Source organism: Streptomyces sp. NPDC021224 (assembly GCF_044332905.1).
GTDB lineage: Bacteria > Actinomycetota > Actinomycetes > Streptomycetales > Streptomycetaceae > Actinacidiphila.
Window position 1 is genome coordinate 249,454 of sequence record NZ_JBIRPW010000002.1, and the last position, 110,642, is coordinate 360,095.

General features: G+C 73.8%; 107 protein-coding genes and 1 pseudogene (1 of these 108 running past the window's edge). 64 read left to right on the forward strand and 44 right to left on the reverse strand.

Going from position 1 to position 110,642, the window contains the following annotated elements:
• Positions 1-174: 174 nt before the first annotated feature.
• From ACH4PY_RS06155 to ACH4PY_RS06165, 3 genes are read right to left on the reverse strand one after another with little or no spacing between them, the layout of a single operon-like run.
• On the reverse strand, positions 175-984 hold the full coding sequence (locus ACH4PY_RS06155) for an SAM-dependent methyltransferase (RefSeq protein ID WP_398176468.1): 810 nt from the start codon (positions 982-984) through the stop codon (positions 175-177).
• Between the two features lie 37 nt (positions 985-1,021).
• A complete protein-coding gene (locus ACH4PY_RS06160) occupies positions 1,022-1,474 on the reverse strand; it encodes a nuclear transport factor 2 family protein (RefSeq protein WP_398176470.1) in 453 nt (150 codons plus the stop codon).
• A gap of 39 nt (positions 1,475-1,513) precedes the next feature.
• Positions 1,514-2,434 carry a zinc-binding dehydrogenase gene (locus tag ACH4PY_RS06165; protein ID WP_398176472.1) on the reverse strand — a complete coding sequence of 307 codons (921 nt, stop codon included), beginning with the start codon at positions 2,432-2,434 and terminating at the stop codon, positions 1,514-1,516.
• 134 nt (positions 2,435-2,568) lie between these two features.
• Here ACH4PY_RS06165 and ACH4PY_RS06170 point away from each other — a divergent pair, with 134 nt between their 5' ends.
• From ACH4PY_RS06170 to ACH4PY_RS06190, 5 genes are all read left to right on the forward strand, one after another.
• Positions 2,569-3,672: a LysR family transcriptional regulator gene (locus tag ACH4PY_RS06170; protein ID WP_398176474.1), complete on the forward strand. Its 1,104-nt coding sequence runs from the start codon at positions 2,569-2,571 to the stop codon at positions 3,670-3,672.
• Positions 3,673-3,712: 40 nt separating this feature from the next.
• Positions 3,713-4,123 (forward strand): YciI family protein, encoded by a 411-nt coding sequence (locus ACH4PY_RS06175; protein ID WP_398176476.1) that lies wholly within the window; start codon positions 3,713-3,715, stop codon positions 4,121-4,123.
• A gap of 98 nt (positions 4,124-4,221) precedes the next feature.
• Positions 4,222-5,361, forward strand: coding sequence for an RNA polymerase sigma factor (locus ACH4PY_RS06180; RefSeq protein WP_398177589.1), 1,140 nt, complete (start codon positions 4,222-4,224; stop codon positions 5,359-5,361).
• Positions 5,362-5,380: 19 nt separating this feature from the next.
• Positions 5,381-6,022, forward strand: a complete 642-nt coding sequence (locus ACH4PY_RS06185; protein ID WP_398176478.1) for a TetR family transcriptional regulator — start codon at positions 5,381-5,383, stop codon at positions 6,020-6,022.
• 191 nt (positions 6,023-6,213) lie between these two features.
• Complete coding sequence (locus ACH4PY_RS06190) at positions 6,214-6,714, forward strand: SPW repeat protein (protein WP_398176480.1); 501 nt, start codon at positions 6,214-6,216, stop codon at positions 6,712-6,714.
• 100 nt (positions 6,715-6,814) lie between these two features.
• Here ACH4PY_RS06190 and ACH4PY_RS06195 read toward each other — a convergent pair whose 3' ends face one another.
• Positions 6,815-7,084, reverse strand: a complete 270-nt coding sequence (locus ACH4PY_RS06195; protein ID WP_398176482.1) for a DUF6295 family protein — start codon at positions 7,082-7,084, stop codon at positions 6,815-6,817.
• A 5-nt stretch (positions 7,085-7,089) separates the two neighbouring features.
• On the reverse strand, positions 7,090-7,905 hold the full coding sequence (locus ACH4PY_RS06200; RefSeq protein ID WP_398176484.1) for a dienelactone hydrolase family protein: 816 nt from the start codon (positions 7,903-7,905) through the stop codon (positions 7,090-7,092).
• A gap of 49 nt (positions 7,906-7,954) precedes the next feature.
• On the opposite strand from ACH4PY_RS06200, the gene ACH4PY_RS06205 reads away from it, so the two are divergent.
• The 6 genes from ACH4PY_RS06205 to ACH4PY_RS06230 all read left to right on the forward strand — a co-directional run bounded on the left by ACH4PY_RS06205 (position 7,955) and on the right by ACH4PY_RS06230 (position 13,333).
• Positions 7,955-8,440: a MarR family winged helix-turn-helix transcriptional regulator gene (locus tag ACH4PY_RS06205; RefSeq protein WP_398176486.1), complete on the forward strand. Its 486-nt coding sequence runs from the start codon at positions 7,955-7,957 to the stop codon at positions 8,438-8,440.
• 115 nt (positions 8,441-8,555) lie between these two features.
• Positions 8,556-10,160, forward strand: coding sequence for an MFS transporter (locus tag ACH4PY_RS06210; RefSeq protein ID WP_398177591.1), 1,605 nt, complete (start codon positions 8,556-8,558; stop codon positions 10,158-10,160).
• A 76-nt stretch (positions 10,161-10,236) separates the two neighbouring features.
• On the forward strand, positions 10,237-10,749 hold the full coding sequence (locus ACH4PY_RS06215) for a SigE family RNA polymerase sigma factor (protein ID WP_398176488.1): 513 nt from the start codon (positions 10,237-10,239) through the stop codon (positions 10,747-10,749).
• Between the two features lie 38 nt (positions 10,750-10,787).
• Positions 10,788-11,552, forward strand: coding sequence for a hypothetical protein (locus tag ACH4PY_RS06220; protein WP_398176490.1), 765 nt, complete (start codon positions 10,788-10,790; stop codon positions 11,550-11,552).
• 164 nt (positions 11,553-11,716) lie between these two features.
• On the forward strand, positions 11,717-12,007 hold the full coding sequence (gene tatA / locus ACH4PY_RS06225; RefSeq protein ID WP_398176492.1) for a Sec-independent protein translocase subunit TatA: 291 nt from the start codon (positions 11,717-11,719) through the stop codon (positions 12,005-12,007).
• A 183-nt stretch (positions 12,008-12,190) separates the two neighbouring features.
• A complete protein-coding gene (locus ACH4PY_RS06230) occupies positions 12,191-13,333 on the forward strand; it encodes a PucR family transcriptional regulator (protein ID WP_398176494.1) in 1,143 nt (380 codons plus the stop codon).
• A gap of 45 nt (positions 13,334-13,378) precedes the next feature.
• Here ACH4PY_RS06230 and ACH4PY_RS06235 read toward each other — a convergent pair whose 3' ends face one another.
• The gene (locus ACH4PY_RS06235) at positions 13,379-13,891 is read right to left on the reverse strand and encodes a MarR family winged helix-turn-helix transcriptional regulator (protein WP_398176496.1); all 513 of its coding nucleotides are present in this window, start codon (positions 13,889-13,891) and stop codon (positions 13,379-13,381) included.
• Between the two features lie 101 nt (positions 13,892-13,992).
• On the opposite strand from ACH4PY_RS06235, the gene ACH4PY_RS06240 reads away from it, so the two are divergent.
• From ACH4PY_RS06240 to ACH4PY_RS06260, 5 genes are all read left to right on the forward strand, one after another.
• Entirely contained in the window at positions 13,993-14,547 is a 555-nt protein-coding gene (locus ACH4PY_RS06240) for a YceI family protein (RefSeq protein WP_398176498.1), read from the forward strand.
• Between the two features lie 207 nt (positions 14,548-14,754).
• Positions 14,755-15,558: a hypothetical protein gene (locus ACH4PY_RS06245; protein ID WP_398176500.1), complete on the forward strand. Its 804-nt coding sequence runs from the start codon at positions 14,755-14,757 to the stop codon at positions 15,556-15,558.
• A gap of 19 nt (positions 15,559-15,577) precedes the next feature.
• On the forward strand, positions 15,578-17,623 hold the full coding sequence (locus ACH4PY_RS06250; RefSeq protein WP_398176502.1) for a flotillin family protein: 2,046 nt from the start codon (positions 15,578-15,580) through the stop codon (positions 17,621-17,623).
• A gap of 15 nt (positions 17,624-17,638) precedes the next feature.
• Positions 17,639-22,777, forward strand: a complete 5,139-nt coding sequence (locus ACH4PY_RS06255; protein WP_398176504.1) for a DNA repair ATPase — start codon at positions 17,639-17,641, stop codon at positions 22,775-22,777.
• A gap of 506 nt (positions 22,778-23,283) precedes the next feature.
• Complete coding sequence (locus ACH4PY_RS06260; RefSeq protein ID WP_398176506.1) at positions 23,284-24,147, forward strand: hypothetical protein; 864 nt, start codon at positions 23,284-23,286, stop codon at positions 24,145-24,147.
• 86 nt (positions 24,148-24,233) lie between these two features.
• Here ACH4PY_RS06260 and ACH4PY_RS06265 read toward each other — a convergent pair whose 3' ends face one another.
• Together ACH4PY_RS06265 and ACH4PY_RS06270 are read right to left on the reverse strand one after the other, a co-directional pair.
• Positions 24,234-24,827 (reverse strand): phosphatase PAP2 family protein, encoded by a 594-nt coding sequence (locus tag ACH4PY_RS06265; protein ID WP_398176508.1) that lies wholly within the window; start codon positions 24,825-24,827, stop codon positions 24,234-24,236.
• Positions 24,824-25,564, reverse strand: a complete 741-nt coding sequence (locus ACH4PY_RS06270) for a DedA family protein (RefSeq protein WP_398176510.1) — start codon at positions 25,562-25,564, stop codon at positions 24,824-24,826. Before ACH4PY_RS06270 ends, ACH4PY_RS06265 begins: the two co-directional genes overlap by 4 nt.
• A gap of 114 nt (positions 25,565-25,678) precedes the next feature.
• On the opposite strand from ACH4PY_RS06270, the gene ACH4PY_RS06275 reads away from it, so the two are divergent.
• The 3 genes from ACH4PY_RS06275 to ACH4PY_RS06285 all read left to right on the forward strand — a co-directional run bounded on the left by ACH4PY_RS06275 (position 25,679) and on the right by ACH4PY_RS06285 (position 28,264).
• Positions 25,679-26,128, forward strand: coding sequence for a BlaI/MecI/CopY family transcriptional regulator (locus tag ACH4PY_RS06275; protein WP_398176512.1), 450 nt, complete (start codon positions 25,679-25,681; stop codon positions 26,126-26,128).
• Between the two features lie 37 nt (positions 26,129-26,165).
• A complete protein-coding gene (locus ACH4PY_RS06280; protein ID WP_398176514.1) occupies positions 26,166-27,095 on the forward strand; it encodes a M56 family metallopeptidase in 930 nt (309 codons plus the stop codon).
• Positions 27,096-27,214: 119 nt separating this feature from the next.
• Positions 27,215-28,264: a DUF2786 domain-containing protein gene (locus tag ACH4PY_RS06285; RefSeq protein WP_398176516.1), complete on the forward strand. Its 1,050-nt coding sequence runs from the start codon at positions 27,215-27,217 to the stop codon at positions 28,262-28,264.
• 23 nt (positions 28,265-28,287) lie between these two features.
• Here the strand turns inward: ACH4PY_RS06285 and ACH4PY_RS06290 are convergent, their stop codons facing one another.
• Complete coding sequence (locus tag ACH4PY_RS06290; protein ID WP_398176518.1) at positions 28,288-28,725, reverse strand: YdeI/OmpD-associated family protein; 438 nt, start codon at positions 28,723-28,725, stop codon at positions 28,288-28,290.
• A gap of 126 nt (positions 28,726-28,851) precedes the next feature.
• Positions 28,852-29,244, reverse strand: coding sequence for a VOC family protein (locus tag ACH4PY_RS06295; protein ID WP_398176520.1), 393 nt, complete (start codon positions 29,242-29,244; stop codon positions 28,852-28,854).
• A gap of 116 nt (positions 29,245-29,360) precedes the next feature.
• On the opposite strand from ACH4PY_RS06295, the gene ACH4PY_RS06300 reads away from it, so the two are divergent.
• Positions 29,361-30,233 carry a sigma-70 family RNA polymerase sigma factor gene (locus tag ACH4PY_RS06300; protein WP_398176522.1) on the forward strand — a complete coding sequence of 291 codons (873 nt, stop codon included), beginning with the start codon at positions 29,361-29,363 and terminating at the stop codon, positions 30,231-30,233.
• Complete coding sequence (locus tag ACH4PY_RS06305; protein ID WP_398176524.1) at positions 30,230-30,646, forward strand: VOC family protein; 417 nt, start codon at positions 30,230-30,232, stop codon at positions 30,644-30,646. The genes ACH4PY_RS06300 and ACH4PY_RS06305 overlap by 4 nt, the downstream gene beginning before the upstream one ends.
• 111 nt (positions 30,647-30,757) lie before the next feature.
• Here ACH4PY_RS06305 and soxR read toward each other — a convergent pair whose 3' ends face one another.
• The 3 genes from soxR to ACH4PY_RS06320 form a co-directional block, all read right to left on the reverse strand.
• On the reverse strand, positions 30,758-31,225 hold the full coding sequence (gene soxR, locus ACH4PY_RS06310; RefSeq protein WP_398176526.1) for a redox-sensitive transcriptional activator SoxR: 468 nt from the start codon (positions 31,223-31,225) through the stop codon (positions 30,758-30,760).
• A gap of 31 nt (positions 31,226-31,256) precedes the next feature.
• Positions 31,257-32,738 carry an MFS transporter gene (locus tag ACH4PY_RS06315; protein WP_398176528.1) on the reverse strand — a complete coding sequence of 494 codons (1,482 nt, stop codon included), beginning with the start codon at positions 32,736-32,738 and terminating at the stop codon, positions 31,257-31,259.
• A gap of 154 nt (positions 32,739-32,892) precedes the next feature.
• Complete coding sequence (locus ACH4PY_RS06320) at positions 32,893-33,348, reverse strand: pyridoxamine 5'-phosphate oxidase family protein (RefSeq protein ID WP_398176530.1); 456 nt, start codon at positions 33,346-33,348, stop codon at positions 32,893-32,895.
• 319 nt (positions 33,349-33,667) lie between these two features.
• Here ACH4PY_RS06320 and ACH4PY_RS06325 point away from each other — a divergent pair, with 319 nt between their 5' ends.
• Both ACH4PY_RS06325 and ACH4PY_RS06330 read left to right on the forward strand, forming a co-directional pair.
• Positions 33,668-34,438: a GNAT family N-acetyltransferase gene (locus ACH4PY_RS06325; RefSeq protein ID WP_398176532.1), complete on the forward strand. Its 771-nt coding sequence runs from the start codon at positions 33,668-33,670 to the stop codon at positions 34,436-34,438.
• A 10-nt stretch (positions 34,439-34,448) separates the two neighbouring features.
• Positions 34,449-35,114 carry a DUF4253 domain-containing protein gene (locus tag ACH4PY_RS06330; RefSeq protein WP_398176534.1) on the forward strand — a complete coding sequence of 222 codons (666 nt, stop codon included), beginning with the start codon at positions 34,449-34,451 and terminating at the stop codon, positions 35,112-35,114.
• A gap of 7 nt (positions 35,115-35,121) precedes the next feature.
• Here the strand turns inward: ACH4PY_RS06330 and ACH4PY_RS06335 are convergent, their stop codons facing one another.
• The 4 genes from ACH4PY_RS06335 to ACH4PY_RS06350 all read right to left on the reverse strand — a co-directional run bounded on the left by ACH4PY_RS06335 (position 35,122) and on the right by ACH4PY_RS06350 (position 37,849).
• On the reverse strand, positions 35,122-35,574 hold the full coding sequence (locus ACH4PY_RS06335; RefSeq protein WP_398176536.1) for a GNAT family N-acetyltransferase: 453 nt from the start codon (positions 35,572-35,574) through the stop codon (positions 35,122-35,124).
• A gap of 9 nt (positions 35,575-35,583) precedes the next feature.
• The gene (locus ACH4PY_RS06340; RefSeq protein ID WP_398176538.1) at positions 35,584-36,495 is read right to left on the reverse strand and encodes a class I SAM-dependent DNA methyltransferase; all 912 of its coding nucleotides are present in this window, start codon (positions 36,493-36,495) and stop codon (positions 35,584-35,586) included.
• Between the two features lie 73 nt (positions 36,496-36,568).
• Positions 36,569-37,048 (reverse strand): DinB family protein, encoded by a 480-nt coding sequence (locus ACH4PY_RS06345; protein ID WP_398176540.1) that lies wholly within the window; start codon positions 37,046-37,048, stop codon positions 36,569-36,571.
• Positions 37,049-37,135: 87 nt separating this feature from the next.
• Positions 37,136-37,849 carry an N-acyl homoserine lactonase family protein gene (locus ACH4PY_RS06350; protein ID WP_398176542.1) on the reverse strand — a complete coding sequence of 238 codons (714 nt, stop codon included), beginning with the start codon at positions 37,847-37,849 and terminating at the stop codon, positions 37,136-37,138.
• Positions 37,850-38,066: 217 nt separating this feature from the next.
• On the opposite strand from ACH4PY_RS06350, the gene ACH4PY_RS06355 reads away from it, so the two are divergent.
• On the forward strand, positions 38,067-38,849 hold the full coding sequence (locus tag ACH4PY_RS06355; protein WP_398176544.1) for a hypothetical protein: 783 nt from the start codon (positions 38,067-38,069) through the stop codon (positions 38,847-38,849).
• 46 nt (positions 38,850-38,895) lie between these two features.
• On the opposite strand, the gene ACH4PY_RS06360 is transcribed toward ACH4PY_RS06355, so the two are convergent.
• The gene (locus ACH4PY_RS06360) at positions 38,896-39,318 is read right to left on the reverse strand and encodes an ATP-binding protein (protein WP_398176546.1); all 423 of its coding nucleotides are present in this window, start codon (positions 39,316-39,318) and stop codon (positions 38,896-38,898) included.
• Positions 39,319-39,545: 227 nt separating this feature from the next.
• On the opposite strand from ACH4PY_RS06360, the gene ACH4PY_RS06365 reads away from it, so the two are divergent.
• The 4 genes from ACH4PY_RS06365 (at position 39,546) to ACH4PY_RS06380 (ending at position 41,149) form a co-directional block, all read left to right on the forward strand.
• Positions 39,546-40,382 (forward strand): helix-turn-helix domain-containing protein, encoded by an 837-nt coding sequence (locus tag ACH4PY_RS06365; RefSeq protein ID WP_398176548.1) that lies wholly within the window; start codon positions 39,546-39,548, stop codon positions 40,380-40,382.
• Positions 40,358-40,576 carry a DUF397 domain-containing protein gene (locus tag ACH4PY_RS06370; RefSeq protein WP_398176550.1) on the forward strand — a complete coding sequence of 73 codons (219 nt, stop codon included), beginning with the start codon at positions 40,358-40,360 and terminating at the stop codon, positions 40,574-40,576. Before ACH4PY_RS06365 ends, ACH4PY_RS06370 begins: the two co-directional genes overlap by 25 nt.
• A gap of 65 nt (positions 40,577-40,641) precedes the next feature.
• Complete coding sequence (locus ACH4PY_RS06375; RefSeq protein WP_398176552.1) at positions 40,642-40,860, forward strand: DUF397 domain-containing protein; 219 nt, start codon at positions 40,642-40,644, stop codon at positions 40,858-40,860.
• Positions 40,861-40,930: 70 nt separating this feature from the next.
• A complete protein-coding gene (locus ACH4PY_RS06380; RefSeq protein WP_398176554.1) occupies positions 40,931-41,149 on the forward strand; it encodes a DUF397 domain-containing protein in 219 nt (72 codons plus the stop codon).
• Between the two features lie 18 nt (positions 41,150-41,167).
• On the opposite strand, the gene ACH4PY_RS06385 is transcribed toward ACH4PY_RS06380, so the two are convergent.
• Entirely contained in the window at positions 41,168-41,755 is a 588-nt protein-coding gene (locus tag ACH4PY_RS06385; RefSeq protein ID WP_398176556.1) for a hypothetical protein, read from the reverse strand.
• 215 nt (positions 41,756-41,970) lie between these two features.
• Here ACH4PY_RS06385 and ACH4PY_RS06390 point away from each other — a divergent pair, with 215 nt between their 5' ends.
• Entirely contained in the window at positions 41,971-43,173 is a 1,203-nt protein-coding gene (locus tag ACH4PY_RS06390) for an enoyl-[acyl-carrier-protein] reductase FabV (RefSeq protein WP_398176558.1), read from the forward strand.
• Between the two features lie 5 nt (positions 43,174-43,178).
• Here the strand turns inward: ACH4PY_RS06390 and ACH4PY_RS06395 are convergent, their stop codons facing one another.
• Positions 43,179-43,796: a TOPRIM nucleotidyl transferase/hydrolase domain-containing protein gene (locus ACH4PY_RS06395; RefSeq protein ID WP_398176560.1), complete on the reverse strand. Its 618-nt coding sequence runs from the start codon at positions 43,794-43,796 to the stop codon at positions 43,179-43,181.
• A 153-nt stretch (positions 43,797-43,949) separates the two neighbouring features.
• Positions 43,950-44,339: a winged helix-turn-helix transcriptional regulator gene (locus tag ACH4PY_RS06400; RefSeq protein WP_398176562.1), complete on the reverse strand. Its 390-nt coding sequence runs from the start codon at positions 44,337-44,339 to the stop codon at positions 43,950-43,952.
• Between the two features lie 102 nt (positions 44,340-44,441).
• On the opposite strand from ACH4PY_RS06400, the gene ACH4PY_RS06405 reads away from it, so the two are divergent.
• Positions 44,442-45,284, forward strand: coding sequence for an alpha/beta fold hydrolase (locus ACH4PY_RS06405; RefSeq protein ID WP_398176564.1), 843 nt, complete (start codon positions 44,442-44,444; stop codon positions 45,282-45,284).
• Positions 45,285-45,312: 28 nt separating this feature from the next.
• Here ACH4PY_RS06405 and ACH4PY_RS06410 read toward each other — a convergent pair whose 3' ends face one another.
• A complete protein-coding gene (locus ACH4PY_RS06410) occupies positions 45,313-46,611 on the reverse strand; it encodes an APC family permease (RefSeq protein ID WP_398176566.1) in 1,299 nt (432 codons plus the stop codon).
• A 700-nt stretch (positions 46,612-47,311) separates the two neighbouring features.
• Here ACH4PY_RS06410 and ACH4PY_RS06415 point away from each other — a divergent pair.
• From ACH4PY_RS06415 to ACH4PY_RS06440, 6 genes are all read left to right on the forward strand, one after another.
• On the forward strand, positions 47,312-48,991 hold the full coding sequence (locus tag ACH4PY_RS06415; protein ID WP_398176568.1) for an acyltransferase domain-containing protein: 1,680 nt from the start codon (positions 47,312-47,314) through the stop codon (positions 48,989-48,991).
• Between the two features lie 14 nt (positions 48,992-49,005).
• On the forward strand, positions 49,006-56,997 hold the full coding sequence (locus ACH4PY_RS06420) for a cytochrome P450 (protein WP_398176570.1): 7,992 nt from the start codon (positions 49,006-49,008) through the stop codon (positions 56,995-56,997).
• Positions 56,994-59,444 carry a KR domain-containing protein gene (locus tag ACH4PY_RS06425; protein ID WP_398176572.1) on the forward strand — a complete coding sequence of 817 codons (2,451 nt, stop codon included), beginning with the start codon at positions 56,994-56,996 and terminating at the stop codon, positions 59,442-59,444. Before ACH4PY_RS06420 ends, ACH4PY_RS06425 begins: the two co-directional genes overlap by 4 nt.
• Before the next feature lie 32 nt (positions 59,445-59,476).
• On the forward strand, positions 59,477-60,907 hold the full coding sequence (locus tag ACH4PY_RS06430) for a flavin-containing monooxygenase (protein WP_398176574.1): 1,431 nt from the start codon (positions 59,477-59,479) through the stop codon (positions 60,905-60,907).
• Positions 60,907-63,078 carry an MMPL family transporter gene (locus tag ACH4PY_RS06435; protein WP_398176576.1) on the forward strand — a complete coding sequence of 724 codons (2,172 nt, stop codon included), beginning with the start codon at positions 60,907-60,909 and terminating at the stop codon, positions 63,076-63,078. The genes ACH4PY_RS06430 and ACH4PY_RS06435 overlap by 1 nt, the downstream gene beginning before the upstream one ends.
• A 114-nt stretch (positions 63,079-63,192) precedes the next feature.
• A complete protein-coding gene (locus tag ACH4PY_RS06440; RefSeq protein ID WP_398176578.1) occupies positions 63,193-63,699 on the forward strand; it encodes a nuclear transport factor 2 family protein in 507 nt (168 codons plus the stop codon).
• 70 nt (positions 63,700-63,769) lie between these two features.
• Here ACH4PY_RS06440 and ACH4PY_RS06445 read toward each other — a convergent pair whose 3' ends face one another.
• Positions 63,770-64,927 carry a DUF3103 family protein gene (locus ACH4PY_RS06445; protein ID WP_398176580.1) on the reverse strand — a complete coding sequence of 386 codons (1,158 nt, stop codon included), beginning with the start codon at positions 64,925-64,927 and terminating at the stop codon, positions 63,770-63,772.
• Positions 64,928-65,192: 265 nt separating this feature from the next.
• On the opposite strand from ACH4PY_RS06445, the gene ACH4PY_RS06450 reads away from it, so the two are divergent.
• Both ACH4PY_RS06450 and ACH4PY_RS06455 read left to right on the forward strand, forming a co-directional pair.
• Positions 65,193-65,450, forward strand: coding sequence for a type II toxin-antitoxin system Phd/YefM family antitoxin (locus ACH4PY_RS06450; RefSeq protein WP_031525166.1), 258 nt, complete (start codon positions 65,193-65,195; stop codon positions 65,448-65,450).
• Positions 65,447-65,707, forward strand: coding sequence for a Txe/YoeB family addiction module toxin (locus ACH4PY_RS06455; RefSeq protein ID WP_398176583.1), 261 nt, complete (start codon positions 65,447-65,449; stop codon positions 65,705-65,707). The genes ACH4PY_RS06450 and ACH4PY_RS06455 overlap by 4 nt, the downstream gene beginning before the upstream one ends.
• 8 nt (positions 65,708-65,715) lie before the next feature.
• Here the strand turns inward: ACH4PY_RS06455 and ACH4PY_RS06460 are convergent.
• The 6 genes and pseudogenes from ACH4PY_RS06460 to ACH4PY_RS06485 form a co-directional block, all read right to left on the reverse strand.
• A pseudogene (locus ACH4PY_RS06460) lies at positions 65,716-66,033 on the reverse strand (IS110 family transposase); the annotation flags it as partial.
• Between the two features lie 90 nt (positions 66,034-66,123).
• The gene (locus tag ACH4PY_RS06465) at positions 66,124-66,447 is read right to left on the reverse strand and encodes a multiprotein-bridging factor 1 family protein (protein WP_398176585.1); all 324 of its coding nucleotides are present in this window, start codon (positions 66,445-66,447) and stop codon (positions 66,124-66,126) included.
• Positions 66,444-66,779 (reverse strand): type II toxin-antitoxin system RelE/ParE family toxin, encoded by a 336-nt coding sequence (locus ACH4PY_RS06470; RefSeq protein ID WP_398176587.1) that lies wholly within the window; start codon positions 66,777-66,779, stop codon positions 66,444-66,446. Before ACH4PY_RS06470 ends, ACH4PY_RS06465 begins: the two co-directional genes overlap by 4 nt.
• Positions 66,780-66,949: 170 nt before the next feature.
• Positions 66,950-68,026 carry a rod shape-determining protein gene (locus ACH4PY_RS06475; protein ID WP_398176589.1) on the reverse strand — a complete coding sequence of 359 codons (1,077 nt, stop codon included), beginning with the start codon at positions 68,024-68,026 and terminating at the stop codon, positions 66,950-66,952.
• The gene (locus ACH4PY_RS06480; RefSeq protein WP_398176591.1) at positions 68,023-68,490 is read right to left on the reverse strand and encodes a hypothetical protein; all 468 of its coding nucleotides are present in this window, start codon (positions 68,488-68,490) and stop codon (positions 68,023-68,025) included. The genes ACH4PY_RS06475 and ACH4PY_RS06480 overlap by 4 nt, the downstream gene beginning before the upstream one ends.
• A 211-nt stretch (positions 68,491-68,701) precedes the next feature.
• Complete coding sequence (locus ACH4PY_RS06485; RefSeq protein WP_031525150.1) at positions 68,702-68,917, reverse strand: dodecin; 216 nt, start codon at positions 68,915-68,917, stop codon at positions 68,702-68,704.
• A 109-nt stretch (positions 68,918-69,026) separates the two neighbouring features.
• Here ACH4PY_RS06485 and ACH4PY_RS06490 point away from each other — a divergent pair, with 109 nt between their 5' ends.
• Complete coding sequence (locus tag ACH4PY_RS06490) at positions 69,027-70,118, forward strand: PP2C family protein-serine/threonine phosphatase (RefSeq protein ID WP_398176594.1); 1,092 nt, start codon at positions 69,027-69,029, stop codon at positions 70,116-70,118.
• On the opposite strand, the gene ACH4PY_RS06495 is transcribed toward ACH4PY_RS06490, so the two are convergent.
• The 7 genes from ACH4PY_RS06495 to ACH4PY_RS06525 all read right to left on the reverse strand — a co-directional run bounded on the left by ACH4PY_RS06495 (position 70,115) and on the right by ACH4PY_RS06525 (position 78,043).
• Positions 70,115-70,831: a hypothetical protein gene (locus tag ACH4PY_RS06495; RefSeq protein WP_398176596.1), complete on the reverse strand. Its 717-nt coding sequence runs from the start codon at positions 70,829-70,831 to the stop codon at positions 70,115-70,117. The two genes, ACH4PY_RS06490 and ACH4PY_RS06495, sit on opposite strands and share 4 nt — an antisense overlap.
• A gap of 81 nt (positions 70,832-70,912) precedes the next feature.
• Positions 70,913-72,316: a glutamate decarboxylase gene (locus ACH4PY_RS06500; protein ID WP_398176598.1), complete on the reverse strand. Its 1,404-nt coding sequence runs from the start codon at positions 72,314-72,316 to the stop codon at positions 70,913-70,915.
• 119 nt (positions 72,317-72,435) lie between these two features.
• A complete protein-coding gene (locus tag ACH4PY_RS06505; RefSeq protein WP_398176600.1) occupies positions 72,436-74,574 on the reverse strand; it encodes a polysaccharide pyruvyl transferase family protein in 2,139 nt (712 codons plus the stop codon).
• On the reverse strand, positions 74,571-75,851 hold the full coding sequence (locus ACH4PY_RS06510; RefSeq protein ID WP_398176602.1) for a hypothetical protein: 1,281 nt from the start codon (positions 75,849-75,851) through the stop codon (positions 74,571-74,573). Before ACH4PY_RS06510 ends, ACH4PY_RS06505 begins: the two co-directional genes overlap by 4 nt.
• Positions 75,852-76,211: 360 nt before the next feature.
• Positions 76,212-76,832: an NAD(P)H:quinone oxidoreductase gene (wrbA, locus tag ACH4PY_RS06515; RefSeq protein ID WP_398176604.1), complete on the reverse strand. Its 621-nt coding sequence runs from the start codon at positions 76,830-76,832 to the stop codon at positions 76,212-76,214.
• A 114-nt stretch (positions 76,833-76,946) separates the two neighbouring features.
• Entirely contained in the window at positions 76,947-77,204 is a 258-nt protein-coding gene (locus tag ACH4PY_RS06520) for a DUF397 domain-containing protein (RefSeq protein ID WP_398176606.1), read from the reverse strand.
• A complete protein-coding gene (locus ACH4PY_RS06525; RefSeq protein WP_398176608.1) occupies positions 77,201-78,043 on the reverse strand; it encodes a Scr1 family TA system antitoxin-like transcriptional regulator in 843 nt (280 codons plus the stop codon). Before ACH4PY_RS06525 ends, ACH4PY_RS06520 begins: the two co-directional genes overlap by 4 nt.
• Before the next feature lie 113 nt (positions 78,044-78,156).
• On the opposite strand from ACH4PY_RS06525, the gene ACH4PY_RS06530 reads away from it, so the two are divergent.
• Both ACH4PY_RS06530 and ACH4PY_RS06535 read left to right on the forward strand, forming a co-directional pair.
• The gene (locus ACH4PY_RS06530; protein WP_398176610.1) at positions 78,157-78,594 is read left to right on the forward strand and encodes an ATP-binding protein; all 438 of its coding nucleotides are present in this window, start codon (positions 78,157-78,159) and stop codon (positions 78,592-78,594) included.
• Between the two features lie 28 nt (positions 78,595-78,622).
• The gene (locus ACH4PY_RS06535) at positions 78,623-79,144 is read left to right on the forward strand and encodes a DinB family protein (RefSeq protein ID WP_398176612.1); all 522 of its coding nucleotides are present in this window, start codon (positions 78,623-78,625) and stop codon (positions 79,142-79,144) included.
• Between the two features lie 58 nt (positions 79,145-79,202).
• Here the strand turns inward: ACH4PY_RS06535 and ACH4PY_RS06540 are convergent, their stop codons facing one another.
• Positions 79,203-80,573 (reverse strand): ABC transporter ATP-binding protein, encoded by a 1,371-nt coding sequence (locus ACH4PY_RS06540; RefSeq protein WP_398176614.1) that lies wholly within the window; start codon positions 80,571-80,573, stop codon positions 79,203-79,205.
• Positions 80,574-80,900: 327 nt separating this feature from the next.
• Here ACH4PY_RS06540 and ACH4PY_RS06545 point away from each other — a divergent pair, with 327 nt between their 5' ends.
• A complete protein-coding gene (locus ACH4PY_RS06545; protein ID WP_398176616.1) occupies positions 80,901-81,617 on the forward strand; it encodes a DedA family protein in 717 nt (238 codons plus the stop codon).
• A 7-nt stretch (positions 81,618-81,624) separates the two neighbouring features.
• Positions 81,625-83,136 (forward strand): threonine/serine exporter ThrE family protein, encoded by a 1,512-nt coding sequence (locus tag ACH4PY_RS06550; RefSeq protein WP_398176618.1) that lies wholly within the window; start codon positions 81,625-81,627, stop codon positions 83,134-83,136.
• A gap of 311 nt (positions 83,137-83,447) precedes the next feature.
• On the opposite strand, the gene dacB is transcribed toward ACH4PY_RS06550, so the two are convergent.
• The gene (dacB, locus tag ACH4PY_RS06555; RefSeq protein ID WP_398176620.1) at positions 83,448-84,863 is read right to left on the reverse strand and encodes a D-alanyl-D-alanine carboxypeptidase/D-alanyl-D-alanine-endopeptidase; all 1,416 of its coding nucleotides are present in this window, start codon (positions 84,861-84,863) and stop codon (positions 83,448-83,450) included.
• Between the two features lie 87 nt (positions 84,864-84,950).
• On the opposite strand from dacB, the gene ACH4PY_RS06560 reads away from it, so the two are divergent.
• From ACH4PY_RS06560 to folE, 6 genes are all read left to right on the forward strand, one after another.
• The gene (locus tag ACH4PY_RS06560) at positions 84,951-85,445 is read left to right on the forward strand and encodes an inorganic diphosphatase (protein ID WP_398176622.1); all 495 of its coding nucleotides are present in this window, start codon (positions 84,951-84,953) and stop codon (positions 85,443-85,445) included.
• A 178-nt stretch (positions 85,446-85,623) separates the two neighbouring features.
• Positions 85,624-86,808, forward strand: a complete 1,185-nt coding sequence (locus ACH4PY_RS06565; protein WP_398176624.1) for a zinc-dependent metalloprotease — start codon at positions 85,624-85,626, stop codon at positions 86,806-86,808.
• 237 nt (positions 86,809-87,045) lie between these two features.
• Positions 87,046-88,041, forward strand: coding sequence for a tRNA lysidine(34) synthetase TilS (gene tilS, locus ACH4PY_RS06570; protein ID WP_398176626.1), 996 nt, complete (start codon positions 87,046-87,048; stop codon positions 88,039-88,041).
• Positions 88,042-88,100: 59 nt separating this feature from the next.
• Positions 88,101-88,655, forward strand: a complete 555-nt coding sequence (gene hpt / locus ACH4PY_RS06575; RefSeq protein WP_398176628.1) for a hypoxanthine phosphoribosyltransferase — start codon at positions 88,101-88,103, stop codon at positions 88,653-88,655.
• Between the two features lie 247 nt (positions 88,656-88,902).
• Positions 88,903-90,969 (forward strand): ATP-dependent zinc metalloprotease FtsH, encoded by a 2,067-nt coding sequence (ftsH, locus tag ACH4PY_RS06580; protein ID WP_398176630.1) that lies wholly within the window; start codon positions 88,903-88,905, stop codon positions 90,967-90,969.
• 174 nt (positions 90,970-91,143) lie between these two features.
• Entirely contained in the window at positions 91,144-91,752 is a 609-nt protein-coding gene (gene folE, locus ACH4PY_RS06585) for a GTP cyclohydrolase I FolE (RefSeq protein WP_398176632.1), read from the forward strand.
• Positions 91,753-91,772: 20 nt separating this feature from the next.
• On the opposite strand, the gene ACH4PY_RS06590 is transcribed toward folE, so the two are convergent.
• Positions 91,773-92,894, reverse strand: coding sequence for an alpha/beta hydrolase (locus ACH4PY_RS06590; protein ID WP_398176634.1), 1,122 nt, complete (start codon positions 92,892-92,894; stop codon positions 91,773-91,775).
• Positions 92,895-93,104: 210 nt separating this feature from the next.
• Between ACH4PY_RS06590 and ACH4PY_RS06595 the strand changes: the two genes are divergently transcribed.
• The 9 genes from ACH4PY_RS06595 to ACH4PY_RS06635 all read left to right on the forward strand — a co-directional run bounded on the left by ACH4PY_RS06595 (position 93,105) and on the right by ACH4PY_RS06635 (position 99,388).
• The gene (locus tag ACH4PY_RS06595) at positions 93,105-95,021 is read left to right on the forward strand and encodes a phosphatidylglycerol lysyltransferase domain-containing protein (RefSeq protein ID WP_398176636.1); all 1,917 of its coding nucleotides are present in this window, start codon (positions 93,105-93,107) and stop codon (positions 95,019-95,021) included.
• Between the two features lie 24 nt (positions 95,022-95,045).
• Positions 95,046-95,990 carry a dihydropteroate synthase gene (gene folP, locus ACH4PY_RS06600; protein ID WP_398176638.1) on the forward strand — a complete coding sequence of 315 codons (945 nt, stop codon included), beginning with the start codon at positions 95,046-95,048 and terminating at the stop codon, positions 95,988-95,990.
• Positions 95,987-96,457 (forward strand): nuclear transport factor 2 family protein, encoded by a 471-nt coding sequence (locus tag ACH4PY_RS06605; RefSeq protein WP_398176640.1) that lies wholly within the window; start codon positions 95,987-95,989, stop codon positions 96,455-96,457. Before folP ends, ACH4PY_RS06605 begins: the two co-directional genes overlap by 4 nt.
• Before the next feature lie 84 nt (positions 96,458-96,541).
• The gene (gene folB / locus ACH4PY_RS06610; RefSeq protein WP_398177594.1) at positions 96,542-96,901 is read left to right on the forward strand and encodes a dihydroneopterin aldolase; all 360 of its coding nucleotides are present in this window, start codon (positions 96,542-96,544) and stop codon (positions 96,899-96,901) included.
• Positions 96,898-97,509 (forward strand): 2-amino-4-hydroxy-6-hydroxymethyldihydropteridine diphosphokinase, encoded by a 612-nt coding sequence (gene folK, locus ACH4PY_RS06615; RefSeq protein WP_398176642.1) that lies wholly within the window; start codon positions 96,898-96,900, stop codon positions 97,507-97,509. Before folB ends, folK begins: the two co-directional genes overlap by 4 nt.
• A gap of 69 nt (positions 97,510-97,578) precedes the next feature.
• Positions 97,579-98,070, forward strand: a complete 492-nt coding sequence (locus tag ACH4PY_RS06620; protein WP_398176644.1) for a DUF3180 domain-containing protein — start codon at positions 97,579-97,581, stop codon at positions 98,068-98,070.
• Between the two features lie 218 nt (positions 98,071-98,288).
• Positions 98,289-98,375 (forward strand): putative leader peptide, encoded by an 87-nt coding sequence (locus ACH4PY_RS06625; RefSeq protein ID WP_398177597.1) that lies wholly within the window; start codon positions 98,289-98,291, stop codon positions 98,373-98,375.
• 66 nt (positions 98,376-98,441) lie between these two features.
• Positions 98,442-98,957, forward strand: a complete 516-nt coding sequence (locus ACH4PY_RS06630) for a cysteine dioxygenase (RefSeq protein ID WP_398176646.1) — start codon at positions 98,442-98,444, stop codon at positions 98,955-98,957.
• On the forward strand, positions 98,957-99,388 hold the full coding sequence (locus ACH4PY_RS06635; protein ID WP_398176648.1) for a rhodanese-like domain-containing protein: 432 nt from the start codon (positions 98,957-98,959) through the stop codon (positions 99,386-99,388). Before ACH4PY_RS06630 ends, ACH4PY_RS06635 begins: the two co-directional genes overlap by 1 nt.
• 217 nt (positions 99,389-99,605) lie before the next feature.
• Here the strand turns inward: ACH4PY_RS06635 and ACH4PY_RS06640 are convergent, their stop codons facing one another.
• Entirely contained in the window at positions 99,606-100,730 is a 1,125-nt protein-coding gene (locus tag ACH4PY_RS06640; RefSeq protein WP_398176650.1) for an ABC transporter ATP-binding protein, read from the reverse strand.
• A 106-nt stretch (positions 100,731-100,836) separates the two neighbouring features.
• On the opposite strand from ACH4PY_RS06640, the gene ACH4PY_RS06645 reads away from it, so the two are divergent.
• The 4 genes from ACH4PY_RS06645 (at position 100,837) to ACH4PY_RS06660 (ending at position 104,389) form a co-directional block, all read left to right on the forward strand.
• Positions 100,837-101,592: an ABC transporter permease gene (locus ACH4PY_RS06645; RefSeq protein WP_398177600.1), complete on the forward strand. Its 756-nt coding sequence runs from the start codon at positions 100,837-100,839 to the stop codon at positions 101,590-101,592.
• Positions 101,589-102,311: an ABC transporter permease gene (locus tag ACH4PY_RS06650; RefSeq protein WP_398176652.1), complete on the forward strand. Its 723-nt coding sequence runs from the start codon at positions 101,589-101,591 to the stop codon at positions 102,309-102,311. The genes ACH4PY_RS06645 and ACH4PY_RS06650 overlap by 4 nt, the downstream gene beginning before the upstream one ends.
• Positions 102,308-103,270, forward strand: coding sequence for an ABC transporter substrate-binding protein (locus ACH4PY_RS06655; RefSeq protein WP_398176654.1), 963 nt, complete (start codon positions 102,308-102,310; stop codon positions 103,268-103,270). Before ACH4PY_RS06650 ends, ACH4PY_RS06655 begins: the two co-directional genes overlap by 4 nt.
• A gap of 174 nt (positions 103,271-103,444) precedes the next feature.
• Entirely contained in the window at positions 103,445-104,389 is a 945-nt protein-coding gene (locus tag ACH4PY_RS06660; RefSeq protein ID WP_398176656.1) for a hypothetical protein, read from the forward strand.
• Positions 104,390-104,407: 18 nt separating this feature from the next.
• On the opposite strand, the gene ACH4PY_RS06665 is transcribed toward ACH4PY_RS06660, so the two are convergent.
• Both ACH4PY_RS06665 and ACH4PY_RS06670 read right to left on the reverse strand, forming a co-directional pair.
• Complete coding sequence (locus tag ACH4PY_RS06665) at positions 104,408-105,247, reverse strand: sigma-70 family RNA polymerase sigma factor (protein ID WP_398176658.1); 840 nt, start codon at positions 105,245-105,247, stop codon at positions 104,408-104,410.
• Between the two features lie 69 nt (positions 105,248-105,316).
• Complete coding sequence (locus ACH4PY_RS06670; RefSeq protein ID WP_398176660.1) at positions 105,317-106,459, reverse strand: NADH-quinone oxidoreductase subunit D; 1,143 nt, start codon at positions 106,457-106,459, stop codon at positions 105,317-105,319.
• Positions 106,460-106,923: 464 nt separating this feature from the next.
• On the opposite strand from ACH4PY_RS06670, the gene ACH4PY_RS06675 reads away from it, so the two are divergent.
• Positions 106,924-107,901, forward strand: a complete 978-nt coding sequence (locus ACH4PY_RS06675; protein ID WP_398176662.1) for an NAD-dependent epimerase/dehydratase family protein — start codon at positions 106,924-106,926, stop codon at positions 107,899-107,901.
• A gap of 349 nt (positions 107,902-108,250) precedes the next feature.
• Here the strand turns inward: ACH4PY_RS06675 and ACH4PY_RS06680 are convergent, their stop codons facing one another.
• Positions 108,251-109,222, reverse strand: a complete 972-nt coding sequence (locus tag ACH4PY_RS06680) for an SAM-dependent methyltransferase (protein WP_398177602.1) — start codon at positions 109,220-109,222, stop codon at positions 108,251-108,253.
• A gap of 193 nt (positions 109,223-109,415) precedes the next feature.
• On the opposite strand from ACH4PY_RS06680, the gene ACH4PY_RS06685 reads away from it, so the two are divergent.
• Positions 109,416-110,435: a carbohydrate-binding protein gene (locus ACH4PY_RS06685; protein WP_398176664.1), complete on the forward strand. Its 1,020-nt coding sequence runs from the start codon at positions 109,416-109,418 to the stop codon at positions 110,433-110,435.
• Here the strand turns inward: ACH4PY_RS06685 and ACH4PY_RS06690 are convergent.
• A protein-coding gene (locus tag ACH4PY_RS06690; protein WP_398176666.1) for a 1-phosphofructokinase crosses the window boundary here: on the reverse strand, positions 110,425-110,642 show its final stretch. It continues 547 nt past the right edge of the window; 218 of the gene's 765 nt are visible here — the last part of the coding sequence; the start codon falls outside the window, past its right edge — the gene reads right to left on this strand; its stop codon occupies positions 110,425-110,427. The genes ACH4PY_RS06685 and ACH4PY_RS06690 overlap by 11 nt on opposite strands.

Sequence of the window (110,642 nt, forward strand, 5' to 3'; positions counted from 1 at the left end):
CGCCCCTCCGGGTCGGCTACCCCCCACGGCCCGGCGGCGGCCCCGCAGGGGCGCGGGGAACTGCGCGCCCAGCCCCCACCGGCCGGTGGTCCGGCGCGAACCGGATCGCCCCTCCGGGTCGGCAACCCCCCACCGGCCGGTGACGCCCCCCCGGAGCCCGCGGCAGCGGGGAGGTCAGGGCGTCGGGACGAGCGTGAGGTACGCGATGCCCAGAGTCGCCCGGTACCCGCGGAGCCACGCGCAGCGGTGTGCGTCGAGGCGTTCGCGGGTCGCTCGGGCCGCGGGGTGGGCGGGGTGGGCGGCGAGCCACAGTTCGGCGTCGGCGAGGTAGCCGGATTCGAAGTCGTCCCATTCCGCGCGGTCCGCGGATTCGATCCACACGGGGCGCAGTCCCGCGGCCGCCGCGGTGTCGACGAGCGTCGCGAGGTCGGTGTGGTCGGTGGCGGCGGCGTCCGGCCAGGACGCCGCCAGCTCCGCGGGGGTGGGCTCGCGTTCCCAGTAGCCCTCGCCGAGGAGCACGCGGCCGCCGGGCCGGACGCGGGCGCGCAGGGCGGCGAGCGCGTCGGGGAGGTTGTCCGCGAGGGCCTGGCTCGCGCCGAGGCAGAGGACGACGTCGGCGGGCTCGGTGTCGGCGGTGGCCGCGTCCGTCTCGACGAAGTCGGTCCGCGGGGTGAGTCCGCGGGCCGCCGCGTGGGCGCGGCCGCGCGCGAGGTCGTCGGGGGCGAGGTCGAGGCCGGTGCCGTGCGCCGCGGGGGCCGCGGTGAGGAGGCGCAGCATGAGTTCGCCCCAGCCGCATCCGATGTCGAGGACGCGTCCGCCGTCGGGTGCGGCGGCCAGTACCGGGGCGAGGCGCTGCACCCAGCGTGCGGCGCGTGCCTCGCCGACGGGTCCGTGGAAGACCAGGGAGGTGAGCCGCGGCGGCTCGTCGTCTGCGGGTTCAGGCGTGGGGGCCGGGCCCGGCGGGAGGTGTGCGGATCGCGTCATCCGGCGAACCTACGCACCGCCCGCCGCGGCGGGCACCTCAATTACCGGCGGCGGTCTCGGCCGGGAAGAGCGTCGCGGCGACGTGGTGCGTGTCGGCGTACTCGATCACCGAGGTGATGCGCCCCTCCCGTACCGTGAAGATCCCGATGCACCGGTTGTCGTACGCGGCCCCGTGCACCGTCTGCGCCTTCGACGTCCATTCGGCGACGACGCGTTCGCCTTCCGCGACGGTGCTCACCAGCTCGATGCGCATGGTGCCGGGCACGAACACCGTGCCCATGGCGCCGAGGAAGTCGTTGACGATCGCGTCCCGGCCCTGCCAGATCTTCGAGGTGGGGAGCGAGCCGGGGTAGTGCCAGGTGACGTCGGGCGCGAAGCTTTCGCGGATGAGGTCGATGTCGCCGTCGCGGACGGCCTCCACGTAGCGGACGACGACGGCGCGCGGGTCGGTGAGGCGGGTCTGCGGGGCGGTCTGCGGGGTCTCGTTCATGGCGGGGAGCCTTTCTGTGGGAAGAGGGAGAGGGGATGGTCAGGCGAGGGTCAGCACGGCCTTGCCGCGGATGCGGCGTTCTCGCAGGTCGGTGAGGGTCGCGGCGGTGTCCGCCCAGTCGGCGACCCGGCCGATCTCCGGGTGGAGGCGGCCGCCCGCGGTGAGGCGGACGAGCGCGGCGAGGTCCGTGTCGAGCGGGGTGTCCGCGTCGAGGTAGTGGAAGTGGCGGATGACCGCCGATTCGGGGCCTGCGAAGAAGTCGAAGAAGTCGAGGGTGACGGGGGTGCGGCTGGCCTGGCCGAACCAGATGAGGGTGCCGCGGCGGGCGAGCCGGGCGAGGGCGGCGGGGAGTGCGGCGCCGCCGGTGGATTCGAGGACGACGTCGTACGGGCCGTGGGCGGCGGTGACGTCGTGGACGACCTCGGCGGCGCCCAGTTCGCGCAGCCGTGCGCCGCGTTCGGCGTCCCGGGTGACGGCGGTGACCTCGGCCCCGGCGGCGGCCGCCAGCTCGGTGACGTAGTGGCCGACGCCTCCGGAGGCGCCGGTGAGCAGGATGCGGCGGCCGGGGACGGGGCCCGCGGCGCGCAGCAGGCGCAGTGCGGTGAGGCCCGCGAGGGGGAGGGCGGCGGCCTGGAGGGTGGTGACGGTGTCGGGGAGGACGGCGAGCGCGGTGGTGGGGACGGCGGCGAACTCCGCCCATCCGCCGCTCATCGGGTGGCCGACGACCCGGGCGAAGCCCGCGGGGCCGGTGCCGTCGGCGGCGGGCTGGACGACGAGTCCGGCGATGTCCTTGCCGGGGCGGTCGCCGGGCGCGGGCGCCTCCAGCTTGAAGGTCTCACCGCGGTTGACGGAGAAGGCCTCGACCTTCACGAGCGCCTCCCCGGGCCCCGGTACGGGCTCGGGCACCTCGGCCAGTGCGACGGGTTCGGTGGCGTCCCCGGTGGGTATGTAGGCCTTCATCTCTTCCTGCCCCCTTCTGGTGTGTTCTGCGGCGCCCTCGGCGTCTGACGCCATCCCACCGCGACCACCCCCGCCCCGGCCAACAACCATGCGGCCCCTTCGACAACCGGACGTTGTCGGCTATGGTCAGGCCCATGGACGAGGCCCTGGATTCCGGTTCCACCCCAGTCGCTCCCGGTCCCGGTCCTGATCTCGATCTCGACCTCGGCCATGTCCGGGCCTTCGCCGTCACCGCCGAGACGCTGCACTTCGGGCAGGCCGCCGCCCGGCTCGGGATCTCCCAGCAGGCGCTGTCCAAGCGGGTCGCCCGGCTGGAGGCGCTGCTCGGCGCCCGCCTCCTCGATCGTGACAACGGCGCGCGGGGCACCCGGCTGACCGACGCCGGGGAGCGGTTCGTGCCCGCGGCGCGGGAGGCGCTGGCGGCGGGGGAGCGGGCGGTGGCCGCGGTGCGCGGCGGGCGGCAGGCGCTGCGGCTGGACGTCTGGGGGCATCTGTACGCCCCGATGCGCACCGTCGCGCACGCCGCCGACGCGGCCGCGGCGGCCGACCCGGCGCTGCGGCTGGAGCCGGGTCCGGGGCGGGACTGGCCGTCGGTCGCGGAGGCGCTGCTGAGCGGGGCGGCGGACGCGGGGTTCGGGCGGGTGCACCCGCTGCCGGACGGGCGGGACCGGGGGCTGGCCCACCGCCTGGTGCGGCTGGAGCCGGTGGACGCGCTGGTCAGCGCCGCGCACCCGCTCGCCGGGGCGGCCGAGCTGCGCCCGTCCGACCTGCGCGACAGCGTGCTGTGGGCCCCGGCGGAGCTGCCGCGGCTGGACTTCCTGCGCCGCTTCGCCGACGACTTCGGCATCGCCGGGCGCCAGAGCGGCCCGAACCTCGGCCCCGACCACCTCGTCCAGCACATCCGCGACGACCCGCGGTTCTTCACGCTGGTGCCCGCGGACGCGCCGCTGCCGTCGTCCGCGGGCCTGCGGTCGATCCCGCTGACCGGCCCGATACCGCTCTACGCCTGGTCCCTGGCCTGGCGCGACACCCCGCGGCACCCGCTGCTGGACGCCCTGCTGGGCGCGTTCACCGCGGCGGCCCGGGCCCGCCGCTGGCTCGACTACGTGCCCGGACGCGACTGGCTCCCGGACGCCGACCACGCGCAGCTCGCGCCGTCCGCGGGCGGCGGAAAAGAAAATCCGGGAAATCTCACGGGGGATGTCGAGAACCGCGGTGCGGCTCCGTCCTCGGAGTGAAGGCGGCCAGAATGGGCCGCACCGCACGGAGGAGACCACCATGGCCAAGTACCTGCTGCTCAAGCACTACCGGGGTGCTCCGGCGCCGGTCAACGACATCCGCATGGACCGGTGGACGCCCGAGGAGGTCACCGCGCACATCCAGTTCATGCGGGACTTCGCGGCGAAGCTGGAGGAGACGGGCGAGTTCGTGGACGCGCAGGCGCTCGCGCCCGAGGGCACCTGGGTGCAGTACGGCGGCGAGGGCCGCCCGCCGGTCACCGACGGGCCGTTCGCCGAGACGAAGGACCTGATCGCGGGCTGGATGGTGATCGACGTCGACAGCTACGAGCGCGCCGTCGAGCTGGCGGGCGAGCTGTCCGCGGCGCCGGGCGCGGGCGGCCGGCCCATCCACGAGTGGCTGGAGCTGCGCCCGTTCATGACCGAAGAGCCCCCGACGATCACGGAGTGACGGTGCGCGACAGGCGTACGCCGCCGGATCCCGCGGGCCCCACCCGGCCCGCGGGCCCGGCGTCCTGCGACGAGGCGCCCGCGCCCCTCGACGAGGCCCTGCTGCGCAGCCTCACCCCGTACGTCCTGACCGTCCTCGTCCGCCGCGGGGCGGACTTCGCGACGGCCGAGGACGCGGTGCAGGACGCGCTCGTGGAGGCCGTGCGCGTCTGGCCCGGCGAGCCGCCGCGCGATCCGCGCGGCTGGCTGGTGACCGTCGCGTGGCGGCGCTTCCTGGACGTGGCCCGCGCGGAGAGCGCGCGCCGCCGCCGGGAGGACCGGGTCGACCGGGAGCCGCCGCCGGGGCCCGCGCCCGGCGCGGACGACACGCTGCGGCTCTACTTCCTGTGCGCCCACCCCGCGCTGAGCCCCTCGTCGGCGGTGGCGCTGACGCTGCGCGCGGTCGGCGGGCTCACGACCCGGCAGATCGCGGGCGCCTACCTCGTGCCCGAGGCGACGATGGCGCAGCGCATCAGCCGCGCCAAGCGCACCGTCTCGGGCGAGCGGCTGGACCGGCCCGGTGACGTCGGCACCGTGCTGCGCACGCTCTACCTGGTCTTCAACGAGGGCTACTCCGGTGACGTCGACCTCGCCGCCGAGGCGATCCGGCTCACCCGGCAGCTGGCCGCCGCGTTCGACCACCCCGAGGTCGCGGGCCTGCTCGCGCTGATGCTGCTGCATCACGCCCGGCGCGCGTCCCGTACCGGGCCGGACGGCGCACTCGTGCCGCTCGCCGAGCAGGACCGCGGCCGCTGGGACACCGCCGCGATCGCCGAGGGTGTGGCGATCCTGCAGGGGGCGCTGTCGCGCGACCGGCTCGGCGAGTTCCAGGCGCAGGCGGCGATCGCGGCCCTGCACGCGGACGCGCCGACCGCCCGGGAGACGGACTGGGTGCAGATCGTCGAGTGGTACGACGAGCTGGAGCGGCTGACCGGCAGCCCGGTCGTCCGCCTCAACCGCGCGGTCGCGGTCGGCGAGGCGGACGGCCCGCGCGCGGGGCTGGCCGCGCTCGCCGCCCTCGACCCCGCCCTGCCCCGCTACACCGCCGCGTCCGCGTACCTCCACGAGCGGGCCGGTGACCTGCGCGCCGCGGCCCGGCTCTACGCCGAGGCCGCCGGGCAGGCCGCCGCCGTCCCGGAGCGCACGCACCTGACGCGGCAGGCCGCCCGTCTCAACACGGAGCTGAACACGGCCCGTTGAGGTGGCATCCTCGGGTGGCGTGGAGAACGTACGGGTGCGGCGGACGCGCAAGCTGCTGCGGGACGCGCTCATCGAGCTGATCGAGGAGCGCGGCTTCGACCGCGTCACGGTCGGCGAGATCTGCGCGCGGGCGATGGTCAGCCGGGCCGCCTTCTACCGCAGCCACCGGGACAAGTACCAGCTCGTCGAGACGATCTTCGACGAGGCCGTCGAGGAGATGCTCGGCGCGATGGCGGGTGAGGACGGGAAGGACGGCGAGGACGGGGAGCGCGGGAAGGACGGGAAGGACGGCACGGACGGGGCCGAACGCTCGCCGCTGGAGCGCTGGATCGGCTTCTACCAGCACATCGACACCTACCACCGCTTCTACGGCGCCCTGCTCGGCCGCGGCGGCAGCCCGTGGTTCGCCGACCGCATGCGCGCGACGCTCGCCGGGATGGTCGCCGAGCACCTGCCCGCCCCGGCGGGCCGGGCCCCCGACGCGGGCGGCGGCCTCGTGCCGACGGTGCTCGCCGCGTTGTCCGTGCAGTCCATCACGTGGTGGCTGGAGCAGGGGCGGCCGTACCCGCCGCGGGGGATCGCGGTGCGGTCGGCGCGGCTGGCCTCGGCGGTCATCGCGGAGGCGCAGTCGTGGGAGGGCGCGGGGGGACGAAACGGGTAGCCGCGCGTCGCCTGGGACACACCGTGCGTGACCAGGGCAAAACATTCTGAATGTATGCGCCGTATAAGTGGCCACCCCGCTCTCCCCAGACCTACGCTGAGTTATGGATGCGGCACTTCGGGGCGGAGACCCGGAGACATCCGTCGGCAGAAACGAACTGCACTCCGCACACTGCGAAGGAGGTGGCTGGAATGGCCACCGATTCGACTCACTCGACATCGCAGATCGACACCCATCCCGACCTGATGGCCCTGCGCGGCCGTTACGCCGAGGCGTCTGCGAAGCCGATCTCGGGGCTGATCGAGGGCCTGTGCCTGTTGACCGGTCTCTACCTCGCGATCTCGCCGTGGGTGGTGAACTTCACCGGGTTCACCGGCCTGCGCGTGAGCAACCTGATCACCGGCATCGCGCTCGCCGTCCTGGCCATGGGCTTCGGCTCCGTGCTGGAGCGGACCGTGGGTCTTGGCTGGTGCGCCATCGCGATCGGCGTGTGGACGATCGTCGCGCCCTGGGCGATCGCCGGACCCAACGCGGCCACCACCCACACGATCGTCAACAACGCGATCGTCGGCGGTGTCGCCTGTGCGCTCGGGCTGGCCACGATGGGGCTCGGCATGATGGGCGGCAGCAGGCGCGGATCCCGCGCGGCGGCACGCGGCACGACCGCCGCCGAGCACAGCGCCCGCCGCTGAGGCGGCAGCGCAAGCGCCCCCGGGGGCGCGGGGAGGTCTCCCCGCGCCCCTTCGTGCTGCCCGGGGCCGCGCGGGCCGGACCCCGCAGCCCGCGGCCGGGCTAGACCCGCATCTCCGCCGGGACGGCCGCCAGCGCGGCCTGGATCGCCTCGACCAGGCGCACCGCGGACTCCGCGGTGAGTTCGAGCGCGACGCGCGCGGCCGGGCCGCGCGAGGGGTCGGTGAAGTCGATGTTGAGCGTGTGCTCGGCCATCGCGTGCACGGGGTGGTCGAAGTAGACCGTCACGTCCGAGACGTGGAACCACCCGCCGTCGGGACCGGGCTTGGCGCTCCCGTCGACGACGTCCTTGATCGTGGTGTACGTGCACATGCCGCTCAGCCCTCCGCCGACGCGAGGTGCTTGCCGTAGAAGGCCTCGATGCGCTCCCAGCCGTCGTTCGCGGCGGCCACGTCGTAGCTCGGGCGGTGGGTCGCGAAGAACGCGTGGCCCGCGCCCTCGTAGGAGTGGAACTCGAAGTCCTTGCCGTGCTCGGTGAGGATCCGGCCGAGTTCGGCGACCTGTTCCGGGCTCGGGTACTTGTCCTCGCCGCCGAACAGGCCGAGCAGCGGGGCGCCGAGCCGTGGCAGGTCCGCGACGAGCGGGGTGACCTTCATGTTCATGCCCTCGGGCACCTCGCCGACGACGAAGGCGCCGTAGCAGTCCACGGCCGCGTCGATGTCGTCCAGCCGGCAGGCGGCGAGCACCGCCTGGCGGCCGCCGGAGCAGTGGCCGATGACACCGATCCGGCCGTTGGCGTACGGCAGCGCGCGCAGGTACGCGGCCGCGCCGGCCACGTCGCCGACCAGCCGCTCGTCCGGCACCCCGCCCGCCGCGCGGCCCACCGCGGCCGCGTCGTCGGGGGCGGCGCCGGGGGCCTCGCGGTGGAAGAGGTTGGGGCAGATCGCGTCGTAGCCCATCTCGGCGAGGCGGCGCACGAACTCCTTGGTGCCGCGGTCGTAGCCGGGAAGGTGGTGGATGACGACGACGCCGCCGCGGCTGCGGGTGCCGGCGGGGCGCGCGAGGTACGCCTCGATCGCGTCGCCGCCGTGGCCGGTGACCGTGATCGTGGTGGCGAAGAGGGACCCGGCGGAGGTGTCCGGGAAGTCGGCTGGGTAGGCCGGACGAGCGGAGGAAGCAGAGGCTTCAGTCATGCGGCCATCTTTACCATAAGGCCGGACTGAACAGTTTATACTGAGAACCATGGAGCCCAGCGGCAGCTCGAACACGCACCCGGCCGAACCGGACGTCCCCGGCGAGCCCGGCAGCCCCGCCCGGCTCGCCGCCGACCTGCGGGCCGCGCTCGGCCCCCTGGTCCGGCGGCTGCGGCAGTTCAAGCCCGGCGACGAACTGACCCTCTCGCAGACCTCCGCCCTCGTCCGGCTGGACCGCGAGGGCGCCGCGACCGCCTCGGAACTGGCCACCGCCGAAGGCATCCGCCCGCAGTCGATGGCCACGATCGTCGCCCGGCTGCACGAGCGCGGCCTCGTCACCCGCGAGCCCGACCCCCGCGACGGCCGGCGCATCGTCGTCACCGTCTCCGAGGCCGGACGCGCGGGCCTGCGCGGCTCCCGGCAGGAGAAGGCGCGCCGCCTCACCCAGGCCATCACCGACGAACTCACCCCCGAGGAGCAGGCCACCCTCGCGGCGGCCCTCCCTCTGCTGGAGAGGATCACCCGGCGTGTCTGAGCCCGCGCACATACACCTGGCCGAGGGTGGCGAGGGCGGCAGCGGCGGCGCCACGGACGGCGGGCAGCGGCCCGACCGCTACAAGTGGATCGCGCTGTCCAACACCAGCCTCGGGATGTTCATGGCCACGGTGGACTCCTCCATCGTCATCATCTCCATGCCGGCGATCTTCCGCGGCATCCACCTCGACCCCTTCGCGGCCGGCAACATCAGCTACCTGCTGTGGATGATCATGGGCTACCTGCTGGTCACCGCGGTGCTGGTGGTCACCCTCGGGCGGCTCGGCGACATCGTCGGCCGGGTACGGATGTACAACCTCGGCTTCGTCGTCTTCACCCTCGCCTCCGTCGCGCTGTCCTTCGACCCCTTCCTCGGGCCGTCCGGCGCCCTGTGGCTCATCGGCTGGCGCGTGGTGCAGGCCCTCGGCGGCTCCATGCTCATGGCCAACTCCGCCGCGATCATCACCGACGCCTTCCCCTCCCGCCAGCGCGGCATGGCCCTCGGCATCAACCAGATCTCCGCGCTGTCCGGCCAGTTCATCGGACTCGTCCTCGGCGGCCTGCTGTCCGCGTGGGACTGGCGCGCGGTCTTCTGGGTCAACGTCCCCGTCGGCATCGTCGGCACCATCTGGGCGTACCGCTCGCTGCGTGAGACCTCCGCCCGGACCAGGTCCCGTATCGACTGGTGGGGCAACCTCACCTTCGCCGCCGGACTCGGCGCGATCCTCGTCTCCATCACCTACGGCATCCAGCCCTACGCCGGCCACACCATGGGCTGGACCAGCCCCAAGGTCCTCGCCGGGCTCATCGGCGGCAGCGTGCTGCTGCTCGCCTTCTGCGTCATCGAGTCCCGCGTCACGGACCCGATGTTCAACCTCGGCCTCTTCCGCAACCGCGCCTTCACCGCGGGCAACGCCGCCTCGCTGCTGGCCTCCGTCGCCCGCGGCGGCCTGCAGTTCATGCTCATCATCTGGCTCCAGGGCATCTGGCTGCCGCTGCACGGCTACGACTACGCCGACGCCCCGCTGTGGGCGGGCATCTTCCTGCTCCCCCTCACCGCCGGGTTCCTCATCGCCGGGCCCCTGTGCGGCTGGCTGTCCGACCGCTACGGCGTACGCCTGTTCACCACCGGCGGCCTCGTCCTGTTCAGCAGCAGCTTCGTGGGCCTGCTGCTGCTCCCGATCACCTTCCCGTACTGGGCGTTCGCGCTGCTCATCATGTGCAACGGGATGGGCTCGGGGATGTTCTCCGCGCCGAACACCTCGGCGATCATGAGCAGCGTCCCCAACACGCACCGCGGGGCCGCGTCCGGGATGCGGTCCACCTTCCAGAACAGCGGCATGTCGCTGTCCATCGGGATCTTCTTCTCCCTGCTCATCGTCGGCCTCGCCGACCGCCTCCCCGCCGCCCTCTCCTCCGGCCTCCAGGCCCAGGGCGTCCCCGCCGCCACCGCCGCCCAGGCCGCGGCCCTCCCGCCCGTCTCGACGGTCTTCTCCGCCTTCCTCGGCATCAACCCCGTCCAGACCCTCCTCGGACCCAGCGGCGTCCTCCCCACCCTCCCGGCCCACAACCGCGCCGTCCTCACCGGCAAGGAGTTCTTCCCGAACCTCATCTCCGCCCCCTTCCACCACGGCCTGGTCATCGTCTTCACCGCCGCCGCGGCGATGGGCCTGCTGGCGGCGACGGCGAGTCTGCTGCGGGGCAGCGGCAAGCGGGCCTGACAGGCTCCTGTAACGCCGCCCGCGGGCCACGGCGTCAAACGGATGTGAACGCTTCGTCCGAAGGGGGCCGTCCGCGGTGCGCAGAGCACAGACCGAGGAGTACCTCGAATTCGCCAGAACCCGAACGGGTCCCCTCTACCGCTCGGCATGCCTGCTGACCAGCGGTGACACCCATCTCGCCGAGGATCTGGTGCAGGAGACGCTGGGCCGGATGTACGTCGTCTGGGGCCGCCGGGCCACTGTCGGCAACCCCGCCGCCTACGCCCGGACCGTGCTCGTCCGTACCTTCCTCACCCACCACCGCCGGCGCAGCAGCAGCGAGCGCCCGACCGCCGAACCGCCCGAACCGCTGCCCTCGCCCGCGCCCGGCGACGCCTCGCTGCGCGTGACCCTCCTCGAGGCCCTCGGGCAGCTCAGCCCCAAGGACCGGGCCGTCCTGGTGCTGCGGTACTGGGAGGACCGCAGCACCGAGGAGACCGCCACCGCGCTCGGCGTGAGCAGCGGAGCCGTCCGCACCCGGTCCACCCGGGCCCTGGAGCGGCTGCGTACGGCGCTGGGCGACCAGCTGCCCGGCCTGATCGAGCACTGAGCGTCCCCGACCCTTCCCCGCACCCTGTGAGGGCACCCATGCACACCGATTTCGAAGAACGCCTCAGTGCGACGCTGGGCACCACCGCCGACACCTTCACCCCCGGCGACCCGTCGGCGCTCGTGGCGGCGGGCCACGCCCGGGGCCGGGCGATGCGCCGCCGCCGGACCGCCGCGGCCACGGCCGGGGTCGCCGCCGCGGCCGCGCTCGCGGTCTGCGGCGCGACGCTCGGCCCCGCGGTACTCGACCGCGGCGGCAGCGGCACCACCGCCGCGCATCGCACCGGCTCCACGTCCTACCCGTCCCAGCGGATGGACTCGATACTGAAAGATCTGCTGCCGAAGCGTTATCTCGTCGGCATCCCCCGCGAACCCTGGGCCCCGGACTTCACCGGCAGCCTGCAGCTGATCGAGCAGACCGACGCGGGCGCGGCCCGCTCCGAGCTGAAGGTCGTGGTGCGGCACTCCTTCGTCGGCATGGCGTCGCTCGTGGGCTGCACGGGCCACGACGAGGGGCCCCGCCTTGGCTACTGCCGGCGCACCGACGTACGCGGCGGCATGCTGACGATCAACTGGAAGCCCGGAACGGCCGGGGCCACGCGGCAGACCCTCTCCGTGACCTTCGACCTCGGGCAGTGGCAGGTCGCGCTGTCCGAGACCCCGCTGACCGACTCCTTCATCACCCCGAGCCCGAACGCCCGCGACAGCCTGACGGACGTCGAACTGACGGCGATCGCCACCAGTCCGGTCTGGGACGAGGTGGGGTCCGCGCTGCCCCGGCCCACCGCGACATGGCGGGTCTGACACATCCCCGCGGCACACGCCAGACCTGGAGGGTCTTCCCGTTCACGCGCTTTTTGCGCATGCTTTGAGTACCCGGGTGCCGTTCAGCGCGGCTTCCGGGTGACAATGCGAAGTCGAGGCGCCGACGTCAGAGGTAGTCGGACCCTGAGCGAAACGAGGATCCCATGTTGCGAAACGGGTTGGAGCCGTGGCACCTGATCGTGGTGGCGATCGTCGTCATCGTGCTGTTCGGGTCCAAGAAGCTTCCCGAGGCCGCGCGCGGTCTCGGCAAGTCGATGCGCATCCTGAAGTCCGAGGCCAAGGCCATGAAGACGGATGACGGCGGCGCCGCCGCGAGCGCCGCGCCGACGTCCACCGCGACGCCTGCGCCCGAGGCCATCACCCCGAGCGACGTCGTGACGGCGCAGGAGGCCGCCCCGGCGTCCTCCCCGCAGGCCTCGACGACGGCGAAGTAACGCCCCGCGTCACCCCGAGCAGCACCCCGGAACCCCGGACGGCCGCGGCCGTCCGGGGTTCCGTGCTGTCGGTGCGCCGAACCGGCGAACGCCCCGGCGTTTCCGGGATCCGGCAGCGTTGGTAGGTTCTCCGTGTCCGGCTTACGGCAACCGGCGGTCATGGGACGGGCAGGGGTGGGGGACGTGGGGACGGGCACGGGCACGGGCACGACGACGGGTGCCGGCGCGCCCACGCACGGGCACGGGCACGGCGTCCCCGCGGAATTCCTCGCGGGCTTCCCCGAGGCCCTCGCCGACGTCTCCCTCAGCTGCCGCACCCTGACCCGGGCCGAGCGCGAGAGCCGCCGGGTGCTCGGGGAGCAGGCCGCCGACGCCGGGATAGGGCTGCGCGAGCTGACCGCCGGGCACCTGGCCGCCGCCCGCCGGGCCTGGTCCACGCTGCCGGGCGTCACCGGCGCCCGCGACCCCGGTGACCTGCGCCGTACCGGCGCCGCCGTGCTGGCCGCGCTGGAGGCGGGGGTGAATGCCCTCGCCGAGGGCCACGCGCGGGCCCAGCGGCACGCGGTGCGCCGCGCCGAGGCCGAACGGCGGGCCTTCGTCGACGACCTGCTGTACGGCCGCAGCGACCCGGGCCGGATCGCCGAGCAGGCCGAACGCTTCGGGCTGCGGCTCGCCGAACGCCACGTCGTGATCGTGGCCGCACCCCTGTCCGGCGAGGCGTACGACGAGCGGCACACGCTGCTGCGGCGGATCGAACGCGAGCTGGCGGGCCGCTTCGGGGACCACGACGCGCTCGTCGCCCCCAAGGACGGGCGGCTCGTGTGCGTCGCCCCCACCGGGCAGCAGCCGGTGCTGGACGCCTTCGTGAAACTCGCCGCGGCGGAGGAGGACGGCGGCCGGGTCGCGGTGAGCCGCCCGCACAGCGGGGCCGCGGGCGTCGTGCGCTCCTACGAGGAGGCGCTCAGCGCGCTGGACCTCGCGGAGCGGCTGGCGCTCGACCTGCGCGTGCTCATGGCCGCGGATCTGCTGGTCTTCCCGGTCCTCATGCGGGACCGGGCCGCGATGTCCGACCTCGTGCACTCGGTGCTCGGGCCGCTGCGGGACGCGCGCGGCGGGGCCGTGCCGCTGCTGGAGACCATTTCCGCGTATGCCGCCTCCGGCTACGTGAACGCGGAGGCCGCGCGCCGCCTCGACCTCAGCGTGCGCGCGCTCGCGTACCGGCTGGAGCGCATCGCCGCGCTCACCGGCTTCGACCCGGACGACCCGCTCCAGCGCTACACCCTCGAAACCGCGGCCCTCGGCGCCCGCCTCCTCGGCTGGCCCTGACGCCCCGCCCCGCGCTTCGCGTGGAACAGGTGAAGGGGCGGGGCCTTACGCGTCGCAAGGCCCCGACGCGTCGTCGGAGTCGTCCGCGCGAGCCGCTTCGCAGGCGGGTTGCAGGCCCGCCGTGATGGCCTGCCCGATCTCGCGGAGGGCGGCGAGCTGCTCCGGCGTCAGGACGTCGAAAAGGTGCTCGCGCACGGTCGTGACATGCCCCGGCGCCGCAGCGGCGAGCGCCTCGTACCCGGCGGACGTGAGCGCGCAGACCCATCCGCGGCGGTCGCCGTCCGCGGGGCGCCGTTCGACCCATCCGTTGCGTTCGAGCGCGGCCACCGCGTGGGAGAGGCGGCTGCGGGAAGAGAGGGACGCGTCGGCGAGTTCACTCATGCGGAGGCGGCGGTGGGGCGCCTCCGAGAGGCGTACCAGGATCTCGTAGTACGCCATGGGCATACCCGCCTCCTGCCGCATCTGCCGGTCCAGGTGCGCGGCGAAGGTGACGCTGGCGGACAGGTAGGCCCGCCAGATGTCCTGCTCGTCCGCGCTCAGCCATCGCACATCGTCCATAGCTCCACTATAAAGGTGGTTGAACTCTCAACACCACCGAGTTATGGTTACTGAGTCTTCAATCACCACCCGCTCCGATGATCCGCCCGAGGAGTTCCGCCATGAGCACGCAGACCGAAGTGATCGACGGCTATGTCGCCGGGACGTGGACGATCGACACCGTGCACTCCGACGTGTCCTTCTACGTCCGGCACCTCGGTGTCTCCAAGGTCCGCGGCCACTTCGCGGCCTTCGAGGGCACCATCGTCACCGCCGAGGACCCGCTGGAGTCCACCGTCAACGCGGTGATCAAGACCAACTCGGTCTCGACCAACAACGAGACCCGCGACACCCACGTGCGCAGCGCGGACTTCCTCGACGTCGAGACCTACCCGGAGCTGACCTTCACCTCCACCGGCATCCGCCCGCAGACCTCCGAGCTGTTCGAGGTGGACGGCGAGCTGACGCTGCACGGCGTGACCAAGGCCGTGACCCTCACCCTGGAGCTCAACGGCTTCGGCAAGGGCTTCGACGGCAACCCGGTGGCCGGTTTCTCCGCGGCGACCGAGATCAGCCGCGGTGAGTTCGGTGTGACGGGCGGGGCCGCGGGGGCCGCCGTCAGCGACAAGATCAAGATCGCGCTGGAGATCGAGGCGGGTCTCGCCACCCAGGGCTGAGCCGCACCGGGCCCCAGGGCCTTCCGGCACACCAGGCCGCCGTCCGCGTCGTCACGCGGACGGCGGCCTTTTGCGTTCGGTTCCCGCACGTTCCGGACGTGATCGCCCGGTGAAGTCTGCCGGGAAGCGGAAATGCCCGCGCCGTCCCCGTCCTGCCACGATCTCCGCGGGGATCGGAAGCACCGCACGGGGGAGGCGGAGGGGGACATGGGAGAGTTCACCGACGTCGTCCTGGGGTTTCCGACCGTGGTGTTCACGGGCGCTCTGGTGGCCGTGGTGGCGTTCTGGGGGCTGGTCGTGGTCGGCGGTGCCGACGCGCACGGGCCCTGGCACCACCACGGCACGGCCGGTGGACACGGGGGAACCGGGGGGTACGGGGAGCACGGGGCCTTGGGGGAGGCCCATGGGGGTATCGGGGGGCACGGAGGTCATGGCGTCGGGGGGCGCCATGACCTCACCGACCACGCATCCGGCCACGGGTCCGAGCACACATCCGGCCACGGCAGCGGCGGCGCCGGGATGCTGGCCGCCGCCGGGCTGGGCGGAGTGCCCGTCACCGTCGTGCTGTCGCTGCTCGTCGCCGTCGCGTGGTTCCTGAGCCTGGCCGGGTCCGCGGCCGTACGCTCCGCCGACGTCCCGACCGCGCCCGTCCGCGCGCTGCTGTACGCAGCCGTGGTCGGCGCCGCGCTGGTCGGCTCGTGGTGTGCGACCTGGCTGCTGGTACGGCCGCTGCGCCGCCTCTTCCCCGACGTACGGCCGCCGTCCCGCGCCGACTTCACCGGCCGGGTGTGCGTCATCCGCACCGGCCGCGTCACCGCGCGCTTCGGGCAGGCCGAGGTCGCCGCGCCCGACGGCTCGACCGCCGTCGTCCAGGTGCGCCAGCACGGCGACGACACCTTCACCGCCGGCAGCACCGCGCTGCTCTACGACTACGACCCCGAGGGCGAGTTCTTCTGGGTCGCACCTTTCGACGTGCCGGGTGGCGCGTCATCCGACCCGTTGACCGTCTGAGGGAACCGAAGGATCCACTATGGATGCCACTGCCATCGGGATCGGCGTGCTCGTCGCCGTTCTCGCGCTCATCGCCGTCGGCGTGCTCTTCACCATCAGCAAGCTCTTCCGCAAGGTCGAGCAGGGGCGCGCGCTGATCATCTCCCGGACCCGGCAGGTGGACGTCACCTTCACCGGCGCCGTGGTCCTCCCGGTGCTGCACAACGCCGAGTTGATGGACATCTCCGTCAAGACCATCGAGATCCAGCGCACCGGCCGCGAGGGGCTGATCTGCCAGGACAACATCCGCGCGGACATCCACCTCACCTTCTTCGTCCGGGTCAACAAGACGAAGGAGGACGTCATCAAGGTCGCCCAGGCGATCGGCACCGAACGCGCCAGCCACCAGCAGACGTTGCAGGCGCTCTTCAGCGCGAAGTTCTCCGAGGCGCTCAAGACCGTCGGCAAGCAGCTGGACTTCGTCGACCTCTACACCCACCGCGAGCACTTCCGCGACCAGATCATCCAGGTCATCGGTACCGACCTCAACGGCTACCACCTGGAGGACTGCGCGATCGACTACCTGGAGCAGACGCCCGTCACCCAGCTCGACCCCGCCAACATCCTGGACGCGCAGGGCATCCGCAAGATCACCGAGCTGACCGCGATCGAGCACGTCCGCACCAACGAGTACGAGCGCACCGAGCAGAAGGAGATCACCCGCCAGAACGTCGACGCCCGGGAGACCATCCTGGAGCTGGAGCGGCGGCAGGCCGAGGCGGAGATCCGGCAGCGCCGCGAGGTCGAGACGCTGCGCGCGAAGGAGGAGGCCGCCACCGCGAAGGTCGCGGAGGAGGAACGGCTGGGCGCCCAGGGCGCGTTCCTGCGCACCGAGGAGCAGCTCGGGGTGCAGCGGGAGAACCAGGCGCGGGAGATCGCGGTCGCGCAGAAGAACCGCGAGCGGGTCATCGCCGTCGAGAACGAGCGCATCGAGAAGGACCGGGTCCTGGAGGTCATCGCACGCGAGCGGGAGACCGAACTCGCCCGTATCTCCAAGGAGAAGGAGGTCGAGGGCGAGCGCCGGGAGGTCGCCGACGTGGTGCGCGAGCGGATCGCCGTCGAACGGACCGTCGCCGAGCAGGAGGAGTCCATCAAGGGGCTGCGGCTCGTCCAGGAGGCAGAGCGGGAGCGGCAGGCGCTCGTCATCACCGCGGAGGCGCAGGCGCAGGAGCAGCTCGTCAAGGACATCAAGGCGGCCGAGGCCGCCGAGCAGGCCGCCCAGCACAAGGCCCGCGAGGCGCTCACCATGGCCGAGGCGCGCAAGGCCGCGTCCGAGCTGGACGCCTCCGCGAAGATCCGGCTCGCCGAGGGCGTGCGCGCCGAGGCGGCCGCGGCCGGGCTCGCCGAGGTCGAGGTGCAGGAGCGCAGCGCGGCCGCGATCAGCAAGGTCGGCGCCGCGGAGGCGCAGGGTGTCGCCGCCCGACTCAAGGCCGAGGCGGAGGGCGCCCGCGCGAAGGCCCTCGCGGAGGCCGAGGGCGTCACCGCGCAGGCCGCCGCCGAGGCCGCGCTCATCGGCGGCCGCCTCAAGGCGGAGGCCGCGGGCCTGACCGAGAAGGCCGCGGCGATGGCCGCGCTGGACGACGCCTCGCGCGGCCACGAGGAGTACCGGCTGCGGCTGGCCGCCGAGAAGGACGTCCGCCTCGCGGGCCTGGAGACGCAGCGGCAGATCGCCGAGGCGCAGGCCACCGTGCTGGCGACCGGCCTGGAGAAGGCCGACATCCAGATCGTCGGCGGCGACAGCGTCTTCTTCGACCGCCTGCTGGGCGCGGTCTCCGCGGGACGCAGCGTGGACAGCTTCGTCGCCAACTCCGAGACGGTACGCACCCTGGGCGCGGGCTGGCTCGACGAGTCCGGCAGCTTCACCGACGACGCGACGAAGGTCCTGACCGCCCTGGCGGCGGGCAACGGCACGAACGCGGGCAACGGCAACGCGGCCACCGTGCTGGCCCACCTCCTCGCCCAACTCCAGGAGCCCAAGCTCCCGCTGACCAAGGGCGCGGCCAACGGGACCGCGGCGACGAAGTAAGGCGGACGGCGGACGATGAGCGGGCAGGAGCGGGGTGCCCTGGCGGGCGGCGGTACGGGTGCCCTGGCGGGCGGCGGTGCGGGTGCGGGTGCGGCCGGGGGCGGTACGGGTGCGGGTGCCGGGGTGTCCGGTGGCGCCGCGTCCCACCGTACGGGCGCCGCGCAGGCGCCCGGCTCCGGCAGTGCGCGTACGGCGGGGGCGTCCGCCTCCGCCGGGGTCGCCCGGGTCGGCGGGGCCGGTGGGGACGGGCTGGACGCGGACGCGTACGAGGTGCTGCGCGAGCGGCTGGGCGGCGCCGCGCGGGAACTGGCCGCGCGGGCCGGGGCGCTGAACGGCGCGCGGCAGGCGGTGTTCGGCGGCGGCGAGGTGCGGCTCGCGGGCAGCGAGCGGGTCGCGACCGCGCAGCCCGCGCTCCCCGCGGACATCGCCCCCGTCGCCGGGCGGCTGCTCTTCGCGGCGAACCCCGCGCAGGTCACCGACGTCGGTGACGTCCTGCGGCTGCGCGACGGCGACGCGCCCGTCCCCGGCCTGCTCGACGACCCGCAGTTCGTCCGGGACTTCCGCGAGCTGTACCGCTACTACCGGCAGACCCGGCTGCTGCGGCTGCGCGCCGCCGAGGGACGGCTGCTCGCCGTCTTCCGCACGGGCCCCTCCGCGACCGACGTCAAGGCGCTCGCCTGGCGCACCGACGAGCGCGCGGGCACCTGCGCGTACGAGGGCACCACGCGCGACACGCCCACCGACGACGGCGGCCACACCGTCGTGTGGACGCCCGCCGGGCGCGAGACGCACGTGCCCGGCCGGCACCCGCACCTCGCGATCGGCGGGGTCACCGTCGACCCCACCGGCGGCACCCTCACGATCGGCGTCGGCGACACGGCCTACGAGGAGCCCGTCGAGGACGCCCTCCAGTCGCTCGCCGACGCCGAGATCCACTACGCCGCCGCCGAACCGCTGTTGCTGCTGCGCGTGCGCCCCTACCACGAGGACACCGCGCGGCACTTCGCCGTCAACACCCGCACCGAGCAGGTCGATCGCATCGACGCGCTCGGCCAGGCGTGCCTGCGGCTGCCCGAGGAGCAGGGCGTCGTCTTCCCCGGCGGCTACGCCCTCGCGACCGGCGGCACCCGCACGTTCGACCTCGAAACGGGGGGCGAGCAAATGGAGTTCGAGCGGCTCGTGCGCGCCGCGAACGGCGAGGACGTGCTCTACGTCTTCCACGCCGAGGGCCGCCGGCTGCTGCTCCCGTACAACCTCATCCGCAAGGAGGTCGCCGCCCCGCTCACCGCGCGCGGCTGGGCCCTCCACGACGACGGCACCCTCCTGACGCTGCGCCCCGCCGACGGCGACGAGCCCGCGCGCGTCCACACCCTCCAGCGCTGGACCACGCCCTTCGTCAGCGACATGTACGCGGCGTCCCGCCCCGCCGCCGACGGCCCGCTGGCCCGCATCGGCAACCCCGACCTCGTCCGCGCGGTCTCCGACGCCCTGTCGGTGGCCCGCGCGGCCCTGGAGACCGCCCCGGGCGCGGCCGTCTACGAGGCGCTGGCCGCCTCCTGCGACCGCGTCCTCGACCGCCACCACTGGCTCGCGGCGATCGACGTGGACACGGGCCTGGAGCAGGTGCCCACGGGCGGGGTCTCCGCCCCCGCGCCGGGCGGCGGGACGGGCGCGGGACCCTCCGCGGGCTCCGGCACCGCCCGCACCGCCGTCCGCGACCTCGCCGGGCCGCTGCTCGCCGTACGGGACACCGCGCGGGCCGTGCTCGCCGAGTACGCGCGGGTGCGGGAGGCCACCGCGCGGGCCGCGGCGGCGGTCGAGGAGGCCGCCGCGCACGTCGCCGGACTCGTCCGCCGCGTGCGGGGCGAGACCGCGGACGCGACCGCCGCCGACTGGGTCGACCGGCTCGGTGAACTGCGCGCCGCGCAGGGCCGGTTGGTGACCCTGCGCGAGACGCGGTACGCCGACCTCGGCCGCCTCGACGAGCTGGCCGCGTCCCTGACCGCCCAACTCGCGGAAGCCGCGTCCCGCGCCGCCGACCGTTTCGCCGACGAGCACGCCTTCGACTCCTTCCGCGACCGGGCCGCCGATCTCGCCCTCCGCGCCGCCGAGTTGGAAACGGCCGCGGGCGGCGACGCGCTCGCCGCCGAACTCGACGCGCTCGCCGCCGGGTTGGCGACCGTCACGCAGACCGCGGGCGGTCTGGAGATCTCCGACGCGACCGTCCGCACCCGCATCCTCGCCTCCGCCGCGGACGTCCTGGGCGCGGTCAACCGCGCCCGCGCCGTCCTCGACACCCGCCGCCGCGACCTGCTCGGCGCGGAGAGCGCCGCGGAATTCGCCGCGGAGAACGCGCTGCTGGCCCAGAGCGTGAGCGGCGCGCTCGCCGCCGCCGACACCCCCGAGGCGTGCGACCTGCACCTGGGGCGGCTGCTCGTCCAGGTCGAGAGCCTCACGACCCGGTTCGCCGCCGAGCCCGACCGCATCGCCGCGCTCGCCGAACGCCGGGACGAGATCCAGCAGACCCTCACCTCCCGCCGGCAGGCCCTCGCCGACGAACGGGCCCAGCGCGTGGCCCGGCTCGGCGCCTCCGCGGACCGCATCCTCGACACGATCCGCCGCCGCGCGGCCACCCTGGACTCGGCCGACGCGGTCAACACACTCTTCGCGGCCGACCCGCTGGCCGCCGAACACCGCCGCATCGGCGAGGAGCTGCGGTCGCTGGGCGACCCGGCGAAGGCGGCGGAGCTGGCCGAGTCGTTCGCCGCCGCCCGCCAGGACACCGCCCGCACCCTGCGCGACCGCGCCGACCTCTACGAGGACGGCGGCGCCACCATCCGGCTCGGCCGCCACCGCTTCGCCGTCAACACCCAGCCCCTCGACCTCGCCCTCGTCCCGCACGCCGACGCCCTCGCCTTCACGGTCACCGGCACCGACTACCTCGCCCCGGTCGCCGACCCCGCCTTCGCCGAGACCCGCCGCTTCTGGACCCGCCCCCTCGTCTCCGAGACCCCCGCCCTCTACCGCGCGGAATACCTGGCGGCGAGCCTCCTGCTGCGCGCCCTGCCGAACGCCTCCGGCGCGGTAGCAGCGGACACACCCTCGCCCACCGCCCCCACTGCCCCGGACGGCGGCGCTTTCGGCGGGGCGGCCGCCGGACCGCGAGGCGCGGGTGCGGCGACCGGGACGACGTCCGGGGCCGTGCGGGCGGTCGGGGGTGGCCTCGGGGTCGGCGCGCCTGCGCCGGGAGCCGGGGCGGCGGCCGGTACGGACGGCTCGCGCGGAGGGGACGCGCTCGCCGAGGCCGAGTCCGCCGTGCGGGACGCCGTTGCCGCGCGGGTGGACGAGGGGTATCAGCGCGGGGTGCACGATCACGACGCGGCGCTGCTGCTCGCGGCGCTCGGCGCGCTCGCGCGCGGGGCCGGGCTGCTGCGGTATCCGCCGGGGGTGCGGGCGGCCGCGCGGCTCTACTGGGGGTACGGGACCACCCCGGTGTCACGGGCCGCGTGGACGACGCGGGCGCGTTCGCTCACCCGGGCGGCGGCCTTCGGGGCGGGCGTGCCCGGCGCGGACGGGGCGGCCGCGCTGTCCGCCCTCGGCGCCGAAGTCGCCTCCGCCGCCGGGGAGTTCCTCGGCGCCACCGGACTGGCGCTCCCCGACGCCGACCTCCTCGGCGAATACCTGGTCGCCGAACTCGCCGCCGAGCAGCCCGGCTTCGTCGCCGGGCCCGGCGCGGACGAGGTCGCCCGGCGGTTCTCGGACGCGCTCGGCGGCACCGACGCCGTCCCGTACAAGGACGTCCTCGGCGACCTCGACGCGCTCGGCGGCGACCTCGCCGCCCGCTGGCAGCTCGCCCTCGGCTGGCTCGCCCCCTTCGCCGGGCCCTACGGCGACCACCTCGAAGCCGCGGCAGCGCTCCTGTGCCCCGGCGACAGCTACCCGGCGGGCGGCCCCGTCGAGACCACCGTCGAGGGCCTGCTCGGCTCCCACCCCCGCGTCCGGCAGGGCGCGTTGACCCTGCGCCTGGACGAACTTCTCACCCGCGTACGCCGCTTCGAGGCCGACGACGTCCCGGCGTACCGCACGTACCAGCGGCACCGGACCGCCGTCGTCGCCGCCGAACGCGAGCGGCTCGGACTCGCCGCGTACCGGCCGCGCCCGCTCACCGGATTCGTCCGCAACCGGCTCATCGACGAGGTCTACCTCCCCCTCGTCGGGGACAGCCTCGCCAAGCAGTTCGGCTCCGCGGGCGGCCTGCTCATGCTGCTGTCGCCGCCCGGCTACGGGAAGACCACCCTCGTCGAATACGTCGCCTCCCGTCTCGGGCTCGCGCTCGTCACCGTCTCCGGCCCCGCCCTCGGCACCGGCGTGACCTCCCTCGACCCCGAGCGCGCCCCCGACGCGACCGCCCGCCGCGAGGTCGACAAGCTCGTCCTCGCGCTCTCCCTCGGCACGAACGTGCTGCTGCACCTCGACGACATCCAGCACACCTCGCCCGAACTCCTCCAGAAGTTCATCCCGCTGTGCGACGCGACCCGGCGCATCGAAGGCCCCGGCGGCACGTACGAGCTGCGCGGCAAGCGCTTCGCCGTCTGCATGTCCGGCAACCCCTACACCGAGTCCGGCACGCTCTTCCGGGTGCCCGACATGCTCGCGAACCGGGCGGACGTCTGGAACCTCGGGGACGTCCTCAGCGGGCGCGAGGAGGTCTTCGCACTGAGCTACGTCGAGAACGCGCTCACCGCCAACCCCGTCCTCGCGCCCCTCGCCGGGCGCGACCGCGGCGACCTCGCGGTGCTGCTGCGGCTCGCCGCGAACGACCCGCTGGCGCGGGCCGACACGCTCGCGTACCCGTACCAGCCGGACGAACTCGCCGCCGTCACCGCGGTGCTGCGGCAGGCGCTGCGCGTACGGGACGTGCTGCTCGCGGTCAACGCGGAGTACATCGGGGCGGTGGCCCGCGGGGCGGGCGGTGAGCCCTTCCAACTCCAGGGCTCCTACCGGGACATGAACCGGCTCACGGCCCGGCTGCATCCGTCCCTCACGGACGCGGACGTCGACGCGCTCGTCACCGACCACTACCGGGCCGAGGCCCACGCGCTCGCCTCCGGCGCGGGCCCCGCACTCCGCCGCCTTGCCGCTCTCCGCGGCTGACCCCCCCCGCCGGTCGCCCGTGCGGTGGAGCTTGCGGCTTCCCCGCCGCGGGGGGTTCGCACCGGGGGTGCTTGTTGCGGTTCGCCGCGCGACCTTGCGGTGGGTGGGGGGTTGCTCACGCAGTTCCCCGCGCCCCTGACGCGGCGCCGCCGCCGCTGGGTCGGGGGCCGCCACGGGGCACCTCCTCGGAATGCGCGTTCGGCCTCTTACCTGGTTGGTGAGCCACCGACAGCGCATTCCTGCGGGGGCACCCCGCACCGTCCCCCTCCAGGCCGGACCAGCGGCTGCCTGCCGGTGGGGGTGAGCGTTTTCAGGGGCGCGTGGGGGCACCTCCCAGGCGAAGCTCTGGGGGAGAACGGAGCGACAAGCCACGACGGCGGGACGATCGCGGACGCCACCGCAAGAGGCAACCCGAGGCGCGAAGCCCACCGTCGTGACGGGAAGCGTTCATACGGGGGGTGCCCGGCGTGAACCCCCTGCTCGCCGCCAGGCGACACCGTGCGGGCATGGCCACTTCCTCCCACGCCCGCCGCAGGCGCCTGCTCGTGACGTTGCTCGCCCTCAGCGGCGCAGCCGCCATCGTTCCCGCCGCCCCGGCAACCGCCGCGTCGAACGCGAAGCCGACCTACGAGGTCAAGATCGACCTCACCGCGTCCGCCCTGGACTCCTCCCACGCCCCGACGTCCGCGGTGAAGTCCGCGTTCGGGGTCTCGGGTTCGTCCAAGGCCCGTTCCTACGAGTACTTCGACACGTCGGGGCTGGCCCTGAACGCCGAGGGCTGGGACGTACGGCTGCGCCACAAGTCCGGCAAGGACTTCGAGGAGTCGTACAAGAAGCGCTTCCCGGTGACGGGCGGCGACATCGACGCGGCGCTCGACACGGCGAACGCCGCCGGGTTCGACAGCAGCGACGACAACTACGACGCCGAGGTCGACTGGGGCTACTCCAAGCAGACGCTGAGCTTCAGCGACGAGAAGAGCCACAGCGGCAGCGGTTACTCGGGTACGTCGGTGCCCGACGCGGGCACGGGTCTGTCGTGGCTGGTGAACGAGGTCCCGGGCAAGCTGGAGGACTGGAAGTCGTCGAACTGGGGCAAGAACACGCTCCAGTCGTCGGTGGTGCACGGCCCGGTCACCTCGCAGGTGTGGGAGGGGGCCTGGGAGTCCTCGGACGACGCGAGCATCGAGGTGCTGCCGGTGCGGAACGCGGCGGGTACGGGCACGGAGTACGTCGTCGAGGTGTCCTTCAAGGTGGACGACTACGCGGACGCCGCCCAACTGCACGCCGACGCCGTCTCCGTGGCGGACGCGCACGGCTGGCTCTACCACGGCGACATCCTCAAGACGCAGACGATCCTGGACCGTTACTGAGAAGTGAGGCGGTCCCGTCCCAGGCCCCGCCGACACGGGTCCGGGACGGGACCGCCGTCCATGAGCCCCCTGCGCGGGGGCGGCCGCTACGCGGGGGCGCCCACGAGGGCGCGCCACCGGGTCGATCGCAGCCGGGCGACGAGCGGGGCGGCGCGGCGTGAGGCGAGGGCGAGCGGCCAGGCGACGAGTGCGCCGAGGACGAGTGCGGCGAGCACGTCGTGCGGGTAGTGGACGCCGATCCACACCCGGGAGGCGGCCATGAGCAGCGCGACGGGCACGGCCACGATCCCGGCCCGCCGCCAGGCGAGCAGCAGGGCGACGGCGCAGGCCGCGGCGATGGCGGAGTGGTTGCTGGGGAAGGCGTAGTCGCCGATCCCGGGGCAGGTCTCGACGGTCGAGGTGACGTGCAGCGTCTGGCAGGGCCGCTGCTCGGCGACGAGCGACTTGACGCCGTCGTTGACGAGGAAGACGGCGACGACGACGAGCGGTACGCACAGGGCCGCGGCCATGCGCCGGTCGTCGGCGGCCCGTGCCCGCCACCACACGGTGAGCATGAGCGCGGCGAAGATGCCGAGCCCGTAGTCGCTGAAGAGGCGGACGAGGTCGTCGAGCGGGGCGGGGGTGCGGTGGGCGAGGCCGACGACCCAGCGGTAGAGCCCTGCGTCGAAGGTGGCGGTCATGCGTCCTCCCTGGACGGCGGGGCGGCGGGGGTATCGGCGCGGGTGCCCGCGGCGGAGGTGGATGCGGCGCGGCGCCCGCGCAGCACCTCGCGGGCGAGCGGTGCGAGCGAGACGACGACGATCAGGGCGACGATCGGCAGCAGGTACGTGTCGACGTGCGGTACGGACGAGCCGAGCGCGTAGCCGCCGAGGACGAGTCCGGCGCTCCACACCGCGCCGCCGACGACCTGCCACAGCGCGAACGTGCGGGCGGGCACCCCGAGCGCGCCCGCGAGCGGGTTGAGCACGGTGCGGACGACGGGGACGAAGCGGGCCAGGACGACGGCCTTGGCGTGGCCGTAGCGGTCGAGCAGCTCGGCGGCGCGGGCCGCGCCCTCGTGCAGCCGGGCGTTCTTCGTTCTCGCGAGCAGCGCGGGGCCGCCGCGGCGGCCGAGGACGTATCCGGTCTGGGCGCCGAGCAGCGCGCCCGCGACGGACGCGAGGAGCACCTGCCACAGGGTGAGGTGCACGCTGCCGGAGGTGCTGGAGGCGCACAGCAGGCCCGCGGTGAAGAGCAGCGAGTCGCCGGGCAGGAAGAAGCCGACGAGCAGGCCGGTCTCGGCGAAGAGGACGACGGCGATGCCGAGGGCGCCGAACGAGGACAGCAGGGAGGTCGCGTCGAGGACGTTGACGGCGAGTGCGGCGCCGGCCTCGTGCGGCACCGGCAGGGGGCCTGACGCGGTGATCGGCAGGAGCATGACGGGGGAGCCCTCCCATAATGGGTTCCGGGGCGCGGTGCCGCACCCCAACCGTCTACAGTCGTGTAGTCGGTCTACAGAACTGTAGACGACCGAGCGGGAAGGAGCGATTCCATGCCGGAGGCGTATGGGGTCCGCGGGTCGCGGGACGACTCCCCCGACTCCCGGGCGGCCGCGGCCCGCCGCCCGTCGGGCGAACTGGAGGCGAGCGTGCTCGCCGCGCTGTGGGCGGCCGACGGCCGCCCGCTGACCCCCGCCGACGTACAGCGCGACCTCGGCGCCGACCTCGCCCGGACGACCGTCACGACGATCCTCGCCCGCCTCCACGAGAAGGGCGCCGTCAGCCGCACCCGCGCGGGCCGCGGCTACGCCTACCTGCCCGCCCAGGACCCGCCGGGCCTGGCCGCCCGGCGGATGCGCTCCGAGCTGGACAAGTCCGCGGAGGGCCAGCGCGGTACCGTCCTGGCCCGCTTCGTCTCCGAACTCGACCCGGCCGACGAACGCCTGCTGCGCGAGCTGCTGGCGCAGGCCACCCCGCCCGACACGCCGGACGGCACCGCGTGACCCCGGGGCACACCGGCGCAGCCGGAGGTGGGGTCCGGTGAACTACGCCGTCTGGCTGCCGCTCGTCCTGCCGCTGCTCGCCGCGCCCGCCGCCCGGCGGCTCGCCGAGGCGATGGCGCCGCGCGCCGCCGCCTGGCTGCTCGCCGGGTCGGCCGTCGCGCTCGCCGCGTGCAGCACCGCCGCCCTCGCGCTGCTTGCCGGGGCGGGGGCGCTGCGGCTGCCGCCGGTCGCGGCGCTCGGCCACCTCGTGCTGCCCGTCGTCGGGGGCGAGGTGGCGGTGCCCGCCGCGTGCGTGGCCGCCGGGCTGCTCGGCGCGGTCGGGGCCGGGGTGACCCGCACCTACCGGCAGCGCGTACGGACCACCCTGCGCGCCCGGCGCGCCGCCGACGCCGCCGGGCCCGCGGGCGGCGACCTCACCGTCCTCGACGACGACGGGCCCGACGCGTACGCGCTGCCCGGCCGCCCCGGGCGGATCGTCGTCACGACCGGCATGCTGCGCGCGCTCGACCCCGCCGAACGCGAGGTGCTGCTCGCCCACGAGCGGGCCCACCTCACCGGGCGCCACCACCACTTCCTGACCGCCCTCGCGTTCGCCGCCGCCTGCCACCCGGCGCTGCGGACGCTGCGCGCGCCGCTGTCGTACGCCCTCGAACGCTGGGCCGACGAGTCCGCGGCCGCCGCCGTGGGCGACCGCCGGGTCGCCGCCCGCGCCATCGGCCGCGCCGCCCTCGCCGCCCGCCCCACCGCGGCCCGCCCCCGTACCGCCCTCCCGGTGGCCGCGGGCCCCGTCCCCCGCCGCGTCGCCGCCCTCCTGTCCCACCCCCGCGCCCCCCGCGCCCCCCGCGCCCCCAGGACCGCGGCCACCGCCCTCGCCGCCTGCCTCGCCCTGTCCGCGGCCTGCGCACTGGAGGCCGCCCACGACCTCCACGGCACGATCGAGGTCGCCCAGGGGGAGCACGCGGGCTGAGCCTTGGCCGGGGCGGGGTGGTTGCGAAAGGGTGAGCACTCCGTTGTCACATATGCGCGGAACGTGACGATCCGGTGGGGTGTGCGCGGCGGCGACCGGCAGCCGGGGACAATGGCCAGGTGGAGGACGTATTCGCGGCGGCGTACGCGCGGGCGCTCGGAGGCGGCGAGGACGAGGTGGACGCGGCCGCGTCCGTGCTGGCGGCCGAGGGCGACTGGGACGCCGCCGCCGGGCGCCGCGCCGCCGACGTCGTGGGCGGCTGCGCCCGGCGCGGGTGGGAGCCGCAGGACCTGCTGCGGATGGTCGCGCGCGAGCTGGGCGCCCGGCACGAACGGCTGGCGGCGGCGCTGAACGCCGGATCGGACGCCGCCCCCGGCGTCATGACCGGCTTCGCCCGCGACGAGAGGCTCGACCGGTTCTCCGCCGCCACCGTGTGCGTCGAGGTCCTCCGGCTGTACGGGCGGCTGCCGCGGCTGCCCGCGCTGCGGCCGCCGGGCGCGGAGGCGCCCCCGGGGACGGGGAAGATGCTCGCCCGCATCCGGGCGCTGCTCGCGAAGGCGGAGTCGACCGGCTTCCCGGAGGAGGCCGAGGCGCTGTCGGCGAAGGCGCAGCACCTCATGGCCCGGCACAGCATCGACGCGGCGCTGCTCGGCGCGGCGGCCGGGGAGGGCCCGGGGGCGCGCCGGATCGGGGTGGACCGGCCGTACGAGGGGGCGAAGGCGCTGCTGCTGGACGCCGTCGCGGAGGCGAACCGCTGCCAGTCGGTGTGGTCGTCGGACTACGGCTTCGCGACGGTCGTCGGCCACAGCGCCGACCTCGACGCCGCCGAGATCCTCTACACCTCGCTGCTCGTCCAGGCCGACCGCGCCCTGCACGCGGGCCGGGTGTCCCGCTCCCGCGACTTCCGCGAGTCCTTCCTCATCGCGTACGCCTCCCGCGTCCGCGCCCGTCTGACGGAGGCGACCGCCGCGGAGGAGTCCGCCTCCGCGGCGTCCGCCCCCGGTCTGCTCCCGGCGCTGGCGTCCCGCGCCCTCGCGGTGGAGGACACCACCCGCCGCCTCTTCCCGTCCACCACCACCTCCCGGCTGCGCGCCCGCGACGCGGCGGGCTGGTCGGAGGGCGAGTCGGCGGCGGACCGCGCGAACCTCCGCGCAGGCGGCGGACGCTGACCCGTCCCCGGAGGGGCCCGGCGTCAGCCGTCCCGCAGCGCGGCCAGCACCTGGGCGACGCGCCGCTCCCGCGTCTCCGGCTTCTTCGCGCCCTCCACCGCCAGCACGTGGCGTCGGCGGGCGCTGGGGGAGAGGCGGTCGTACGCGGCGCGTGCCGCGGGGTCCGCGTCCAGGGCGCGGGCGAGGTCGGGGGGCTCGGTCACCGGCGGCGGGTCGGCGGCCAGGGCCACGGACACCTCGACCTCGTCGCCGGTGGCCGCGCCCGCGGCCTCGCGGTTGGCCCGGCTGAAGCCGAGCAGGTTGCGGCCGCGCATGACCGCGACCCGGGTCGTCCAGGTGTGGCCGCCCACGGTGACGGCGACCCGCGGCCGTCTGCCCGCGCCGAGCGCGGTCACGACGTCCTCGGGAACCTCCAGCCCCCGCATGGGCTCCGGTGGTTCCACGAGCGCCCGGAAACGCATGGCCTCTCCCTTCCCTTCCCCCGCCGAACACGCTGAGCCGCCCCCTCGCGGCCCAGCGTGCCGCCCGCGCCCGGGGGGCGGCCGCGCGTCGGCGGGCGGGTCCGCGCCCCGGCGGCGGAAATACGCTCAGGAGGCGTACGTCGTGACCTTCCACAGGTAGCCGTCCGGGTCGCTGAAGTACCCGAAGTAGCCGCCCCACTGCGCCTCCGCGGGCTCCCGCACCACCGCGCCGCCCGCGTCGGCCGCGGCCCGGACCAGGTCGTCCACCGCCGCCCTGGTGTCGGGGTTGACGTGGAAGGACGCGCCGCGGAAGCCGGACCCCTCGGCGGGCACCCCCGCGTCCGCCGCCGCGGCCTCCCACGCGTAGAGGGCCAGTTGCGGGCCGCCCTCGCCGAGGTGGAGGGAGACGAAGTGGCGGGTGTCCTTGTCGACGGAGCAGCCGAGGCCCTCGGCGTAGAACTTCTTCGCACGGTCCAGATCCTGGACGCCCAGCATGATGGCGTTCACCTGCAATGACACGGTTCTCTCCTGGTGATGGTCGCGGTGGTGGGCGCGGGCTCGGACCCGCCCCGTCACGTCGGCGCCGCCGCGCCGGTCAAACGGATATGACAGGCGCGGTCGGAAGGATGTGACGGATGGCGGAGCAGAGCTGGCTCGACGAGCGGTTCGCCGAGCACCAGGCGCGGTTGCGGGCGATGGCCTACCGGATGCTCGGCTCGGCGGGCGAGGCCGAGGACGCGGTGCAGGAGGCGTGGCTGCGGGTGAGCCGGGCCGACACCGACGCGGTGGAGAACCCGGGCGGCTGGCTGACCACGATCGTCGCCCGGGTGTGCCTGAACATGCTCGAAGCCCGCCGCGCCCGGCCCGAGGACGCGGTGGGGGCGCTGCCGCCCGAGCCCGCGCAGCCGCCGCCGGGGAGGGCCGGCGGCGCGGGGCCGGAGGACGAGGCGCTGCTCGCCGACTCCGTCGGTGCCGCGCTGATGGTGGTGCTGGACACGCTGAGCCCGGTCGAACGGCTGGCGTTCGTCCTGCACGACGTCTTCGCCGTGCCCTTCGACGAGATCGGCGCCGTCATCGACCGCTCCCCGGCGGCGGCCCGCCAGCTCGCCAGCCGGGCGCGGCGCCGGGTGCGCGGCGCGGCTGCGGACGGCCCCGCGCGGCCCGCCCGCCAGGAGGTCGTCGCGGCTTTCCTGGCCGCCGCCCGCGGAGGGGACTTCGACGCGCTGCTCGACGTCCTCGACCCGGACGTGGTGGTGGGCGAACTGCGCGGCGCGGGCGCGGTCGCGGCCTTCTTCACCGGCCGCGCGGAGGCCGCCCGCCCGGCCCTGGTCGACGGTGTCGCGGCCGCCGTCTGGTCCCACCGCGGCCGCCCGCGGGCCGTCTTCGACTTCACCATCGACGACAGCGGCGCCATCACCCGCATCGCCATCGACACCGACGAGCACCGCCTCGCCACGGCGGAGGTCGTCTTCACCCCGGCCCCCCGCCCGGGAGGCGGGGGCGCGTGAACCTCCGGGTCGCGGGGACCGACCTCGCCGTGCGCGACGTGCGCGAGGCGCTGGCGTTCTACCACGGGGTGCTCGGCTTCGACGTGCGCGCGAACGCCGGGCCCGGCGGGGCGGTGAGCGTCGCGCCGCCGTCCCAGCCGGACGTGCGGATACGGCTCGTCCCGCCCGCCGCGGAGCCCGGGACCGCCGGACCGGACCGGCGGGCGCTGGACGAGCTGACGGCGAAGGGCCTGCTGGCCCGGATCGCCTTCCGGACCGGCGACTGCGACGCCGTCTTCGAGCACCTGGCCGCCGCGGGCGCCGACGTGATGCGCGAGCCCGCCGACCGGTCCGCGGGCCTGCGCGACTGCGCCTTCCTCGACCCGTCGGGCAACATGCTCCGCTTCGTCCAGGCCACCCGGGACAGGCCCTAGACCTCGTGGACCGCCACACCCCCGCCCGCCTCCCGCTTCATGTCCACGGAGCCCCGGCGACGCCACGCAATCCCCCGGCCCGTCCTCCTGACTCCCGCGCCGAGGGCGGTGTCAGGACCGACTCCGCGGAGTGGCGTTCTGCAGGCGGACGGGGCCGGGGCCCTGTTCGCCGAGCGAGTCGTCGGGGTTGAGGAGCAGGCATGCCTTCATCGACAGGCAGCCGCATCCGATGCAGCCGGTGAGGTCGTGTTCCAGGGCTTCGATCGCACGGCGTCGGTCCTCCAACTGCGCCTTCCACGCGCGGGACAGGCGCTGCCAGTCCTCGTGGGTGGGGGCGCAGTCGGAGGGGAGGGTGGTGAAGACGGCGGCGACGTCGCCGAGCGGGATACCGAGGCGTTTGGCCACGATGATCAAGGAGATGCGGCGGAGCATGTGGCGCGGGTAGCGGCGCTGGTTGGTGCTGCTGCGTTCGGAGAAGATCAGCCGCTTGCGTTCGTAGAAGTGCAGGGAGGAGGCGGAGACGCCGGTGCGGCGCACCACGTCGCCGATCGTGAGGAGATCGTCGGGGTTCACCTGCACGCCGGCCTCCGGAAGTTCCTGGTACCGCGCTTCAGAACGTCTTGCGACGTGGACCATGGTGACGGATGAGCACCACGGCCGTGATCGACAGGAGCAGGCACAGCAGACAGACGCCCACCTGCGTCGTGCGCCAGGCCCAGGTCAGGGCGCTGAGTTCGGCGTGCCGGCGGGACTCGGACAGTTGCCCGGCGCTGACGGACGCCGCCTGCGCGGTGTCGCCCAGGCGGCTGCCGAGCAGACCGAGCAGCGAGGCTCCGAACGCGGCGATCACCATGGCTTCGGCTGATCCGCGCAATGTGTTGAGGAAGCCCGCGGCCATGCCGACGGAATCGGCCGGTACCAGTGCCATGGCCTGCCCGTCGGTGATGCCGAAGGACGCGCCCATGCCGACGCCGATCGCGAGGAGCGGACCCGCCACCGTCACCACCGTGTGCCGGGGACCGAGTGTGGCCAGCCAGAGGTTGCCGACGGTGACCAGTGCGAGGGCGAACACGATCAGCCTCTGCGCGGGAAGACCCCTGTCGACGAGGTGCGCCGCGGCCAGCGGGGTGACCAGGACGGGCGCGGTCAGCAGGAGCATCGCCGCGCCCGCCGCCGCCGGGGTGAGGCCGGCGGCGGCCTGAAGGTAGGTGGGGAGGAAGACCAGGACGCCCAGGAAGCCGACCGAGGTCGTCAGCGTGGCAAGACTCCAGCCCAGGAAGCCGCGGTTGGCGATCAGCGCCGGGTCCAGGACCGGTGCGGCGCTGCGCCGCTGGAGGACGGCGAAGACGACGAGCGCGACCAGGCCGCCGGCACCCGTGGCCGCCACCACAGCGTGGGTCCAGCCCAGGGAGGGCGCCTCCAGCAGGGCGAACATGAGGAGGGTGAGCGCGGCCACGAACAGGACGCTGCCGGGCCAGTCGGCCCGTCCGCTCTCCGCGCGGGACTCCGGGATCCGGGCCGCGCCCGAGGCGATCAGCAGGCCGACGACCGTGAACACCGCGAAGCTGCTCCGCCAGCCCGTCGCGGAGATGAGCAGGCCGGACAGTGTGGGCCCGGCGGCGATGCCGACGCCCGCCATGGTGCCCATGAGCGCGAACGCCCGGTTGCGGGCCGCTCCTTGGTAGGAGGAGGCGAGGAGGGCGCCGCCCGCGGCCATGACGCCGGCGCCTCCCGCGCCGGAAACGATGCGCGACACATCGGTGATGACGATCGAGGGACTCACCGCGGTGACGAGGAACCCGCAGGCGAAGACCAGTGCGGAGACGAGGAACGTCCTGCGCCGGCCCATCCGGTCCGCGGCCGAGCCCGCGACCAGGGTCATCGCCGCGAAGGCCAGGTTGTATCCCGCGACCACCCAGTTCAGGGCCGGGCCGGAGGTCCCCAGGTCCCGGCCGACGTCCGGCAGGGCCACCGCCGTCCCGGAGATGGACATGGCCACCAGGACGACACCGGCCAGCACCACCGGGAGGGTCAGGGCCGAGGGACGTGCTGGGGAACGGGACAGGGCCGTTTCATCTGTGGTGGCACCCACGTCGACTGCTCGCTTTCCTCGGGAAACGGGATCGCGAGCACCTCACTACCTCAACCGCGGTTGAGGGCAAGCCGAACAACCCGTCGGCGAACAGGACACCGGCGATCCGGGCCCAGGGCCTGTCCGCGAAGTCCCGCCCGCGCGCGGGAAAGGGCTACGCCCGGCGGTGCGTCGCGACCCCGCGGCCCGGCCGCCACACGCTGATGACCAGTTCCTCGCCCACCACCCGGGTGAGGACGGCCTCGTGAAGGTCGAGCCGGAAGGCGTGGAAGCCGCCGGGGGGTTCGGAGCCGGTCGTGTACGCGGCCCGGTCCGCGCCGGAGACCTCCACCGCGACACCGGCGACCTTCGCGTCCCCGTCCCCGTCCCCGTACGGGTGGGCGTGTATCGCGCACCTCCCGTCGCGCAGCAGATCGCGCGCCTTGACCGCGCCCAGCATCGAGCCGAACGACAGGTCGGGCCCGCGGAAGTCGATCTCCGTGCCGCTCACCCGCGGTGACCCGTCCCGCCGCAGGGTGGCCAGGACGTGGGTCTGCCCCGCACCGAACCGGGCGCGGACGGCCGCCGCCAGCTCGCCCGCCTCCTCCTCGAACCGCTCCCAGGTCGTCATGCCCGCAGTCTGGCAGGGGCCACTGACATCGCCGCTTTTCCGTTGACGGCCGCGGGCCCCCGTGCGAGGGTGAGCGGCGCACGTCCCCCGACCTCACTCACGGCAAGGACCGAACGCCAATGATTCCGGCGAGCCGCACCGGCCGCCGCGCGCGCTGAGCAGTTCCGGCGCAGCACCCCGCGACGGCGGCAGCACACCCCCACGCGTCCCGCGTACCCCCGGACCACCGTGTCCGGGCGGCGTACGCCGACGCGTCCTTGCCCTGCCTTCCCGTGCGCGCGCACGTCCGCGCGCAGAATCCGTGAGGTCACCCGTCACCATGGACGACACCCTTGTCCAGCAGTTCGCCGTCACCCACCTGCGCCGCAGGCCCGCCGCCACCGAAGTCGGCGGTTTCGTCGCGGGGTTCGACCCGGGCACCGACAGCCCCCACATCAACTACGCCACCCCGCTGCCCGGCGCGGAGCCGTCCGCGCACGACGTCGCCGCGCTGGTCGCCGCCTTCCGGGAGCGCGGGCTGCTGCCCCGGCTGGAGTTCGCGCCGGAGGCGGCGCCCGCGGTGGCGCCCGCCCTGCGCGCGGCGGGCTTCCGCACGGAGGCGGTGCACGACTACCTCGTGTGCACGCCGGCCACGCTGACGGCGCCGGCCGCATCCGTACGCGTCGAAACCCCCTGCACCGAGGCGGACTTCGCCGCGCTCGACGCGGCCCTCGGGGAGGCGTTCGGCGGCCCAGCCGTGTCCTCCGCCGAAGGGGTGGAGCGGCTGCGCCGCATCCAGGAGTCGGGCGGCGCCGTGCGCTTCGTGCGGCTCCCCGACGGTACGGGCTGCGCGGGCGGCGGCTCCTGCTCGGCGCCCGCCGTGGGCACCGCCGAACTCGCGGGCCTGGGCACCCGCCCCGCCCACCGGGGCCGCGGCATCGCCGCCGCGGTGACCGCCGACCTGACCTCGGCCCTGTTCGCGTCCGGCGCGTCCTCGGTGTGGCTGGAGTCCTCCGGCCCGGACGCCGCACGCGTCTACGCCCGTATCGGTTTCCGCCGCACGGGCACCCGCCTGTACCTGTCCCTGCCGGATGTCAGTGGGGTCGGATAGCTTCCCGCGGGTGAGCGAGACGACGGCGGAGCAGGTGCTGGCCCGGCAGTGGGCGGCCTACGCGGCGCAGTCCGCCGCGTCGGCGGAGGGGGACGGGACGGATCCGGAGGTACGGGCCCGGCTCGTCGCGCTGTACGGCGAACCGGACTCCTACGAGGAGATCGTGGCCCCCTTCGCCGACGGCTGGCCGGGCCTGGCACCGGCCCGCGCGCTGCCCTGGGACGCCGATCCGGACGTGCTGGCGGCGCACGTCCTCGCCGACGTGCGGGAGGCGCAGAAGCGCCGTACGAAGGAGTACGAGCGCGACCTGAAGCACGGGGTCGTCGGGGCGCGTCCGGCCTTCGCGCTGGAGCGCCCCCACCGTGCGGCCGAGGCCGCCGTGCTGCTGGACCGCCCCGACGTGGCCGGTCTCTTCCCGTACGACGGGGCGGAGTTGACCGCCGTCCTGGCCTCCTGGGAGGAGCGCTTCGGCACCCGCCTGGTGGGCCTGGACCACGAGACGGTGATCCTCTCCGTCGCCGCCCCGCCCTGCACCACTCAGGAGGCGGAGCGCGTCGCGGCCGAGCACTTCGCCTTCTCCTCCGACACGATCGTCCAGGAGGAGGACGAGATCCTCAGCGCGTACGCGGCCAACCAGCTGGTCGCCGACCCGGTGTGGCGCTTCTGGTGGGACTGAGCGGCCGCTACGGGTGTGCGGGGAAGGGGAGTTCGCGCCGGAAGACGACGCGGTCCACGCCCGGCCCGTCGTAGTCGGCGACGGTCTCCGCGGTGAAGCCGAGGCCGCGGTGGAAGGCGATCGAGCCGGTGTTGCCCGGCGAGGTGATCGCCTTCAGCCGCACCGCGCCGCGGGCCTGCGCGGCGCGCGCGAAGGCGGTCCACAGGGTGCGGCCGAGGCCCGTGCCGCGGGTGTCGTCGCGGGTGGCGATGAGGTGGACGTAGCCGGTGGCGTCCGGGGTGACGAAGCCGACGAGGTAGCCGCGGATGCCGTCCGCTGCGCGGGCGGTGAGGCAGGTGTCGCCGAACTCCTGCACCAGGGCGGTGAGATGGAGGGCGCGCAGGTCGCGTTCGCCCCAGTAGCGGTGGTGGTCGGCGAGCACCTGCCGCAGGTCCGCGACCGTCGCGGGAACGATGTCCATGCGCTTCCCCTATCCGTCCGTGCCGCTGGGGCTGTTCGGGCCGTCGAGCCGGAAGTGCCACACCACCGCGACCGGCGAGCCGTCCAGCGCCGCGGCCGCCGCCTCCGGGCAGCGGTGCAGCAGGCCCCACGAGACGTGGCCGGGAAGCTCCTGCGGGGCCGGGCCGAGGGATGGCCGCGGCCGCCGCGGCTCCTCGCAGCCCAGCACGCGGAAGCCGAGCGGGAGCGCGGCCGCGAGGTAGGCGCTGAGCGGCCGGTGGTGCTCGGTGAGCAGGGACGCGCTGCCGTCCGGCCCGGGACGGCGGAGCGGTGTCGGCCGCAGGTAGGCCGACAGCTGGTGGGCGTCGGAGATCACCAGATGCCCGCCGGGCCGCAGCACTCGCGCGAACTCGGCGAAGACCGGGGCGAGTTCGGCCACGTGCGTGAGCGCGAGCGCGCACACCACCGTGTCGGCGCAGGCGTCCGGCACGGGCAGCGCGCGCAGCTCGCCCTCCCGGAAGTCCCCCTCGGGCACCCGCGTCCGGGCGTGCGCGAGCATCTCCGGCGAGGCGTCCACGCCGATCACGTCGTGCCCCAGCTCCCGCAGGTACGCGGTGTGCCGCCCGGTGCCGCAGGCCGCGTCGAGCGCGGTGCCGACCGGCAGCCCGTCCAGGATCCGCCGGACGACGGGCTGTTCGACGTCGATCATCTGGTTGCCGGGGCAGTCGTAGTGCGCGGCCCACTCCCGGTAGACCTCGCCCACCCCGATCCCGCCCTCGGCCGCCTCGACGCCCCCGCCCAGCGCCGGGTCGTCCAGCAGCGCCCGCACCTCCGCGACGCGCGCCTCGACGAACGCCCGGTCGGCGCTCCCCTCCCGCAGGCCGCGCAGCAGCGCGGCGCCCTCGACGCCCAGCAGATACCCCAGGGGGCTCACATAGGTCATCCCGGTGACGGTACGGACCCGTGCCGGTGACCTCCACCGGTTTGCCACCCGGCCCGCCCGCCCCGCCCGGGCCTCAGCCCGCGAGCACCTGCTCGCGCAGGATGTCGGCGTGCCCGCAGTGCTGCGCCAGCTCCCGCAGCACCTGCAGGTACACCCAGCGCAGCGTGCGCGGCCCGATCCGGTGCCCGGTCACGACGGTGTCCAGCGGCATGCCCGCGACCAGCGCGCGGGCCGTCGCGCAGGCCTCGCGGTGGGCGGCCGTGACGGACGCCACGGTGTCGCCGTCGCCGAGCCGGAAGGACTCGTCAGGCCCCAGCACCAGCCCGATCTCCCGGCGCGGCCGCCCGCCCACGCACTCCTCGAACCACACCCGCTGCATCCACGTCACGTGCTTGACCAGCCCGAGCAGCGTCGTCGCCGACGGCACGAGGCGGCGCCGCGCCTGCTCCTCCGTCAGCCCGTCGAGAGCCGCCTCGACGGCGCTGCGGTAGTCCTCGACGAAGGCGTCGAGCTGCGTCCGCTCGTCCTCCAGCGGCACGTCGAACGCGCCCATGACCCTGTCTCCTCCCCGGCCGCGACCCCGCGGCGCCGCCGCCGATCCTAGGACGCGGAGCCGTCCGCCCGCCGGACGCGGGCCCGTTCAGCGCACCGCCACGTGCGACGGCTCCCACACCGAGCAGTCGTGCGCGAAGAGCACCCGGCGCGGGTCGAAGTCCGCGAGGCGGTCCAGCCAGGGGGCGTAGCCGGGCAGCGGTGGCGGCACACCGTCGCGGGCGGCCTCGCGGGCCAGCTGGTCGGACGCGAAGTCCGAGGCGAAGTCGTGGGCCTGGCCCGCGAGGACGACCGTGCCGTCGTCCCGCCGGAGGGCCAGCGACTGGTGGCCCGCGGTGTGCCCGGGTGTCGGGACGACCCACACCCCGGGGCGGATCTCCGCCTCGCCCTCCAGTTCCTCGTACGTCACGCCGGGGAAGTCCACCAGCGCGTCCACGGTGTGACCGCCGCGCCGGGCGGTCGCCAGCTCGACGTCCTGCACCAGGATCGGCCGCCCGGCCAGCAGCGGGTTGCCGCCGCAGTGGTCGAAGTGCAGATGGCAGTTGACGACCAGCGAGATGTCGCCGAGGCCGACCCCGGCCGCCGCGAGCGCCTCCGGCAGCGCCCGCCGCCGAGGCCGGTAGTGCGCCTCGGTCTCCGGGCCCGCGTCCCCGATGCCGGTGTCGAAGAGGATGAGCCCCTCCTCGTGCCGCACGAGGTACCCGAGCACGGGCTCGACGCGCGGTTGCGTCCCGCCCACCTCCTCGGCGGGCCGCACGAAGTACCCCAGGTCCAGCCGCCGCACCGCCATGTGCTTCCCCATCCGGCCATCCTGGCACGGCCCCCGCCGCCCGGACGGGCGTCCTGCTGCCACGCTGCTCGCGCAGGGACCGAGCGCCGGATCCGCTCGCGCGGGCGGCGCGGCGTCTGCCAGGGTGGCCCGCATGGCGGACGGAGCAGGCGGAGCAGGCGGATCAGGCGGAGCAGGCCGGTCGGAGAGCCCCCGGCCGGACCGTGGGCGGCGCGGGCGCAGGCGGGACGTGGTCGCCGCCGTCGTCACCTGCGCGGCCGTAGCCGCCGCGCTCGTGCACATGGTCAGGCCCGGCATCAGCATCGACGGCATCACCGTCGTGCTCCTCGCCGTGGCCGTCGTCCCGTGGCTGGGCGACCTGTTCGACAGCATCGAGCTGCCCGGCGGCACCAAGCTCCAGTACCGGCAGCTCGCCGAACGCGTGGAGGCCGCCGAGGAGCGCTCCGCCCAGGCGGGCCGCACGGCGGACGACGCGTCACGCACCGCGCGCATCGCCTTCGTCACGAGGTCCGGCGAGGACACCGGCACGCCGGGCGCCTACACGGACACCTCCGCCGGGCCCGCCGCCGGGAGCGTCGAGCGCCTGGCGGACGCGTACACGCGCGAGCGCGCCACCCCGCGCGGCCCCGACCGCACCGACCGCATGGAGCAGATCTTCGCCGACCTCGTCACCGCGACCCGGCAGCGCGACGACTTCGACGTCCGCGCCGCCCTCGCGTCCCCCGACCCCGGCACCCGGCTGGCCGGTTACGCCCGCCTCTACGCCCGCCCCGACGGCACCTACCTGGACGACCTGGTCCCGGCGGTGCTCGGCGACGAGGAGATCGCCTTCAGCATGTACTGGGGCCTCCACGCGATCATCGCCGTCGTCGACACGGTGGGGGTCGGCAGGCTGCGGGTGGAGCACGTCACCGGCCTGGAGGCCCGCGTCGGCCGGCTCCCCGCCGACAGCGACCGCAACGACGTCCTGTGGCGGCTGCTCGCCAAGATCCGGGCGCAGCCGCCGCGCTGACGCCCACGCGCGGGTGTGCGCACTGCGCACGCCTGGGCGTACGCCGTCACGTGCCGGGACGCACGCACTCCGCCCACACGACCTTACCGGGACCGACACGGTCCGTGACCCCCCACCGGTGCCCGGTGACCCGGTCCACGACCGTCATCCCCCGCCCGTTCTCCGCCTCCGGCGCCGCCTCCCGCACCACCGGCGCACCCTCGTCCCGCCCCCGCGCGTCATGCACCTCGATCCGCACCCCACCCGGTACGCGCAGCACGCTGACCCCCGTTTTCCGCCCGGCCACCGCCGCGTGCCGCAGCACGTTCGTCATCAACTCGGTGAGGACGAGCCCGGCCTCCGGGACCAGATCCTCCATGTCCCACCGGGTGAGCTGCCGGTCGAGCGAGTGCCGCGCCTGATGCACGCCCCGGGGTGTGGCAGGCCACAGGATCTGCGCGGGGGTGAAGGGGTTCGATGCCGTAGCCATCGGTGGGGGCCGCCTCTGCGTGATGGGAATCTGACGATCTGTAGGCAGAGTGGCGTGAAGTGACCTAGTGTCGGAAGCGTTTCGGCATTGCCGGTGGAAGGGGCAATGATCCCGTCGATCGTCTGTGCTGGGTGACGCTGTGTGTGCAGGTCACGACCCTGTCCCTGTGGCTCGCGCACGGTTGTTGCCTGGCGGTGAGGCAACAGAAAGTTGGTGCGTACGTTCGCATGAAAGCCGATGACACAGACGGGCTGTCAGCCCGGGAGGTGTATCGAGCCGAGCTGCTTCGGCTCAGGGAGAGCAACGGCTGGACGCTCGCGGAGTTGTCCGACAGGACCCAGTACGACACGTCGTACCTGCAGCGGCTGGAAAAGGGAGCCCGGCTCGGGACCTGGGAGGCCGCACACGTGCTGGACACGGCCTACGGCACTGGAGAGCTGCTGAGAGGCCTTTGGCGGTTGGCCAAACGGGAGGCCGAGAAGGACCCGTACAAGGGGTTCTCCGACCTGGAGGCAGACGCCACCAGCATCCAGGAGTTCAGCATCAGCACCGTACCCGGACTCTTGCAGTCTCCCGGGTACGCTGAGGAGATCCTGCGCATCGGCCCCGTTACCGCCGAGGCACTACCCGGGGAGGTCCAGGCGCGGATAGCGCGGCAAGACCTGCTCGTGGGCCCGAAAGCGTTGAACTACCGGGGACTCTTGGACGAGTCGGTGATCCGCCGTCCCAGTGCCGACCCAAAGGTGTGGACGGAGCAGCTTGAGCACCTGATCGAGGTGGCTCGGTGGCCGAACGTCTCGCTCCACGTCGTGCCGTTCAGTGCCGGTCTCCACACTCTCCTGGGAAGCTCGCTTCAGCTGCTCTGGCTGGCGAACGGGCAGAACGTCGCGTACATCGAGAGCAGCCGGTCCGGCCAACTGGTCGACGAGATTGAGGAGGTGGAGCGGCTTCGGCTGTCCTACGATCGGTTGCGGGACTCCGCGCTCTCCACGGCCGAGACCCTACGATTGTTGCGAGACGTACTGGAGGACCACACGTCATGCTCCACTCCGAAGTTGACCTGAGTGCTGCCACCTGGCGTAAGTCGTCGCACAGCGGCGGTTCCGACCCGCAGAGCTGCATCGAGGTCGCGGACGACTTCACCGGCGTCGTCCCCGTGCGGGACTCCAAGGATCCCCAGGGTCCCGCCCTGGTCTTCCCTGCGGGAGCCTGGACCGCGTTCGTCGCGGACGTGAAGGCGGGTCGTTTTCCGGTCTGACCGGCGGGCATAACTGGGCTGATCGGGCCGCCGGTTGAGGCGGCCCGGCAGAGGAGGAGTCCGCCATGCCCTACCCCACAACGGACTTGAGCCGTGCCGCCTGGCGGAAGTCGTCGCACAGCAACGGCACCAACCCCGACAGTTGCGTCGAGGTCGCGGACGGCTTCACCGGCGTGGTTCCGGTGCGGGACTCCAAGGATCCCCAGGGTCCTGCCCTGGTTTTCCCGGTGGGAGCCTGGGCCGCGTTCGTCGCGGATGTGAAGGCGGGGCGGTTTCCGGTCTGACCGGCGGCCACGGCGGGGCCGACCGGGCGGCCCGTGGCGTACTTCGAGAGCATCTGGAGGACCGCACGTCATGTCTGACTTCACACCAGATCTGACCGCCGCCACATGGCGGAAGTCGTCGTTCAGCGGAAACTCGAACCCCGACAGCTGCGTCGAGGTCGCGGACGGCTTCCCCGGCGTCGTCCCCGTGCGGGACTCCAAGGATCCCCAGGGTCCCGCCCTGGTCTTCCCTGCGGGAGCCTGGACCGCGTTCGTCGCGGATGTGAAGGCGGGGCGTTTTCCGGTCTGACCGGCGGGGCCGACCGGCTCAGTCGCGGGGTGTCCAGACGGGCGCGTCCGCGTCGTAGAAGAGGGCCCGCAGGAAGTCGTCGGCGCCGGACGCGGTGAGGCGCATCAGCGTGACCATGCCCGGCGGGTACTCACGCCACTGCGCCTTGTCCCACACCACCACCGGCCACTCCTCCGGGGCGGTGCCGGGGCGGCGCAGCCAGAAGAGCTGCTCGCCGCCGATGCCGCCGCCCCAGGGCAGCAGGCCGCCCGGCTCGGGGTGGAAGGGGTAGGGGAAGGCGTCGGGGTATTCGAGCCGCAGGCCGCGCAGCGCGTCGCACAGCGTCGTCGCGTCCGCGAGGTAGGCGCGCAGGGCGGCGGTGCCGTCCGAGCCGTCCCGCAGCGGGCCCGGTGTGCCCACCGCGAGCCGCCCGTACAGCTCGCCGGGGCCGAAGGCGTCGACGAAGGCCCGGTAGTCCGCGGGCAGCGCGACGTCCACCGCCGCCGAGGCCGGGCCCCAGGGCAGCGCCTCGCCGGCCAGCGGCCGTACCCCGGCCACCCGCGCGAAGTCCTCGATGTCGTCCCGCATCGCCCGCACCACCCTCCGGTGCCCGCCCCGCGCGGACACGATCGGCCATCGTAGCGACGCCGCATGTGCGGGTACCGCGCCCGACACGGTCGCGGCAAGGACGGGCGCCGACAAGGACACCACCCCGCTTCCGTGCCGCGGGCGCACCGGCCGGGCGAACGGACCCGGATACGATCTCGGAAAACGGACAAACGGACACACGGACACCGGGGGCACCGGCCCCCACCCGCCCGCGATCTCCGGAGGACACCGCCATGGGCCCGCAGCAGATCACGCCGAAGCAGCGCGGTTATCTGATCGTCAACTCGCATCCCGCCGGGTGCGCCGCGAGCGTGCGGCAGGTGTGGGAGTCGATCCCGCCCGCACCGCACGAGGGGCGGGCGCCCGTCGTGCTGGTGCTCGGGTCGAGCGCCGGGTACGGGATGGCCGTGCTGCTCGCGGGCCTGCGGCGGCACGGGGTGCGCGGCATCGGCGTCGCGTTCGAGAACGGCGGCACCGAGCGGCGTACCGCGACCGCCGGGTGGTACCGCACCGCCGAGATGGCGGAGCTGGCCAGCGCGTCCGGCGGCGACCTGACGTTCCTCAACGCCGACGCGTACGCCGACGGCACCCGCGCGGAGGTCCTCAAGCTGCTCACCGAGCGGTACGGGCCCGTCGACCACCTGGTCTACTCGCTCGCCTCACCGCGCCGCACCGACCCGGCGACCGGCGAGGTCCACCACTCGGTCATCAAGCCGATCGGCGCCGACTACACCTCGCCCTCGCTGCTCTTCGAGGACGGCGTCCCGCAGGTCGGCAGCGTCCACCTGACGGCGGCGACGGACGCCGAACGGGCCGCGACCGTCAAGGTGATGGGCGGCGAGGACTGGGAACTGTGGGTGCGGGCGCTCGCCGACGAGAACCTGCTCGGCGAGGGCTTCACCACCGTCGCCCTGTCCTACGTCGGCTCCGAGATCACCGCGCCCGTCTACCGGCAGGGCACGATCGGCGCCGCGAAGGAGGATCTGGAGCGGACCGCGCGGCGGCTCCAGGCGGAGGTCCTCGCCGGGCGCGGGCGGGCCTTCACCGTAGTCGCGGGCGCCGCCGTCACCCAGGCCTCGACCGCGATCCCCTCGATCGCCCTCTACACCTCGCTGCTGCGCGACACCCTCGGCGCCGACGGCTGGCGCACCACCGCCGACCAGGCCGTCGACCTGTGGGCCCAGCTCACGGACGAGGCCGCGCTCACCCTCGACGACCAGGACCGCATCCGCCTCGACGGCTGGGAGCTGGACCCCGCGGTGCAGGCTCGCGTCCGCGAGCTGTGGTCCGACCCGGGGGCCGCGCTCGCCGCGGAGCCGGCGGGGCCGGAGTGGTTCTACGCCCAGTTCCGCGCCCTGTACGGCTGGGACGTCCCCGGCATCGACTACGCCGCCCCCGTGGAGACCTCCGTGCCCTGGCCGCCGCGCCAGCCGTAGCGCTTCTACAACGCCGTGAACAGGGCCTCCAGCGGGGCCGGGACACCGTCCTCGGGCAGCGCCTCGACGAGCGCGCGGCCGTAACGGATCTTGCGGCCCTTCTTCGTGCCGAGGAAACGGCGCAACTGCGCCTCGGGCGGACGGGCGCGCTGCGCGGGCTGGCCGCGGAAGGTCTGAAGGGCGCGGAAGTCGCCTTCGGCGCGGACGACTTCCGCGACCCGGTCCGGGCCGAGCGCGCGGATCAGCTCGTCCTCCAGATCGGCGGTGCACACGAAGAAGCCCGGTGCGGGGATGCCCGCGCGCTGCCAGCCACGGGCGTAGTAGCCGGACTCGCGCGCGTCGCACAGCCCCGCCAGGCGCAGGCCCAGACCGGGCGGGCCGAGCCGCAGGGTGAAGCGGGCGATGCTCATGGCGCCGCCGATCGGCAGCACGCACACTCCCTCGGCGGCCAGGTCCCGCCCGCGGCGCTCCGCGAGGGCGTCGACGGCCGCCACGTCGCTGGGTCCTTCGAGCAGGACCGCCGCGCGCACGGGCAGCTCCGCCGCCAACTCCTCCGCGGGGGTGCTGGGGCCGCCCGCGGCCCACGCGGTGGCGGCCGCGCGGAAGCCGTTCATGTCCGCCATGCGATGATTCTGCGCTGCGCCGGCCCTTGACGGTACGGGTATTTCGTTGGTGAGCCACCGACAGCGCATTCCTGCGGGGGCACCCCGCACCGTCCCCCTCCCCGGTCTCGTCGGCGGCTGCCTGCCGGGGGGTTCAGGGGTGCTAGCGGCAGCTCAGGGCGAGGGGGTGTCGGCGGTGTGGTTGTTGTGGGCGATCTGCGGCATGTGGGTTTCGGCCCAGACGCGCAGTGCGGAGAGGGGGACTTCGAGGGAGAGACCGAGGTCGGTGAGGCGGTAGTGGACAGCCGGGGGGACGGTGGGTTCGACTCGGCGGGCGACCAGGCCGTCGCGGACGAGGCTCTGGAGGGTGACGGACAGCATCTTCTGGGAGATGCCGGGGATGCGGCGGCGCAGTTCGGCGAAGCGCAGCTCGTCCGGGGTCTGCTCGGCCAGCACTTTGACGGTCATCGAGGTCCACTTGGTGCCGATGCGGTCGAGCAACTGGCGGGTGGGACAGGCCGGGTTGAGCAGGTCGCCCCGTTCGCCGGGGGTGGGTGTGGTCACTCGGGGCTCACCACCTGAGGGGAAAGTGCCGTCTTGGAGGAAGGGGGGGCGGTTCCTTAGCGTGACGTGGTCACCATTCCTCACCATAGCTGGAGCCTCCTCATGCCCGAGTTGCGGCGCGTGCGCGTCAACGGTGTCGAACTGAACGTCGCCCTGGCCGGGGCGGGCCCGGCCGTCCTGCTGCTGCACGGGTTCCCGCACACGTGGGAGGTGTGGACGGACGTCATGGCGGACCTGTCCGGCCACTGCCACGTCATCGCGCCGGACCTGCGCGGGTTCGGCGCGAGCGGCGCGGCCGCCGCCGGGTACGACGCGGGGACGCTGGCCGAGGACGCCGCGGGGCTTCTCACCGCGCTCGGTGTGTCCTCGGCCGCGGTGGTGGGCATCGACGCGGGTGTCGGGCCGGCGTTCCTCCTGGCGCTGCGCAGGCCCGGGCGGGTGCGGCGGCTGGTCGTCATGGAGTCCGTGCTGGGTGGGCTGCCCGGCGCGGAGGAGTTCCTCGCGGGCGGGCCGCCGTGGTGGTTCGGCTTCCACGCCGCCGAGCCCGGCCTCGCCGAGACCGTGCTGGAGGGCCACGAGGCGGACTACGTCGACTGGTTCCTGACCGCGGGCACGCTCGGCGACGGGGTGCGACCCGCGCTCCGGGACGCCTTCGTCCGCGCGTACACCGGCCGCGAGGCGCTGCGCCGCGCGTTCTCGTACTACCGGGCGCTGCCCGAGAGCGCGGAACAGATCGCGCGGGCGGTCGCCGCCGCCCGCCTGACCGTGCCGACGATGGCGGTGGGCGCCCGGCCCGTCGGGGCGGTGCTGGAACGCCAACTCCGCCCGATCGCCGACGAGCTGACCGGCCACGTCATCGAGGACTGCGGCCACATCGTCCCGCTGCACCGGCCGGACGCCCTGCTCGCGCTGCTGCGTCCGTTCCTTGTCGGTGGGCGGGTGTAACGGAACAGGGGGGCCGGCGCGTCGCGGGTCACGCCCGGCGCGCGCGTACGCCGTAGAGGGCCGCGCCCACCGCCGTGACGACGAGACCCGCGACGACGGACGGCACCGGCATGCTGAACGCGAGGGCGGCGCAGCCCGCGAGCCCCACGACGGGCACGGCGAGCGGCGGCCGGCGCTCGTCCGGGGACAGCCGCAGCGCGCTCGCGTTGGCCACGGCGTAGTACAGCAGCACACCGAAGGACGAGAAGCCGATGACGCCCCGCAGGTCCGTCGTCGCGGCGAGGAGCGTGGCGAGGGCGCCCACGGCGATCTCCGCGCGCAGCGGCGCGCTCGTACGGCTCAAGCGCGCGAGCGCGGGCGGGAGATGGCGGTCGCGGGCCATGGCCAGCGTCGTCCGGGACACCCCCAGCAGCAGTGCGAGCAGCGAGCCGAGCGCGGCGACGGCCGCACCCGCGCGGACGACCGGTACGAGGCCGGGCGCGCCCGCCGCCCGTACCGCGTCGGCGAGCGGCGCCGCGGACCGCCCGAGCGCCTGCGGCCCCAGAACGGCGAGCAGCGTCACCGCGACAGCCGCGTACACGACGAGCGTGACCCCCAGCGCGAGCGGGATCGCCCGCGGGATCGTACGCGCCGGGTCGCGGACCTCCTCGCCGAGCGTCGCGATGCGGGCGTAGCCCGCGAAGGCGAAGAACAGCAGCCCCGCCGCCTGGAGCAGCCCGTGCGGTGTGGCCGTGGCGCCCCCCGCGTCCCAGGCGAGCCGCCCCGCGTCGGTGTGCCCGCCGCTCAGCCCCGCGACGACACACGCGGCGAGCACGCCGAGCGTGACCGCCACGATCAGCCGGGTCAGCCAGGCCGCCTTGCGGACGCCCAGGCAGTTGACGGCCGTGAGCGCCACGACCGCCCCCACGGCGGTGGCCCGCGCCTGCCCCGGCCACACGTAATGCCCGAACGTCAGCGCCATCGCCGCGCACGAGGCCGTCTTCCCGGCCACGAAGCTCCACCCCGCGAGGTAGCCCCAGAACGGGCCCAGCCGCTCCCGCCCGTACACGTACGTCCCACCCGACTCCGGATGCCGCGCCGCGAGCCGCGCGGACGAGGTGGCGTTGCAGTACGCCACGACCGCGGCGACCGCGAGCGCCCCCGACAGTCCGCTCCCCGCCGCGGCGGCAGCGGGCCCGAACGCGCTGAAGACACCGGCGCCGAGCATGGCCCCGAGCCCCACCACGACCGCGTCCCCCACCCCCAGCCGCCGCCCCAGCCCCCCTTCCCCGCCGTTTCCGCTGCTCCCGGCGTTCCCGCCGGTACGACCTGCTCTTTCGCGTCTCACCCGCGGATGTTCCCACCCGGGGGTGAACGCGAGATGGCGCCTTGCGGCGCGGTGGGGTTCGCCCCGGGGGGCGTGCTGCGGTGGACCCGCGACCCCCCACCGAGGGAAGGTCGTGCGGCGAACCGCAACCACCCACCCCGGAGCGGAGAACCGCAGAGCCCACCGTGGGAGACGGTAAATCGGAAAAGCAGAAAAGCGGCGCGCCGGTAAAACGGAGGAATTTCGGGACCGCCTTGACTTTTTCCGATACGCCTTCCTAGGCTGAAGGCGTATGAGCCGTTGTGCCGACCCGGCACACAGCGATACGGGGGAAAGAACGTGAGTGCGGCACCGTATGCCGATTTCAGCACCCGCCCGATGCCTCGTCGTGCCCTCGTGCTGAGCAGAAGAATCCGCAGCGCCCTGCGCCGCCCGCCAAGGGCAACCGCAGGCGCGGGGGTCACCGGCCCACACCCACCGCGCACGCCGGGCGCGTAACCCGGCCCCTCGCGGCGCGCCCAAGCGCAAGGCGCCAAGCGCAAGGCGCAAGGCGCAAGGCGCAAGGCGCAAGGCCCATTTAACGGGCCCGCAACAATATCCCACCCGCGCGTTTCCGCGCAAAAACTCTTCCATTGGCCACGCATTTCCCTGCGTGCGCGCCCGCGCGCAAAAGCGCAACCGCTCCACCACGAATGCACCGAGTACGGGGGACGTCAGAACCATGCCGAAAACATCCATCGCCGCCCTCTTCCCGGGCCAGGGCGCACTGTACGGGCGCGCTCTCGCCGATCTCCGGGAGGCGTTCCCGGCGGTCGTGAATCCGGTCCTCACCGACATCGGGGACGCCGCCCGCCCCCTGCTCGGCGGCTCCGCCGCGGACGCGTTGTTCGCGCCGCGTACGCCCGAGCCCGCGCAGTGGCTGGCGGAGGCGCCGGACACGTTGCAGCTCGCGATCTACTCGGCGTCCGTCGCGACGTACGCCGTCCTGCACGCGCGCGGTCTGCGGCCGGACGTGCTCGTGGGGCACAGCCTCGGGGAGATCGCCGCGCTGGTGGCGGCGGGGGCGTTCAGCGTGGCGGAGGGGGCGCAGATCGTCTGTCACCGGGGGCTCGCGCTGCGCGAGGAGGGGCCGGGGGAGGCGGCGTACATGGCGGCGCTGAGCACCGGGCCGGAGCGGGCGCAGCAGCTCGTGGACGTGGTGGGCGACCCGCTGACGGGGGTGGCCGTCGAGAACCACGCGGCGCAGACCGTGCTGTCGGGGCGGGCGGCGACGCTCGACACGGTGGCGCGGCTCGCGGCGGTGCTGCGGATCGACTTCGCGCGGCTGAAGTCGCCGTACGCCTTCCACAGCCCGCTGCTGGGGGCGGCGGCGGAGGCGTTCGCGGCGCGTATCCGGGGCGTGGGGCAGCGACCGCTTCAGATCGCGGTCCACTCGCCGATCCTCGGGCGGGCGTACGAGGACTCCGACGACCTGACGGAGGTGCTCGCGGGGCACTTCACCCGGCGGGTGCGGTTCGCGGACGCGGTGCGGGAGGTGAGCGGCGGCGGGGTGGGCGTCTTCGTGGAGAGCGGGGCGCTGGACGCGCTGTCGAAGATCGTCGGGCGGGTCGCCGGGCCGCCCGCGGCGACGGTGCCGATGCTGCTGCCGGAGGCGGGCGGCGGGGCGACGCTGCACAGCGCCCTCGACCGCCTCGCGGACCTGGGCGCGCTGCCGCCCACGCGTGGGGCGGGGTCCGCGGATCCGCTGCACGCCGCGCTGCTCGCGGACGTCCCGGCGGCGGATTTCGCCGCGTTCTGGCACGGCCGCGCGGGCGAGGTCCGCGACTTCGTCCGCCGCACGTACGACGACCACACCGCGACTGCCGCGCCCGCGCAGGCCCCCGACCGGGGCGAGCTGGTGCGGGAGTTGGCGGGGGTGTACGCGGCGGCGCTGGAGTATCCGGCGGAGGTGTTCGAGGAGGGGACGGATCTGGAGGCGGAGTTGGGGGTGGATTCGGTGAAGCAGACGGAGCTGCTGGTGCGCGTGGGAGAGCGGTACGGGCTGCCGCCGCGCCCGTCGGATGTGCGTCCGGCCGCGTTCAACACGCTCGGGAAGATCGCCGATCTGATCCTCGCCTCGGGCGGTACGCCGGCCCCGGCGCCTGCCGAGGCCCCCGACCGTGGGGAGCTGGTGCGGGAGTTGGCGGGGGTGTACGCGGCGGCGCTGGAGTATCCGGCGGAGGTGTTCGAGGAGGGGACGGATCTGGAGGCGGAGCTGGGGGTGGATTCGGTGAAGCAGACGGAGTTGCTGGTGCGGGTCGGCGACCGGTACGGGCTGCCGCCCCGGCCGTCCGATGTGCGTCCGGCCGCGTACAACACGCTCGGCAAGATCGCCGACCTGATCCTCGCCTCGGCGGCGTGAACGGAGCGCTGGACGTGTCCACCGGATCCCCCGAGCTGCACGGCAAGGTCGCCCTCGTCACGGGCGGCGCCCGCAACGTCGGCAAGGTCATCGCCAAACGCCTTGCCGCGGGCGGCGCGACGGTCGTCGTCAACCACTTCCACTCGCCCGGCCCCGCGCGCGACACGCTCGCGGAGATCGAGGCGGCGGGCGGGCGCGCGCATGTGATCCGCGCGTCCGTCGCCGTACCCGGGCAGGTCGACCACATGTTCACGGAGATCGAGGAGCGTTTCGGCGGCCTCGACATCCTGGTCAACAACGCGGCCAACGGGGCGCTCGTGCCCAGCGCGGAGGTCACCGACCGGCTGCTGGACCGCGCCCTGGACACCAACCTCAAGGGCGGTCTGGCGTGCGCCCGGCGCGCCGCCCCGCTCATGGCGCGGCGCGGCGGCGGCAGCATCGTCAACATCTCCACGCTCGGCGGCGGCCAGTTCGTCATGGCCAACTACCTGGCGTGCGGCCCCGCGAAGGCGGCGGTCGAGGCCATGACCCGCTATCTGGCGGTGGATTACGCGCGGGACGGCATCCGCGTCAACACGGCGGCGGCCGGCATGCTCTACTCCGAGGTCGCCGACCTCTTCCCGGACGCCGCCGCCATGCAGGCCGCGACGATCGCCGCGACCCCGCTCGGCCGCCTCGGCCACCCGGAGGAGCTGGCCGAGGTCGTCGCCTTCCTGGCGTCCCCCCGCTCCAGCTGGATCACCGGCCAACTCCTGCTCGCGGACGGGGGCCTGTCCACCGGCCAGGCCCTGCTGTCCCCACCCGCGGCCGTGCGGCCCGAACCGCTGCCGGAGGCGGTCCCGACCGCGCCCGCCGTCCCCCCGGCGCCGCGCACCCCGGCCGCGGCGACGGCCATACCAGCCGTGACCACCCCGCCCCCGGCGCCCGCACCCCTGCCCGCGGCCGCCGCGCCCGCCCCCGCGAGGCGACCCGCGCCCGCCCCCGCGAGGCGACCCGCGCCCGCCGCCGTCTCCCCGCGCCCCGCCGACGGCCAGCTCGGTGACGAGATCGCCGTCGTCGGCATGGGCATCGTCGTACCCGGGGCCAACGACCCCGACGAGTACTGGCGCGAACTCATGGACGGCGCCGACCGGTTCGTCGAGATCCCCGCCGACCGGTGGGACAACGACAGGTTCTACTCCGCCGACAAGCGGGCCGAGGACAAGACCTACTCCAAGCACTCCGCCTTCATCACCGACTTCGTCCCGCACCCGCGGCTCGCCGCCGAACTGGCCGAAGGGGCGGGGCCGGACGGCGGTGACGTCGAGTCGACGACCCTGTGGCTGCGGCACTCCCTCCTCCAGGCGATGGAGGGCGTCGCGCACGGGCCCGGCGACCGCTGCTCCTTCCTCGTCGGCTACACCGCGGACGGCTCGCAGCATCTGGAGGAGGCGACCGTACGGGCCGGGGTACTGGCCCGGATGGGGCCGATCCTCGCCGAGTTGGGGCTCGGCGGCACGGAGAAGACCGCCGCGCTCGACGGGATCGGGCGGCGGCTCGCGGCCCACTACGGGCGCAGCGGCCCCGATCCGCTGCGCTTCTTCCCGCATCAGGTGGGGCTGGGCGCGATGCGCGGGGTGCTCCCGGAGAGCGCCGAGCTGCTGCTCGTGGACACCGCGTGCTCCTCCTCCCTCTACGCCGTGGACCTCGGCCTCAAGGGGCTGCTGGAGGGGCGGCACGACATCGCCGTGTGCAGCGGCTCGTTCGCGGTCGGGCCGCGCGGCTCGATCCTCTTCGCCAAGCTCAACGGGCTGTCGGTGGGCGGTGAGGTGCGCTCGCTGGACAAGGCGAGCGACGGTGTCCTGTTCTCGGACGGGGCCGCCACCGTCGTGCTGAAGCGGCTGAGCCGGGCCCGCCGGGACGGCGACCGCGTGCTCGCCACGATCCGCGGCTTCGGCTCGTCCTCGGACGGCAAGGGCAAGGCGATCTACGCGCCGAGCGCCGCGGGGCAGAAGCTCGCGATCCGGCGGGCGCTCGCGGCGCCCGGGATGGACAGTGTCCGCCCGGAGTGGGTCGTGGCGCACGCGACCGGCACCCCGGCGGGCGATCTCGCCGAGTTCACCACCCTGCGCGAGACGGTGAGCGAGGTGCTGGCAGGGGACGCGGACGCGGCGTGCGACCGCGGGCCCGTCGTCGTCACGTCCAACAAGTCCGTGATCGGGCACACGGGTTGGGCCGCGGGCGTGGCCTCGCTCATCGAGGTCGTGCTCGGCTTCACGCACGACGTGATCCCGCCGCAGCACCGCTTCACCGAGACGCCCAAGGACTTCGCGATCGACGGCTCCCATCTGACGGTGCCGACCGAGGCCGTGCCGTGGCCGCGCGGTGAGCGCCGCCGTACGGCCGCGGTGTCCGGCTTCGGCTTCGGCGGGACGAACGCGCATCTCGTCGTCCAGGAGCCGCCGTCCGCGGACTCGGACGCCCCTTCCCCGGTGGAGGAACCCCTGTCCGGCGGGGAGGCCGCCCCGCAGCGGCAGCGCATCGCGATCGTCGCCCGTACGGCCCACGTCCCGCCGACGGAGGAGGCCGAGGGCGCCGAAGCCCCCGACGCTCCCGGCGGCGACCTCCCCGGCTGGCTGACCGGCGGCGGCGCCACCGGCCCCGGCGGGCTGTCGTTCGGGGACAGCTACCCGCTGCCGTCCTTCCAGCAGGTCCGCATGCCCCCGGGCATGATGCGCGGGATCGACCGCTGCCAGCTGATGATCCTCAGCTGCGCCCACCGCCTCCGCGACACCCTCGGCGGCTTCTGGGAGGACCACCGCGAGACGACCGGTGTCGTCCTCGGCCACCTCGGTGCGACGCGCAACGCCACGCTCTACGCGACGCGTTGCTACCTCGACGACCTCACGCTCGCGCTGCGCACCGACCCCGCGCTCGCCGCCGCGCCCTGGCTGCCGGACGCGCTGGACCGGCTCAAGGCGGAGGTGCGGCGGCTCGTGCCGCCGTCCAGCGAGGACTCCTTCCCCGGCATGATGCCGAACGTCATCCCGGCCCGGGTCGCGAACTACTTCGACCTCAAGGGCCTCAACATGACCGTCGACACGGGCTTCACGTCGACACTGAGCGCGATCGACGTCGCGATCCGCTACCTGCGGCAGGGCGAGCTGACGATGGCGCTCGTCGGCGGCATCAACGGCAACAGCACCGCCGAGGTGCGGCAGTTGCTCGACGACGCCCTCGACGCCGACACCGTGCTGGCCGAGGGCGCCTTCCTGCTCGCCCTCGTGACGGAGGAGACCGCGGCCGCGCACGGCCTGGAGGTGCTGGGCTACCTCGACACCCCCGACGTCCCGGACGCCCCGGAGGGTGCCGCCCCCGACGCCGTCGCGTGCGGGGCCCGCCGCACGGACCGGCCCGCGTGCTTCCTGGGCGCGGAGGGTGCCATCGGCGTCCTCCAGGTCCTGGCGCGCGAGCCCGCGGCGCGCAACGCCCTGGTCGTTTGCCACGGCGAGCAGGGCGCCCCCGACCTGGCCGTACGGATCAGCGCCCCGACGCCGCCGCCCGCCGCGCAGGCCCCCGCCGTACCCCCGCGCTTCCTCGACCCGCAGCGGTACGAAGGCCCGGACGGCGCGGCGCACCCGGCGGCGGTGGCCCGCCACGTACCGGCGCTGACGGAGTCGCCCGGCCGGGCGGTGCGCGACGAGGTGCCGTTCTGGCCCGCCGAGCCCACCGTCGTCCTGACCGACCGGCCCGGCACGGCAGCCGCGGCGGGCGCCCCGCCCGGCACGCTCGTGCTGTGCACCGCTCCGGCGGACGGCACACCCGGCGTCCACCACGTCGGCGGCGCCGAAGCGGTCGGCCCGCTGCTGGAGGCGGCCGACCCCGACCGCCGCATCCGCCACATCCGCCTGCTCACCGACCTCTCCGCCACCGACCCCGCCGACCCCGCCGACCCGGCCGATCCGGCCGGGGAGAGCCCGGACACCCTGCACGAGGTGCTCTTCCAGGTCGTGCAGCTGCGCCACGACGCCCTCGCGGCACCGGCCGACTCCGGCGCGGGGCAAGCGAGTTGTGTCGGGCTGCTGCTCGGCGCGCTCACCGGCCGCACCCCGCACCCGTACACCGGGCTCTTCACCGGCCTGTTCAAGGTCGTCCACCTCGAATACCCGGACACCGTCACCTTCGCCCTCGTCACCGGCACCCGCGACCCGGCGGCCGCAGCCGCCCGCGCACAGCGGGAGTCGGCGTACGGGCGCGGGCTGCCCGTCGCGTACGACGACGGCGGCGTGCGGCTGGCCGTCACGCTCACGGAGGAGCCGGGGGAGCCGGGGGAGCGGGCCGCGCTCGGGCCCGGCAGCGTCGTCGTCGCCGTCGGCGGCGGGCGCGGCATCACCGCCGAGCTGCTGACCGAGCTGGCCCGGCACTTCCGGCCGACCCTCTACGTCCTCGGCTCCAACCCGGTCGATGCGCACCCGGCGGAGTATCTGGCCCTGGGCGACGCCGAGTTCGCCCGCGGCCGGGCCGACTACATCCGGCGCGGCCTCGGTTCCGGCCGCACCCCGGCGCAGCTCAACCGGGCCTACGAGCGCATCGGCCAGGCCCGCGTCATCCGCGGCAACCTCGCGCGGATGGCCGAGCACAGCGGCGCCGCCCACGTCCGCTACCTCACGTGCGACGTGACCGACCCGGCGCAGGTGACCGCGGCCCTGGACCGCGTCGCGGCCGAGACCGGCGGCGCCCGCATCGACCTGCTCGTCAACGCCGCGGGCCTCAACCGCTCGGCCCCGATCGCGACCAAGAGCCTCACCGAATTCCGCCAGGTCCGCGACCTCAAGCTGCGCGGCTACCGCAACCTCAAGGCCGCGCTGCGCGACCGGCCCCCGGCCGCGTGGTGCAACTTCGGCTCCCTGCTCGGCATGACGGGTCAGATCGGCGAGGCCGACTACGCCTCCGGCAACGACCTGCTCGGCACCGCCGCCACGCACGCCCACCAGGCGCTCGGAGCACGGGAGTTCACGATCGGCTGGACGCTGTGGGGCGATGTCGGCCTGGGCGCCGCCGAGTTGACCAAGGCCTACTTCGAGAAGAGCGGCCTGTACTCGGCGATGAGCACCCCGGAGGGCGTGCACCACTTCGTCCGCGAGCTGCACCTCACCGCGCCCGCGCCCTACGCGATCCACCTCGGGGCCGCCGAACGCCAGGCGGTGGAACGCCTGTTGCCCGGCTTCCTCACACAGCGGGCCACCCCCGACGTGCCCCCGGCCCGGGTGACCCTGCCCGCCCCGCGGGCCGCCGCCGACCGCGTCCCGCAGCTCGCCACCGCACCCCGCACCCCGCGCCCGGCCCAGGGCCCGCCCCCGGAGCCCGCGCCCGCACCCGTGGCCACGCCCGCGTCCACCCCCGACTTCTACCTCGGCCGCGAGATCGCCAGGGAGGGCACCGACGCCGTCACCTTCGAGCGCGTCTTCGACCTCACCACCGACGCCTACCTGCGCGGGCACCTGGTCGCGGGCGTCCCCACCCTCCCCGGCACCTTCGTGACCGAGATCGCGTACGAGGCGGCCTCCCGTCTCGTCCCCGGCCTGCGCGTCTACGCCTTCGAGGACGTCCGCTTCCACCACTTCCTCAAGGTCCGCGAGTCCGGTGCGGGCGCCGCGGAGACCAAGCGTATCCGTGCCGACGTCGTCGAACGCCGCCCCGACATCGGCCAGGCGGTGGTGCGCGTCCGCATCACCGGCGACGTCGTCGCCCCGGGCGGCACGGTGCTGGTCCGGGACCGGCTGCACTTCGAGCTGCGCGTCCTCATGGCGGCCCGGCTGCCCGCCGCGCCCCGCTGGGCGCCCTGGCACGAGGCCGCCGAGACGCCCGTACCCGACCCGTACCACAGCCCCGGCTCCCCGGTGCTGCTCACCGACCTGTTCGTCTCGACGTCCCGTACCCGCCTGCACCCCGGTGGCAAGCGCTCCACCTACAGCCTGCAACTCCCGCCCGACCACCCGGTCTTCAGCCGCTTCGGGATGCCCGTGGTGCTGCTCGACGGGCTCGCCCGCACGGGGGTGCTGGCCCTCGTCGAGGGTGATCTCATCCCGCTCGCCGCCCCGCTCGGCATCGGCCGGATCGACGTCTACGAGCACGGCGGGGATCCCGCGGTCGCCGCCCGGCACGGCCGGATCGACCTCTACGCGGTGCTGCCCGAGGCGGCGGCGGACGGGCACGCGCCCGGTGCGGGCAACCGCTTCGTTGCCGTACGTCCGGACGGCCGGATCCTGCTCCAGATGAAGGACCTGGAGTGGACGGTCATGGGCTATCTCAGCCGCGCCACCGGCCGTTTCCTGACCCCGGCGGAGGCCGCGGCCCAGGCACCCCCGCCCCCGCCACCTCCCGGCCCGTCCGACGAGCCCGGCCACCCCGGCAAGGAGGTGGCAGCGATGGGAAAAGCTGACACCGGCGCGGCCCCCGAGCCGACGCCGGTCCCCCCGACGTCCCCGCAGGCCACCCCCGACACCGCCCCCGACAGCGCCCCTGAACCCGTCCCCGCCCAGCGCACGCCCGTGGAAGCGCCGGAAGCCCCCGCCGCCCCCGAGCCGGAAGCCCCCGCCGCCCCCGCCCCGAAAGCCCCGGCCACCACCCCCCGGTCACGCCCCCGCCGCCCCGCCTCCGGGGCCCCGCGCCCCGCGGGCCGGCGCGCCCCCGGCCCGACCGGGCCCCGCGCCCTGCGCCGCAGCATCCGCGGCTTCCAGCGCAACGCCCCCGCCCTCTTCCGCGAACTCGCCCGCCACTACGGCGACATGGTGCGCGTCCCGCTCGGATTCTTCACCGTCCACCTCAACCTCCACCCCGACAACATCCGCTACGTCCTCCAGGACAACAACGCCAACTACGTCCGCGGCAAGGGCTACGACTACTTCAAAATCTTCATGGGGACGGGCCTGCTCACCCTCGACGGCGACGAGTGGAAGCAGCACCGCCGCGTCGTCAACCCGCTCTTCCACAAGACGGCGATCGACGGCATGGCCACCACCATGACCGACTCGACCACCACCGTCCTGGACCGCTGGGAGGCCAGGGCCGCCACCGGCGAGGCCGTCGACGTCGTGCCCGAGATGATGGACCTGACGCTCGGCGCGCTCGGCAAGGCGATGTTCGACACCGACCTGCACCCCGAGAGCGAGCGCGTCGGCCCCGCGATGGTCACCGTCATCGAGGCGATGGTCTTCCGCGGCACCCTCGGCCAGCTCACGCCCAACGCCGTCCCGATCCCGTACAACCTGCGCATCCGCAAGGCGCGTCGGGTGATGTACGAGATCGTCGACCGCATCGTGGCGGCCCACCGGGCGGGCGAACACGGGCAGTTGACCGACCTCGTCAGTCTGCTGCTCGGCGCCCGCGACGAGAGCGGCGGGGAGTGGACGCGCCAGCAGGTCAGGGACGAGATCATGACCGTCTTCATGGCGGGCCACGAGACCACCGGGACGGGCCTGGCCTGGGCGCTGTACGAACTCGCCCGCGACCCCGAGGCGCAGGAGCGGCTGCACGACGAGGCCGAACGCGTCCTGAACGGCCGTGTCCCCGGCATCGAGGATCTGCCGAAGCTCCCGTACACCCGCATGGTCACCGACGAGACGCTGCGGCTGCACCCTCCGATCTGGCTCTATCCGCGCGACGCGGCGGCCGAGGACGAGGTGGGCGGCTGGCGCATCCCCAAGGGCGGCAGCGTCTTCATGGTCCCCTACGTCACCCACCGCCACCCCGACTTCTGGGTGGATCCGGACCGGTTCGACCCCGAGCGCTTCTCCGACGCCAACCGCGCGGCCCAACCCCGTTACGCCTACTTCCCGTTCGGCGGCGGGCAGCGCAAGTGCATCGGCAACCAGATGGCCGTCGTCCAGACGCATCTGACCCTCGCGATGGTCGCCCAGCGCTTCCGCCTGCACCTCGTCCCCGACCACCCCCTCACCCTCGCGACCACCGTGTCCTTCCGCCCGATGGAGGGCATCCGCCTCGCGATGACCCCGAGGCCCCGATGACCCTGCTCACCCCCGCCGCCCCGCCGCCGCCCGCCGTCGCCTATCCGCCGGACGGCTCCGTGCGCCCGGTCGGCCGCTACGTGTGGGAGCCGGTCGAGACCGCGCCGCTGCCCGCCGCCCCGGATCCCGGTCTGCGCGGCCGGGTGATCGCGGTGGTCGGCGGGCGGGAGACGGAGGCGTACGCGATCGGCACCCGGCTGAGCGCGGCGGGCGCCCATGCCCACCGCCTCGCCCCGCCCCGCGTGGGCGAGGCCGTGGACGACGACGGTGTGCCGGCCTTCCTCGCCGCGGCGGGCGGCCGCCTCGACGGCATCGTGGACCTCGGCGTGCCCGCCCCCTCCGTGCCCTTCACCGCCGCCGATCCCGGCGCCTGGGAGGGGGCCTTCCGGCAGACCTTCCGGCTGCTCCAGGCCGTCCACGCCGACTGGTCGGCGGAAACGGACGCGACCCGGCTGTTCTACCTCCCGGTGACCCGGCTGGGCGGCCTCATGGGCTTCGGGCCCGCCGAGGGGCCACCGCCCGGCATCCCCCAGCCGCTGGGCGGCCTGTGGGCGGGGCTGGCCAAGGGCCTGCCCCGGGAGATCCCCGCCTGCAACATCCGCGTCCTCGACCTCGGACCCGAGCAGGCGGCGGAGACGGCGGAGTCGGTGTGCCGCGAGCTGTACCGCTGGGGCCCGTTCGAGATCGGCCACCACCGCGGGCGCCGCTACACCCTGCGGGCCCGTGCCGCACAGCCCGGACCGCCCCGCGCGTCCCTCTCGCCCGCCGACACGGTCGTCCTGTCCGGCGGCGGACGCGGCATCGGCTTCGCGCTCGCCCGCGCGCTCGCCGCGGACTTCGGCGTGCGCGTGATCGTCAGCGGCCGCAGCCCGCTCCCCGACGAGCGGCGCAGCCCCGAAGTCGCCCTGTCCGAAGCGGACTTCCGCACGTACCGGGACGACCGGCTGCGCGCCGCCGCGGCCGAACGCGGCATCCCCGCCGCCCGCGCCGCCCTCGCCCAGCTCGCCGACGCCCGCGAGCTGTGGCGCAACCTCGCCACGGCCCGCGCCGACGGCCTGCGCATCGAGTACGTCCCCTGCGACATCACCGACCACGAGCAGACGCGCGGGCTCCTCGCCCGCGCGGGCGACCATCTCGCGGGCGTCGTCCACAACGCGGGCGTGGACATCCCGACCCGGCTCCCGCACAAGACCCCGGAGACGCTCGCCGCGGTGACCGGCGTCAAGATCCGCGGCTTCCTCAACCTCCTGCAAGCCCTCCCGCCCGGCACGACCGCCTTCTTCTGCAACGTCGGCTCGCTGACCGGCCGTTGGGGCGGCATGGTCGGCCAGCTCGACTACGGCGCGGCCAACGAGGCACTCAGCCGCCTCGGCCTGTGGGCGGCCGCGGCGCACGGCCTCCCGGTCAGCACGGTCTGCTGGCCGACGTGGGAGCGCCTCGGCATGATCACCAACTACGAGGCGACGCTGCGCTACATGTCCGCCGTGGACGTGGACGAGGCCCTGCACCACTGGCGGCGCGACCTCCTCGCCCGGTCCACCGGCGAGGTCACCTTCATCGGCGACGTGGGCCCGGCCATGCTGCCGTCCGTCCTGCGCGGCTACCAGCAGGATTCCGGCCTGCCCGGCATCGAACGCCTCGCCGCCGCCCGCTCCCTGCTCGGCGAGCCCGTCCGCTACGCCCCCTTCGCGGCGCTCACCACCCACCACGTCCTGCGCCCGGCCGAGTTGCCCGTGTGCGACGACTTCCGCATCGGCGGCGACCCCGCCCTCCCGCTCTCCCTGACCCTGGAACTCCTGCACGCGGCAGGCCCCTGGGTGCAGCCCGAGGGCACCCAGGACCTCCCCCTGCGCGAGGTGCGCGCCCTCACGGTCGACCTGCCCGCGCTCCGCCTCCCGCACCCGGAGAGCCGCCTGACGCGTACGGCGACGGGCGCGTGGGCCGCCGACGGCACCTGGCGGGTGACGGTGGAGCTGACGGCGGAGGGCACCCATGTGGCGTCGGCGCAGCTCGTCTACGGGGACGCGCCCCGGCACCCCGAGGCCGCCCGCACGGACACCCCGCCGCTCACGCCCGGGGCGGGCGCCCCGAGCTGGACCGGCCATGTCGTCCGGCTCGCGCGGTGGCGGTACGCCCCCGACGGCACCCGGCACGCCCTCGCGGAGCCGCACCGCCCGGCGGACTGGCTGCTCAGCTCACCCGCCCCGGCGCCCACCCTCCCGCTCGGCGCGCTGGAGAACGTCTTCCGCGAGGCCTGGTCCGCCCAGCGGGCCCCCGAGGCGCGCAGGCTCACCGTCGCCTCCCTCACGGCGCGGCCCCCGGCTGCCGCGCCCCTCCGCCTGACCGGCACCCCGGACGCCACCCACTGGACCGCGACCCCGCCCGGCACCCCGGACGACCCCGACCCCGGCCCCGCTCTCCGCATCACAGCCCTGCGCTTTTCCTGAGACCCCCATCCCCCCACCCCCAGGAGAACCCCGTGAGAACCCTCGACCGGTCGGACGCCTACTGCGTCGTGGGCGCAGGGGCGGGCGGCCTGGCCGCCGCGAAGAACCTCAAGAGCTTCGGCTTCGACGTGGACGTGATCGAGCGCGCCGACGACGTCGGCGGCAACTGGAACGGCGGCAACCCGTTCAGCGCCGCCTACGACTCGATCCACCTGATCACGTCGAAGCCGTACATCCAGTACGACGACTTCCCGATCCCCGCGGACTACCCGACCTACCTCGGCCGCACCCACGCGCACGCGTATCTGCGCGCGTACGCGGCCCACTTCGGCGTCACCGAGCACGTGGAGTGCCACCGCACGGTGGAGTGGATCGACCGCCGTGACGGCTCACCCGACTGGTACGTGACGCTCGACGGCGGCGAAGTGCGCCGCTACGGCGGTGTCGTGATCGCCCACGGCCACAACTGGGCCCCGCGCTCGCCCGATTACCCCGGCCGCTTCGACGGCACGGTGCTGCACTCGTGCGAATACCGCGACCCGGCCCCCCTGCGCGGCAAGCGGGTGCTGGTCGTCGGCGGCGGCACATCGGGCTGCGACATCGCGGTGGAGTCGGCACAGAACGCCGCCGCGACCTTCCTCAGCATCCGGCGCGGCTGCTACTACTGGCCGAAGTACCTGTTCGGGGTGCCCACCGACGTCCTCTACGAGAACGTCCTGAGGTGGCGGCTGCCCCGCCCCGTCGTCCGCGCCTTCGGCGGTCTGTTCCTGCGCCTGAACAGCGCGGGCGACCCGGCCGGTTACGGGCTGCCGCAGCCCGCGCACAAGCTGCTCGAAGAGCACTTCGTGATCAACTCCACGCTGCTGTACGCGCTGGGCCACGGCGATGTGGCGGCCCGCCCCGACATCGCCGAACTGCGCGGCGACCGGGTGCTGTTCACCGACGGCCGCGAGGAGCGGATCGACGTCATCGTGAACGCGACGGGCTACCGCATGACGGAGTTCCCGTTCATCGACCGCAAGCACCTCAACTGGACCGGCCGCACGCCCGCGCTGCACCTGAGCGCCTTCCACCCGGCGTACGACAACCTGTTCGTCATCGGCTACTTCCAGACGTCCACCGGCAACTGGCCGATCATGGACTACCAGGCGCAGATCATGGCCCGCTACCTGCACCTGCTGCGGACCGACCCGGGCCGGGCGGTGTGGTTCCGCAAGGCGAAGGCGGAGCCCGTCACGACCGACCGGCTCGGCGGCGGCATCACCTACTACGACTCCGAGCGGCACTGGCTCCAGGTCGACCACTTCTCCTACCGCGCGCGCCTGCGCAAGCTCGTCCGCCGCTTCGGCGTCGAACCCCCGCCACCTGCGCAGCCACCGGCACCGTCACCGGATCCGGCACCGCCCGTCGCGGACGCCGTCGCCCTCCCGCAGCAGCCGGAGCACCAGGAGCGCGCCGCGTGATGACCCTGCTCACGCGGCTCGCCACCCGGCACGCCCGCGTCATGCTGCTCGCCGCCCTCGCGGCCGCCGTCCTCGCCGCGGTGATCGGCGCCCCCGTCGCGTCCCGGCTGACCGGCGGGAACCCGGACTTCGTCACGCCCGGCTCCGGCAGTGTCCGCGCGGACGACCGGATCGAGAAGGCGACCGGCATCCACAGCGACGGCGGGGTGATCGCCCTGATCGACACCGGCGCCCCGGCCACCGACCCGCGCACCCGGCGGGAGGCCGCGAAGGTGGCCGCGCTCATGGACGCGGACCGGACCTTCGCCGTCGTCCGCTCCTACGACCGCACGCAGGACCCCGCCCTGGTGTCGAAGGACGGCCGGCAGACCCTCGTCGTCGGCGACTTCAGCGCCCGGCCGGGCGCGGCCGCGCACTACCAGGCGTCGGTCAAGCGGCTGCTGCACGCGACCGCCGGTGACCGTTACGTGAAGCTCGGCGGCAGCGAGGTCGTCGGCAACCAGGTCGTCAAGACCGTCCAGCACGATCTGGAGATCGCCGAACTCGCCGCCTTCCCGGTGCTGTTCGTGCTGTCGCTGTGGATCTTCCGCAGCCTCGTCGCGTCCGCGCTGCCGCTGCTCATCGGCGGCCTCAACGTCGTGCTGACGCTGCTGGGGATGCGGATCGTGGACAGCTTCACCCCCCTGTCGATCTTCTCCCTCAACCTCGTGACGGCGCTGGGCCTCGGCCTCGCGATCGACTACAGCCTGCTCGTCGTCTCGCGCTTCCGCACCGAGCTGACCGTCGATCCGGACGTGCCGCGCGCGATCGGGGTGACGCTGCGCACCGCGGGCCGCACGATCGTCTTCAGCTCGCTGACGGTGAGCGCGGCGATGGCGGCGCTGTTCGTCTTCCGGCAGCGCTTCCTGTACTCGATGGCGGTCGGCGGGCTGCTCGTCGCGCTGTCCGCGGTGCTGGTCGCGCTGCTGGTGCTGCCCGCGCTGCTGCGGGTGCTGGGGCGGCACCTGGACTTCCTGGCCCCCGCGCGCTGGCACCGGGCGCTGGAGAAGCCGGAGAGCACCGAGGGCGGGTGGTTCGCGCTCGCGCGCGGGGTGATGCGGCACGCGGGGCTCGTCGCGGTCGGCGCGAGCGCCTTCCTGGTCGTGCTGGCGCTGCCCTTCGCCCGGGTGGCGTTCACCACCGTCGGGCCCGGCTCGCTGCCGTCCACCGCGAGCAGCAGGACCGTGGACGACACGCTGCGGGCCCGCTTTCCGGCCGACCCGCTGGAGGCCGTCACCGTCGTGGTGAGCGCCGGGCCCACCGCCGGGCCCCAACTGGCCGTGCTGCGCGACCGGGTGGCCGCCCTGCCGGGCGCCGCGGCCGTCTCCGCGCCCCAGCGGCTCGACAACGGCACCTGGCTGATCCGGGCCGCCCCGCGCGAGCCGGGCCTGAGCGGCGGATCGCGCCAACTGGTGCAGGACATCCGGGCGTTGCCCGCCCCCGGGGACACGGCGGTCGGCGGCCAGAGCGCGACCTTCGTCGATCTGCGGACGAGCCTGGTGGCCCGACTGCCCGTCGCCGCCGCGATCGTCCTCCTCACCAGCATGCTCGTGCTGCTGCTCATGACGGGCTCGGTCGTGCTGCCGCTCAAGGCGGTGCTGATGAACCTGCTGACGCTCGGCGCGACCTTCGGCGTCCTCACCGTGATCTTCCAGCACGGCCACGGGGCGGGCCTGTTCGGCACGAGCGGGCAGGGCGCGCTGGACGCGACCCAGCCGGTGCTGCTCTTCGCGATGGTCTTCGGGCTGTCCACGGACTACGGCGTCTTCCTGCTCGCCCGCATCAAGGAGGCGCGGGACGCGGGCGCGGGGGAGCGGGAGGCCGTCGCGCTGGGCCTCGGCCGCACCGGGCGGGTGGTGACGGCGGCGGCGTTGCTGTTCTGCGTCGCGCTCGGGGCGCTCGCGACCTCCCGCATCGTCTTCATCAAGGAGCTGGGCTTCGGTACGGCGCTGGGCGTGCTGCTGGACGCCACGATCGTGCGGGCCCTGCTCGTCCCGTCCCTGATGGCCCTGCTGGGCCGGTGGAACTGGTGGGCCCCGGCGCCGCTGCGGTGGATGTACGAGCGGTTCGGGCTGAGCGAGGGCGACATCGCGGCCGAATCGGCACGGTCGGAATACGCGCGCACGGGCTGACGAAGCGTCACCATGGTGGTGCGGAGCGCAAGCGTCGGCCGCCGCCGGAGCCCGAACGGGGGGCGGCGGCCCCCACCACCCCACCCGCCAGCCGACCGACCAGCAGAGGTGACCGTGTACCACGCCATCGTCCGACGCAATCTGCGCAAGTCCTTCGCCGAGGTCAACCGCGGCGACTACCCGGCGATCGTCCGCCAGTTCACGCCCGCGGCGGAGCACTGGTTCTCCGGCTCGCACGCCCTGGGCGGCGGCCGGCACGACAACCGGCGCATCCAGCAGTGGTACGACCGGCTCGCCGCGCTGCTGCCCGACCTGCGGTTCGAGCTGACGAAGGTCTCGGCGAAGGGCTGGCCCTGGGACACCGTGGCCTTCGTCGAGTGGGTCGACCACCTCACCGACCGCGAGGGCAACCACTACTCCAACCAGGGCGTGCACGTCATCCGGATCGCCTGGGGCAAGATCACCGAGCTGCACATCTACTGCGACACCGCGCTGCTCGCGTCCGTCCTGGACACCCTCGCCGCCCAGGGCGTCACCGAGGCGTCCGCCCCGCCCGTCGGCGACCCGGGCCCCTTCCGCGCGGCAGTGGCCCCGGCGGCCCCCGCGGCCCCCGCGGCCTGACGCCGCCGAGGAAGCCGGGCGGGCCCGCGTGGCGCATCGCGGGCCCGCCCTCCACCGTCTCGCGGGGTGCTTACAACGCGGCGACCCAGTACGGCTCGACGGTCATCCGCCCGTTGCCGCGGGCGCCGTTCAGCACGCCCGACGAGGTCGTGCCGAGGGTGTACCAGGAGTCCACGTAGTCGTCGTCGTTGGTGTACCAGGACGACGGCAGCGCGTCGAGGATCGCGTCGACCAGCGGGATGTAGGCGCCCTGGTCGGTGATCGTCAGCAGCGCGTCGGCGAGCGCCTTGGCGAGCGCGGCGTAGTTGGTGTCGCTGTCGGCCTCCATCATCACGACGTCGGCCAGGTTGTACTTGTAGGCGTTCCAGCTGACCAGGATCTGGTTGGGGTAGTACGTGGTGCCGTCGTCGTCGAGGTAGGGCATGTCGACGGTGTCGACGCGCACCTTCCCGTCGAGGCCGAAGCCGGTGACGATCGAGTAGATCTCGGCGTCGCCGAGGGGCCAGGGCTCCTCGTCGTCGTTGAGGTGGACGGAGTCGATCTTCGTCGTCCAGTAGCCGCCCGTGGCCGCGGGAGCGGCGGTGGACGCGGCGGGTGCGGTGGCCGGGGCGGGTGCGGCCGACCGCAGGCCCGCCTTGCCCAGGGCCTTGTCCACCTGGGCGAGCCCCGCGGCGGTCGCCCGGTCCACGTCGAGATCGACGACGTAGACGGCCTGCCGCGGGATCCGTGTGGCGCTGAGGGTGTGGGCGCGGCCCGCGCTGTCGTACGCGGTGACCGTGGCGGCGTGGTCGTCGTCGGCGGCCACGGCGACCAGCGGCACGGCGTCCGGCGTGAGCGCGGCCCGCATCGCGTCGGCGCCCAGCCGTAGCCGCAGCAGCGGCCCGGCGTCCGCGCCCAGCCCCTTGGCGGCGGCGATGCGCTGCTCGGCGCCCGCCACGGCCCCCGCGAGGGCGGCGGGCGCCGCCCGGCCCGCGGTGAGCGAGGCGAGGCCGACGGGTGCGGAGCCGAGCGCGGCGTCCCGCACCCGGGCCCGCCAGTCCGCCGCGCCGAGGGAGGCGGCGAGCGACCGGGCCACGGTGTCCTCGGCGGCCCCGACCTGCGAGCCCTGCCGCGCGGCGGCGGGCGTGTCGGCGTGAGCGGCGGGCAGGCCGAGCCCCTGCGACGCGAGCGCGCAGCCCGCGCCGAGCGCGAGCCCGAGCGCGGCGCGCTTGTAGACGGTGAGGTGCACGGAGGTTCCTCCTGGAGACGTTCCCGCGCCCGCCGCTCCGGGCGGCCGCGGTCGGGGGTGGTTCGAGGCGGAGCCGATCGCTTCGCGCGCGGCGATCTACGCGAAGAGATCCCGGCCCGACCATCGTGACCGTTGCATGTCAACAAGGACAAGCCGTCTCCCGGCCAACCGGTGAACGAGGTGCGACGGCTCGGCCGCACGCCGGTCCGTTGCCCCGACCGGAGGCGGGGCGTACAATTTTCTGTACGTGAGGAGGAGGTGCCCAGTGAAGACCATGTCGTATTCGGAGTCGCGGGCGAGATACGCCGAGGTGCTGAACTCCGTGACCGACGACCGCGAAGAGGTCGTGATCACGCGGGCCGGCCACGAGCCCGTCGTCATCGTCTCCCTCGCGGACTACGAGTCCCTGCGGGAGACCGCCTACCTGCTGCGCAGCCCCGCGAACGCCCGCCGCCTGCTGGCGTCCATCGACGAGCTGGAGAACGGCGGCGGAACGGTGCGGGAGCTGGTCGAGCCCGAGTGAAGATCGTGTTCTCCTCCCGCGCCTGGGAGGACTACCTGTGGTGGCAGCTCCAGGACCGCCGCGTCCTGAAGCGGATCAACACACTCGTCGCCGACATCACCCGCAACGGCAACGAGGGCATCGGCAAGCCCGAACCCCTCAAGCACGGCTTCCAGGGCTACTGGTCGCGCCGCATCACCGACGAACACCGGCTGATCTACAAGGTCACCGACGACTCGGTGCTGATCGCCCAGTGCCGCTACCACTACGAATCCTGACGGAGTTGTCAAGTGGTGGACGTGACGGGCGGTATGGGGTCGTAGCGCCCTCCGTCACGCAGCAGGGCCCGCGGGACGTTGACCCGTCGGCGGGCGAGCGCGAGGACGGCTTGGGTGTGCCGTTTGCCTTCTGCGCGCTTGCGGTCGTAGAAGCGGCGGGACTCGTCGCAGCAGCGGATGCTGATCAGCGCGGAGGTGGAAAAGACGCGTTGGAGGCGAGGCCGACGGCCACGGTGTCCTCGGCGGCCCCGACCTGCGAGCCCTGCCGCGCCGCGGCGGGCGTGTCGGCGTGAGCGGCGGGCAGGCCGAGCCCCTGCGACGCGAGCGCGCAGCCCGCGCCGAGCGCGAGCCCGAGCGCGGCGCGCTTGTAGACGGTGAGGTGCACACCTGATGCCCCCCGGGGCCGGACCCGCTCCTCAGGCCGCGGCGTCCCCGTGCGGGGCGAGGCCGATCGTGAGTTCGGCGTCGAGGGCCTTGGCCAGGCGCCGCAGCAGCGGGATCGTGGGCACCGTGCCGCCGCCCTCGATCCGCGAGATCTGCGGCTGCTGCATGCCGCACCGCGACGCCAGCTCCGCCTGGGACAGCCCGAGCGCGGTCCGCCGGTCGTAGACCATCTGCCCTAGGTCATGGGCGAGTTCGGCCTCCTCGTAGAGGCGGTCGTACGTCGCGGCGCCCGCGGAGTCGACGTCTTCGCCGAGGAGCGCGCGGTGGCGGCGGGTCTTCCACTCGGCGTGGTTCATCGCAGTTCCTCCTTGATGTCGCGGCTGTAGACGGCGTGCTCGCCGGCCGGTTCGTGCCAGGCCTCACAGGTGGCCTGTGCGACCCGGGCACGCTCCACTTCCGCGGTCTCGCGCATCCGTGTCGTGCGGAAGGTCGTCAGGAGCACGATATGGCGTTCCGGGGCGAGCCAGTAGGTGATGCGCCACGCATGCTCGTCGAGGTCGAAGCGCAGCTCGCGAAGCTTGCCGCCGAGATGGCGGCTGTACGGCTCGCCCAGCGTGGCGGCGTGCTCGGCCAGCCGGTCGACTTTCTGCTCCACGAGCACGTACGCGTTCGGCGAAAGGCTTTCCACTCCAGAGGCGCACCTCGGGTTCGATCTCCACCGTGTACCGGTCCTGACCCATACCGTCAATGATATATGGCGTGGATGGTATGGCTGTCCCGGTGTGCGGCGCCCTCGGCCGTGCGGCGGCGGCCACCGCAACCGCGGTGGCCGCCGCCGTGCGACGCGTCGCGCCCCGCTCAGACCGTCAGCGGGTCCAGGTGCAGGGGCCGGACGCGGCCCTCGATCATCGCGCCGAGGCCCTCCACCGCGACCGTCGCGGGGGAGTCGGCGACCAGCACGGGCATGCCGGTGGCCTGGCGCAGCATCAGGTCGAGGCCGGGCATCAGCGCGCTGCCGCCCGCGAGCATGATGCCGCGGTCGCCGAGGTCGGCGACCAGGTCGGGCGGGCAGTGCCGCAGGACGCCGGTGATCGCGTCGAGCACCGCGGTGAGCGGGGTGCGCATCGCGTGCCGTACGCCCTCGGTCTCGATCGTGACGGTGCGGACCATGCCGCTGACGACGTCCCGGCCGTGCACCTCGGTGGTGAGGGAGCCGCCCTCGGCGGGGGCGCCCAGCATGCGGTGCAGGGGGCGGACGGACTGGCTGGGCAGCATCAGTTCGTGCGCGTTGCGCAGGTGCTGGACGACGGCCCGGTCGATGGCGTCACCGCCGATCGGTACGGTCTCGGCCGCCACGATCGAGCCCAGCGACAGCACCGCGACCTGCGTGGTCCCCGCCCCGCACACCACGATCATGGTGGCCTCGGGGTGTTCGACGGGCAGCCCGCAGCCGACGGCGGCCGCGATGAGGGTGTCCACCAGTTCCACGCGGCGCGCGCCGAGCCCGTACATCGTCTCGACGGCGGCGCGGCGGGCGATGGGCTCGCTGCCGTGCGGGGTGCAGACCGCCGCCCGCAGCATGGGGGCGCGCAGCCGCTTGCGGCCGAGCTTGTCGCCGAGGATGTGCCGCAGCATGCGCTGGGCCATGGCGATGTCGACGACGGCGCCGCCCGCCACGGGCCGGGAGACCCGGATGTGGGCGGGGGTCCGGCCGGCCATCCGTTCGGCGTGGCCGCCGACGGCGATGAGCGCCCCGGTGCGCACGTCGACCGCCGCGACGCTCGGCTCGTCGGCGACCAGGCCGCTGCCCCGCAGGTAGACGCGGGTGCGGGAGGCGCCGAGGTCGACGGCGACGTTGCAGCGGCGCAGCTGGTCGAGGGTCGGGTTCTGGGTGATGAGGCTGTTGACGCCGGTCACTCCGGCCAGGCCGATCACCGGTGGTCCCCGGGCCAGCTCGGCGCGGGACGGTAGGTCGCCAGCGACCAGATGACGAAGATGTCGACCGCGATCATGATGATCGACCACACCGGCTGGTAGGGCAGGAACATGAAGTTCGCGATCATGTTGAGTGCGGCGATCCCGATGCCGAGGTACTTCGCCCAGGTCGCGCCGCGCAGGATCAGCAGGGCGACGAACACCGCGACGATCCCGAGGATCAGGTGGATCCAGCCCCATGCGCGCACGCTGAACTTGTAGACGTAGTCACCGCGCGTGACGATGTAGACGGAGTCGTGGCCGATGCCGACGACGCCCTCCAGGATCGCCAGCACACCGCCGACCAGCAGCAGGATGCCCGCGAAGACCGTCCCGGCGGCTGCCCAGGAGTTGCGGTCGTCGTCGTGCCGCCGCCCCGATGGGCCCGGGGGCGGCGGCTGCGGTGCGGGGGTGGCTTGGCTCATGGCGGCTCCCGGGTCCGTGGGCGGACGGCGGGATCGTGCGATCATGCGATATCCGGCCAGAACCGTACAAAACCCGCCTTGATGACCTCATGATCTGACGATCAGTCCGACAATGCGAGGAAGGCTGGGCCGTACGGGGCTGCGCCATGCGGGCGTTTCGCCGCCACGACGGCCCCGGCGGGGGCCGAACGGGGTGGGGGTCGGTCCGGGGTCAGTCCGCGTCCTCCAGGCGGAAGCCGACCTTCAGGCCCACCTGGTAGTGCTCGATCTCGCCGTTCTCGATGTGCCCGCGGATCTGCGTCACCTCGAACCAGTCGAGGTCGCGCAGCGTCTGCGCGGCGCGCGCGATGCCGTTGCGCACGGCGGCGTCGACGCCGTCCTTCGAGGTGCCGACGATCTCCGTGACGCGGTACGTGTGCTCGGCCATGGCGGAACTGCCCTTCGCTGGGGTTCGCGGTGCCCTTCCACCGTGCCGCACGCCCGCCGGGACCGCACGGCGGCGGAGACCGGGCGGGACGGCCGCAGATCCGCATAAAATGGGCATCGTGACGTCGTCGTGGTCGGCCCCCGTCGTGCGCTGGCTTCCCGGAGCGCTGCTGCTCAGCGGTGTCGCCTTCGACGTGGCGACCCCCGTCCAGTACACCGGGGACCCGTTCTTCGCCACGGCCTGCGTCCTCGCCGGGGCCACCCAGGCACTGCGCGCGACGATCGTCACATGCCTGCTCGCCCTCGCCGCGATCGTCCTGACGACGATCGGCGAAGGCCAGGTCAGCACCCATCGCGGCATCGCGAACATGTCCACCGTCCTCGTGTCCGCCGCCGTCGCCATCGGCGTCAACCGCGCCCTGGAGCGCTACGGCCGCCGGCTGGCCACCGTCCGCGGTGTCTCCGAGGCCGCCCAGCGCGCCCTGCTGCCCGCCCCGCCCACCCGCATCGGCCCGCTCGGCATCGCCGCCCGCTACGACGCCGCCGCCTCCGAGGCGCGCATCGGCGGCGACATCTACGCCGCCCAGGAGACCCCGTACGGCATCCGGCTGCTCATCGGCGACGTCCGCGGCAAGGGCATGGGCGCGGTCGGTGCGGTCGCGGTGCTGCTCGGCGCCTTCCGGGAGGCCGCCGACGACGAGCCCGACCTGCTGCGGCTGGCCGGACGGCTCGACCGCGCGCTCGACCGGTACAAGGCGCTGGCCGGCGACGAGTCCCTCTTCGAGGGCTTCACCACCGGGGTGATCGCCGAGTACGAGACCCCCGGCTGCGGCACCCTGCGCCTGGTCAACCGCGGCCACCCGCCGCCCTACCTCGTCACCGCGGACGGCGCGGTCCGCACCCTGATGCCCACCACCCCCGACCTGCCCTTCGGCATGCACCACCTCAGCAGCGCCCGCTCGGCCCCCGACGAGCTGGAGATGGCGCACGGCGCGACCCTGCTGCTGGTCACCGACGGCGTGACCGAATCCCGCGACCGCCACGGCACCTTCTACGACCCCGAGACCCGCCTCCCCGCCCTCGGCCCCCTCCCCACCCCGCAGGCCCTCGTCGACGCCCTGCGCGAGGACCTGGCCACCTGGACCGCACACAGCCCCAACGACACCGACGACCGCGCGATGCTCGCGGTGCGCCGGGACTAGTTGTAACGGTCCAGGAACGTCAGCCACTGCACCAGGTGCACCACCAGGCCGACCAGTACGACCAGGTCGATCAGCACGGCGGTGACGAGGATCCCGCCGCGGCCGCCGAGCCGGAGGAGGCGGGTGCCGAGGCGGAGGCCGTATCCGGCCATGGCGATCGAACCGAGCAGGAGCAGGGAGTAGAGCAGCTCCCAGTCGGAGTCGTCCGCGTGCACGAGGACGCTGAAGGCGGTGTAGCACGCGAACGCCTGGGGGAAGCCCAGCAGCAGCACCTTGCGCGTCCCGGCCGGGTTCAGGACGGGCACCGACGCGACGGTCGCCGTGGCGTGCGGGGTGCGCGGGGTGCGCGAGGCGGAAGCCGCGGGAGGCGGGGGAGCGGCGGGCCTCGGCGGGGGAACGGCGGGCTTGTGCGCGGGCGGCGGCGGAGGTGCAGGCGGTGCGGGGATGGATGCCGGGTCGGGGCGGAGGGCCGCGGTCAGCCGGGCTGCGAACGCCGGGTCCGTGCGCAGCTCGTCGGCCAGGACGGACTCCACGATGCCCGCCGCCCCCTCACCCGGCTGCTGGTGGAAGCGGGCCAGCGCCGACGCCCCGAGGGCGCTGCCGCCCAGCCGCGCCCAGACCAGCTCCTGCACGGACGTCCGCTGCTCTTCCGGGACCGGCGAGGCGCCGGTCACCACCCGCAGTGCCGCTGCGGCTAACGACGAGGGCTCCATACCCTGCTCCCCCCTGGCGCGGACCGTTTCGCGCAGGGTAGGACCTGGCGCGGGCCGGTGAACAGTGCGCGGGGCGCCGGATCAGTGGTGGAAGGCGGTCGCCACCGAGCTGGGGCCGTGCAGGGGGTGCGGCTGCTTGTGGAGGGACGGCATCAGCTGGCGCAGGTCGTCCATCAGCAGGTCGGCGAGGTCCTCGGAGAAGCCGTTGCGGCACACGATCCGCAGCACCGCCAGATCCTCCCGGTCCGCCGGGAAGGTGTACGCGGGCACGAGCCAGCCGTGCTGGCGCAGCCGCCGGGAGATGTCGAAGACGTCGAAGGACGTGACGTCCGGGGCGGTCGTGAACGCGAAGACCGGCAGCTGGTCGCCCCGCGTCACCAGCCGGAACTCCTCCAGCTCGGCGATCCGCGCGGACAGCGAGCCCGCGACGTCCCGGCTGGTCTGCTGCACCGCCCGGTAGCCGTCCCGGCCCAGCCGCAGGAAGGAGTAGTACTGCGCGACCACCTGCGCGCCGGGCCGGGAGAAGTTCAGCGCGAAGGTCGGCATGTCGCCGCCCAGGTAGTTGACGCGGAAGACCAGCTCCTCCGGCAGCGCGTCCGCGTCCCGCCACAGCGCCCAGCCCACCCCCGGGTAGACCAGCCCGTACTTGTGCCCCGAGGTGTTGATCGAGGCGACCCGCGGCAGCCGGAAGTCCCACACCAGGTCCTCGTCGAGGAAGGGCGCGATCATCGCGCCCGAGGCCCCGTCCACGTGCACCGGGATGTGCACGCCGGTCCGCTCCTCGTACGCGTCCAGCGCCGCGCAGATCTCGGCGACCGGCTCGTACGACCCGTCGAACGTCGAGCCCAGGACGGCGACCACGCCGATCGTGTTCTCGTCGCACAGCGCGAGCGCGGAATCCGCGTCCAGGTGCAGCCGGTCGCCGCTCATGGGCGCCAGGCGCGCCTCCACCTCCCAGAAGTTGCAGAACTTCTCCCAGCACACCTGCACGTTCGCGCCCATCACCAGATTCGGCCGCACCGACCCCGGATAGCCCTTGGTGCGCTTCGTCCACCGCCGCTTCAGCGCCATCCCGGCGAGCATGCACGCCTCCGACGACCCGGTCGTCGAGCACCCCACGGCCTTGCCCGGGTCGGGCGCGTTCCACAGGTCGGCGAGCATCGACACGCAGCGCCGCTCCAGCTCGGCGGTGCGCGGGTACTCGTCCTTGTCGATCATGTTCTTGTCGAAGCATTCGGCCATCAGGACGTCGGCCTGCGGCTCCATCCACGTCGTGACGAACGTCGCGAGGTTCAGCCGCGAGTTGCCGTCGAGCATCAGCTCGTCGTGCACGAGCTGGTAGGCGGCGTGCGGCGACATCGCCCCGTCCGCGAGCCGGTGCTTGGGCGGCGCCGCCGCCATGCTGCCGACGGGGTCGGCGTCCCCGAGGAAGAAGGGGTTCACGGAGACGGAGCGCTCGGAGCCCGAGCCCTTGTGCAGTGACATGTTTGTCACGATACGTGCGACTTTGCGCCTGCGCCGCCGGGCCCTCGTCTGTTCTTCTAGGGGCGCCTGGGAGGTACCCCCACGCGCCCCTAAAAACGGGTGCCTCCCCGGGCGGTGGGTCACCCCACCAAGGTGTGCAGCTCCTGGGCGTTGGAGCGGGTGGCCTCCCAGAGTGCGAGCTGACGCTCGCGGACGTCCGCCACCGCCGCGCCGTGCGCGGAAAGGACCGCGAGGGACTTCTCCGCGAGCACCGCGCCCAGGCGCGGATGGTGGACGGAGACGCCCCACTCGGGCCGCTCGATGTCCGCCAGGAAGTACGCCATCTTCGGGTGCGAGATGAGGCTGAGGATCGGCGTGCCGCAGCCGAAGGGGATCATCCCGGCGTGCCCGCGCATGCCGATGACCAGCCGGGTACGGGCGTACGCGTCCGTGATCTGCGGGTTGTCGTAGTCGTACATGGGGACGACGGGCAGTGAGATGCCGTGCTCGCGCCGCAGGTCGAAGACGAACCGTTCGTCGGCCTGCGCGTGCGCCACGCATCGCACCTCGGCGTGCTCGCCGATGGCCCGTACGGCGGCGGCCATCTCGGCGAGGAAGTGGCCGTAGTCGTGGCCGAAGCGCAGGCCGGCCCGGTCGTAGGCGGCGTTCAGCAGCACGGTGTCCTCGCGTTCGGCCGGGTCGGTCCAGCCGGGGACGAGGTGCCGGGTGACGGTCGTGGGGCAGGGCTGGAAGCGCACCCGGTCGTGCAGGTGCGCGGGGAGCATGGCCCGTACCTTCTCGATGGAGCCGTGGTTGCGCAGCCCGAAGAACGCCGACTTCTCGACCAGCGTGCGCAGCGCTTCCGCGAAGCGACGGGCGCGGTAGGACTGGCCGTCGAAGGCGTTGAAGCCGACCGCGTAGACGATGACGGGCACGTCGAGGCGGCGCAGCACGTCGTCGGGGACGTTCCACTGCCAGGCGCTGTTGCCGTTCGGCGCGGTGTCCGGGATGAAGAGCCCGCCGCCGCCGACGATCAGTGCCCGCCGGGAGTTGGCCTCCTTGAGCGCGGCCTCGCCGAAGAGGCGGTGCGCGTGGACGGCGTTCCAGCGGCGCGGCCCGGTGTCGGGCCCGAAGGCGAGCCGTACGGATTCGGGCAGCAGCTTGTCCCCGGCGTTGCCCTGGTGGGGCATGTAGAAGGCGACGTGCGTGAGCTGCCCGCCCGGTTCGGCGGCGCTCTCCGCCGCGGTCGGTACGGTCCGCTGCCGCATCTCCTCGCTGGGCCCGTGCGTGGGGTCCGCGTCGAGACCGGCGAGGGCGTGCCGGTGGGCGGCCGCGTCGTCGCCGAGTACCCAGTCGAGCTGGGCGAGCCGGGCGAAGGCCGGTGCCGCGTGGTCGGGGGCGGCGGTGGCGGCGAGCAGGTGGGTGCGGGCCTCGGCGTAGCGGGACACGCTCATGAGGGCGTGCCCGTACACCTCGTGCGGCCAGGCGTCGCCGAGGCCGAGCCGGACGGAGGCCATCGTGTCGACGGCCTCCTGGTAGTGCCCGGCCCCGATGTGCGCGGCGGCGACCCGCCGCGCGGCCCCCACGTCCCCGGTCCGCCGCACGTACGGCTCCCCGAAGTGCACGAGCAGCTCCGGGTGGGTGACCCCGGGCGCCTTGAGGTACGCCTCCTGCACCTCCTCCACGGAGGGCGCGCCCTCCACCTCACCGACCCGCGCGAGGTTTCCCCCGTCGATCTCCGCGAAGCCCAGCTCCTTGCGCAGGAGGCCCAGCGCCTCGGCGTCGGGGTGCGCGCTCGCGCCGCCGGTGGTTGCCCCCCTGCCGAGCGCCCGAGCTCTCAGCGCCGTCAGGTCCTCCCGTTGGAGGACCACCGCACCGGGCGCGGCGGTCGCCGCCGAGGCGGAGCGCAGGGTGAGCAGCGGGGCCACCGGCCCCGTCACCACGGTGTCCGCGCAGAACGCCACGACCGTGTCGTAGTCGTCCACCTCAAGAAGGGAGAGCAGCGGATGCGCCCCCGGCGTGGCGGCCCGCGGGTCCACCCGCGGGTGGAGGGCGTGCGCCTCGTCCAGCGCGGCATCCGGCAGCGCCGCGTCCGCGTCGTGGAGGAGGACGAAGTCCTCGCAGACTCCCGGGTTGGTGAGCGCCAGGCTGCGCAGGAGTGCGAGGACCCCGGGCAGCCGCCCGGTGTCGGCGTACGCGGCGAAGGCGATACGCCGTTTGCCGGTGATCGCCGTGGCGGAGTGGACGTCCGCGCGGTCGGTGGAGGAAGGAACGCTCATCGGAGGGAGATCACCGGGCCCCGGACGTGCTGGGCGCGGGCGAGGACCCACTCCCGTTCGCGTGTGTAGTCGGTCGGCGTGGCGGTGGCCGACGCCTCGGTGAGCCGGAAGGGCTCGGTGGTGAAGAAGTCGAAGCCGTAGAGGTCGAGCCGTGGGCTGACGTCGAGGAAGTCGAGCAGCCATACCGCTTCGAAGCCGCAGGTGAGCGCGGCCGGCCAGGCGTCCGTGCCGAGCCCGCCGACGCCCCGCAGCGGCCTGCGCAGCGAGTCGTCGCCGGTGAAGTGCTGCGCTCCGGGCACCATCCGTTCGCGCAGGGCGTGCCGCCAGTCGGCGGGTTTGTCGGCGAGGACGAGCCGGGTGGTGACGGGGACGCGCCAGTTGTGCGGGCTGCGGTGGTCGGTGACGTGGATGTCGGTGCGTTCGCCGGTGGCCTCGGGGTCGAGGCGGAAGGAGGTGAAGCGGACGACCAGGTCGTAGGTGTCGATCTCGGCGCCGAGCGTGGTTTCCGCGAGGGACTGGGAGTTGGCGACGAGGGCGACGGAGCGTCCGGCGACGAGGTTGCGGAATTCGCCGATCCGCAGGCGGGCGGTGCCGCCGAAGAGCGGGTCGGGCAGCGGGGGCCGCAGGTGGGTGCGGCGGCGGTCGGCGTAGAGGGCGACGGCGGGGGCGAGCCGTGCGGTCTCCTCGGGTCCGGCGAGCGGCAGCCGGGTGTCGAGGTGGGCGGTGACGGCGGCTTCGAAGGCGTCGAAGGGGCCGTCCGCGAGGGCGGTGACGTCACCGGCGTCGGTGCCGTCGAGGGCGCCGAGCATGGCGGAGCGCCAACGCGCGGCCGACCGGAGGGCGCTGATGCGGGCGGTGGCGTCGGCGGCGCCGGGTGAGTCCGCGGGGGTGTGTTCCAGGTAGCCCTCGAACGCGGTGACGGCGGCGCCGAGGTCACCGGCGGCCTCCAGCGCGCGGCCCCGCAGCTGCCAGGCGCCGCGCGATCCCTTGCGGCGGGCGAGGACCGCGTCGGCGGCGGCGCGGGCGAGGGCGGGCTGTGCGGCGCGGAGGGCGGCGGAGCCGAGGGCGAGCAGGGCGTCGGTGAGGTCGCCGCCCGCGGCCTGCCGGTCCCGTACGGCGGTGACGGCGGCCGCGAGTTCGCCGCCTGCCGCACCCGTCTCCTCGTAGAGCCGCAGGCACTCGGCCGCGGTGGCGGTGCCGGTGGTGGCGCGCGGACCGGCGCCGCGTCCCGGCAGGGCGAGGCCGAGCAGGCGGCGCCCGAGGGTGGTCTTCGTCATGCTGCTCCAAGCGTCCACAGCCCCGGACGGGCCCGCGGGGTGGCCTGAAACACTAGGAGAGGGGGCGGTAAGGGCCCATGGTCTGGACGTGAACACGTGGTGTCAGGCGGCGGAACATCGTCTTCTGACTACCCGTCGAACGGGCGACGTGTGACGTGCGGGGCGTGCGGTGCACGAGCTGGGCGCCCGCGAGGTCGTCGGCTGCGGGGAGGCGGAACACCCCGCGGGCGTCGGGGCGGCCGACCACGACCCCCGCGGGCCGTTTTCGGCCGCCGCTACCCCCTCGCCGAGGGCGCGCAGGCCTGCGCCGACTTCCTGCGCCTGCACACCACCGGCAAGGTCGTCGTCCTGGTGCGGGACTCAGGAGCCGTCGGCCAGGCCTGACTTCAGCGCACGCGTGAAGCGGACGACCCGCTCGGCCTGGACGCGCGCGGCGGTGAGCGTCTGCTCGCCGACCGGGAGGTCACCCTGCCCGGCGACGTGCGACGTCCCGTACGGGTTGCCGTCCACGAACTTCGACGGGTCGGTGTAGCCGGGGGCGACCAGGATCCCGCCGAAGTGGTGGATCGTGTTGTACAGGGCCAGCAGCGTCGACTCCTGGCCTCCGTGCGTGGTCGCGCTGGACGTGAAGCCGCTGTAGACCTTGTCCGCGAGCTTGCCCGCCTGCCACTGCGGCCCGAGCATGTCGAGGAACTGCTTGAGCTGGCTGGTGACGTTGCCGAAGCGGGTCGGGGTCCCGAAGATCACCGCGTCCGCCCATTCCATGTCCGTGGGCTCCGCGACCGGGATCCCCGCGGTGGCCTCGACGTTCGCCCGCCAGGCCGGGTTGGAGTCGATCGCGGCGTCCGGCGCCAGCTCCGTCACGCGGCGCAGCCGCACATCGGCGCCGGACTTCTTCGCGGTCTCCGCGATGGCCTCGGCGATACGCGCGATGGTGCCGGTGGCGGAGTAGTAGATGACGGCGACGTTGACGTCGGTCATGACGGTGCCTCCTGGGGGCGGGGTCGTGTGACGGTAGACGACCCTACGGTCACCGTCCGTCCACGGATACCCGGCGCGCTCAACGCGCCGGGCCCCCGCCCCGGTGGCGGGCGATTACGCGCTCGGTACGTCCTGAGCCGCGGCGAAGGCGGCGAAGGCCGCCCACGCGGCGGGGCTGAACGTGAGGGCGGGGCCCTCGGGGTCCTTGGAGTCCCGTACGTGGATCGCCCCGGGGTGAGCGGCGACCTCGACGCAGTCGCCCGCGTCGCTGCCGCTGTAGCTGGACTTCTTCCAGTGGTGGGCCACCTCGACGCAGGCGCCGCCCTCGTCGTTGCTGTAGCTCGACTTGAACCACTTCAGTGACTCGGTCATGCCTCTCCTAGCATCTGCTCCAACAGGCCCTTCGTTTCTTGGGTGTTGAGGGCCTGCGTGCGCAGCATCGCATACCGCTGGGCCAGAATGCTGACGTCCTCCGGGTCGCGGATGAGGCGACTGGTGCGCTGCGTTTCGGTGTAGGCGAGGAGTTCGTGCTTCGGCGTTTCCAAGAGTACGAAGGGGCCGTCGAGAGCTGCATGAGAGGTGACCCCGACCGGCAAAATCTGGAGGGTGAGGCCTGGCATATCCGCGCAGTTGCGGAGGTGCCGGAGCTGTTCCTGATGGACTTCCATACCGCCGATCCGGTCCCGGAGTGGTGCCTCGGACAGGACAAAGCTCAAGGACGGCGGCACCCGGCGTTGCAGGATCTCCTGCCGTTCAAGCCGAGCGGCGACTTGTCGGGTGACTTCGTCTGGGTCGTGCAGCGGCACCCGGTTGCCGAACACCGCACGCATGTATGCCTCGGTCTGGAGCAGACCCGGCAGGACGTGAGTCTGGTACGAGGAGATCGCGATCGCGGTCTTCTCCACGTCGATGAACTCCAGGGCCCACATGGCGATGGCGCCCTGGTCGTCCGGCAGGTGCTGCACACCGACCTCCAGCACGCCACTCGTGCGCAGCAGCAGGTCGAGCTGCTTGGCCAGGTCGGGAGTGAGGGGGCGGCGGCCCTGCTCGATGGACTCCAGCTTGGCCACGCTGATGACCAGTATGTCGGCCAGTTGGGTCTGCGTGTAGCCCGCCGCGATACGCGCCTGTGCTAATTGGGCGCCCAGAGTTTCGAACGGAGTGGGATTCTTCTTGGGCGGTCGCCGCTTTCGTGGCGTTGCTGCTGCCATAGCTATGGCCTACCCCACTTCAACTCTCCGTGTATCGCTGCTAACCCGTACATCGTAAATGTACGGGTTACCACTCTGGAAGAGGGCGATCACTGTGCGCGACCCTGACGGTCATGAGTGATGAGGCACAAGAGGCCGACGTGCGGGAGCAGTTCTACCGCCGGGAGCGGCGTTCGATTCCCGCCGCGCGGGAGTTCACGCGTGAGGCGCTGAAAGCGTGGGACTGCGTGGTCGGCCGAACCGACGACGTACTCCTGTGTGTCAGCGAGCTGACGACCAACGCGCTGCTGCACGGGGTGCCGCCCGGACGCGGGTTCCTGCTGCACCTGAGCCGCGGGGAGGGCGGGGTGCTGCGGGTGGAGGTGCACGACAGCGGCGATCCGTGGCCCGCCGGCGTCCCGACGACGGACCGGCCTCAGGTGGCGCCCGACGACGAGGACGGGCGCGGGCTCGCGCTCGTCGGGGCGCTGGCCGACAAATGGGACGTGGCGGACCGGCATCCGGGCAAGGTCGTGTGGTGCGAGTTCGCCCCGCGCGAGACATCGGGCTGAGGGCGCCCGCCGGGCCTACGCTCACCCCATGACCTCATGCCAGGAGTGCGGGTTCGTGTACGACCTCGGGACCCCCGGGGAGTTCGCCGGGCAGATCCGGGCCACCGCCGGGGCGTACCCGCGGTTCCTCCTCGTCGCGCCGGAGGGGGCGTTGCGGCGGCGGCCGGAGCCGCAGACGTGGTCGCCGCTCGAATACGCCTGCCACGTACGCGATGTGCTGCTGGTGCAGCGCGAGCGGGTGCTCGCCGCGCGGCGGACGGATGTCCCGGTCGCCGAGCCGATGGGGCGCGACGAGCGGGTGGAGCACGACGGTTACGCCGACCAGCGGCCCGACGACGTGGCGCGGCAACTGCTGGACGCGGCCGGGATGTTCGCCCACTCCCTCGACCGCCTGCGGCCCGGTGACTGGGACCGTGCGCTCGTCTACACCTACCCCGAGCGCGCGGAGCGCCCGCTGCGCTGGCTCGCCGCCCACACGCTGCACGAGCTGCGCCACCACCTGCGGGACGCCGAAGGCCAGCTCCCGGCGGCGGAGCTGGCGGCGGACTGACCGCGTGCGGGTGACGGGCGGGGCCCGGGAGGGGGCCGGGTCCCGCCCGGTGGGGGGGCTATTCGAGCCGCGGCGCCCGGGTCGGGGCCGGGCAGATGCGCTGGCCGGTGTTGTCGAAGACATAGAGGTGCGCCAGGTCGACCAGCAGCGGGACGCGGTCGCCGCGGCGCAGCCGGACGTCGGGCCCGGTCCGTACGACGAGGTCGCCGGTCTGTGTCTCGGGCGTCGAGGGGCGGTCGATGACCGAGACCGGGGAGGACCCGGACGCGTGCGCGCCCGTGGACGGCTCGCGGTCCACGACACCGGCCTGGAGCCGCCGGGCCGCCTTCTGGGCGAGCTTGCCGAGCCCCGACCCGGCCGTCACCGACCGGCGTGAGCCGTTCTTCGCGGCCTCCGGGCGCGGTGCCTCCAGCTCCGGCACGATCGCCGGGCGCGACCCCGTGTTGAGGTGCACCAGCGATTCGTGGCCCTGGTACTCGACGTGCTCGACGATCCCGGACAGCACGACCTCGCCCGGCTGCGCCTGGCTCGGCTGCGCGATCCGCACCGCCTCCGACCGCAGCCCGACGATGATGTTGCGGCCCTGCTGGATGCGCAGCATCTGGTGGTCGTAGTTCAGCGGCTCGGGCAGGCCCAGGCGCTGCCGCCCGAAGTCGATCCACATCCCGCCGGTGAGCGGGGCGAGCACGGTCGCCTGGAGCAGGTTGATCCGCGGGGTGCCGACGAAGGCGGCGACGAAGACGTTCTCCGGCAGGTGGTAGGCCAGCCGGGGGGTCGAGACCTGCTGGAGCACACCGCTGCGCATGATCGCGACCCGGTCGCCGAGCGACATCGCCTCGGCCTGGTCGTGGGTGACGTAGACGGTGGTGACGCCCATGCCGTGGGTGAGCCGGGCGATCTCCGCGCGCAGATGCGAGCGCAGCTTCGCGTCGAGGTTGGACAGCGGCTCGTCCATCAGGAAGACCGAGGGGTGCCGGGAGATCGCCCGGCCCATCGCGACGCGCTGCCGCTCGCCGCCGGACAGCTGCCCGGGGAAGCGGTCCAGGATCTCCTCGATGCCCAGCGTGCGGGCGGTCTCGTCGATCCGCGGCCCGTGGTCCTCGCCCGGCATCTCGAAGCGCAGCGGGAAGCCGATGTTCTCCCGGCTGGTCATGCTGGGGTAGAGGGCGAAGTTCTGGAAGACCATCGCCATCTTGCGGTCGCCGGGGGCGAGGTCGTTGGAGTATTCGCCGTCCAGCAGCAGCTCACCGGTCGTGATGTCCTCCAGGCCGGCGATCATCCGCAGGACCGTCGACTTGCCGCAGCCCGACGGCCCGAGGAGCACCAGGAACTCGCCCGGGGCGATGTCCAGCGAGAACCGGTCCACGGCTGGCGACGGCTCTTTCGGGTAGTACTTGGAAACTTCGTGCAGGGTGATGGCGCGAGTCATAACGGGAGCCGCCAGGTGGTTCGGACGCGGTGACGGGACACGTGGGGGGGAGGGAGGGAGAGGAGTCGCCTGTGCGGCGCTCGCAGTGTGTGGCGCATGGGAAAAATGTGACGTTCGATGCGTTCGATGCGTTCGATGCGTGGGATGTGCGTGAGGCCCGGGGTGCTGGGAGTGCTTGGCGTGATTGATGCGCTTGTGGCGCATGTGATCCAAGGGGTAAGACTTGCCGGACTTGCGGTGGTGCGGGGGTGACGCTGCGGAGAAGGTAGTCCACCGCACACTGGTTGCGGAACGTTTGTATCAACACTCCATTGATACTTTTGGAGCGTGACGAACCTCGCGCTCGGTCCGAGCTGGCTCTCTCCCGACCACCTGATCAACACATACGGCCTGTGGGGCGTCCTGGTGATCGTGTTCGCGGAGTCCGGCCTGCTGATCGGATTCTTCCTGCCCGGCGACTCGCTGCTGTTCACCACCGGGCTCCTTGTGGCAGGTGGGACCCTCGACAAGCCGCTGGGCCTGGTGGCGGTGCTGATCGCGCTGGCCGCCGTCGTCGGGCAGCAGGTCGGCTACTGGTTCGGGCGCAAGGTGGGGCCCTCGCTCTTCCGGCGGCCCGACTCCCGGCTCTTCAAGATGGAGAACATCGAGAAGGCCCACGGCTTTTTCGAGCAGCACGGCTCGAAAGCCATCGTGATGGCGTGCTTCGTTCCGGTGGTCCGGACCTTTACGCCGATCGTCGCAGGCGTCAGCCGAATGAACTACCGCACCTTCGCCACCTTCAATGTCATCGGCGGCTCCCTGTGGGGCGCCGGCGTGACCCTGCTGGGCTACTGGCTCGGACAGATCGATTTCGTCAAGAACAACATCGAGGCGATCCTCGTCCTCGTCGTGCTCATCTCCGTCATCCCGCTCGGCATCGAATACCTGCGCGCCCGGCGCAAGGGACAGTCAGAGGGCCCGGCCGCCGGCGCGGCCGACTCCGGCGAACTGGCCGGCACCGCCGCCCAGCGCAGCGGCGGGCGCCACCGCGCGCAGAAGGGCTGAGGCTGCCGTGGCGGGCCCGCGCCCCGGGGACGGCTCGTCGGCGTACACGCCGCCCGAGCCGCTCGGCGGTGCGGGCTCGGCCTTCACCCCGCCCGAAGGCATCCCCGTCATCGCCCTGCCGCCCCACGACGCCCGGTGGCAGGACCGCATGCGGACCATGGTCCGGCTCTCCGTCACCGAGCGGCCCGTCCCCGAGGGCCTGCTCGCCCGCCAGGAGTCCGGGCACGCGCTGTCCGTCCCCCGCGTCCTCGACCTCACCCTGCGCATCGGCGAACTGCTCCTCGCGGGCGGCGAGGGCGCGGAGGACGTCGAGGCGGCGATGCTCGGGGTCGCCTACGCGTACGGGCTCGTCCGCGTCGAGCCCAACGTCACCTTCACCCTCCTCGGCATCTCCTACCAGCCCTCCCTCACCGAACCGCCGCTCAGCTCCACCCGCACGGTGCGGCGCCGCGGCACCGACTACACCCGGCTCGCCGCCGTCTACCACCTCGTCGACGACATCACCGCCGGGGACGTCACCCTGGAGGACGCGTACCGGCGGCTCGCCGACATCCGGCGCAACCGGCACCCGTACAGCAGCTGGTTCCTCACCGGCGCCGCCGGGCTGCTCGCGGGCGCGGCCAGCCTCCTCGTCGGCGGCAACCTGATCATCTTCCTCGCCGCCGCGCTCGCCGCGATGGTCGGCGACCGGCTCGCCTGGCTGCTCGCCGGCCGCGGACTGCCCGAGTTCTACCAGTTCGCCGCCGCGGCCATGCCCGCCGCCGCGATGGGCGTCCTCGTCGACCGCGCCCACTGGATCCCCGGGACGGCCGGGGTCCAGTCCTCCGCCGTCATCACCGGCGGGCTCTTCGCGCTGCTGCCCGGCCGCGCACTCGTCGCCGCCGTCCAGGACGGCCTCACCGGCTTCTACATCACCGCGTCCGCGCGCCTGCTCGAAGTCATCTACCTCGTCGTCGGCATCGTCATCGGCGTCACCCTCGTCCTCTACGCGGGCGTCCGCTTCGGCGTCACCCTCAACCCCGACCAGGCGCTCCGCGCGTACGACCAGCCCTGGGTCCAGCTCATCGCCGCGATGGTGCTGACGCTGGCCTTCGCGGTGCTGCTCCAGTGCGAACGGGGAGTGCTCGTGCTCGCCACCCTCAACGGGGGAGTCGCCTGGACCGTCTACGGCGTCCTGCACTTCCAGGCGGGCGGCAACCAGGTCGCCGCGACGGCCGCGGCCGCGGGGCTCGTCGGGCTCTTCGGCCAGCTCATGGCCCGCTACCGGTACGTGTCCGTACTGCCGTACGTGACCGCGGCGATCGGGCCGCTGCTGCCCGGGTCCGCGACGTACTTCGGGCTGCTCGCGGTGACCCAGGGGCATGCGTCGGCCGGGGCGACCCAGCTCACGCGCGCTGCCGCGCTGGCCCTCGCCCTCGCGATCGGCGTCAACCTCGGCAACGAGGTCGCCCGCCTCGCGCTCCCCACGCCGGGCCCGTCGGCCCCCCGCCTCGCCGCGAAGCGCACGCGCGGCTTCTGACCGGACGCCCCGGGGTGCCCCCGGAGGTGCTTCACGCGACCTTCCCGCCGTCGTGGCTTGTCGCGCAGTTCTCCCCCAGGGCTTCGCCTGGGAGGTACCCCCACGCGCCCCTGGTGTGTCGCCCTGCGCGGCATGCGCGAGCCCCTCTCCTTGCGGGCGAGGGCACTCGTTTTTCAGGGGCGCGGGGAACTGCGCGACAAGCCACCCACGTGCCGCAAGGTCGCGACGCCCACCGCAAGGGGCAGGGCGGAGCGAGAAGCCCCCGCCGGGGGGAGGTCGCGCGGCGCACCGGACGAGGCCGGGTGGGGGCGTCATCCCGTGGCCAGCTCGGACGCGAGCGCGTCCAGCGCGGATTCCGCCGCGGACGCGGATGTCGAGCCCTTGGTCATGAACGCGAAGGCGAGTATCCGGCCCGCCGGGGTGACCGTCACCCCGGCGATCGTGTTGACGCCCGTCAGCGTGCCGGTCTTCGCGCGGACCACCCCGGCCCCCGCGGCAGCGGAGAAACGGGAGGCCAGCGTGCCGGTGAACGCGGCGACGGGGAGCCCGTCGAGAACGGGCCGCAGCTCCGGGTGCTCCGGCGACGCGGCGAGGGCGAGGAGCCGGGTGAGCGCCGCGGGCGGCACCGCGTCGTCCCGGTCGAGCCCGCTGCCGTCGGTGAAGACGGCGTCCCCGAGCGGCACCCCGTACGTCCGCAGCGCCTGCGGAAGAGCCTTCGCGACACCGGCGAAGCTGAGCGGCTGCCCGGACGCCCGGGCGACCTGCCGGGCGAGCGCCTCGGCGATGTCGTTGTCGGAGTCCGTGAGCATGCGCTCGACGAGCTGGTCGAGCGGCGCCGAGTGGTGGACGGCGAGCCGCGCCCCGCCCGCGCCGCTCGCCTTCTTCGGGCTGCCGGTCACGGTGATGCCGTGGGTTTCGAGGAGGTGCGCGAACTGCTGGGCGGCGGCGCGGGACGGGTCGAGGGAGCGGGTCGCGGGCCCGCTGCTGCCGGGGTCGAGGCGGCCCTCGGCGACCATGAGCGCGGTGACGGGCGCGAGGTTCTCGTTGACGCCGATGGGGTGGAGCGTGGGCCCCGAGTAGTACGAGGTGTCGTACCCGAGGTGCACGGAGGTCGTCCCGCGGGCGCGCAGCGCGGTGGCGGTGTCGGCGGCGAGGCCGTCGAGCGTGAGGGTGGGGTCGCCGCCGCCGACGAGCACGACCCGGTCGTCGTCGGTGGCGACCGTGCTGGTCGTGAGGGTGTACGCGTCGCCGAGCGTCCCGAGCGCGGCGACCGCGGTGGCGAGCTTGGTGGTGGAGGCGGGCGTCGACGCGGTGCCGGACCGGCGGTCGTACAGCACCTGCCCGCTCGCGACGTCGACCACGGACCCGACGCGTACCGTCCCGAGGCCTGGCGCGGCCATGAGCGGCCGCAGCCGCGCGGTGAGGTCCGCGGCGAGCGAGGCGGGCGCCCGCCCGCTCCCGGCGGCGGCGAACACCGGCCCGGCGGTGGGCGCGTGGGCCCCGACGAGGTCGGTGTCCGCGCACGCCCCGCCGGATCCGCACGGCGTGCCGGGCGCGGCGTGCGGCCCGGTGTGCTTCGCCCCGGGCGAGCGCGATGCGGCCCAGGACCGTTCGGCCGTACGCTGGCCCGCGTCCCACGGTCCCGCCGCGGTCACCGCGACCGCGGCGAGCACCGCGCCCACCGCCGCCGATATCCCCACGACCTGCACCGTTCTGTTGAGCGGCACCCCCGACCAGCCCCTTTCGCGACCACCCACTTGCGTGGGAGACACTTAACCACCCGCACTATGCGCTGATCATGGAGGAGTACGGCCTTGGAGTTCGACGTCACGATCGAGATCCCGAAGGGTTCGCGGAACAAGTACGAGGTGGACCACGAGACCGGTCGTATCCGCCTGGACCGCAGGCTCTTCACCTCGACCAGCTACCCCGCCGACTACGGCTTCATCGAGAACAGCCTCGGCCAGGACGGCGACCCGCTGGACGCCCTGGTGCTGCTGGACGAGCCGACCTTCCCCGGCTGCCTGATCACCTGCCGCGCCATCGGCATGTTCCGTATGACGGACGAGGCCGGCGGCGACGACAAGGTGCTGTGCGTGCCGGCGTCCGACCCGCGGGTGGAGCACCTGCGCGACATCCACCACGTCAGCGAGTTCGACCGGCTGGAGATCCAGCACTTCTTCGAGGTCTACAAGGACCTGGAGCCCGGCAAGTCCGTCGAGGGCGCCGACTGGGTCGGCCGCGCCGAGGCCGAGGCGGAGATCGAGGACTCCTTCCGCCGCCTGAAGGAGCACGGGCCGGGCCACTGAGCGCGTGCGCCGCACCGCCTTCGCCGAGGGGCGGGCCGCGGGGGAGACCCCGCACGGCCCGCCCCTTCCGCGTTCCCGGGGGTTCCGCGGGGCTCCGCGGGCTTCTCCGGGTTCTTTCCGGGTTTCCCGCCCGGCTGCGGGCGCCCCAAAGCACGGACCGGCAACGTACCGTGAAGGCATGACGAGCATCGGTGGAAGCGAGATGGTCGACTGGAACCTCGCCGTGGCCACGGCGACCCGGCTCACCCGGCCGGGCCCGGAGGTGAGCCGGGACGAGGCGCGCGCGATCGTGGCCGAGCTGCGCGGGCACGCGCTCGACTCCGAGGCGCACGTACGCGGCTTCACCCGGATGTACGACGAGGACGCGCCGCCGCACGGCACCCCCGTGCTCGTCGTGGACCGCGCCGGATGGGTGAAGGCCAACGTGGCGGGCTTCCGCGAGGTCCTCAAGCCGCTGCTGGTCAAGATGCAGGAGCGCCGTCCCGGCGGCCCCGGCGGCGCCGTGCTCGGCACGGTCGGCGGCAAGGTCACCGGTGTCGAGGTCGGGATGCTGCTGAGCTTCCTGTCCTCCCGCGTGCTCGGGCAGTACGAGACGTTCGCCCCGCCGAGCCGGGAGATGCCCGCCGGACCGGTCAAGCCCGCCCCGGGGCAGTCGCGGGCCGGGCGGCTGCTGCTCGTCGCCCCGAACATCGTGCACGTGGAACGGGAGCTGGACGTCGATCCGCACGACTTCCGGCTGTGGGTGTGCCTGCACGAGGAGACGCACCGCACCCAGTTCTCCGCGGTGCCGTGGCTGCGCGACCACATCGAGGCCGAGATCCAGGCCTTCCTCGGCGAGACCGAGCTGGACGCCTCGACCGTGGTGGAGCGGGTCCGGCAGGCCGTGCAGTCCTTCGGCGGGCAGAACGGCGCCAAGGAGCAGGAGGAGGCCGAGGCCCGCGAGGAGGAGCCGGACGGCGGGCGCAGCCTCGTCGATCTGGTGCAGACCGCCTCGCAGCGGGAGATCCTGGCCCGGCTGACCGGCGTCATGTCGCTGCTGGAGGGCCACGCCGACTACGTGATGGACGGTGTCGGGCCCGAGGTCGTGCCCTCGGTCGCGGAGATCCGGGAGAAGTTCAGCCGCCGCCGGGCCAGCGGCGCCGGACGCCTCGACCAGGCGCTGCGCCGGCTGCTGGGCCTGGACGCGAAACTGCGGCAGTACCGCGACGGCGAGCGCTTCGTGCGGGCGGTCGTCGACGAGGTCGGCATGGACGGCTTCAACAAGGTGTGGACGTCGCCGAACACGCTGCCCACCAAGGCGGAGATCGCCAAGCCCGCGGAGTGGGTCGCCCGGGTCCACGCCCGGCCCGCCGCCGACGGCTGACCGCGGGGTCCGTACGGGGTCGGCGCGCCGCCCGCCGCCCGCGCCCCCGGGCGGGGGCACGCGCCCCTGGTTCACCCGTCCGAGGGACCGTATGCGCAGGGTAGGGCGTGCGATGCTCGGGTAATGCCCGGGCTTCTGTCACCATCTGAATACCCTGCGTCATCAACTCCGGAACTTCACGAGCTTCCCGCGCTCGGCGACGTTCTCGCACCCAGCCTCCTCAGGAGGGAACCGGACATGGGACCCCACCCCACGGTCGCGGCGATACGCCTGGCGGTCCGCCGCGTCCTGCACGACGTCCTCGGCTCGTCCGCCGACCCGCACCCCCTGGTGCTCGCCGCATGCAGCGGCGGCGCCGACTCCATGGCGCTCGCCGCCGCCCTCGCCTTCGAGGGCCCCCGCCTCGGCGTGCGCTCCGGCGCGGTCACCGTCGACCACGGCCTGCAGGACGGCTCCGCCGTGCGCGCGCAGGAAGTGGCCGGACGGCTGCGCGCCCTCGGCCTCGACCCGGTCGACGCCGTCGGCGTGACCGTCGGCCGCCAGGGCGGCCCCGAGGCCGCCGCCCGCGACGCCCGCTACGCCGCCCTCGACGACGCCGCCGAACGCTTCGGCGCCGCGGCCGTCCTGCTCGGCCACACCCGCGACGACCAGGCAGAAACGGTGCTGCTCGGACTCGCCCGCGGCTCCGGGATCCGCTCGCTGTCCGGCATGGCCGCGGTGTCCGGCGTCGGCGGCCGCTACCGCCGCCCCTTCCTGCTGCTCGACCGCGACACCGTCCGCCAGGGCTGCCTGGCCCAGGGCATCACGGTGTGGGAGGACCCGCACAACCACGACCCCGCCTACACCCGCTCGCGGGTCCGCCACGAGGCGCTGCCGGTGCTGGAGAAGTCGCTCGGCAAAGGCGTCGTCGAGGCCCTGGCCCGTACCGCCCAGCTCTCCCGGGACGACGCCGACGCCCTCGACCAGTGGGCCGCCGACGCCCAGGCCGACGCGGCGGGCGACGACGGCAGCCTCGACGTACGGCGGCTGTCCACGCTGCCCGCCGCGGTGCGCCGCCGGGTGCTGCGCCGTACCGCCATCGCGGCGGGCTCGCCGCCCGGCTTCCTCTTCGCCCGGCACATCGAAGAGGTGGACCGCCTGGTCACCGGCTGGCACGGCCAGAAGGCCCTCAACCTGCCGGGCGGCGTCGCCGTCCTGCGGGCCAGTGGCAGACTGTTCTTCTCGCCGTCGTAGCCATTGGGTGGGCCGACGTGCGCCGACGTGGACCCGAGCAGCTGAGGACGTACCAGGCAGTGAACGAGATCGACATGGGCACGGACCTGGAGAAGGTACTCATCTCCCAGGCCGAGATCGACGCGAAGCTCACCGAGCTGGCGGCGCAGATCGACCAGGACTACGCGGGCCGGGAACTGCTGATCGTGGGCGTCCTCAAGGGCGCGGTCATGGTCATGGCGGACCTGGCCCGTGCCCTGTCCACCCCCGTCACGATGGACTGGATGGCGGTGTCCTCCTACGGGGCGGGCACCAAGTCCTCCGGCGTCGTCCGCATCCTCAAGGACCTGGACACCGACATCGCCGGCCGCCATGTGCTGATCGTCGAGGACATCATCGACTCCGGCCTGACGCTCTCCTGGCTCATCAGCAACCTGGGCTCGCGCGGCCCGGCCTCGCTGGAGGTCTGCACGCTGCTGCGCAAGCCCGAGGCGGCCAAGGTGGAGATCGACGTCAAGTACACGGGCTTCGACATTCCCAATGAATTCGTCGTGGGATACGGCCTGGACTACGCCGAGAAGTACCGGAATCTGCCCTTCGTGGGCACCCTCGCGCCGCACGTCTACGGCGGCTGACCGGCCCTCCCGCCGGCCCCCTCGCGGGCCGGCCGGATCCGCCCGGGAGGCCCCGGGGAACCTGCGCCGATTTCCCGGCGTTGGAGCAGGAAAGCGGGTTGGTTAACAGTCGGCGGCGCCCTCGGGTGACAATGCTGGGGTACCGTCCGAAGGTCGGGTCATTACAACACCGGATGCACAGGCCGCCTGACAGGCGGTGAGGTGCCTCACTGTGGCAGGAGGGACGGGGCGGATACGCCCCGCATGGATGGACGTGAAGCGCTATTTCCGTGGGCCAGTCATGTGGATCGTGCTGGTTGTCCTCGCCGTGGTCGTGTTGATGCAGGTCGTCGGGTCCGGCGGCGGCTACAAGACGGTTGACACCGGCGCGGTCCTGCACGCGATCGACACCAATCAGGCCAAGTCCGCCGAGCTGACGACCGGCGACGACAACTCGATCAAGGTCCAGCTCAAGGACGGCGTCAAGATCGAGGGCAGCTCCAAGGTCCGTGCCAGCTACATCGGCGACCAGGGCGCGGCCATCGCCCAGGACCTCCAGAAGATCGTCGACGGCAAGGTCCCGGGGGTCCAGCTCCCGGACAAGTACACCGTCTCGCAGTCCAAGCAGAACGCCTTCGTCGGCATCCTGCTGTCGCTGCTGCCCTTCGTCCTGATCGTCGTGGTCTTCCTCTTCCTGATGAACCAGATGCAGGGCGGCGGCTCGCGCGTCATGCAGTTCGGGAAGTCCAAGGCCAAGCTGATCACCAAGGACACCCCCAAGACGACGTTCTCCGACGTCGCGGGCTGCGACGAGGCCGTCGAGGAGCTCCAGGAGATCAAGGAGTTCCTCCAGGAACCGGCCAAGTTCCAGGCCGTCGGCGCCAAGATCCCCAAGGGCGTGCTGCTCTACGGCCGCCCCGGTACCGGCAAGACGCTGCTCGCCAGGGCCGTCGCCGGTGAGGCGGGCGTCCCGTTCTACTCGATCTCCGGCTCCGACTTCGTCGAGATGTTCGTCGGTGTCGGCGCCAGCCGGGTGCGCGACCTGTTCGAGCAGGCCAAGGCCAACGCCCCGGCCATCGTCTTCGTCGACGAGATCGACGCCGTCGGCCGGCACCGCGGCGCGGGCCTCGGCGGCGGCCACGACGAGCGTGAGCAGACCCTCAACCAGCTGCTGGTCGAGATGGACGGCTTCGACGTCAAGGGCGGTGTGATCCTCATCGCCGCGACCAACCGGCCCGACATCCTCGACCCGGCGCTGCTGCGTCCGGGCCGCTTCGACCGGCAGATCGCGGTCGACCCGCCGGACCTGATGGGCCGCCTGGAGATCCTCAAGGTCCACCAGAAGGGCAAGCCCATCGCGCCGGACGTCGACATGATGGCCGTCGCCCGCCGCACCCCGGGCTTCACCGGCGCGGACCTCAGCAACGTGCTCAACGAGGCCGCGCTGCTGACCGCCCGCAGCGACAAGAAGCTGATCGACAACTCGGTGCTCGACGAGGCCATCGACCGCGTGGTGGCCGGTCCGCAGAAGCGCACCCGCATCATGTCGGACAAGGAGAAGAAGATCACCGCGTACCACGAGGGCGGTCACGCCCTGGTCGCGGCGGCTTCCCCCAGCTCCGACCCGGTGCACAAGGTCACGATCCTCTCCCGCGGCCGCGCCCTCGGCTACACGATGGTGCTGCCCGACGAGGACAAGTACTCGACCACGCGCAACGAGATGCTCGACCAGCTCGCGTACATGATGGGCGGCCGCGCCGCGGAGGAACTGGTCTTCCACGACCCGACCACCGGCGCGTCCAACGACATCGAGAAGGCCACCGCGACGGCCCGCGCGATGGTCACCCAGTACGGCATGACCGAGCGCCTCGGCGCGATCAAGTTCGGCTCCTCCGACTCCGAGCCCTTCCTCGGCCGTGAGATGGGCCACCAGCGCGACTACTCCGAAGAGGTCGCCGGGCTGGTGGACGAGGAGGTCAAGAAGCTGATCGAGACCGCGCACAACGAGGCCTGGGAGATCCTGGTCGAGAACCGCGACGTGCTCGACAACCTGGTGCTCGCCCTGCTGGAGCGGGAGACGCTGAACAAGGAGGAGATCGCCGAGATCTTCGCCCCGATCGTGAAGCGCCCGCCGCGTCCGGCCTGGACGGGCTCCGCCCGCCGTACGCCGTCCACCCGGCCCCCGGTGCTCTCGCCGAAGGAGCTGGCGCTGACCAACGGCAGCCAGCAGCCCGCCAACGGCAGCGGCCCGGCGGCGGTCACCACCGCCAAGCCCCCGGCCGAGCCCTCCGCCGAGCCGACGGCCCCGCCGGAGGACGGTCAGAGCGACAGCTGACCACCCGCACCCGCGGCGAAGCCGCAGGTCGGGGGGCAGCCCGGAATGAAGGTCGCGGTCCCAGGGTTCTACCCTGGGACCGCGGCCTTTTTCCGCAAGTGGCCGGGCTGTCGCCCCGCCGCCCCGGGCCGCACCGCTCACGGCATTGTCAGCACCGCAGGAACGAGGCACCCCATGACGGACCCCGTGACGCTCGACGGCGAGGGGACCATCGGCGAGTTCGACGAGAAGCGCGCCGCGGCCGCCGTGCGCGAGCTGCTCCTCGCCGTCGGCGAGGACCCGGACCGTGAGGGCCTGCGGGAGACCCCGGCCCGCGTGGCCCGTGCGTACCGCGAGATATTCGCCGGCCTGTGGCAGGAGCCCGAGGACGTCCTGACCACGACCTTCGACCTCGGGCACGACGAGATGGTGCTGGTCAAGGACATCGAGGTGATGTCCTCCTGCGAGCACCACCTGGTGCCCTTCGTGGGCGTCGCCCACGTCGGCTACATCCCCTCGTCGTCCGGCAAGATCACCGGCCTGTCCAAGCTGGCCCGCCTCGTCGACGTCTACGCCCGCCGCCCCCAGGTGCAGGAGCGGCTGACCACGCAGATCGCCGACGCCCTCATGCGCATCCTGGAGCCGCGCGGGGTGATCGTCGTGGTCGAGTGCGAGCACATGTGCATGACCATGCGCGGGGTGCGCAAGCCCGGCGCCAAGACGATCACCTCCGCGGTGCGGGGGCAGCTGCGGGACCCGGCCACCCGGTCCGAGGCGATGAGCCTCATCATCGGCCGCGGCTGAGCCCCGCACGCGTGCGGCGGTCAGGAGAAGGTCCCGCCCAGACGTGAGCTGAGCCACTCCAGGGCCGGCGGGATCTCACGGGACCACGTCGTGAAGTTGTGGCCGCCGCTCGGCAGGATGATCGACGACACATGGGTCGGGCCGCCCCCCAGGTGGATGAAACTCAGGGTGTCCTTGTAGTTGCGCTCGCCCTTGCGGCTGCTGGTCACCAGCAGGCTCACCGGCGGGTGCGGCATATGGCCCATCCGCCACAGCAGGTTCGCCTCGCGGTGCAGCCGGGCGTCGCCGCCGTAGAGGTCACCGGTCGTGGCGTCCATCGGGGCGCTGTAGTCCGGTGAGAGGCCCACCGCCACCGAGAAGCTGCCCGGGTCGCTGAGGGTGAGCTTCACCGCGCAGTAGCCGCCGGTGGAGTCGCCCATCACCGCCCAGTTCCGCCCACCCGTCGCCACCCGGTAGCGGGCGGTGATCAGCGCCGGTACGTCCTTGGCGAAGTACGACTCGACCTGCGGGCCGCCCGGCACGTTCGTGCACTCGGTGTCCCGCGGCGGGGCCACCGTCGGCCGCATCATCACCAGCACCATCGGCCGGGAGCGGTGGTCCTTGACCAGCTGCGCGTTCACCGTCGGGTACTTCAGCTTCTTGTAGAGCGACTCCGCCGTGCCCGGGTAGCCGGTGAGCACCAGCACCGCGGGGAAGCGGGCGGTCGGCTCACGGAAGTACTCGGGCGGCAGATAGACGTACGCCGTGCTGGTGATGCCCGTCGTGCCGCCCGCCAGGGCCACCTTCTGGATCTGCCCGCCGCGCTTGGGGATCGCCCCGCCCGGCACCCCGGGGCGCACGGTGCCGAGCACCCGCATCCCGCCGTCCTGCGGCGAGCCGAGGCTGTGGTCGACCACCACACCCGGCGTGGTGTTGCGGCCGAAGAGATCGGCCCAGGAGGCGTAGAAGCCGAAGGACGTGTTGAGGGCGAGCCCGATCACGGCCATCAGGGACAGCTGGGTGCCCAGCAGGATCCCCACCCGGCCGAGGACCGGCACGAGGCCGCGGCGGGAGAGCCGTGGCCAGAGCCACACCGTGAGAATGAACAGCGTGAGGGCCAGCAGCGTGGCTGCCAGCAGCACCTTCTTGCTCGTGAGACCCATGTCGGCTGGAGACTTTCTGCGTCGGCGTCCAGTGATACGGTCCGGGACGCAACCCGAGCAGCCAGGTTTCCGTCCTAGAGGGCGCAAAAATTCGTACTGGAGCAGATTGCGGGATGTGCCCGTGATTTCCCGGTGATGCTGTGGTTTGGTGACTCATGTCTGTAGTGCTAGAGGGCGAAAGCCTGGAACAGGTTCCGCGGGCGGTGTGTGATGTCGGCTGACCGTCAGTGCCCAGAGCGCAGGCACCGCTGGCCGGTGCCGTCCCGGGCCGTGCCCAGGATCATCGGCACCGCCACGGCGGTCATCGGGCTGCTCGATGTGATCTCCGCGGTCTTCCCGGCCTTCCGCAACGGCCGGATGCACCACATGGCCGCGGTCTTCCCGGGCACCGTCAGCACCCTGGCCGGTGCGACCGCGATCGTCACCGGCATCCTGCTGCTGATGCTCGCGCACGCCCTCAAACGCGGAAAGGTCCGGGCGTGGTGGGCCACCGTCGCCCTGCTCCCGGTCGGCGCCGCCACCCAGCTGATCTACCGGCACTCGTACTTCGGCGCGTGCGTGTCCCTCGTGCTGCTCGCGGTGCTGGTGCGCAACCGGCGCGAGTTCACCGCGCTGTCCGACCCGCGCACCCGCTGGCGGGCGCTGCTGAACTTCGTCGGGCTCAGCCTCTTCGCCTTCGCCCTCGGCCTCGTCATCACCAGCGCCCACCCCGCCTCCGAACGCGGCAACCCCGGGCTGCTCGACCGCTGCCAGCACGTGCTGCTCGGCCTCTTCGGTATCGAGGGGCCCGTCGAGTACTCCAGCGACCGGGTCAACGACCTCGTCGGCTACTCCCTCGGCGGCCTCGGCCTGCTCATCGCCGCCTCCACCGCCTACCTCGCGCTGCGCCCGGCCCGCCCGGTCGCCGAGCTGAGCGAGGCCGACGAGGACCGGCTGCGCGCGCTGCTGGCCCGGCACGGCGCCCGCGACTCGCTCGGGCACTTCGCGCTGCGCCGCGACAAGTCCGTGGTCTTCTCGCCCAGCGGCAAGGCCGCCGTCTGCTACCGGGTGGTCTCCGGCGTGGCACTGGCCGGCGGCGACCCCATCGGCGACGTCGAGGCGTGGCCAGGCGCGATCGAGTGCTTCATGGACCTGGCCCGCGCCCACGCCTGGCTGCCCGCGATCGTCGGGTGCAGCGAGACCGGCGCCGAGGTCTGGACCCGCGAGACCGGCCTGGACGCCCTGGAACTGGGCGACGAGGCAATCGTCGACACCGACCGCTTCACCCTCGAAGGCCGCGCCATGCGCAATGTGCGGCAGATGGTCAAACGCATCGAGCGCGCCGGGTACGTCACCCGGGTACGCCGGGTGCGCGACCTCGGCGAGGACGAGAAACAGCAGGTCAGGCTGGCCGCCGACGCCTGGCGCGGCACGGACACCGAACGCGGCTTCTCCATGGCCCTGGGCCGCTTCGGGGAGGACGTGGACGGCGACTGCGTCGTCGTCACCGCCCACAAGGAGCCCGATTCGGGCGCCGCCCACCCCGAGCTGGGCGACCTGCGGGCCGTGCTGCACTTCGTGCCCTGGGGCCGGGACGGGATGTCGCTGGAGATGATGCGCCGCGACCGCAGCGCCGACCCCGGCCTGAACGAGCTGCTGATCGTCGCCGCCCTCCAGCAGGCCCCCGGGCTCGGCGTGGCGCACGTGTCGCTGAACTTCGCGATGTTCCGCTCGGCGCTGGCCCGCGGCGAGCGGATCGGCGCCGGACCGGTGCTGCGCGGCTGGCGCGGGCTGCTGGTCTTCCTGTCCCGCTGGTTCCAGATCGAGTCGCTGTACAAGTTCAACGCGAAGTTCCAGCCCGAGTGGGTGCCGCGCTTCCTGGTCTTCCCCAACTCGCGCGACCTGCCCCGTATCGGCTTCGCCACCATGCAGGCCGAAGGCTTCGTGACGCTGTCGCTGCCGCTGCCCGACGCCGTCCAGCGCTTCCTGCCCGGCCGGGCCCGCCGCCCGCACCGTCAGCGTTCCGGTTACGCCGCCCCGCCCGACCACGTCGCCGCCCGTGCGGCGCGCGAGGCCTGCGAGGGCGCCCAGACCGGCGCGGACGGCGAGGGCCACGAGGGCGCGGACAAGCGGAGTGCGGTCGCCTGACCCGTACCGCCTACGCTGGGACGCATGAGTACCCAGCAGGGTCCCGCCGGACCCGTAGGACTGCCGCAGTGGGACCGCTGCGCGGTCATGGGCGTGGTCAACGTCACGCCGGACTCGTTCTCCGACGGCGGGCGGTGGTTCGACGCCGAGCTGGCCGTCAAGCACGGGCTGGACCTCGTCGCCCAGGGCGCCGACCTGGTCGACGTGGGCGGCGAGTCCACCCGGCCGGGTGCCGCGCGGGTGGACGAGGCCGAGGAGCTGCGCCGGGTGCTCCCGGTGGTGCGCGAGCTGGCCGCCGCCGGGGTGCTCGTGAGCGTGGACACGATGCGGGCGAGCGTCGCCGAGCAGGCCGTCGCCGCGGGCGCCTCGCTGGTCAACGACGTCAGCGGCGGCCAGGCCGACCCGGCGATGATCCCCGTCGTCGCGGCCGCCGGGGTGCCCTTCGTCGTCATGCACTGGCGCGGCCAGAGCATCGACATGAACAACCGGGCCGTCTACGCCGACGTGCTCCGCGAGGTCCTCGACGAACTGCGCGCCGCCCTGGACCGCGCGGTCGCCGGGGGCGTGGACCCCGCCCGAGTCGTCCTCGACCCGGGCCTGGGCTTCGCCAAGGAGACCCCGCACGACCTGGCGCTGCTCGCCCACCTCGGCGAGCTGCGCGCGCTCGGCCGCCCGCTGCTGGTGGCCGCCTCCCGCAAACGCTTCCTCGGCCGCGTCCTGGCCGGTGACACCGCCGCCCCGCCGCCGCCCGCCCGCGAGCGCGACGCCGCCACCGCGGCCGTCACCGCGATCGCCGCCCGCGAGGGCGCCTGGGCGGTGCGGGTGCACGAGGTGCACGCGAGCGCCGACGCCGTACGCGTCGCCCACGCGATCTCCGCGGCGGCGGGCGGCACGGACCGGGGTGGTACGGACCCGGGGGGTACGGATCCGGGCGGCCGGCGGGCCGAGGGCACGGGGGCGGGCGCATGACGGCGAAGACGGCGGAGGCACGCGCGGTCGAGCGGGCCAACCAGGCCTTCTACGACGCGGTGGAGAACTCCGACCTCGACGCCCTGGAGGAGGTCGTCCTCGACGGGCCGCTCGCCGAGACCGTCGCCGTCGTCCACCCCGGCTGGCCCGTGCTGCGCGGGCGCCGCGAGGTCATGCGGTCCTTCGCGCTCATCATGGCCAACACCGACTACATCCAGTTCTTCCTCACCGACGTCGAGATCGGCGTGGACGGCGACGCCGCCGTGGTCACCTGCACCGAGAACATCCTCACCGGCGGCCCCGCCGAGGAGGACGACCCGGCGGGCTCGTCCCTCGTCGGCGGCCTCGTCGTGGCCACCAACGTCTTCCGGCGCACCGCCGACGGCTGGCAGCTCTGGGTCCACCACGGCTCCCCGGTGCTCGCCGAACAGGACGACGAGACCGCAGCGGCCGAGAACGAGGAATGAGCGAGGGTGAGCGCGATGAACACGACGGGCACGGCGGGTGCGGGGAACACCGGGAACACCGGGAACGCGGCGGGCACGGCCGCGCTGGACACCGTCGCACTGCGCGGACTGAAGGTGCTCGGACACCACGGGGTCTTCGAGCACGAGCGCGAGCAGGGCCAGATCTTCGTGATCGACCTGGTCATGCGGCTGGACACCGCCCCGGCGGCAGCCGGTGACGACCTCGCCAGGACCGTGCACTACGGTGTGGTCGCCGAGGAGGTCGCGGCCGTCGTCTCCGGCGAACCCGTCGACCTCATCGAGACTCTTGCCCAGCGCATCGCCGACACCTGCCTGGGGCACGAGGCCGTGCAGGAGGTCGAGGTGACCGTACACAAGCCCGACGCGCCCATCGCCGTGCCCTTCGACGACGTGACCGTGACCATCACCCGGAGGCGCCCGTGACCGCCGAATGGCCGCAGCAGTCCGCAGACCCGACCGTCCAGCCCGTCCCCGCCGCGGTCGTCGCCGCCGTCGACGCGGCCGACAGCACCTTGCAGAACCCGCAGACCGCCGTCATCTCCCTCGGCGGCAACCTCGGCAACCGGCTGGAGAACCTCCAGGGAGCCGTCGACGCGCTGGAGGACACTCCCGGGGTGCGCGTCAAGGCCGTCTCCCCGGTCTACGAGACCGAGCCGTGGGGCGTGCCCGCGGACAGCCAGCCCGGCTACTTCAACGCCGTCGTCCTCATCCGCACCACCCTGCCGCCCGGCTCCCTGCTGGAGCGCGCCCACGCGATCGAGGAGGCCCACTCCCGGGTCCGCGCCGCGCACTGGGGCCCGCGCACCCTCGACGTGGACATCGTCGCCTACCAGGGCGTCCGCTCCGACGACCCCGTCCTCACGCTGCCCCACCCCCGCGCCCACGAGCGCGCCTTCGTCCTCGTACCGTGGTACGACGTCGACCCGGCCGCCGAGTTCCCCGGCCGCGGCCCCGTCGCCGACCTGATCGCCACGGTCGACCGGCAGGGCGTCCAGCGCCGCGACGACCTGGAACTTCGGCTGCCCGAGTAGACGTTGCGTGAATGGCCGTGATCGGCCGGAAGTTCGTAGGGGGATGGTCGACATGGAGGCGGGCGCTCGGTGAGCACACTGCGAATCAGGACGCTGGCAGGGCTCTTCGCGGCCGCCCTGGTCGTGGCGTGGGCCGCGGCACGGCTGTGGGACACGCTGGGCACCCTGCCCGGCGTGCCCGTCGCCGCGCCCATCGTCCTGGCGGTGATAGCGGCCGCACTCCTCGCGACCGGCCTCTCCCTGCGCTCGCGGCTGCGGGCCCAGCGCGAACGCCGCCCCGGCGCGAAGGCCGTCGACCCGCTCGCCGCCGCCCGCGCCCTCGTCTTCGCCCAGGCCAGCGCGCTGGTCGCGGCACTCGTCGCGGGGATGTACGGCGGCACGTGCCTCTACCTCATCATGTACAAGCTCGACATGGACCCGCGCCGCCAGCAGGCCGTCTACGCGGGCCTCGCCTTCCTCGCGGGCGTCCTCGTGGTGGCCGCGGCGATCTTCCTGGAGCGCGTGTGCAAACTCCCGGAGGACCAGGACGGTCCGCCGGGAGCCCACCCGACCCGCCGCTGAGCCCCGGGGGGCTCGGGCCTTGCGCGCTCCGGGGTGCCCCCGGGGGTGCTTTGCGCGATCGTCCGCGCGTCGTGGCTTGTCGCACAGTTCTCCCCCAGGCTCCGCCTGGGAGGTGCCCCCACGCGCCCCTGTCTGTTGCCCTGCGCGGCATGGGCTGCGCGCAGGGTGAGCGCTTTGGAGGTTGACCCCGGAGGGGGGTGCGTGGGAAGTTCGGGAACGTGAAGGTACGTACGCCCAAGCTGACCCGGAGGGTCCACCTGGACCTCCTCCGGTACGCGGGCTGCGTGTGTACGGCCGCGCGCTGACCGCACCGCGGTGTTCAGCGCGCCTCCGGGCCCGCCGTCAACCTTCGCATCCCCGGGTGGATACCCATGCTCACCTCACGCCGTAAGACCACCGCCCCCACCGCAGCGGAGCTGCTGGACTTCGCGCGGCGCACCGCCGCCGACACCGCGCTCGTACGCGATCTCCCGCTCGACCCGGACGGCCGCACCTGGGTGCGCCTGGAGGGCCCGGCAGGCTCCGAGGCCTGGCTCATCGGCTGGCCCCCGGGCGCCGAGACCGGCTGGCACGACCACGGCGGCTCGTACGGGGCGTTCGTCACCGCGGCCGGTGAGCTGACGGAACTCTCGCTCGCGGTGCCGCTGCCCGCCGAGGGCTGGCGGGCACTGGAGCTCGCCGACGGGGTGGACCGCAGCCGGGTCCTGCCGGAGGGCCGGGGGCGGGCGTTCGGGCGGCACCATGTGCACCAGGTCGAGAACCGCTCGCCGCGCAGCCATGCGGTGTCCGTGCACGCCTACTACCCGCCGCTGCCGCTCATGCGCCGCTTCAGCCGCAAGGGCGGCACGCTGCGGCTGGAGCTGGTCGAGCGCCCCGAGGAGTGGTGATGGCGCCTTCGCTGGACGCGCACCTGGCCGCGCTGCGGGCCACCTACCGCAGGCTGGACCCGGCGGAGGCGGGGGCCGCGGCGGAAGCCGGGGCGCTGCTCGTCGACATCCGGTACGCGGCCCTGCGGGACCGGGACGGCACGATCCCGGGCGCGGTGATCGTGGAGCGCAACGAGCTGGAGTGGCGGCTCGACCCGGACGGCTCGCACCGGCTGCCGGAGGTCGGGTCGTACGCGCTGCCGGTGGTGGTGATCTGCAACGAGGGCTACGCCTCGACGCTCGCGGTGGCGTCGTTGCGGGAACTCGGCCTGACGGCGGCGACGGATCTGGCGGGCGGCTTCCAGGCGTGGCGCGCGGCGGGCCTCCCGGTGACCGCACCGGACGGCACCCCGACCCGCCCGTCAGCCTCGATCGCCGGTCCGGGCCACTGACTGTCAGCGGCACTGACGGTCGGGCGGGCTGACGGGTGGAGGGGGTCCGGCGCGTCGGGTGGCCCGATCGTCAGCCGCGCTGACGGTCACGGGGGCTGAGGGGCGCGGGCCCGGCACGTCGGCTCGGCGCGGGTCGGGTCGGGTCGGCCGATCGTCAGCTCGGCTGCGCATCCGTGCCTGACCGTCAGCCGCGCTGACGGTCAGAACGCGCTGACGGTCAGCTCACCGACTCCACCGGGACGCCCGCGCGGACCGAGCGGCGCAGGGCCTCGTGGAGGCTCGCGGGGGTGAGGACGCCCGCGAAGCGGTCGCCGTCCAGGACGGCGACCCAGCCGGCGTCGTGCTGGAGCATCGTGCTCAGCGCCTGCTTGAGCGGTGCGCCGAGCGCGACACGGGCGGGCATCCGGCGGGTGTGGTCGGCGACGGCCCCACCGCGCGCGAGGTCGGCGGCGGGGACCCAGCCGTGCGGGGCGCCGTCCGCGTCGAGCACGACCGCCCACCGGGCACTCTGCGCGCGCAGGGCCGCGGCCGCGGGCGACGCGGGCTCGTCGAGGCGCAGCAGCGGCGCCCGGTCGAGGTCGGCGGGGGTGATCGCGGTGACCGACAGCCGCTTGAGGCCGCGGTCGGCGCCGACGAACTCGGCGACGTAGGGGCTCGCGGGGTCGCCGAGCACGGCGGCGGGGGAGTCGTACTGCTCGACGCGGCCGGACCCGTAGACGGCCATGCGGTCGCCGAGGCGTACGGCCTCCTCGATGTCGTGCGTGACGAAGAGCACCGTCTTGCGCACCTGCGCCTGGAGGGCGAGGAACTCGCTCTGGAGACGTTCGCGCACGACCGGGTCGACCGCGGCGAAGGGCTCGTCCATGAGCAGCACGGGCGGGTCGGCGGCGAGGGCGCGGGCCACGCCGACGCGCTGCCGCTGGCCGCCGGAGAGCTGGTCGGGGTAGCGGGGGCCGAAGACGGCGGGGTCGAGGCCGACCAGCTCCAGCAGTTCGGCGGCCCGCGCGCGGGCCGCCGCCCGCTTCCAGCCGAGCAGCGCGGGCACGGTCGCGGTGTTGTCGAGCACCGTGCGGTGCGGGAAGAGCCCGCCGTGCTGGATGACGTACCCGATCCCGCGGCGCAGCGCGACCGGCTCCACCGTCGCGATGTCGCGGCCGTCGAGCAGGACGCGCCCGCCGGTGGGCTCGATGAGCCGGTTGACCATCTTCATCGTCGTGGCCTTGCCGCAGCCGGACGGCCCGACGAGCGTGACCAGCTCGCCGTCGCCGACTTCGAGGTCCAGCCCGTCGACGGCGAGCGTGCCGTCGGGGTAGCGCTTGCTGACGTTCTCGAACCTGATCACCGCGCCCGCTCCCGTCCGTCCCGGTTTCGGCTGTTTACACGTTATCCACAGCTTCCTGAGGGGATATCAGGGATTGTCGGAGCTTGCGGCTAGGCTCGCAGCCATGATGACCACGGATGACTGCCTGGTCGCCAACGACTGGGTGTGCGGGGAGTACCTGCGCGAATACCGCTCCGACCTGACCGCCGCGACGCTCCAGCACCTCTGGATCACCGCCGAGTCGGTGGCGATCGGCCTCGCCGTCGCCCTCCCACTCGCGCTCGCCGCCCACCGCTGGCGGCGCGTGGCGGCGGCGCCGGTGCTGGTGGTGACGACGGTGCTCTACACCGTGCCGTCGCTGGCGATGTTCTCGCTGCTGCTGCCCGTCTTCGGCATCTCCTCCTGGCTGGTCGTCACGGGCCTGGTGCTTTACTCGCTGACGATCCTGGTGCGCAACGTCCTCGCGGGCCTGGACGCGGTGCCCGCGGAGGTCACCGAGGCCGCGCGCGCGATGGGGTACGGGCGGCTGCGGATACTGGCCGCGGTCGAGCTGCCGCTCGCGCTGCCCGCGATCATGGCGGGGCTGCGGATCGCGACCGTCTCCACGGTCGCGCTGACGACGGTGGGCGCGATCGTCGACTACGGCGGCCTCGGCAATCTGCTGCTGTCCGGCATCGGCAGCAACTTCCGGGCCCAGGTGCTCGCCGCCTCCGTGCTGTGCGTGGCCATCGCGGTGCTGGCCGACGTGCTGCTGCTGGGCGTCCAGTGGCTGCTCACCCCCTGGCGGCACGGGCGCGGCGGCCCCGGCCCCGGCGGGCGGCTGCCGCGGCGCAGACGCGGGCGGGGAAGAGCCGGGGGCGTGCGGACGGCGGCGGCGTCGTGAGCGCGGTCGGCGGCGCGTGGCGGTGGCTCACCACGGGTGCGCACTGGTCGGGCGGCGAGGGCGTCGTGCACCGCCTCACCGAGCACCTCTACTTCAGCGGGGTCTCGCTGGCCATCGCCCTGGCCGTGGCGCTGCCGCCCGCGGTGCTGCTGGGCCACCACGGGCGCGGCGGCGCCCTCGCCGTCAACATCTCCAACGTGGGCCGGGCGGTGCCGACCTTCGCCGTCCTGACGCTGCTCCTGCTGCTCATCGGCTCCGGCAGCGACTGGCCGGTGATCGTCGCCCTGGTGCTCTTCGCGGTGCCGCCGCTGGTGACCAACGCCTACGTCGGGATACGCGAGGTGGATCGGGACGTGGTCGAGGCCGCCCGCGGCATGGGGATGACCGGGCGGCAGCTGCTCCTCGGCGTCGAGCTGCCGCTCGCCTTCCCGCTGATCTGGACCGGTGTCAGAAGCGCCGCCGTCCAGGTGATCGCGACCGCCACGCTGGCCGCGATGGCCGGATTCGGCGGCCTGGGGCGGATCATCACCGCGGGCTTCAACCGGCAGATCAACGCCCAGGTGGTCGCCGGCGCGGTGCTCGTGGCCGGGCTCGCGCTGCTGGCCGAGGGGCTGTTCCTGGCGGTGCAGCACGCCCTGGACCCGATACGCCGCCGGTCCGCGCCCGCCGTCCCCGCCCCCGTGTCCGCCCCCGCACCCACTGGAGCCGTCCGCCCATGAACGCCGCCCCCCTGCGCGCCGCCGGTACGGCCGCGGCCGCCGCCCTGCTGCTGGCCGGATGCTCGGCCGGGACGTCCGCCGCCCCGGCGTCCGGCACCGCCGCCGCGAGCCCGGCCGCCGCCGATGCTGCGGGCACCGACCTGGTGATCGGCTCGGCGGGCTTCACCGAGAGCGCGATCCTCGCCGAGATGTACGCCAAGGTGCTGTCCAATGCCGGATTCCACACCTCGGTGAAGACGCTGGCCAACCGCGAGCTGTACGAACCGGCGCTGGAGAAGGGCCAGATCGACGTCGTGCCGGAATATGCCGCGACACTCGCGGAGTTCCTCAACACCAAGGCCAATGGGCAGAAGGCCGCGCCGGTCGCCTCCAGTGACGTCACGGCCACGGTGACCGCTCTCGGCAAGCTCGCCGAACCGCGCGGCCTGAAGGTGCTGCCCGCGGGCAAGGCGGTCGACCAGAATGCCTTTGCCGTCAGCCGGGACTTCGCCGGGCAGCACCACCTCAAGACCCTTTCCGATCTTGGTGCGGCCAAGCTCAAGATCACATTGGCGGCGGGCGACGAATGCTCCGACCGCCCCTACTGCGAACCCGGGCTGAAGAAGGTCTACGGCATCGACATCAGCGGCGTGGATCCCAAGGGTGTGGGCACCACCCAGTCGAAACAGGCCGTCAAGGACGGCTCCGACCAGCTTGTTCTCACCACGACCACGGACGCCACGCTCGAACAGTTCGATCTCGTCCTGCTCACCGACGACAGGCACCTGCAGAACGCGGACAACGTGCTGCCCGTCGTCAATGCGAAGGACGCCGGGGATCCGCGGATCGCCGCCGCTCTCGGCAAGCTCACCGGGGTGCTCACCACCGCCGACCTGACGGAGATGGACAAGAAGGTGGACGCCCAGCGGCACAAGCCCGGGGAAGTGGCCGATCAGTACGTCAAGGCGAAGGGGTTGTGAGCTCGTCGTGAGCCCGGACGGGCATTCGCCATGACACCGGTCATGCCGCAAAAGGGATGAAACGGACCCTGGTGAATGCCCGTCGTATTCGCACGGCAATTCCATGCCGCAATCGCGCAGAAAAAGTGCGACCCGCTGCCCCACGGCGCGCCCGCGCACGCTAAATTTCTGGCCATGCCCCGTGGACGTCACCGCCATTCCCAGCCCCTGCACCGCATGCTGCCGCCGCTCACCGTCGGCGGCGCGGCGGCCGTCCTCACCGCCGCGTCGTTCGTCGTCGCGGACACCGGCGTGATACGGGTCATCACCGCCGCGACCGCGCTCACCGCCATAGCGGGAGCCGCGCTCGCCCGCACCTGGGACCGCGCCGCCGGGCGCAAGGTCGCCGACCTCGAAGCGAGCCGCGTCCGCGAGGAGTGGCGCACCGAGGAGCGGGTCGCCGAGCTGGAATCGGACCTGGAGGAGTCGCGGGAGATCCGCGCCCGCCTGGAGAAGAAGCTCCGCGGCAAGCGCGCCGAACTGGCCAGGCTCCGCACCGAGCACGCCGACCTGCTGCGGCGCTACGCCACCGCCGAGGCCGAACGGGCCCGGGCGCTGGAGAAGATCCGCGAGCTGCGCGTCGGCGACGTCCCGCAGCAGCAGCTCGCCCTCACCGGCGGCTCGCCGGTCGGCCCTGCCGCCTTCCTCAAGGCCGAGCAGGCCCTGCGCGAGCTGTCCCGCAACACCGCCCGCCAGCAGGCCCAGGCCACCGTGGACGCCGCCCGCCGCCGTGAGGCCGCCGCCCCCGAGGAGCCCGAGGGCCGCCACACCGCCGAGGCCCACGCCCGCGCGGGCCTCGCCCCCCGCGAGACCCGCCTCGTCCCCGCGGCGGCCGCGGTGCTCCCCTACCCCCAGGCCGGTGCGCAGTCCGCCGGGCGGGCCGTCGGGGGCTTCGACTTCTTCGGCACCCAGAAGGCGCTGCCCGCCGCCCCGCCGTCGGGCCCCGCGCTCCCGCCCGCCGCCGCCCCGGCAGCCGCCGAGCACGCGCAGGCCGCCGAGGCGTCCGAGGTCATCGACCTCACCGCCCACGACGACACCGAGCAGCTGGACATGACGGGCCTGCGCGCCTCCCAGGCCTGACCGCCGCAGGCCGCGCCCCTACGCCAGGGGCAGGACCTCCATCGTGGGGCTCAGGTGGACGTGGATCTCGCGGATGCCGGTCGGGGCCACCGCGAAGGTCAGGACCCGGTAGTCGGGCGTGCCCTGGGCGTAGACGATGGCGACCTTGCCGTCCACCAGGGCGAGACCGGACTCCCCGGTCAGCGTTGCCGACACCATCGCGCCCCGCGCGACCTGCTCGGCCCCGCGGCGCACCGGAGAGCCGGGGACGTCCGAGCGGGAGACCACGCCCGGGTCCAGGACCGCGACGAGCGCCTCGAAGTCGCCCAGCCGGGCCGCCGCGAGAAAGGCCCCCACGACCTGCCGCTGGAGCGCGAGATCGGGCTCGGCCGCCGTCACCGGCGCACCCTGCACCCGCCGCCGGGCCCGCGAGGCCAGCTGACGGGCGGCCGCGGGCGTACGGTCCACGATCGGCGCGATCTCGTCGAACGGCACCGCGAACATGTCGTGCAGCACGAAGGCCAGCCGCTCCGCCGGATCCAGCGTCGCCAGAACCACCAGCAGCGCGAGCCCGACCGAATCCGCCAGCAGCGCGTCCTGCTCCGGATCGGGCGCGCCCGGCGCCTGCTCCACCTCGCTCAGCGGCTCCTCGCCGCGCCGCCGCCGGGACCGCAGCATGTCCAGGCACACCCGCCCCACGACCGTCGTGAGCCACCCGCCGAGATTGCCCACCCCGCCGTCGCCCGCCCGGCTCAGCCGCAGCCACGCCTCCTGCACCGCGTCCTCCGCCTCCGCGGTGGAGCCCAGCATGCGGTAGGCCACCGCGCGCAGATGCCCCCGGTACGCCTCGAAGCGCTCGGCCAGCAGTTCGTCGCCCATACGTCACGTTCCTCCGTCGCCGTCCCTGCCGACATGACTCCCGGCGGGCGGCCGATGTGACCGGACGGACTACTTGTCGATGTCGCCGACGACGAAGAACATCGAGCCCAGGATCGCGACCATGTCGGCCACCAGCGTCCCCGGCAGCAGCACCGTCAGCGCCTGGATGTTGTTGAACGACGCCGAGCGCAGCTTCAGCCGGTGCGGTGTCTTCTCGCCCTTCGACACCAGGTAGTAGCCGTTGAGCCCGAGCGGATTCTCCGTCCAGGCGTACGTGTGGCCCTCCGGCGCCTTCAGCACCTTGGGCAGCCGCTGGTTCACCGGCCCCGGTGGCAGCTCCGCCATCCGGTCCAGGCACGCGTCCGCCAGGTCCAGCGCCACATGCGTCTGCTCCAGCAGCACCTCGAAACGCGCCAGGCAGTCGCCCTCCTCGCGCGTCACCACCCGCAGCGTGTCCGCCAGCTCCCCGTAGGCCAGGTACGGCTCGTCCCGCCGCAGGTCGAAGTCCACGCCGCTGGCCCGTGCGATGGGCCCGCTCACCCCGAAGCCGTGCACGTCCTGCCGGGACAGCACGCCCACCCCGCGGGTCCGCCCGCGGAAGATCTCGTTGCCCAGCACCAGGTCGTCGATCCGCCCCATCCGCGCCCGCACCCGCGCGACCGACGCCCGCGCCCGCGCCGTCCAGCCGTTCGGCAGATCCTCCTTCAACCCGCCGACCCGGTTGAACATGTAGTGCATCCGCCCGCCGGAGACCTCCTCCATCACATGCTGCAAGTCCTCGCGCTCCGTGAACGCGTAGAAAATCGGCGTGATCCCGCCCAGCTCCAGCGGATACGACCCGAGGAACATCAGGTGGTTCAGCACGCGGTTCAGCTCCGCGAGCAGCGTGCGCGTCCACACCGCGCGCTCCGGCACCTCCATGCCGAGCATGCGCTCGACCGCCATCACCACGCCCAGCTCGTTCGAGAACGCGGAAAGCCAGTCGTGGCGGTTCGCCAGCATCACGATCTGGCGGTAGTCCCGCGCCTCGAACAACTTCTCCGCGCCACGGTGCATGTACCCGACGATCGGCTCCGCCGACCGGATCCGCTCGCCGTCGAGCACGAGCCGCAGACGGAGCACTCCGTGGGTGGAGGGGTGCTGGGGGCCGATGTTCAGCACCATGTCGGTGCTTTCGGCTGCGCCGCCGATGCCGATGGTGGTCTCCGTCATGAGGTCATCCTCTCAGGACGGTGCGGGCTGGTCCTTTGCGCCTCGGGGTGCGTGGTGCGGTTCGCCGCGCGACCCTCTGCCGGTGGGGGGTTGCTCGCGCAGTTCCTCGCGCCCCTTTGCGCCATGAGCTGCCTCTTGCGGTAGGCGTCGCGATCTTCTCGCCGCTGTGGCTTGTCGCGCAGTTCTCCCCCAGGGCTTCGCCTGGGAGGTACCCCCACGCGCCCCCGGGTTGCTCGGCGGGGCATCGCGCGCCTGCCCCGGGGGTGGGGTCGGGGGCCGCCACGGGGCACCTCCTCGGAATGCGCGTTCGGCCTCCTACGGAGTTGGTGAGGGACTGGGAAGCGCATTCCTGCGGGGGCACCCCGCACCGTCCCCCTCCGGGGTGGTGGGGCGGCTGCCTGCCGGGGGGGCAGCTCTGAGCGAAATCGGAGGTGAGGGTGGGGTGGTGGGGGGAGGGTGGGGGCATGGCGACGATGTTGATGTTGGGCGGGACGGGGTTTGTCGGGCGGGCGATCGTCGAGGAGGCGGTCGGGCGCGGGTGGGAGGTGACGGTCTTCCACCGGGGGAGGCGGGCGGTGCCGGAAGGGGTCGCGCGGGTGGTGACCGGGGAGCGCGACGGGGATCTCGCCGGGCTCGCGGACGGGGAGTGGGACACCGTCGTGGACACCTGGTCCGGCTCGCCCGGGGTGGTGGAGCGGTCCGCGGCAGCGCTCAAGGGACGGGTGGCGCGGTACGCGTACGTGTCGAGCCGGTCCGTCTACGCCTATCCGCCGCCTCTCGGCGGAACGGAGGACGCCCCGCTCGTCGAACCCGGAGACGGCGACTACGCACAGGTCAAGCGGGGAGCGGAGGTCGCCCTGGAAGAGGTCTTCGGGGACGCCGCCCTGCTCATCCGGGCCGGGCTGATCCTCGGACCGTACGAGGACATCGGCCGGCTCCCGTGGTGGCTGGGCCGCGTCGCCCGCGGCGGGCGGGTCCTGGCCCCGGGGCCGCGCGACCTGCCGTTGCAGTTGGTGGACGTGCGCGACCTCGCCGCGTGGACGCTGGACGCTCTCACCGCCGGGCTCGGCGGGCCGTACGACATCGTGAGCGAGCCCGGCCACGCGACGATGGGGTCCTTCCTCGACGCATGTGCCGTGGCGACGGGCGGCGACGCGGAATTCGTCTGGGCCGACCCCGACACGATCACGGACGCGGGCGTCCAGCCCTGGATGGACCTCCCCCTCTGGCTCCCGCCGGGCCCCGAGCACGACGGCATGCACGGCGCGAACCCGGCGAAGGCCCTGCGGGCCGGGCTCCACTGCCGACCCGTCACATCGACCGTCGCCGACACCTGGACCTGGCTCCAGTCCATCGGCGGCACGGCCCCCCAGCGCCCCGACCGCCCCCCGGTCGGCCTCTCCCCGGACACCGAGGCCCGCCTCCTCACCATCCTCCCCTGACCCCCACCGGCAGGCAGCCGCTGAACCGGCCCGGAGGGGGACGGTGCGGGGTGCCCCCGCAGGAATGCGCTGTCGGTGGCTCACCGACCAGGTAAGAGGCCGAACGCGCATTCCGAGGAGGTGCCCCGTGGCGGCCCCCGACCCCACCCCCGGGGCAGGGCGCGATGCCCCGCCGAGCAACCCGGGGGCGCGTGGGGGTACCTCCCAGGCGAAGCCCTGGGGGAGAACGGTGCGAGCAACCCCCCACCGGCAGAAGGTCGCGCGGCGAACCGCAACATGGCACCCCGAGGCGCAAAGGCCCCGCGCCGAACCGCGCGCTCAACCCCCACCGGGGGAAGTTCGCGCAAGCTCACCCCAGGGCGCAGCCCGTCGCGCCCACCGCCGAGGCCAGCGCGGCGCAGTCCGGGGAGCGCGGGGTCAGGGACCACGTGAACGCGCCGAGCCCTTCCGCGGAGGTGAGGGACGCCGCCTCGCCCGCGGCGGCGAGGCCGCGGACGTACGCGGCGGGGTCCGTCGAGGCGAGGGAGAGCGGGGGGCGGGCCCCCGACACGCCGAGGGCGGCGAGAGCCACCCGCTGGGGGACGTGCACCGCACCCGGCAGGGAGTCCGCGGCGACATGCGCCGTGAGGTCGCACGTGGCGTCGGGGAGGGGCGGGACCTGCCGCCCGGCGCGGTAGCCGGTGAGGGTCCCGTACGGCGGGCGGTCGTCGCGCGTGTGGGCGTAGTCCACCGCGACCGCGAGCCCGGCGGAAAGGCTCCGCGCCGCCTCCGCCCACGCGAGGTCCCGCGCGAGCCCGACCTCGGCGCGGGTGTGCGGCGCCGCAAGCGGCCACCAGCGGCGCAGCCACTCCGCGTCGGTGCCGGTCACCTCGGCGCCCAGCCGCTCGGCCCCGTCGGGTACGCGGACCTCCACGTACCGGACGGCCCCCGCCTCGTCCGCCTCCACGACGTCGAGCGGCACGTTGTCGAGCCATTCGTTCGCGAAGAGCAGCCCGCGGCCGCCGCGCGGCGGCCGGGTGGTCCAGGTGATGCGGGGGTCGAGCCCGGCGGGGGGCGGGGCCAGCTCGACCGCGTACGCCCGGACGCGCCCGGCGACCTCGGGCGGCAGGGCCCCGAGGACGCCTTCGCACAGCTCGCCGCCGCCCGCCGCCATGTCGGTGAAGGTCAGCTCGGCGGGGTGGCCGAGTGCCGTGTCGACCCGGCGGAGGAGTTCGGCGACGGCCCGCGCGTAGAGCGGGGAGACGTGCACGGACGTGCGGAAGTGCGCGGCGGGGCGTTCGCGGACGAAGAAGCCGTCCGGGCCGTACAGGGCCTGGGCCATCGCCTGCCGCCAGGGAAGCCACCGCGGGGTGGGGCTGGTCACAGCGGGAACCTTCCTGGCCTGGTGGTGCGTCCTAGGGCTGGGCACGGAGCCGCCCCGGGCCGGTAGGGTTCCGGCATACCACAGCGCCGCGGGCGCCAGCGCGCAGGTGGCGGCGGATGTGCGGTAAGGCAGTACGAGGGAGTGGACAGGGATGACGGCCGGACAAGACGGCACGCCGGAGAACGACGACCCGTTCGGGTATCTCTACCGGGCCGAGGACGGCAGCGAGCAGCCGGCCGCCCCCCGTGCCTCGTACAACCAGGTGCAGCGGGTCGGCGAGCGGCGCCCGCAGCCCCAGCAGCAGGGCGGCTACGGCTACCCCCAGCAGCAGGGCGGCCAGCAGCAGGGCGGTTACGGCTATCCGCCGCAGCAGCAGGGCGGCCAGCAGCAGGGTGGCTACGGCTATCCGCCGCAGCAGCCGTACGGCCAGGGTCAGGGCCAGGGGCCGCGCGGTCCGCAGCAGGGCGGTCCGCCGCAGTACACGCGGCAGCAGCCGCAGTACGCGCCGGGCGGCCCGGACGACGGCGGCCACCGTGGGGGCGGCGGTGACGGGGGCGACGGCAACCGCCGGGGCCTGCTCATCGCGGCCGGCGCGGTCGTGGTCGTCGTCGCGATCGTCATCGCCGTCGCCATGACCAGGGGCTCGGGCGACAAGAAGCCCGAGGCCAAGGACAGCACCCCGGCGGCCACGGCGACGAGCGCGCCCACGACCGAGCCGACGCCGTCCGACACCCCGACGCAGTTCGCGTCGGACAAGGTCGACGCGGCGACCCTCGTGCTGGGCAGCCCCGCCGCGGTGAGCAACCAGTGGACGGGCGCGAGCGCCGCGAACGGCACGTACGTCGACCACATGAACCAGGCCGGTGCCAGCGTGACGTGGAAGGTGACCGTCCCGACGGACGGCTCGTACACCTTCTTCATCAACTACGGCAACGCGGGCCCGGACGCGACGCTGTCCCTCACGGTCGACGGCAAGATGCGCACCACGCCCGTCAAGCTCCGCAACTACGGGAACTACACGTCGTGGGACAAGGCGTGGAACAACACCACCTACGCCTGGGTCACGCTCAAGGCGGGCGAGAACACGCTCCAGCTCTCCTACCAGCCCACCGACACCGGCGGCGTCAACCTCGACCAGCTGTGGCTCAAGCAGGGCCAGGTCAAGAAGTAGCGAGCGGCTCGACCACGACGCGGGAGAGCACCTCGGCGTACCGGCCGGGGTCGTAGCCCCCGCCCGGGGGCGGCCCGGGGGACTCCGTCAGCGCCACCGCGCGGGCCAGCCGCTCCGGCCAGGGCAGGCCCGTCACCGCGCCCGACAGCAGCCCGGCCAGCGCGTGGTCGGTGGCGGTCGCGCCGAGCCCGCGGGCGTGCCGGGGCG

What these genes read in the sequence shown, in the direction of transcription:
- ACH4PY_RS06155 (WP_398176468.1), bottom strand. Translation starts at nt 984, where the DNA reads ATGACGCGATCCGCACACCTCCCGCCGGGCCCGGCCCCCACGCCTGAA.
- ACH4PY_RS06160 (WP_398176470.1), bottom strand. Translation starts at nt 1,474, where the DNA reads ATGAACGAGACCCCGCAGACCGCCCCGCAGACCCGCCTCACCGACCCG.
- ACH4PY_RS06165 (WP_398176472.1), bottom strand. Translation starts at nt 2,434, where the DNA reads ATGAAGGCCTACATACCCACCGGGGACGCCACCGAACCCGTCGCACTG.
- ACH4PY_RS06170 (WP_398176474.1), top strand. Translation starts at nt 2,569, where the DNA reads ATGGACGAGGCCCTGGATTCCGGTTCCACCCCAGTCGCTCCCGGTCCC.
- ACH4PY_RS06175 (WP_398176476.1), top strand. Translation starts at nt 3,713, where the DNA reads ATGGCCAAGTACCTGCTGCTCAAGCACTACCGGGGTGCTCCGGCGCCG.
- ACH4PY_RS06190 (WP_398176480.1), top strand. Translation starts at nt 6,214, where the DNA reads ATGGCCACCGATTCGACTCACTCGACATCGCAGATCGACACCCATCCC.
- ACH4PY_RS06195 (WP_398176482.1), bottom strand. Translation starts at nt 7,084, where the DNA reads ATGTGCACGTACACCACGATCAAGGACGTCGTCGACGGGAGCGCCAAG.
- ACH4PY_RS06200 (WP_398176484.1), bottom strand. Translation starts at nt 7,905, where the DNA reads ATGACTGAAGCCTCTGCTTCCTCCGCTCGTCCGGCCTACCCAGCCGAC.
- ACH4PY_RS06205 (WP_398176486.1), top strand. Translation starts at nt 7,955, where the DNA reads ATGGAGCCCAGCGGCAGCTCGAACACGCACCCGGCCGAACCGGACGTC.
- ACH4PY_RS06210 (WP_398177591.1), top strand. Translation starts at nt 8,556, where the DNA reads ATGTTCATGGCCACGGTGGACTCCTCCATCGTCATCATCTCCATGCCG.
- ACH4PY_RS06220 (WP_398176490.1), top strand. Translation starts at nt 10,788, where the DNA reads ATGCACACCGATTTCGAAGAACGCCTCAGTGCGACGCTGGGCACCACC.
- tatA (WP_398176492.1), top strand. Translation starts at nt 11,717, where the DNA reads ATGTTGCGAAACGGGTTGGAGCCGTGGCACCTGATCGTGGTGGCGATC.
- ACH4PY_RS06235 (WP_398176496.1), bottom strand. Translation starts at nt 13,891, where the DNA reads ATGGACGATGTGCGATGGCTGAGCGCGGACGAGCAGGACATCTGGCGG.
- ACH4PY_RS06240 (WP_398176498.1), top strand. Translation starts at nt 13,993, where the DNA reads ATGAGCACGCAGACCGAAGTGATCGACGGCTATGTCGCCGGGACGTGG.
- ACH4PY_RS06245 (WP_398176500.1), top strand. Translation starts at nt 14,755, where the DNA reads ATGGGAGAGTTCACCGACGTCGTCCTGGGGTTTCCGACCGTGGTGTTC.
- ACH4PY_RS06250 (WP_398176502.1), top strand. Translation starts at nt 15,578, where the DNA reads ATGGATGCCACTGCCATCGGGATCGGCGTGCTCGTCGCCGTTCTCGCG.
- ACH4PY_RS06255 (WP_398176504.1), top strand. Translation starts at nt 17,639, where the DNA reads ATGAGCGGGCAGGAGCGGGGTGCCCTGGCGGGCGGCGGTACGGGTGCC.
- ACH4PY_RS06260 (WP_398176506.1), top strand. Translation starts at nt 23,284, where the DNA reads ATGGCCACTTCCTCCCACGCCCGCCGCAGGCGCCTGCTCGTGACGTTG.
- ACH4PY_RS06265 (WP_398176508.1), bottom strand. Translation starts at nt 24,827, where the DNA reads ATGACCGCCACCTTCGACGCAGGGCTCTACCGCTGGGTCGTCGGCCTC.
- ACH4PY_RS06270 (WP_398176510.1), bottom strand. Translation starts at nt 25,564, where the DNA reads ATGCTCCTGCCGATCACCGCGTCAGGCCCCCTGCCGGTGCCGCACGAG.
- ACH4PY_RS06275 (WP_398176512.1), top strand. Translation starts at nt 25,679, where the DNA reads ATGCCGGAGGCGTATGGGGTCCGCGGGTCGCGGGACGACTCCCCCGAC.
- ACH4PY_RS06290 (WP_398176518.1), bottom strand. Translation starts at nt 28,725, where the DNA reads ATGCGTTTCCGGGCGCTCGTGGAACCACCGGAGCCCATGCGGGGGCTG.
- ACH4PY_RS06300 (WP_398176522.1), top strand. Translation starts at nt 29,361, where the DNA reads ATGGCGGAGCAGAGCTGGCTCGACGAGCGGTTCGCCGAGCACCAGGCG.
- ACH4PY_RS06320 (WP_398176530.1), bottom strand. Translation starts at nt 33,348, where the DNA reads ATGACGACCTGGGAGCGGTTCGAGGAGGAGGCGGGCGAGCTGGCGGCG.
- ACH4PY_RS06325 (WP_398176532.1), top strand. Translation starts at nt 33,668, where the DNA reads ATGGACGACACCCTTGTCCAGCAGTTCGCCGTCACCCACCTGCGCCGC.
- ACH4PY_RS06335 (WP_398176536.1), bottom strand. Translation starts at nt 35,574, where the DNA reads ATGGACATCGTTCCCGCGACGGTCGCGGACCTGCGGCAGGTGCTCGCC.
- ACH4PY_RS06340 (WP_398176538.1), bottom strand. Translation starts at nt 36,495, where the DNA reads ATGACCTATGTGAGCCCCCTGGGGTATCTGCTGGGCGTCGAGGGCGCC.
- ACH4PY_RS06345 (WP_398176540.1), bottom strand. Translation starts at nt 37,048, where the DNA reads ATGGGCGCGTTCGACGTGCCGCTGGAGGACGAGCGGACGCAGCTCGAC.
- ACH4PY_RS06350 (WP_398176542.1), bottom strand. Translation starts at nt 37,849, where the DNA reads ATGGGGAAGCACATGGCGGTGCGGCGGCTGGACCTGGGGTACTTCGTG.
- ACH4PY_RS06360 (WP_398176546.1), bottom strand. Translation starts at nt 39,318, where the DNA reads ATGGCTACGGCATCGAACCCCTTCACCCCCGCGCAGATCCTGTGGCCT.
- ACH4PY_RS06365 (WP_398176548.1), top strand. Translation starts at nt 39,546, where the DNA reads ATGAAAGCCGATGACACAGACGGGCTGTCAGCCCGGGAGGTGTATCGA.
- ACH4PY_RS06370 (WP_398176550.1), top strand. Translation starts at nt 40,358, where the DNA reads ATGCTCCACTCCGAAGTTGACCTGAGTGCTGCCACCTGGCGTAAGTCG.
- ACH4PY_RS06375 (WP_398176552.1), top strand. Translation starts at nt 40,642, where the DNA reads ATGCCCTACCCCACAACGGACTTGAGCCGTGCCGCCTGGCGGAAGTCG.
- ACH4PY_RS06380 (WP_398176554.1), top strand. Translation starts at nt 40,931, where the DNA reads ATGTCTGACTTCACACCAGATCTGACCGCCGCCACATGGCGGAAGTCG.
- ACH4PY_RS06390 (WP_398176558.1), top strand. Translation starts at nt 41,971, where the DNA reads ATGGGCCCGCAGCAGATCACGCCGAAGCAGCGCGGTTATCTGATCGTC.
- ACH4PY_RS06395 (WP_398176560.1), bottom strand. Translation starts at nt 43,796, where the DNA reads ATGGCGGACATGAACGGCTTCCGCGCGGCCGCCACCGCGTGGGCCGCG.
- ACH4PY_RS06405 (WP_398176564.1), top strand. Translation starts at nt 44,442, where the DNA reads ATGCCCGAGTTGCGGCGCGTGCGCGTCAACGGTGTCGAACTGAACGTC.
- ACH4PY_RS06415 (WP_398176568.1), top strand. Translation starts at nt 47,312, where the DNA reads ATGCCGAAAACATCCATCGCCGCCCTCTTCCCGGGCCAGGGCGCACTG.
- ACH4PY_RS06425 (WP_398176572.1), top strand. Translation starts at nt 56,994, where the DNA reads ATGACCCTGCTCACCCCCGCCGCCCCGCCGCCGCCCGCCGTCGCCTAT.
- ACH4PY_RS06435 (WP_398176576.1), top strand. Translation starts at nt 60,907, where the DNA reads ATGACCCTGCTCACGCGGCTCGCCACCCGGCACGCCCGCGTCATGCTG.
- ACH4PY_RS06465 (WP_398176585.1), bottom strand. Translation starts at nt 66,447, where the DNA reads ATGAACCACGCCGAGTGGAAGACCCGCCGCCACCGCGCGCTCCTCGGC.
- ACH4PY_RS06480 (WP_398176591.1), bottom strand. Translation starts at nt 68,490, where the DNA reads ATGAGCCAAGCCACCCCCGCACCGCAGCCGCCGCCCCCGGGCCCATCG.
- ACH4PY_RS06485 (WP_031525150.1), bottom strand. Translation starts at nt 68,917, where the DNA reads ATGGCCGAGCACACGTACCGCGTCACGGAGATCGTCGGCACCTCGAAG.
- ACH4PY_RS06490 (WP_398176594.1), top strand. Translation starts at nt 69,027, where the DNA reads ATGGGCATCGTGACGTCGTCGTGGTCGGCCCCCGTCGTGCGCTGGCTT.
- ACH4PY_RS06495 (WP_398176596.1), bottom strand. Translation starts at nt 70,831, where the DNA reads ATGGAGCCCTCGTCGTTAGCCGCAGCGGCACTGCGGGTGGTGACCGGC.
- ACH4PY_RS06500 (WP_398176598.1), bottom strand. Translation starts at nt 72,316, where the DNA reads ATGTCACTGCACAAGGGCTCGGGCTCCGAGCGCTCCGTCTCCGTGAAC.
- ACH4PY_RS06505 (WP_398176600.1), bottom strand. Translation starts at nt 74,574, where the DNA reads ATGAGCGTTCCTTCCTCCACCGACCGCGCGGACGTCCACTCCGCCACG.
- ACH4PY_RS06510 (WP_398176602.1), bottom strand. Translation starts at nt 75,851, where the DNA reads ATGACGAAGACCACCCTCGGGCGCCGCCTGCTCGGCCTCGCCCTGCCG.
- wrbA (WP_398176604.1), bottom strand. Translation starts at nt 76,832, where the DNA reads ATGACCGACGTCAACGTCGCCGTCATCTACTACTCCGCCACCGGCACC.
- ACH4PY_RS06520 (WP_398176606.1), bottom strand. Translation starts at nt 77,204, where the DNA reads ATGACCGAGTCACTGAAGTGGTTCAAGTCGAGCTACAGCAACGACGAG.
- ACH4PY_RS06525 (WP_398176608.1), bottom strand. Translation starts at nt 78,043, where the DNA reads ATGGCAGCAGCAACGCCACGAAAGCGGCGACCGCCCAAGAAGAATCCC.
- ACH4PY_RS06530 (WP_398176610.1), top strand. Translation starts at nt 78,157, where the DNA reads ATGAGTGATGAGGCACAAGAGGCCGACGTGCGGGAGCAGTTCTACCGC.
- ACH4PY_RS06535 (WP_398176612.1), top strand. Translation starts at nt 78,623, where the DNA reads ATGACCTCATGCCAGGAGTGCGGGTTCGTGTACGACCTCGGGACCCCC.
- ACH4PY_RS06540 (WP_398176614.1), bottom strand. Translation starts at nt 80,573, where the DNA reads ATGACTCGCGCCATCACCCTGCACGAAGTTTCCAAGTACTACCCGAAA.
- ACH4PY_RS06565 (WP_398176624.1), top strand. Translation starts at nt 85,624, where the DNA reads ATGACGAGCATCGGTGGAAGCGAGATGGTCGACTGGAACCTCGCCGTG.
- tilS (WP_398176626.1), top strand. Translation starts at nt 87,046, where the DNA reads ATGGGACCCCACCCCACGGTCGCGGCGATACGCCTGGCGGTCCGCCGC.
- ftsH (WP_398176630.1), top strand. Translation starts at nt 88,903, where the DNA reads ATGGACGTGAAGCGCTATTTCCGTGGGCCAGTCATGTGGATCGTGCTG.
- folE (WP_398176632.1), top strand. Translation starts at nt 91,144, where the DNA reads ATGACGGACCCCGTGACGCTCGACGGCGAGGGGACCATCGGCGAGTTC.
- ACH4PY_RS06590 (WP_398176634.1), bottom strand. Translation starts at nt 92,894, where the DNA reads ATGGGTCTCACGAGCAAGAAGGTGCTGCTGGCAGCCACGCTGCTGGCC.
- ACH4PY_RS06595 (WP_398176636.1), top strand. Translation starts at nt 93,105, where the DNA reads ATGTCGGCTGACCGTCAGTGCCCAGAGCGCAGGCACCGCTGGCCGGTG.
- folP (WP_398176638.1), top strand. Translation starts at nt 95,046, where the DNA reads ATGAGTACCCAGCAGGGTCCCGCCGGACCCGTAGGACTGCCGCAGTGG.
- ACH4PY_RS06605 (WP_398176640.1), top strand. Translation starts at nt 95,987, where the DNA reads ATGACGGCGAAGACGGCGGAGGCACGCGCGGTCGAGCGGGCCAACCAG.
- ACH4PY_RS06630 (WP_398176646.1), top strand. Translation starts at nt 98,442, where the DNA reads ATGCTCACCTCACGCCGTAAGACCACCGCCCCCACCGCAGCGGAGCTG.
- ACH4PY_RS06635 (WP_398176648.1), top strand. Translation starts at nt 98,957, where the DNA reads ATGGCGCCTTCGCTGGACGCGCACCTGGCCGCGCTGCGGGCCACCTAC.
- ACH4PY_RS06645 (WP_398177600.1), top strand. Translation starts at nt 100,837, where the DNA reads ATGACCACGGATGACTGCCTGGTCGCCAACGACTGGGTGTGCGGGGAG.
- ACH4PY_RS06655 (WP_398176654.1), top strand. Translation starts at nt 102,308, where the DNA reads ATGAACGCCGCCCCCCTGCGCGCCGCCGGTACGGCCGCGGCCGCCGCC.
- ACH4PY_RS06660 (WP_398176656.1), top strand. Translation starts at nt 103,445, where the DNA reads ATGCCCCGTGGACGTCACCGCCATTCCCAGCCCCTGCACCGCATGCTG.
- ACH4PY_RS06665 (WP_398176658.1), bottom strand. Translation starts at nt 105,247, where the DNA reads ATGGGCGACGAACTGCTGGCCGAGCGCTTCGAGGCGTACCGGGGGCAT.
- ACH4PY_RS06670 (WP_398176660.1), bottom strand. Translation starts at nt 106,459, where the DNA reads ATGACGGAGACCACCATCGGCATCGGCGGCGCAGCCGAAAGCACCGAC.
- ACH4PY_RS06675 (WP_398176662.1), top strand. Translation starts at nt 106,924, where the DNA reads ATGGCGACGATGTTGATGTTGGGCGGGACGGGGTTTGTCGGGCGGGCG.
- ACH4PY_RS06680 (WP_398177602.1), bottom strand. Translation starts at nt 109,222, where the DNA reads ATGGCCCAGGCCCTGTACGGCCCGGACGGCTTCTTCGTCCGCGAACGC.
- ACH4PY_RS06685 (WP_398176664.1), top strand. Translation starts at nt 109,416, where the DNA reads ATGACGGCCGGACAAGACGGCACGCCGGAGAACGACGACCCGTTCGGG.